Origin of the sequence: Streptomyces inusitatus, assembly GCF_014651115.1 — a bacterium.
Classification (GTDB): Bacteria; Actinomycetota; Actinomycetes; order Streptomycetales; family Streptomycetaceae; genus Streptomyces; species Streptomyces amakusaensis.
Window position 1 is genome coordinate 1 of record NZ_BMWG01000001.1, and the last position, 113,223, is coordinate 113,223.

The 113,223-nt window shown below is 71.3% G+C and carries 106 protein-coding genes (1 of these 106 only partly in view); 43 read left to right on the forward strand and 63 right to left on the reverse strand.

Annotated features, from left to right (window positions below):
- Positions 1-649 precede the first annotated feature (649 nt).
- Positions 650-1,648 (forward strand): tryptophan--tRNA ligase, encoded by a 999-nt coding sequence (gene trpS, locus IE247_RS00005; protein WP_190120725.1) that lies wholly within the window; start codon positions 650-652, stop codon positions 1,646-1,648.
- Between the two features lie 86 nt (positions 1,649-1,734).
- On the opposite strand, the gene proC is transcribed toward trpS, so the two are convergent.
- The 5 genes from proC to IE247_RS00030 all read right to left on the reverse strand — a co-directional run bounded on the left by proC (position 1,735) and on the right by IE247_RS00030 (position 5,796).
- Positions 1,735-2,544: a pyrroline-5-carboxylate reductase gene (gene proC / locus IE247_RS00010; RefSeq protein WP_190120726.1), complete on the reverse strand. Its 810-nt coding sequence runs from the start codon at positions 2,542-2,544 to the stop codon at positions 1,735-1,737.
- A 142-nt stretch (positions 2,545-2,686) separates the two neighbouring features.
- A complete protein-coding gene (locus IE247_RS00015) occupies positions 2,687-3,835 on the reverse strand; it encodes an NAD(P)/FAD-dependent oxidoreductase (protein ID WP_190120727.1) in 1,149 nt (382 codons plus the stop codon).
- Between the two features lie 57 nt (positions 3,836-3,892).
- Positions 3,893-4,771 (reverse strand): RNA polymerase sigma factor SigJ, encoded by an 879-nt coding sequence (gene sigJ, locus IE247_RS00020; RefSeq protein ID WP_190120728.1) that lies wholly within the window; start codon positions 4,769-4,771, stop codon positions 3,893-3,895.
- A gap of 85 nt (positions 4,772-4,856) precedes the next feature.
- Positions 4,857-5,393, reverse strand: a complete 537-nt coding sequence (locus IE247_RS00025; protein WP_190120729.1) for a hypothetical protein — start codon at positions 5,391-5,393, stop codon at positions 4,857-4,859.
- A 55-nt stretch (positions 5,394-5,448) separates the two neighbouring features.
- Complete coding sequence (locus tag IE247_RS00030) at positions 5,449-5,796, reverse strand: SH3 domain-containing protein (protein ID WP_190120730.1); 348 nt, start codon at positions 5,794-5,796, stop codon at positions 5,449-5,451.
- A gap of 137 nt (positions 5,797-5,933) precedes the next feature.
- Here IE247_RS00030 and IE247_RS00035 point away from each other — a divergent pair, with 137 nt between their 5' ends.
- Positions 5,934-8,111, forward strand: a complete 2,178-nt coding sequence (locus IE247_RS00035) for a serine/threonine-protein kinase (RefSeq protein ID WP_190120731.1) — start codon at positions 5,934-5,936, stop codon at positions 8,109-8,111.
- Positions 8,112-8,443: 332 nt separating this feature from the next.
- Here the strand turns inward: IE247_RS00035 and IE247_RS00040 are convergent, their stop codons facing one another.
- Positions 8,444-8,854, reverse strand: a complete 411-nt coding sequence (locus IE247_RS00040; RefSeq protein WP_190120732.1) for a hypothetical protein — start codon at positions 8,852-8,854, stop codon at positions 8,444-8,446.
- Positions 8,855-9,027: 173 nt separating this feature from the next.
- Between IE247_RS00040 and IE247_RS00045 the strand changes: the two genes are divergently transcribed.
- Positions 9,028-9,288: a GntR family transcriptional regulator gene (locus tag IE247_RS00045; RefSeq protein ID WP_190120733.1), complete on the forward strand. Its 261-nt coding sequence runs from the start codon at positions 9,028-9,030 to the stop codon at positions 9,286-9,288.
- Positions 9,289-9,549: 261 nt separating this feature from the next.
- Here the strand turns inward: IE247_RS00045 and IE247_RS00050 are convergent, their stop codons facing one another.
- The 6 genes from IE247_RS00050 to IE247_RS00075 form a co-directional block, all read right to left on the reverse strand.
- Positions 9,550-9,759, reverse strand: a complete 210-nt coding sequence (locus IE247_RS00050) for a DUF397 domain-containing protein (RefSeq protein WP_190120734.1) — start codon at positions 9,757-9,759, stop codon at positions 9,550-9,552.
- A gap of 149 nt (positions 9,760-9,908) precedes the next feature.
- A complete protein-coding gene (locus tag IE247_RS00055) occupies positions 9,909-10,088 on the reverse strand; it encodes a hypothetical protein (protein WP_190120735.1) in 180 nt (59 codons plus the stop codon).
- 131 nt (positions 10,089-10,219) lie between these two features.
- Complete coding sequence (locus IE247_RS00060) at positions 10,220-10,429, reverse strand: hypothetical protein (protein WP_190120736.1); 210 nt, start codon at positions 10,427-10,429, stop codon at positions 10,220-10,222.
- 41 nt (positions 10,430-10,470) lie between these two features.
- On the reverse strand, positions 10,471-10,767 hold the full coding sequence (locus IE247_RS00065) for a hypothetical protein (RefSeq protein ID WP_190120737.1): 297 nt from the start codon (positions 10,765-10,767) through the stop codon (positions 10,471-10,473).
- 13 nt (positions 10,768-10,780) lie between these two features.
- Complete coding sequence (locus tag IE247_RS00070) at positions 10,781-11,305, reverse strand: hypothetical protein (protein ID WP_190120738.1); 525 nt, start codon at positions 11,303-11,305, stop codon at positions 10,781-10,783.
- Positions 11,302-11,484: a hypothetical protein gene (locus tag IE247_RS00075; RefSeq protein ID WP_190120739.1), complete on the reverse strand. Its 183-nt coding sequence runs from the start codon at positions 11,482-11,484 to the stop codon at positions 11,302-11,304. The genes IE247_RS00070 and IE247_RS00075 overlap by 4 nt, the downstream gene beginning before the upstream one ends.
- 258 nt (positions 11,485-11,742) lie before the next feature.
- On the opposite strand from IE247_RS00075, the gene IE247_RS00080 reads away from it, so the two are divergent.
- A complete protein-coding gene (locus tag IE247_RS00080) occupies positions 11,743-13,074 on the forward strand; it encodes an NsdA family TPR-like regulatory protein (RefSeq protein ID WP_190120740.1) in 1,332 nt (443 codons plus the stop codon).
- A gap of 66 nt (positions 13,075-13,140) precedes the next feature.
- On the opposite strand, the gene IE247_RS00085 is transcribed toward IE247_RS00080, so the two are convergent.
- From IE247_RS00085 to IE247_RS00110, 6 genes are all read right to left on the reverse strand, one after another.
- The gene (locus tag IE247_RS00085; protein ID WP_190120741.1) at positions 13,141-14,076 is read right to left on the reverse strand and encodes a major capsid protein; all 936 of its coding nucleotides are present in this window, start codon (positions 14,074-14,076) and stop codon (positions 13,141-13,143) included.
- Between the two features lie 32 nt (positions 14,077-14,108).
- Positions 14,109-14,609 carry a phage terminase small subunit P27 family gene (locus tag IE247_RS00090; RefSeq protein ID WP_190120742.1) on the reverse strand — a complete coding sequence of 167 codons (501 nt, stop codon included), beginning with the start codon at positions 14,607-14,609 and terminating at the stop codon, positions 14,109-14,111.
- A 975-nt stretch (positions 14,610-15,584) separates the two neighbouring features.
- Positions 15,585-17,201, reverse strand: coding sequence for a recombinase family protein (locus IE247_RS00095; protein ID WP_190120743.1), 1,617 nt, complete (start codon positions 17,199-17,201; stop codon positions 15,585-15,587).
- 274 nt (positions 17,202-17,475) lie between these two features.
- A complete protein-coding gene (gene ilvD / locus IE247_RS00100; protein ID WP_190120744.1) occupies positions 17,476-19,326 on the reverse strand; it encodes a dihydroxy-acid dehydratase in 1,851 nt (616 codons plus the stop codon).
- A gap of 55 nt (positions 19,327-19,381) precedes the next feature.
- Positions 19,382-20,275, reverse strand: coding sequence for a sugar phosphate isomerase/epimerase family protein (locus IE247_RS00105; RefSeq protein ID WP_373305476.1), 894 nt, complete (start codon positions 20,273-20,275; stop codon positions 19,382-19,384).
- Positions 20,276-20,379: 104 nt separating this feature from the next.
- Positions 20,380-21,312, reverse strand: a complete 933-nt coding sequence (locus IE247_RS00110; RefSeq protein WP_190120745.1) for a Ppx/GppA family phosphatase — start codon at positions 21,310-21,312, stop codon at positions 20,380-20,382.
- Positions 21,313-21,353: 41 nt separating this feature from the next.
- Here IE247_RS00110 and IE247_RS00115 point away from each other — a divergent pair, with 41 nt between their 5' ends.
- On the forward strand, positions 21,354-22,154 hold the full coding sequence (locus tag IE247_RS00115; protein ID WP_190120746.1) for a DUF3109 family protein: 801 nt from the start codon (positions 21,354-21,356) through the stop codon (positions 22,152-22,154).
- A gap of 79 nt (positions 22,155-22,233) precedes the next feature.
- Here IE247_RS00115 and IE247_RS00120 read toward each other — a convergent pair whose 3' ends face one another.
- Positions 22,234-23,874: a BACON domain-containing protein gene (locus IE247_RS00120; RefSeq protein WP_373305477.1), complete on the reverse strand. Its 1,641-nt coding sequence runs from the start codon at positions 23,872-23,874 to the stop codon at positions 22,234-22,236.
- Positions 23,875-24,091: 217 nt separating this feature from the next.
- Between IE247_RS00120 and radA the strand changes: the two genes are divergently transcribed.
- Positions 24,092-25,570, forward strand: coding sequence for a DNA repair protein RadA (gene radA, locus IE247_RS00125; RefSeq protein WP_190120748.1), 1,479 nt, complete (start codon positions 24,092-24,094; stop codon positions 25,568-25,570).
- 44 nt (positions 25,571-25,614) lie between these two features.
- The gene (gene disA / locus IE247_RS00130; protein ID WP_190120749.1) at positions 25,615-26,739 is read left to right on the forward strand and encodes a DNA integrity scanning diadenylate cyclase DisA; all 1,125 of its coding nucleotides are present in this window, start codon (positions 25,615-25,617) and stop codon (positions 26,737-26,739) included.
- 68 nt (positions 26,740-26,807) lie between these two features.
- Here disA and IE247_RS00135 read toward each other — a convergent pair whose 3' ends face one another.
- The gene (locus IE247_RS00135; RefSeq protein WP_190120750.1) at positions 26,808-27,680 is read right to left on the reverse strand and encodes a hypothetical protein; all 873 of its coding nucleotides are present in this window, start codon (positions 27,678-27,680) and stop codon (positions 26,808-26,810) included.
- A gap of 184 nt (positions 27,681-27,864) precedes the next feature.
- Here IE247_RS00135 and IE247_RS00140 point away from each other — a divergent pair, with 184 nt between their 5' ends.
- The 6 genes from IE247_RS00140 to cseC all read left to right on the forward strand — a co-directional run bounded on the left by IE247_RS00140 (position 27,865) and on the right by cseC (position 33,215).
- Positions 27,865-28,476, forward strand: a complete 612-nt coding sequence (locus tag IE247_RS00140) for a phosphatase PAP2 family protein (protein ID WP_190120751.1) — start codon at positions 27,865-27,867, stop codon at positions 28,474-28,476.
- A gap of 114 nt (positions 28,477-28,590) precedes the next feature.
- Positions 28,591-29,496, forward strand: a complete 906-nt coding sequence (locus tag IE247_RS00145; protein ID WP_190120752.1) for an iron-sulfur binding domain-containing protein — start codon at positions 28,591-28,593, stop codon at positions 29,494-29,496.
- Positions 29,497-29,700: 204 nt separating this feature from the next.
- Positions 29,701-30,309 (forward strand): SigE family RNA polymerase sigma factor, encoded by a 609-nt coding sequence (locus tag IE247_RS00150; RefSeq protein WP_190120753.1) that lies wholly within the window; start codon positions 29,701-29,703, stop codon positions 30,307-30,309.
- On the forward strand, positions 30,297-31,121 hold the full coding sequence (locus tag IE247_RS00155) for a hypothetical protein (protein WP_229868335.1): 825 nt from the start codon (positions 30,297-30,299) through the stop codon (positions 31,119-31,121). Before IE247_RS00150 ends, IE247_RS00155 begins: the two co-directional genes overlap by 13 nt.
- Before the next feature lie 14 nt (positions 31,122-31,135).
- Positions 31,136-31,831 carry a two-component system response regulator CseB gene (cseB, locus tag IE247_RS00160; protein WP_190120754.1) on the forward strand — a complete coding sequence of 232 codons (696 nt, stop codon included), beginning with the start codon at positions 31,136-31,138 and terminating at the stop codon, positions 31,829-31,831.
- A 46-nt stretch (positions 31,832-31,877) separates the two neighbouring features.
- Positions 31,878-33,215, forward strand: coding sequence for a two-component system sensor histidine kinase CseC (cseC, locus tag IE247_RS00165; protein WP_190120755.1), 1,338 nt, complete (start codon positions 31,878-31,880; stop codon positions 33,213-33,215).
- Between the two features lie 101 nt (positions 33,216-33,316).
- Here cseC and IE247_RS00170 read toward each other — a convergent pair whose 3' ends face one another.
- On the reverse strand, positions 33,317-33,982 hold the full coding sequence (locus tag IE247_RS00170) for a M23 family metallopeptidase (RefSeq protein WP_190120756.1): 666 nt from the start codon (positions 33,980-33,982) through the stop codon (positions 33,317-33,319).
- A gap of 486 nt (positions 33,983-34,468) precedes the next feature.
- Between IE247_RS00170 and IE247_RS00175 the strand changes: the two genes are divergently transcribed.
- Genes IE247_RS00175 through IE247_RS00190 form a run of 4 tightly spaced genes read left to right on the forward strand, consistent with a single transcriptional unit; the run spans position 34,469 to position 42,816 of the window.
- Complete coding sequence (locus IE247_RS00175; protein WP_190120757.1) at positions 34,469-37,753, forward strand: NACHT domain-containing protein; 3,285 nt, start codon at positions 34,469-34,471, stop codon at positions 37,751-37,753.
- Between the two features lie 48 nt (positions 37,754-37,801).
- Positions 37,802-39,436: a D-alanyl-D-alanine carboxypeptidase/D-alanyl-D-alanine endopeptidase gene (dacB, locus tag IE247_RS00180; protein ID WP_190120758.1), complete on the forward strand. Its 1,635-nt coding sequence runs from the start codon at positions 37,802-37,804 to the stop codon at positions 39,434-39,436.
- Positions 39,437-39,478: 42 nt separating this feature from the next.
- On the forward strand, positions 39,479-39,859 hold the full coding sequence (locus IE247_RS00185; RefSeq protein ID WP_190120759.1) for a trypco2 family protein: 381 nt from the start codon (positions 39,479-39,481) through the stop codon (positions 39,857-39,859).
- Entirely contained in the window at positions 39,856-42,816 is a 2,961-nt protein-coding gene (locus tag IE247_RS00190; RefSeq protein WP_229868348.1) for an NACHT domain-containing protein, read from the forward strand. Before IE247_RS00185 ends, IE247_RS00190 begins: the two co-directional genes overlap by 4 nt.
- A 91-nt stretch (positions 42,817-42,907) precedes the next feature.
- Here IE247_RS00190 and IE247_RS00195 read toward each other — a convergent pair whose 3' ends face one another.
- Complete coding sequence (locus tag IE247_RS00195) at positions 42,908-45,436, reverse strand: ATP-dependent Clp protease ATP-binding subunit (protein WP_190120760.1); 2,529 nt, start codon at positions 45,434-45,436, stop codon at positions 42,908-42,910.
- Positions 45,437-45,868: 432 nt separating this feature from the next.
- On the opposite strand from IE247_RS00195, the gene IE247_RS00200 reads away from it, so the two are divergent.
- Positions 45,869-46,513 (forward strand): SCO3374 family protein, encoded by a 645-nt coding sequence (locus tag IE247_RS00200; protein WP_229868351.1) that lies wholly within the window; start codon positions 45,869-45,871, stop codon positions 46,511-46,513.
- 20 nt (positions 46,514-46,533) lie between these two features.
- Here IE247_RS00200 and IE247_RS00205 read toward each other — a convergent pair whose 3' ends face one another.
- The 10 genes from IE247_RS00205 to IE247_RS00250 all read right to left on the reverse strand — a co-directional run bounded on the left by IE247_RS00205 (position 46,534) and on the right by IE247_RS00250 (position 55,257).
- Positions 46,534-46,869, reverse strand: coding sequence for a histone-like nucleoid-structuring protein Lsr2 (locus tag IE247_RS00205; protein WP_190120761.1), 336 nt, complete (start codon positions 46,867-46,869; stop codon positions 46,534-46,536).
- Between the two features lie 153 nt (positions 46,870-47,022).
- Positions 47,023-47,544: an amino-acid N-acetyltransferase gene (locus IE247_RS00210; RefSeq protein ID WP_190120762.1), complete on the reverse strand. Its 522-nt coding sequence runs from the start codon at positions 47,542-47,544 to the stop codon at positions 47,023-47,025.
- A 9-nt stretch (positions 47,545-47,553) separates the two neighbouring features.
- Positions 47,554-48,030, reverse strand: a complete 477-nt coding sequence (locus IE247_RS00215) for a BlaI/MecI/CopY family transcriptional regulator (protein ID WP_229868354.1) — start codon at positions 48,028-48,030, stop codon at positions 47,554-47,556.
- Positions 48,031-48,145: 115 nt separating this feature from the next.
- Positions 48,146-48,319, reverse strand: coding sequence for a hypothetical protein (locus IE247_RS00220; protein ID WP_190120763.1), 174 nt, complete (start codon positions 48,317-48,319; stop codon positions 48,146-48,148).
- A gap of 206 nt (positions 48,320-48,525) precedes the next feature.
- Positions 48,526-49,128 carry a hypothetical protein gene (locus tag IE247_RS00225; RefSeq protein ID WP_190120764.1) on the reverse strand — a complete coding sequence of 201 codons (603 nt, stop codon included), beginning with the start codon at positions 49,126-49,128 and terminating at the stop codon, positions 48,526-48,528.
- A gap of 428 nt (positions 49,129-49,556) precedes the next feature.
- A complete protein-coding gene (locus tag IE247_RS00230) occupies positions 49,557-50,357 on the reverse strand; it encodes a type III pantothenate kinase (protein ID WP_190120765.1) in 801 nt (266 codons plus the stop codon).
- Complete coding sequence (nadC, locus tag IE247_RS00235) at positions 50,357-51,394, reverse strand: carboxylating nicotinate-nucleotide diphosphorylase (RefSeq protein ID WP_190120766.1); 1,038 nt, start codon at positions 51,392-51,394, stop codon at positions 50,357-50,359. Before nadC ends, IE247_RS00230 begins: the two co-directional genes overlap by 1 nt.
- Positions 51,391-53,112 (reverse strand): L-aspartate oxidase, encoded by a 1,722-nt coding sequence (locus IE247_RS00240; RefSeq protein ID WP_190120767.1) that lies wholly within the window; start codon positions 53,110-53,112, stop codon positions 51,391-51,393. Before IE247_RS00240 ends, nadC begins: the two co-directional genes overlap by 4 nt.
- Complete coding sequence (gene panC, locus IE247_RS00245) at positions 53,109-54,152, reverse strand: pantoate--beta-alanine ligase (protein WP_373305478.1); 1,044 nt, start codon at positions 54,150-54,152, stop codon at positions 53,109-53,111. Before panC ends, IE247_RS00240 begins: the two co-directional genes overlap by 4 nt.
- Before the next feature lie 184 nt (positions 54,153-54,336).
- On the reverse strand, positions 54,337-55,257 hold the full coding sequence (locus IE247_RS00250) for a Rossmann-like and DUF2520 domain-containing protein (protein WP_190120769.1): 921 nt from the start codon (positions 55,255-55,257) through the stop codon (positions 54,337-54,339).
- 113 nt (positions 55,258-55,370) lie between these two features.
- Here IE247_RS00250 and IE247_RS00255 point away from each other — a divergent pair, with 113 nt between their 5' ends.
- On the forward strand, positions 55,371-56,531 hold the full coding sequence (locus IE247_RS00255; RefSeq protein WP_190120770.1) for a threonine aldolase family protein: 1,161 nt from the start codon (positions 55,371-55,373) through the stop codon (positions 56,529-56,531).
- Positions 56,532-56,977: 446 nt separating this feature from the next.
- Here IE247_RS00255 and IE247_RS00260 read toward each other — a convergent pair whose 3' ends face one another.
- The gene (locus tag IE247_RS00260) at positions 56,978-57,241 is read right to left on the reverse strand and encodes a hypothetical protein (protein ID WP_190120771.1); all 264 of its coding nucleotides are present in this window, start codon (positions 57,239-57,241) and stop codon (positions 56,978-56,980) included.
- Between the two features lie 106 nt (positions 57,242-57,347).
- On the opposite strand from IE247_RS00260, the gene IE247_RS00265 reads away from it, so the two are divergent.
- Positions 57,348-58,463 (forward strand): DUF5937 family protein, encoded by a 1,116-nt coding sequence (locus tag IE247_RS00265; RefSeq protein WP_190121353.1) that lies wholly within the window; start codon positions 57,348-57,350, stop codon positions 58,461-58,463.
- A gap of 27 nt (positions 58,464-58,490) precedes the next feature.
- Here the strand turns inward: IE247_RS00265 and IE247_RS00270 are convergent, their stop codons facing one another.
- Entirely contained in the window at positions 58,491-59,168 is a 678-nt protein-coding gene (locus IE247_RS00270) for a response regulator (RefSeq protein ID WP_190120772.1), read from the reverse strand.
- A gap of 76 nt (positions 59,169-59,244) precedes the next feature.
- Entirely contained in the window at positions 59,245-60,441 is a 1,197-nt protein-coding gene (locus IE247_RS00275; RefSeq protein WP_190120773.1) for a sensor histidine kinase, read from the reverse strand.
- A 96-nt stretch (positions 60,442-60,537) separates the two neighbouring features.
- Between IE247_RS00275 and IE247_RS00280 the strand changes: the two genes are divergently transcribed.
- Positions 60,538-61,554 carry an SAM-dependent methyltransferase gene (locus IE247_RS00280; RefSeq protein ID WP_190120774.1) on the forward strand — a complete coding sequence of 339 codons (1,017 nt, stop codon included), beginning with the start codon at positions 60,538-60,540 and terminating at the stop codon, positions 61,552-61,554.
- A complete protein-coding gene (locus IE247_RS00285) occupies positions 61,551-62,693 on the forward strand; it encodes an NADH-quinone oxidoreductase subunit D (RefSeq protein WP_190120775.1) in 1,143 nt (380 codons plus the stop codon). The genes IE247_RS00280 and IE247_RS00285 overlap by 4 nt, the downstream gene beginning before the upstream one ends.
- Before the next feature lie 51 nt (positions 62,694-62,744).
- Here the strand turns inward: IE247_RS00285 and IE247_RS00290 are convergent, their stop codons facing one another.
- The 4 genes from IE247_RS00290 to IE247_RS00305 form a co-directional block, all read right to left on the reverse strand.
- On the reverse strand, positions 62,745-63,785 hold the full coding sequence (locus IE247_RS00290; protein WP_190120776.1) for a hypothetical protein: 1,041 nt from the start codon (positions 63,783-63,785) through the stop codon (positions 62,745-62,747).
- A gap of 95 nt (positions 63,786-63,880) precedes the next feature.
- Entirely contained in the window at positions 63,881-64,840 is a 960-nt protein-coding gene (locus tag IE247_RS00295) for an ABC transporter substrate-binding protein (RefSeq protein WP_190120777.1), read from the reverse strand.
- 76 nt (positions 64,841-64,916) lie between these two features.
- A complete protein-coding gene (locus tag IE247_RS00300; protein WP_190120778.1) occupies positions 64,917-65,612 on the reverse strand; it encodes an ABC transporter permease in 696 nt (231 codons plus the stop codon).
- Complete coding sequence (locus IE247_RS00305; RefSeq protein ID WP_190120779.1) at positions 65,612-66,310, reverse strand: ABC transporter permease; 699 nt, start codon at positions 66,308-66,310, stop codon at positions 65,612-65,614. The genes IE247_RS00300 and IE247_RS00305 overlap by 1 nt, the downstream gene beginning before the upstream one ends.
- A 128-nt stretch (positions 66,311-66,438) precedes the next feature.
- On the opposite strand from IE247_RS00305, the gene IE247_RS00310 reads away from it, so the two are divergent.
- Positions 66,439-67,614, forward strand: coding sequence for an ABC transporter ATP-binding protein (locus IE247_RS00310; protein ID WP_190120780.1), 1,176 nt, complete (start codon positions 66,439-66,441; stop codon positions 67,612-67,614).
- Positions 67,615-67,617: 3 nt separating this feature from the next.
- Here IE247_RS00310 and IE247_RS00315 read toward each other — a convergent pair whose 3' ends face one another.
- Positions 67,618-68,730, reverse strand: coding sequence for an alpha/beta hydrolase (locus IE247_RS00315; protein WP_190120781.1), 1,113 nt, complete (start codon positions 68,728-68,730; stop codon positions 67,618-67,620).
- A gap of 226 nt (positions 68,731-68,956) precedes the next feature.
- Here IE247_RS00315 and IE247_RS00320 point away from each other — a divergent pair, with 226 nt between their 5' ends.
- From IE247_RS00320 to IE247_RS00345, 6 genes are all read left to right on the forward strand, one after another.
- Positions 68,957-70,744, forward strand: coding sequence for a phosphatidylglycerol lysyltransferase domain-containing protein (locus IE247_RS00320; protein WP_373305479.1), 1,788 nt, complete (start codon positions 68,957-68,959; stop codon positions 70,742-70,744).
- A 319-nt stretch (positions 70,745-71,063) separates the two neighbouring features.
- Positions 71,064-71,912 carry a dihydropteroate synthase gene (folP, locus tag IE247_RS00325; RefSeq protein ID WP_229868358.1) on the forward strand — a complete coding sequence of 283 codons (849 nt, stop codon included), beginning with the start codon at positions 71,064-71,066 and terminating at the stop codon, positions 71,910-71,912.
- Positions 71,909-72,361 (forward strand): nuclear transport factor 2 family protein, encoded by a 453-nt coding sequence (locus IE247_RS00330; protein ID WP_190120783.1) that lies wholly within the window; start codon positions 71,909-71,911, stop codon positions 72,359-72,361. Before folP ends, IE247_RS00330 begins: the two co-directional genes overlap by 4 nt.
- 147 nt (positions 72,362-72,508) lie before the next feature.
- The gene (gene folB, locus IE247_RS00335) at positions 72,509-72,868 is read left to right on the forward strand and encodes a dihydroneopterin aldolase (RefSeq protein ID WP_190120784.1); all 360 of its coding nucleotides are present in this window, start codon (positions 72,509-72,511) and stop codon (positions 72,866-72,868) included.
- Positions 72,865-73,452: a 2-amino-4-hydroxy-6-hydroxymethyldihydropteridine diphosphokinase gene (gene folK, locus IE247_RS00340; protein ID WP_190120785.1), complete on the forward strand. Its 588-nt coding sequence runs from the start codon at positions 72,865-72,867 to the stop codon at positions 73,450-73,452. The genes folB and folK overlap by 4 nt, the downstream gene beginning before the upstream one ends.
- A gap of 46 nt (positions 73,453-73,498) precedes the next feature.
- Positions 73,499-73,987, forward strand: a complete 489-nt coding sequence (locus IE247_RS00345) for a DUF3180 domain-containing protein (RefSeq protein WP_190120786.1) — start codon at positions 73,499-73,501, stop codon at positions 73,985-73,987.
- Positions 73,988-74,068: 81 nt separating this feature from the next.
- Here IE247_RS00345 and folE read toward each other — a convergent pair whose 3' ends face one another.
- The 6 genes from folE to dacB (IE247_RS00375) all read right to left on the reverse strand — a co-directional run bounded on the left by folE (position 74,069) and on the right by dacB (IE247_RS00375) (position 81,701).
- Positions 74,069-74,674, reverse strand: coding sequence for a GTP cyclohydrolase I FolE (gene folE / locus IE247_RS00350; protein WP_190120787.1), 606 nt, complete (start codon positions 74,672-74,674; stop codon positions 74,069-74,071).
- 137 nt (positions 74,675-74,811) lie between these two features.
- Complete coding sequence (gene ftsH / locus IE247_RS00355) at positions 74,812-76,842, reverse strand: ATP-dependent zinc metalloprotease FtsH (RefSeq protein WP_190120788.1); 2,031 nt, start codon at positions 76,840-76,842, stop codon at positions 74,812-74,814.
- A 186-nt stretch (positions 76,843-77,028) separates the two neighbouring features.
- Complete coding sequence (gene hpt, locus IE247_RS00360) at positions 77,029-77,568, reverse strand: hypoxanthine phosphoribosyltransferase (protein WP_190121355.1); 540 nt, start codon at positions 77,566-77,568, stop codon at positions 77,029-77,031.
- A 155-nt stretch (positions 77,569-77,723) separates the two neighbouring features.
- A complete protein-coding gene (gene tilS / locus IE247_RS00365; protein ID WP_190120789.1) occupies positions 77,724-78,851 on the reverse strand; it encodes a tRNA lysidine(34) synthetase TilS in 1,128 nt (375 codons plus the stop codon).
- Positions 78,852-79,103: 252 nt separating this feature from the next.
- Positions 79,104-80,231, reverse strand: a complete 1,128-nt coding sequence (locus IE247_RS00370; protein ID WP_190120790.1) for an Rv3626c family coenzyme F420 biosynthesis-associated protein — start codon at positions 80,229-80,231, stop codon at positions 79,104-79,106.
- A gap of 87 nt (positions 80,232-80,318) precedes the next feature.
- Entirely contained in the window at positions 80,319-81,701 is a 1,383-nt protein-coding gene (dacB, locus tag IE247_RS00375) for a D-alanyl-D-alanine carboxypeptidase/D-alanyl-D-alanine endopeptidase (protein ID WP_190121356.1), read from the reverse strand.
- A 195-nt stretch (positions 81,702-81,896) separates the two neighbouring features.
- Between dacB (IE247_RS00375) and IE247_RS00380 the strand changes: the two genes are divergently transcribed.
- Positions 81,897-82,391, forward strand: a complete 495-nt coding sequence (locus tag IE247_RS00380) for an inorganic diphosphatase (protein ID WP_108151010.1) — start codon at positions 81,897-81,899, stop codon at positions 82,389-82,391.
- 293 nt (positions 82,392-82,684) lie between these two features.
- The gene (locus IE247_RS00385) at positions 82,685-84,352 is read left to right on the forward strand and encodes a threonine/serine exporter family protein (protein WP_190121357.1); all 1,668 of its coding nucleotides are present in this window, start codon (positions 82,685-82,687) and stop codon (positions 84,350-84,352) included.
- Here the strand turns inward: IE247_RS00385 and IE247_RS00390 are convergent.
- The 3 genes from IE247_RS00390 to IE247_RS00400 form a co-directional block, all read right to left on the reverse strand.
- A complete protein-coding gene (locus IE247_RS00390; RefSeq protein WP_190120791.1) occupies positions 84,349-85,008 on the reverse strand; it encodes a DedA family protein in 660 nt (219 codons plus the stop codon). The genes IE247_RS00385 and IE247_RS00390 overlap by 4 nt on opposite strands.
- Before the next feature lie 225 nt (positions 85,009-85,233).
- Positions 85,234-85,797 (reverse strand): flavin reductase family protein, encoded by a 564-nt coding sequence (locus tag IE247_RS00395; RefSeq protein WP_229868359.1) that lies wholly within the window; start codon positions 85,795-85,797, stop codon positions 85,234-85,236.
- Positions 85,791-86,786 (reverse strand): LLM class oxidoreductase, encoded by a 996-nt coding sequence (locus IE247_RS00400; protein ID WP_190120792.1) that lies wholly within the window; start codon positions 86,784-86,786, stop codon positions 85,791-85,793. The genes IE247_RS00395 and IE247_RS00400 overlap by 7 nt, the downstream gene beginning before the upstream one ends.
- 86 nt (positions 86,787-86,872) lie before the next feature.
- Here IE247_RS00400 and IE247_RS00405 point away from each other — a divergent pair, with 86 nt between their 5' ends.
- Together IE247_RS00405 and gad are read left to right on the forward strand one after the other, a co-directional pair.
- On the forward strand, positions 86,873-87,514 hold the full coding sequence (locus IE247_RS00405; protein WP_190120793.1) for a TetR/AcrR family transcriptional regulator: 642 nt from the start codon (positions 86,873-86,875) through the stop codon (positions 87,512-87,514).
- A 125-nt stretch (positions 87,515-87,639) separates the two neighbouring features.
- Positions 87,640-89,064, forward strand: coding sequence for a glutamate decarboxylase (gene gad, locus IE247_RS00410; protein WP_190120794.1), 1,425 nt, complete (start codon positions 87,640-87,642; stop codon positions 89,062-89,064).
- Between the two features lie 19 nt (positions 89,065-89,083).
- On the opposite strand, the gene IE247_RS00415 is transcribed toward gad, so the two are convergent.
- Positions 89,084-89,725 carry a PadR family transcriptional regulator gene (locus IE247_RS00415; protein ID WP_190120795.1) on the reverse strand — a complete coding sequence of 214 codons (642 nt, stop codon included), beginning with the start codon at positions 89,723-89,725 and terminating at the stop codon, positions 89,084-89,086.
- A 56-nt stretch (positions 89,726-89,781) separates the two neighbouring features.
- On the opposite strand from IE247_RS00415, the gene IE247_RS00420 reads away from it, so the two are divergent.
- Positions 89,782-90,489, forward strand: a complete 708-nt coding sequence (locus IE247_RS00420; RefSeq protein WP_190120796.1) for a bleomycin resistance protein — start codon at positions 89,782-89,784, stop codon at positions 90,487-90,489.
- A 64-nt stretch (positions 90,490-90,553) separates the two neighbouring features.
- Here the strand turns inward: IE247_RS00420 and IE247_RS00425 are convergent, their stop codons facing one another.
- The 3 genes from IE247_RS00425 to IE247_RS00435 form a co-directional block, all read right to left on the reverse strand.
- Positions 90,554-91,096 carry a DinB family protein gene (locus IE247_RS00425; protein ID WP_190120797.1) on the reverse strand — a complete coding sequence of 181 codons (543 nt, stop codon included), beginning with the start codon at positions 91,094-91,096 and terminating at the stop codon, positions 90,554-90,556.
- Between the two features lie 132 nt (positions 91,097-91,228).
- Entirely contained in the window at positions 91,229-92,686 is a 1,458-nt protein-coding gene (locus IE247_RS00430; protein ID WP_190120798.1) for an aldehyde dehydrogenase family protein, read from the reverse strand.
- A gap of 93 nt (positions 92,687-92,779) precedes the next feature.
- Positions 92,780-93,661 carry a Sco1979 family transcriptional regulator gene (locus tag IE247_RS00435; RefSeq protein ID WP_190120799.1) on the reverse strand — a complete coding sequence of 294 codons (882 nt, stop codon included), beginning with the start codon at positions 93,659-93,661 and terminating at the stop codon, positions 92,780-92,782.
- A gap of 350 nt (positions 93,662-94,011) precedes the next feature.
- Here IE247_RS00435 and IE247_RS00440 point away from each other — a divergent pair, with 350 nt between their 5' ends.
- Positions 94,012-94,536, forward strand: coding sequence for an ATP-binding protein (locus IE247_RS00440; protein ID WP_190120800.1), 525 nt, complete (start codon positions 94,012-94,014; stop codon positions 94,534-94,536).
- Between the two features lie 87 nt (positions 94,537-94,623).
- Here IE247_RS00440 and IE247_RS00445 read toward each other — a convergent pair whose 3' ends face one another.
- The 4 genes from IE247_RS00445 to rpmG all read right to left on the reverse strand — a co-directional run bounded on the left by IE247_RS00445 (position 94,624) and on the right by rpmG (position 96,841).
- Entirely contained in the window at positions 94,624-94,866 is a 243-nt protein-coding gene (locus tag IE247_RS00445) for a DUF397 domain-containing protein (RefSeq protein ID WP_190121359.1), read from the reverse strand.
- A 393-nt stretch (positions 94,867-95,259) separates the two neighbouring features.
- Complete coding sequence (locus IE247_RS00450; protein WP_190120801.1) at positions 95,260-96,405, reverse strand: CobW family GTP-binding protein; 1,146 nt, start codon at positions 96,403-96,405, stop codon at positions 95,260-95,262.
- The gene (locus tag IE247_RS00455; RefSeq protein WP_190120802.1) at positions 96,402-96,674 is read right to left on the reverse strand and encodes a type B 50S ribosomal protein L31; all 273 of its coding nucleotides are present in this window, start codon (positions 96,672-96,674) and stop codon (positions 96,402-96,404) included. The genes IE247_RS00450 and IE247_RS00455 overlap by 4 nt, the downstream gene beginning before the upstream one ends.
- Positions 96,675-96,676: 2 nt before the next feature.
- On the reverse strand, positions 96,677-96,841 hold the full coding sequence (rpmG, locus tag IE247_RS00460) for a 50S ribosomal protein L33 (protein ID WP_190120803.1): 165 nt from the start codon (positions 96,839-96,841) through the stop codon (positions 96,677-96,679).
- 79 nt (positions 96,842-96,920) lie between these two features.
- On the opposite strand from rpmG, the gene rpmB reads away from it, so the two are divergent.
- From rpmB to IE247_RS00475, 3 genes are read left to right on the forward strand one after another with little or no spacing between them, the layout of a single operon-like run.
- Entirely contained in the window at positions 96,921-97,157 is a 237-nt protein-coding gene (gene rpmB, locus IE247_RS00465) for a 50S ribosomal protein L28 (RefSeq protein ID WP_190120804.1), read from the forward strand.
- Positions 97,157-97,462 carry a 30S ribosomal protein S14 gene (gene rpsN / locus IE247_RS00470; RefSeq protein ID WP_190120805.1) on the forward strand — a complete coding sequence of 102 codons (306 nt, stop codon included), beginning with the start codon at positions 97,157-97,159 and terminating at the stop codon, positions 97,460-97,462. Before rpmB ends, rpsN begins: the two co-directional genes overlap by 1 nt.
- Positions 97,463-97,501: 39 nt before the next feature.
- Positions 97,502-98,044 (forward strand): hypothetical protein, encoded by a 543-nt coding sequence (locus tag IE247_RS00475; RefSeq protein ID WP_190120806.1) that lies wholly within the window; start codon positions 97,502-97,504, stop codon positions 98,042-98,044.
- 24 nt (positions 98,045-98,068) lie between these two features.
- Here IE247_RS00475 and IE247_RS00480 read toward each other — a convergent pair whose 3' ends face one another.
- Both IE247_RS00480 and IE247_RS00485 read right to left on the reverse strand, forming a co-directional pair.
- Positions 98,069-100,111 (reverse strand): FUSC family protein, encoded by a 2,043-nt coding sequence (locus IE247_RS00480; protein ID WP_190120807.1) that lies wholly within the window; start codon positions 100,109-100,111, stop codon positions 98,069-98,071.
- A gap of 77 nt (positions 100,112-100,188) precedes the next feature.
- Positions 100,189-101,148, reverse strand: coding sequence for a helix-turn-helix transcriptional regulator (locus tag IE247_RS00485; protein ID WP_190120808.1), 960 nt, complete (start codon positions 101,146-101,148; stop codon positions 100,189-100,191).
- A gap of 379 nt (positions 101,149-101,527) precedes the next feature.
- Between IE247_RS00485 and IE247_RS00490 the strand changes: the two genes are divergently transcribed.
- Positions 101,528-102,694, forward strand: coding sequence for a S8 family peptidase (locus IE247_RS00490; protein WP_190120809.1), 1,167 nt, complete (start codon positions 101,528-101,530; stop codon positions 102,692-102,694).
- Positions 102,695-102,822: 128 nt separating this feature from the next.
- Here the strand turns inward: IE247_RS00490 and IE247_RS00495 are convergent, their stop codons facing one another.
- Complete coding sequence (locus IE247_RS00495) at positions 102,823-103,956, reverse strand: DUF2786 domain-containing protein (RefSeq protein WP_190120810.1); 1,134 nt, start codon at positions 103,954-103,956, stop codon at positions 102,823-102,825.
- A 98-nt stretch (positions 103,957-104,054) separates the two neighbouring features.
- A complete protein-coding gene (locus IE247_RS00500; protein ID WP_229868362.1) occupies positions 104,055-104,711 on the reverse strand; it encodes a lipoprotein in 657 nt (218 codons plus the stop codon).
- A 435-nt stretch (positions 104,712-105,146) separates the two neighbouring features.
- Here IE247_RS00500 and IE247_RS00505 point away from each other — a divergent pair, with 435 nt between their 5' ends.
- Together IE247_RS00505 and IE247_RS00510 are read left to right on the forward strand one after the other, a co-directional pair.
- On the forward strand, positions 105,147-106,847 hold the full coding sequence (locus tag IE247_RS00505; RefSeq protein ID WP_190120812.1) for a bifunctional 3'-5' exonuclease/DNA polymerase: 1,701 nt from the start codon (positions 105,147-105,149) through the stop codon (positions 106,845-106,847).
- Positions 106,848-107,820: 973 nt separating this feature from the next.
- A complete protein-coding gene (locus IE247_RS00510) occupies positions 107,821-109,650 on the forward strand; it encodes an ABC transporter ATP-binding protein (protein WP_190121360.1) in 1,830 nt (609 codons plus the stop codon).
- A gap of 83 nt (positions 109,651-109,733) precedes the next feature.
- Here IE247_RS00510 and IE247_RS00515 read toward each other — a convergent pair whose 3' ends face one another.
- Positions 109,734-110,315, reverse strand: coding sequence for a DUF1269 domain-containing protein (locus tag IE247_RS00515; RefSeq protein WP_229868365.1), 582 nt, complete (start codon positions 110,313-110,315; stop codon positions 109,734-109,736).
- 311 nt (positions 110,316-110,626) lie between these two features.
- Between IE247_RS00515 and galU the strand changes: the two genes are divergently transcribed.
- Positions 110,627-111,544, forward strand: coding sequence for a UTP--glucose-1-phosphate uridylyltransferase GalU (galU, locus tag IE247_RS00520; protein ID WP_190120813.1), 918 nt, complete (start codon positions 110,627-110,629; stop codon positions 111,542-111,544).
- On the opposite strand, the gene IE247_RS00525 is transcribed toward galU, so the two are convergent.
- Positions 111,545-112,249 carry a TetR/AcrR family transcriptional regulator gene (locus IE247_RS00525; protein ID WP_190120814.1) on the reverse strand — a complete coding sequence of 235 codons (705 nt, stop codon included), beginning with the start codon at positions 112,247-112,249 and terminating at the stop codon, positions 111,545-111,547.
- A 90-nt stretch (positions 112,250-112,339) separates the two neighbouring features.
- Between IE247_RS00525 and IE247_RS00530 the strand changes: the two genes are divergently transcribed.
- Positions 112,340-113,223 carry the 5' portion of a serine/threonine dehydratase gene (locus IE247_RS00530; protein WP_190120815.1) on the forward strand. 100 nt of this gene lie beyond the right edge of the window, so 884 of the gene's 984 nt are visible here — the first part of the coding sequence; it begins with the start codon at positions 112,340-112,342; the stop codon falls past the right edge of the window.

The following is a 113,223-nucleotide window of genomic DNA, read 5'->3' on the forward strand; positions in this document are numbered from 1 at the left end:
TCTCAAGGAACGGACGCTTCCTTCAGGCCCTTTTCACCAGGCCCTCCGGGCTTTCCCTTCGGTCTTGCGTTTCCAACTCTACCAGATCCTTTTCCCATTCCGTTTCCGGTTTGGATTTTCAGATCCAGCGGCCAGTTGGACCGGCCTTTTGCCTTTCGGCTGCTCCGACTCTATCAGATCCTTTCGGGCCTGACTCCCGGTCGAAATCGGGTTGTCTTTCCGGCTGTTGGGCCGTTCCGACGAGTGAGACTTTAGCGGAATTCTTCGCCCCGACGCCAATCGGGGCGGCGTCCCTTCGAACGCGGATTCCTCATTTCGCAAGAACGCACCACAAAGGAAGCGACACGAGGTCGTTCGTTCGTAGAAGATCTTGCGGAATGGCTACCCGGGGACCAACCGAAGTCGGCGCTCACGTCGGGCAACTCGGAGAACACTACGACTCGGGGTATCCACTGTCAACTTGTGACCTGGGTGCGTAGTCTCGCCCCATGACCACGCGTACATGCTCCCTTCAGTGGTGGCCCGCCTGACGGCGGCCACCTGCTGAGCGTGTACTCAACGGCCGCCCTTCCCGGCGGCCGTTTTCGTTTGCTCCCTCCGGGGGTCGGCCGGCCGGTACGGCGGCTTCGACCAGGAGACGGAGAGCGGAATGACGAGGATCTTCAGTGGGCTCAAGCCCACCGGGCATCTGACGCTGGGCAACTACCTCGGGGCGCTGCGCCGGTGGGCCGAGGTGGATCAGCACCGGGCGGAGGCGCTGTTCTGTGTGGTCGATCTGCACGCGCTGACCGTGGAGCACGATCCGGGGCGGGTCCGCAGGCTGAGCCGGCAGACGGCGACGCTGATGCTGGCGGCGGGGCTGGATCCGGAGCGGTGCGTCCTCTTTGTACAGAGCCATGTGGATGAGCACGCCCGGCTCTCCTATCTGCTGGAGTGCACGGCGACCGACGGCGAGCTGCGGCGCATGATCCAGTACAAGGAGAAGGCGGCCCGGGCGCAGACCTCCGGGCAGAGCGTGCGGCTGTCGCTGCTGACGTATCCGGTGCTGATGGCGGCGGACATCCTGGCGTACGGGGCCGACGAGGTGCCGGTGGGCGAGGACCAGACACAGCACGTGGAGCTGACCCGGGATCTGGCCGTGCGGTTCAACCAGAGGTACGGACACACCTTCACCGTGCCGAGGGCCACGCGCCCGGAGGTGGCGGCACGGGTCATGGACCTGCAGGACCCGATGTCGAAGATGGGGAAGTCGCACGAGCCCGGGAACGGCATCGTCTATCTGCTGGACGAGGCGGACCAGGTGCGGAAGAAGATCATGCGGGCCGTCACGGACAGCGGGCACGAGGTCGTGTACGACCGGGAGCGCGCTCCCGGTGTCGCCAATCTGCTGGAGATTCTCGCGGCGTGCTCGGGCGGGAACCCGGGCGAGCTGGCGACCGTTTACCAGTCGTACGGGGCCTTGAAGAAGGACACGGCGGATGCGGTGGTGGAGCTGCTCAGGCCCCTGAGGGAGCGACACGCGGAGCTTGCGGCGGACCCTGGCCATGTGGACGAGGTGCTGAGCGCGGGCGCGGAGCGTGCCAGGGCGATGGCCAGGCCGACAGTCGACGCGGCCTATGCGGCGATCGGTCTGCTGCCCGCGCGCTGAAGAGCGGATCCAGGAAGCGGGAGAAGAAGGCGGAGGGCATTCGTCCTGTCCGCTGCCGTGGCGCCACGGCAGCGGACGGGGTGGTGTCAGCCGTTGCCGGAGGCGAGTTCGCGGCTGCGGTCGCGGGCCGCTTCGAGGGCGGCGATCAGGGCCGCTCGTACACCGTGGTTCTCAAGTTCGCGGATGGCGCTGATCGTGGTGCCCGCGGGGGAGGTGACGGCTTCACGGAGTTTTACGGGGTGCTCGCCGCTGTCGCGGAGCATCACGGCGGCGCCGATCGCGGCCTGGACGATGAGGTCGTGGGCCTGGGAGCGGGGCAGTCCGAGGAGGATGCCCGCGTCGGTCATGGCCTCGACGAGGAAGTAGAAGTACGCCGGGCCCGAGCCGGACAGGGCGGTGGCCGCGTCCTGCTGGGACTCGGGGACCCGGAGGGTCTTGCCGACGCCGCCGAAGATCTCCTCGGTGTGGGCGAGGTCGTCGGAGGTGGCGTGGTTTCCGCCGGAGATCACGGACATGCCCTCGTCGACGAGGACGGGAGTGTTGGGCATGACACGGACCACGGGGGTGCCGGAGACCAGGCGCTCCTCGATGAAGGAGGTGGGGATTCCGGCGGCGGCGCTGATGACCAGGCGGTCGGCCGGGGTGTGAGGGGCCAGCTCGTCGAGGAGTCGGCCCATGTCCTGGGGCTTCACGGCCAGGATGAGGGTGTCGGCGCGCTTGGCGGCCTCGGCGTTGGTGACCGTGTCGACGCCGTAGCGGGTGCGCAGCTCTTCGGCGCGCTCGGGGCGGCGGGTGGTGACCAGGAGGTCCGCCGGTCGCCAGCCGGCTCGGATCATGCCGCTGAGGAGGGCTTCTCCGATCTTGCCGGTGCCGAGGACTGCGACTGTCTTGGTCATGGCTCTGCTCACCTCGCCGGTGGGGGTATGTGCCCACATCCTCGCACCGGGGGCGAGGCGGTGCCGTGGTGTCCGAGGGGCGGTACGGACCCCGCGTGGCGCGGGGTCCGCGGAAGGGAGCGGGACGACCGCCCGGCGGGGTTCAGCCCAGGCCCGGGACGAGTGGGAGGGCGCGGGGGGAGCTGCGGGCCAGGCGCAGGATGCCGACGGTGGCGCGGACCACCTGTTCCTTGACGAGGGCGGCCGTGCGGCCGGTGAGGACGCGGTCGCGCGGGGTGTCGTCGGGGTGGACGAACTGGATCAGGCCGTCGTGGCGGCCCAGGCTCACACACTGGGTGACATAGCCGAAGCGCAGGGGCTCCGGCCGGCGGCCCAGGCTTTCGGCGATGATCGCGCCGGCCGCGTGGAAGCCGGTGGGCAGGGCCGCCGCGCAGCCCATGCGCAGGGGGCCGGAGGCGGCGGAGTGGGCGGCGGCGGCGTCGCCGACCGCGTAGATCTCGGGGTACGAGACCGAGCGCAGGGTCTCGTCCACCTCGATCCGGGCGGTGATCGGGTCGAGGCGGAGTCCGGCCGTGTCGGCGAGGGCGGTGTTGGGGGTCATCGAGGCGGCCCAGAACAGCGCGTCCGCGTCGACCTCCTCGGGGCTTCCCACCTTCCGTCCCTCCTCGATGCGGACGCCGCGCGCGGTGAGGACCGTACGGACATGGGCGCGGCCCTTGGCGGAGTGGCCGGCGGCCACCTCGCCGGTGGAGAGGAGGCTGATCTTCCAGTCGGGGTGGGTCTCGGCCAGTTCGGCGGCCACCTCGGTGCCGGTGAGTCCGGCGCCGACCACGGCGAGGGTGCCGGGGCGGGCGCTCCGCAGCCGGGTGCGGAGGGAGTCGGCGGACTCGGCGGTGTAGACGCGCTCCGCCGCCGTCTGTTCCGGTGCCGTCTGTTCCGGTGCCGCGCCCGGTGTCCGGCCGGTGCGGCTGCCGAGGGCGTACACCAGTCTGTCGTACGGCAGGCTCTGTCCGTCGTCCGTGGTGACCCGGCGGGCGGTGGGGTCGATGGAGGTGGCGCGGCGGGCGAGATGGCGGACGCCGGTGCCGCGCAGCATGGTGGTGAGGGGGTGGGGCGGGCGGGGGGCGCGGGCGAGGAGTTCGTGCTGTCGTACGCGTTCGGTGAAGTGGTCGCTGGGGTCGATCAGGGTCACCCGGGCGTGGGGGGCGAGCCGGAGGGCGGCGATGAGTCCGCCGTATCCGGCTCCCAGGACGATGACCCGCTGGTTTTGGTGGTTCGGTGATGTCGTCATGCAGGGGGGACGAAGTGGGGGTTCCGACTGTGACAGTGGTGTCGGGCCGGGTGCCGGTCAGCTCAGGGCGTCGAGATCGAGGTGGCTGAGCTTGTCCGGGTTGAGGGTGGCGTCGACACCGGTGATGAGGCCCTGGTGGACGGTGAAGGAGTAGACCGCGGCCCAGCCCTCCTCGGGGTGGACGACGACCAGGCCGGGCGCGCCGTTGACCTCGCGTATCGAGAGCCGGGTGCGGCCGGGGACGAAGCCGCGCCGGACCAGGTTCTCGATGAAGAGGGCGACCTTCTGGGCTCCGACCACGGGGAGCCGGGCCGCGGTGACCTTGCCGCCGCCGTCGGAGCGCCAGATCACCTCGGGGTCGAGGATGTTCAGCAGCTCTTCGAAGTCGCCGCCGACGATGGCGGCGAGGAAGGCCTCGACGGCCTTGCGGTGCTCGCCCCGGTCGACCGAGCGGCGCGGCGCGTCCGCGCGTACTCGGCGGCGGGCGCGGGAGGCGAGCTGGCGCACGGAGTCGGGGGTGCGGCCGACGGCCTCGGCTATCTCGGGGAAGGGGACCGCGAAGACGTCGTGCAGGATGAAGGCGGTGCGCTCGGCGGGGGTGAGGCGTTCCAGCACGGTGAGCAGGGCGGTGCCGACGGACTCGTCGAGGGTGACCCGGTCCTCGGGGCCGGCTTCGGTGACCACCGGTTCGGGCAGCCAGGGCCCGGTGTAGGTCTCGCGGCGGGCGCGGGCGGAGGTCAGCTGGTCGTAGCAGATGCGGCTGATCACGGTGGTCAGATAGGCGCGCGGGTTCTCCGCCTCGCCGTCGGGGAGCCGCTGCCAGCGCAGCCATGCCTCCTGTACGGCGTCGTCCGCGTCGGCGACGGAACCGGTGATCCGGTAGGCGATGCCCCACAGTCGGCTGCGCTGACGCTCGAACTCGATGTGCTCGGCCATGCTCCCCGGCCTCTTTCTCTCGTTCTCTCGCGGTTGCTTCACCGGGTGGACGACGGGGGCGGCCGAAGTGTGACAGGGGAGCGGTTCAGCTCTTGCCGCTCCTGCCGCCGCCCTTGGTCTTGCGGCGGGCGCGGGCGGCCGGGTTGCCGGTGCGGGTGCTGCGGCGCTTCTCGTACTGGGCGCGGGCGGTCTCGTACTCCTCGCGGTGCAGCTTCTCGCCCGGGGCTTCGGTCAGGGCGCGGAAGGAGTACGCCAGCAGGACGCCGATGAAGCCGACGACCTTGACGCTGCGCAGCGAGTCCGGGTTGGCGGCCCCGGTGAGGCGGCGGCCGAAGCCCTCCCAGGTCTTGCGGAACGCGATCGCGGCGCAGACCGCGAACATGGCGATGACCATCGCGTTGACGAAGCCGCCGACCTCGGCGATGACCAGGCCCTGGTGGGCGAAGCGGAGGATCAGGAAGCCGGCGACGGCCGCGGCGAGCCCGCCGACGGCGACGCCGGCCCGGCGCGGCCCGTACCCCCCGTCGTGGTTCACCCACGTGGTGCCGAAGAAACGGATGGGTTCGGGCCGGGGGCCTTCGCCGCCGCCGTCGCTCTGGATGGTGGTTCTCTGCTCGCTCACGGGTCGATTATCCCCGGTGGTTCCCGGGGACGTCCCGGAGCGGATCGCGCCGCCGTCAGGAGCAGCGGACGGTCACATAGCCGTTGCTGCCGGTCTGGACGTAGGCGTCGGAGACGTACTCGCCGTTGGCGATGCAGTCCCAGATGGTCGTGGTGCCGTACGGACCGGTGATCTTCTCTCCCGGCTTCTGGCAGTTGATCTGCACCCTGGCGTCGTAGGGCAGGACCCGGACGATCCGGTATCCGGTGCCGGGGCCGCTGCGGACATTGACGCGGTGGCCGGGTGCGACCGGGTAGCGCTTGGAGGCGGATCGGGCCGATACGGGGCTGCCGCCGCTCGCGCTGTCAGTCGTGCTGTCAGTCGCGTTGTCGGCTGTTTCCGGACGTGCTTCTTCAATCGCCATCTAAAACTCCCCCGTTGCTGTATGCGCGGATACGCGCTGTACGACTCCCCGAGGCTAACAAGCTCCCCTCGGATCGCACGCACCATCGACTAAGCTCCGTGAGTCGCGTGTGCGCACTGATTAGACGGGGGTCGCAGATGCCACCGCTGCGCAGCACCGGGCACTCCCCGGAAGCGGAGCGTCCGGAATATGCCGGGCAGTATCGCCTTGAGTCATGTCTGGGAACGGGTGGCATGGGGGTGGTGCATCTGGCCACTTCCGACTCGGGACTACGGCTCGCGGTCAAGGTCATCCATACCGAGCATGCCTCGGATCCCGAGTTCAGAGCCCGTTTCCGGCAGGAAGTCGCGGCCGCGCGGCGGGTCAGCGGGGCGTTCACCGCCTCGGTGGTGGATGCCGATCCGACGGCCGGGCGGCCCTGGATGGCGACCCTGTTCATTGAGGGGCCAACGCTCTCCGAGCGCGTGAAGCGGAGTCCGCTGGGTGAGGCGGAGCTGCGTCGGATGGGGGCGGGGCTGGCCGAGGCTCTGCGGGACATCCACCGGGCCGGGGTGGTCCACCGCGATCTGAAGCCGAGCAATGTCCTGCTCGCCCCGGACGGGCCGAAGGTGATCGACTTCGGGATCTCCCGCCCCACGGACAGTGATCTTCGGACCGAGACCGGGAAGCTGATCGGGACACCGCCGTTCATGGCTCCCGAACAGTTCCAGCGGCCGAGGGAGGTCGGCCCGGCGGCCGATGTGTTCGCCCTGGGCTCGGTGCTGGTGTACGCGGCGACCGGGCGCGGGCCGTTCGACTCGGACAGCCCGTACATAGTGGCGTACCAGGTCGTCCACGACGAGCCGCAGCTGACGGGGGTGCCCGCCGATCTGGTGCCGCTGCTGCTCCGCTGTCTCTCGAAGGACCCGGACGAGCGGCCGACGCCGTACGAGGTGATGGTGGCGCTGCGCGGCTCCACGCCCTCGGCGTCGTACGACACCCAGGCGCATATTCCGGTACCGAGGACTCCGGATCCGCGTGAGTGGGCACCTGCGGTGTCGAAGGCTCCGGATCCGCAGCCGACAGCGGCTCCGGATGCGGATCCGGATCAGGCTCGGGTGTCCCGGTGGGCGGGACGGCGGCGGCGTCGGTGGGCGGCGGCCGGTGCGGCGGCGATGGCGCTGGCCGTGGCGGCCGGGGTGGTGGCGGCGGTCGTGGGGAGCGGGGACGAGGAGCCGGGGCGGACGCCCCCGGCGCGGGGCTTCACCGGCTGGAGCGTGACCCTGCGGTCGGGCAACGAGGAGCACCGGACCCCCGTCTGCACACCTGGTCCCGGGCTGTCCGCGCTGTACTGCGCCGCGCCCGGGCTGAAGGCGGTCCGGCTCGACCCGGACACCGGGCGGACCGGCTGGTCACTGGAGGCGGGCGGCGGCGCGGCGGCCCAGAGCGACGTGGGCGCGGCCCCCGTGTTCGCGGGCGGGCTGCTGCATGTGGTCACCCCCGGCGGGGGACGGCTGGAGGCGCTCGACCCGAAGACCGGGGCCGTCCGCTGGGACGCCCGGATGGACTCGTACTCCGAGGTCCGGCACATCGGCGACACGGTGCTGCTGATCGGCGAGGGCGGGCGGATCAGAGCACTGGACGCGGCGACGGGCGCGAAGCGCTGGGACGGGCGGCACGGCGGCATCGGTACGCAGTGGGTGTCCGCTCCGGGGGCCCGCGGGCCCGCGCTGGCGGCGACGCCCTCGGCGGACGGTATGTCCACGCTGATCACGGCGGTCGACCCGGGCGACGGGAGGCGGCTGTGGCAGCGACCGCTCAAGGGGGAGCTGCGGCCGGTGCAGCTCTCGGGCGGGGACCTGTATCTGCTCTCCGTGAACCGGGACGGGAGCACGGACGCCGTGGTCCGGCTCGGTACGGCCGGTGCCGGGGCGGCTGTGCGGCGGGTGCCGGTGGCGGTGCCCGCGCTGGACCAGGCTCAGGCCGTGGTCGCGAAGGAGATCGTCTATCTGAGCGGGGCGGGGGGCTCGCTGCTGGCGATCGACACCGGGGCCGGCCGGGAGCAGGAGAAGTGGCGGCGGGAGATGGGCGCGACGCATCTGTCGCGGCCGACCGCGGACGGGCGCGCGGTGTATGTGACGGCGGGGGACGGCCGGCTGCTGGCGGTGGACGCGGGGCGGGGGGTGCTGGTGGGGCAGACGGATCCGAGGATGGACGACGGGCGGTTTACGTTCGCGTCGATGCTGGGGGCGCCGGTGGTGGGGAGGGGGAGGGTGTATGGGGCGGCGCCGGATGGGGGGGTGTTCGGGGTTTCCGCGAAGCGGGTGGGGCGGTGAGGTTTGTGCGGGGCGCGGTTTGTGCGGGTCCCGGTCGGGGCTCCGCCCCGGTGGACTCTACACCCTGGAATCTCATAAATCAGTAGGTATGCATAGAAAAAGCCCCGCCCGGAGTGGTCCGGGCGGGGCGGGTTGTGCGGCTGCTCAATGACGGGGTCCGGGGACGTCGTCGTCCCAGTGCGGGCCGGGGTTGTAGAGGTGGACGCAGTCGGGGCAGGCGTACAGGGTGCGCCCGGGGCCGCTGGCTGTCTGTATCCATCGGATGGCCACGGGGGCACTGGTGATGTGTCCGCACACAGTGGCCGTGGTCCGTGCGGTACTCGCTTCGCCGGTCATGCCCCTACCCCCGTCACCTGGTGCACGCCCGTTGTCGCGAGGTAGGTGTATTCGATGCCCATGGCCGCGAGGGTCATTGCGGTCCGCCGTTCCCGGCGCTGCTGTGCTTCCCGCCGTTCCTCTGCCCGCTTGACGCGTGCGAGCGAGATCGACCGCACGGGCGGGATTTCGGGGAGGTCCGGAGCATGTCCGGGGCGACGCTCGAAAGGGTCCCGGAGCCCCTGTAAAGGGACTGCGATGCGCTCGGGTGCGCGGCGGGACGGGGCGGGTGTGGTGGTGGCGCGGTGTCGGCCCTCGGCGGTGGCGCGCTGGTGGATGGTCGGTTTGGCGGTGTCGCGGCGGCGGCCCCGTCCGGGGGTGATCAAGTGCAGCGCCCATGTAAGGGCGCGGGCGATAGAGTCGCGCATGTCGCGTTCAGCTCCTCGAAAGCTGTCTCGGCGAGCCCCGAGGAACCGATTAGGCCCGGTCCCTCGGGGCGTTGTTGTTTCCGAAGGTAGGCGAACCTGTAGGTACCTGTCTATGAACAGGGGTATACAGGTATGTCTATGTGTGGGTGTGTGGTGATGGATACGTTTTGCTGGTGATGGAGTTCGACCCCACCCGGCCCAAGTGGCAGCAGATCGCCGACGTAATCAGGCAGCGCATCGCCAGTGGCGAGTACCCGGCGCGGCATCTCGTCTCAGAGGTACGGCTTGAGAGTGAGTTCGGCGTCGCCCGGACGACAGTCCGTAAGGCGACCGCCGAACTGCGTGACGAGGGGCTGATCGTCACCACGCGCGGCATGGGCTCATTCGTGAGTGATCGAAATCCGCCCGAGGGTGAGCGCCAGGGCGCGGAATAGTCCCGGCCCCTCACCCTGGGTCCGCAGCCCCGCCCGGCAGTCGGCCGGACGGGGCGTCGTGCTGTGTGGTCAGCGGTTCAGTCCCCGCGACTCCCGCAGCACTCGGAGCGCCGGGGCGAAGCGGGGCAGTGAACCGTTACAGAGGGAGTCGTGCGGGAGGGTCCAGACGAGCCAGCACGTGAGGCACCAGAGGGTGTTCGCGTGCTCGGGGTCGGGCGCTGCCGTGTCTCCGCAGCGCGGACACTCCTGCATGGGTGACTCCTAGGCCGAGAGGTCGAACTCTCCCAGCTTCGCACCCGTGAGGAAGTCGGCCCACTCCACGGAGGTGAACTCCACCGTCCGTCCGGTGACGGAGCTGCGCACGGCCACCCGTCCGGGAACGTTGGTCGCCACCTCGACGCAGCGGGGATCGGCGTTGTTGTAGACACACACGCTGGACGTGTGGAACTCGAATTCCGTCCGTTCGCTCATGGTCGCTGTCCCTTCGGCCGAACAGCGGGGAGTCGGTCCCCGCGCCGTTCTCGCTGCCCGTCCGGCCGCTCACGGGAACCGCCGGACGGGGGCTTGTGGGGTCTTTGCGTGATGCGGCGGGCCCAGCACCCCCGGTTCCCGCCCAACGGTCACTTCGGGGTCGGAAGTCGCTGGGGCCGGTTGGCTTCCGCCGGGTCGCGCAGCGGCACGTTCCACTTGATGAGTCGGTGGCGGAGCCATGGCGCGTGCACGTCGTACATACGGGCGAGTGCGTTGAGGGACGCGCCCTCGCGGTAGCGCCTGGTCACGTCGGCCTGTTCGTCGTGCACGCGTTTTCGGGCTGCTGCCAACTCTGCTGCCGAACGGCGTGGCACTGGTCTCTCCTTGATGGTGAGCGGGATTGTGGGGCCCGTTCGGCTGCCGACCGTCCCCGCCATAGGGATCACAGCCGAACGGGGGCTCATGGGTGGTGCTGCGTGGTGCGGTTGGTCAGTTGCCGTTGCCGGGCGTGCCAGGCGGTCATCGCCTCCGCGCGGGTGCGGAGCGGGACACCCCAGGCAGTGAGGCAGTCGCCGAGCCAGTCCCACGCGACCCGGTAGTCCTGCGCGATCGCGTTGACGGACTCGCCCGCGCGGTACCGCTTGACCACGGTGTCCCGTGCCCGGATCACTCGTGTCTTCGCGGTGTCCAGCTCTTCTCTCGTGCGGCGGGTCAGCGTGTGTCCCCGTGGGTAGGTGGGGCCTTGCGGCGGAAGGTGGACACGGTGTCGGGATTCTCGGTCTCGCGCTTCTGCCACCGCGCCTGCGCCTTCATTGCTTCCGCGTGGGTGCGGATGTGGACGCCCCACGCTTGGAGCTGCTCGCGGAGCCACACGTCACCCACGTCGTACTTACGGGCGACGACCGTCAGCGGCGTCTCATCGGCGTGGTACAGCGCGATGACAGCATCCTTCTCTTTGAGGACGCGTTTGCGGCCGGCTGCTCTCTCCGGGGTCAGAATGCGCGGCATTGCTGCTGTCTCCTTATTGGTGTGGGCCCGCCCCGGTCGCCGTGTGGGCAGTCAGGCGACCGGGGCGGGAGTCAGTGGGACACACAAGGTCCGGAGGGAAGGGTGGTCCGGCGGGTATCTCGCCGAGGTCCGGGCGCGGGCTCCGAACGGCCACGGGCCGGGCCCTGAGACGGAAGACACCATTGGCACCGTCGGCCACGGTGAGGGACACCTGAGCGCCCTCCCTGAGCTGGGTGCGCAGTTCCTTCTGTGTCCAGTAGTCGCGGGCCCAGTCGCGGAGTCTGGTGGGCCCGTCCGGGCGCTGCCCGTCGGCAGGTTCTTCGGGTACCCGGTCACCCCAGGGGACGCGCGCCGGGTCGGGGTCCAGCCGGTCCGCGATGCGGCGGGCCTGGTTACACATCCACAGCAGCGCCTGGCGGGGCGAGATCTCCACCGTGGCCGCGAGGACGAACACCGCGCGTTCAGCGGTCCCGTACACGGCCCCTTCGGCGATCACGTCGCAGCGGTACTCACGTCTCGGCTCGACAGGCCCGTTCACGACGGGTCACCCCCGTCCGCCAGGTCCCGGACCAGCGCTTCCAGGGCCCGTTCGAACCGGAGCTGACGAACACCCTCGTCCAGCTCCGCACGCCACTCGGCGGCGTACTCCGGGTCGGTCTCCACCCGCCGCAACTCCGCCCCGAGTGCGCGCCGCTCCCGGCCCTGGGCAGTCAGCACCCACACCAGCCGGGGAAAACAGACCCGTAACCAGACTTCGACGGCCCCGACCGCAAGGGCGAGCCGCTGATACACCCGCCCGACACGGCGAGCGCGGTGGTCATTGGTCAACATCGGTGGCCCTACCCCTTCCCCTTGCCCGCCGTGGCGCTTTCATCGCTCTAGGCAACCCCTCAGTCACCCACGGCGGTACCGTTGAGGCAGCACCAGGGTGTAAAAGCAGTAAAAGGCCGCTTCAACGCAGGGAGTTGACCATCTGTGGCGACCCGCGAACCGAACTCACGTCTAGCGCTTCTGCACCGCGAGGCAGGGTGGACCAATCGCCAGTTCGTACAAGCGGTCAACCGCATCGGTACTGAACGAGGCACTCCAACCAAGTACCAACAACCGTCCGTGAGCCAGTGGCTCAGCGGGCACATGCCCAAGGAATCGACGCGCCCTCTGATACTGGAAGCTTTGGCGCGAAAATTGGATCGCCCCATCACTCATTCAGAAGCAGGGTTCCCGCCGCCTGCCGAATATTCTGAAGATGCGGGAACTGCGGAAGCGCTCATTGATCTCGGGACCGCTGACATGCTGCCCGGACGACGCAGCATACTCGGCGCGGTGAGCCTATTTTCTGTTGCGCTGACAATCCCTGGCTGGCCAGATGTGATAGGCAGAATGGAATCCGTGAATTCTAGTGCGTCGATGCGCATTGGGATGCCGGAAGTAAACCTAGTCACCGATATGACAGATCAGTTGAACGGAATTTACAACAAACGTGGTGGTCGAACCTCTCGGCCAATGGCAGCAGCGTTTTTAGCCAATACTGTTGCCCCGTACCTGCGCGCCGACGCTTCCGAAGAAGTTCGCAAGTCGATGATGACAGCCGCCGCATTTTTGTGTTATATCACTGGATGGATGGCAGTAGACGAAGGGCTTCATGGATTGGCGCAAAAGTATTACACCAAGGCATTGGAGTTGGCTGGCGCGAGCAGCGATTACCTCACCTATTGCCATGTACTGAGAGGGATGTCGGTGCAAGCTGCGGACCTAGGTCACGGGGCTCCCGCCACTCGGCTAGCCAATGCGGCGGCTACCGCAGCTCCAATGACTGGGCCACTCATGCGAGCTTTCATGGCGGGCCAGCAAGCGCACAGCTTTGCCCTCTCGGGCGATCGTGCGGCAGCATTGCGCAGTATTAGGGAAACAGAAAAAGCAATGGATGCGGCTGGAAGCGGGAAGACTCAATTGGGCGGTTACACTTTGGCCACTTTGGCGTATCACACTGCGCAAGTTCGTTACTCGCTGGGCGATGTGGCTGGCAGTGTTGATTCCTTGGAGTCACACTTTCAGTTGCGAGCGCCGACGGACTCTCGGGTAACCGAATTGCGCTTCCGCTCGATGCTGGCAGAAAGGCAGCTAGAGCTAGGTCATCTGGAGCTAGCTTGTGGCACATGGAGTCAGGTACTCGAAAAGCATCCCGGGATCCAATCAGGGGCGGTGGATGGATTCGTTGCAAATATCAGTCGACGTCTCCAACCCTATCGATCCAGTCCAGTCGCTCGGAAAGTCTATGAAGAATCCTTGCCCAGCGTCGGCTGCTGAAAGCAAAAAGCCCCCGTACCCGCCACCCCTGTTGGGCAGCGAGCACGGGGGCTCTGTACTCCTGTATCAGCCGTTCAGAACATTTGTGAGGCGCGCGGCAGCCTTTCCGCCGAACATGGCTATACCACAATAGAACTCGATACGAGTCCTATAGACAGGCTTGTCGTGTGCCTCCCCGAGGTCGGTGGCCTGGATCCCGCCGTTCGTCAGCCCGGAAACAGCCGAATCAGCCTCTGTCTTACCGAAGCGCACCGCGTAGATGTCTCCAGTCTCCTTACCGCCCGTTCCTGCGGTGAGCGGCAGAATATCGGTACCGTCCAGCTTCTGGCCGACATCGAGCAGCGGAATCCCATTCCAGAGGGTTGTACGCTTCCCCTGAATGTCGCTCATAAGGAGTTCGCTGCCGCCCAGCCGGCGGAACCCGGAACGGATCCTCGCAATAAGCTCGCCATTCATGTAGAGCGCGCCATTCGAGCCGTCAATCCCTCTTACGGAAGCGGTCAGCCTGTCCAGTGCGTCAAAGAACTCGTGCCCATTGGCGATAGGGCCGACTCCCTTCGCGTCGAGTACCTGCCGCCCGATGAGCCGCTTCCGGAGGCCGTCGAACCCCTTGGGGTTTACCTGTATGTCTCCGTTGAAGAACTGGTCGGAAAAATGAATGGAAGCGGCCTTGATCTTCAGCATCTCCTGAATGGCGCGCTGATCATTCAAGTTTCCACGCGTCTTGGCAATGAAGCGGTCAACGTCTGAGTCTCCACCCAGAATGGCAAGCGTCTCAATGCGCTGATTCAGCGTGCCCGTACTCTCCGGGTAAGCTTCATTCACCGCGCGGAACGAGACTCCGGGAAGCGTGGATTCTTCATTGTAGGCGAAGGCTGACCCTTCAAAGCTGATCAGAGGGAGGCGGTCAAGGATGGGTGACTCCTGAACGAATACCTCAATCACTCCACGCTGCAAATCATCCAACGTGAGCTTGGCAGATTCAATAAGAGTGAGTGCCATGTCTATCTCCTCAAAGGGTTCTGGCGGTGTTTTCAGTCCCAGATATCCGAGTCGTCTTCATCGTCGGTATCCGGTGCCGTAATAGCGGCGCGGGAACTCGGCGACAAGCCCAGTTCCCGGATGTAGCGGGCGAGCTGTGTGCGGTACTGGCTTGCGATCGTGGCGGCCCCGTTCTTCACAGTGCCTCGCTCGGCGGTGACCATCAGTCCACGTTCGGAAAGGTCCCGCTCCGCCTGGTCGATCCGGGCAACGCAGACACACATGTCTTTCACGGTGGTGTGGTCCACCTCGCCGATACCGGCCGCCACCTCAAGAACGGGGACCACACGCCGCCATTCCTGCGATGCCACATCACGGCACCGGACGTTCGCCGACTCGACAGCGGTATCGGGTGAGAATCGGAAGACCTCAGCCCAGTTCGGTTCGGCCAGGATGGCCCGGGGAACAACCACCCCTTCCTTGATCGCTGACTTTGACGGGTTCCCTTCGCGTGCCCGCTGGACGGCTGGTGTAGGTCTGTATCTGTCGGCCATGCAGCCTCGCTTTCTGGTCTTTCAGGCATGCCAAAAACGCCTTCAGCTCCGGCGCGAGTGTTTTTCCTCCCCCTCGTGCGGCTGTGAGAGGGGCAGGGGGACCCCGCCCGGGGTCACCGCGTCAGAACGGCGGAACCTCGCCTGATTCGCGCTGAGAGCGCCGCTCAGCAGCCCAACCACCAGGCTGACGCTGCGCGGTCGACTGGTTGTGGCACGACGTGCACAAGGGCCGGAGCCGATGCCACGTATCCGGATCGGCGACACCACGAGCAAGGAGTTCACGGCGCGAGTCAGGGTGATGGTCGGCCACCGTCGCAGCGGTCGCACACATCACGCACCACGGATGGGCATACAGGTAGCGCCGCCGGGTGCTCGGCCACTGCGGGCCGTACGAGCTGGTGCCCGGAGTCGCCCGGAGCCTGTTCGCCTCACGCTCATGAGCGGGGCAGCGACCACCACGGGGGGTCAGCTCAGGGCACCCGGGGACAGTGCAGGGACGGCGGGGTCGTCTGGGCAGCAGGTACCTCTTTCTGCGAGCTTTCGGCGGTGAGCGTTCTGATGGACAACAGCACCAGGCCCATAGGGATCGGCATGTGCCCCGTGAGGTCACTGGTGCACGGATAGCCCGGGACAAGGCACTCAGGCTCTCTTGGCCCCCTGCGGGTGGCCGAGCGTCTTCCTTCCCCACCACTAGTAGGGGGCGGACCTTGCCGAGGCCGGACAACCGGTGTCGAGGTTGCAGTTGAGGGGCGAAGTTTGCTTTCTCTTAGGTTTTTTCTTGTTCATCTAAAAAAATAGGGAAAACCAACACCTCAACACCCTCTCTGCCCCGCTGACCGGCCGAGGGCGAGCAGGGTCAGCCCCTCGGACCCGGCGAAGAGGGCTCAAGGCCCGCTCCCGCCCGTGTGCGGGCATGGGAAAGCCCCCGACGATCACGGGGGACCACCGGGGGCTGTTAGGGGCTGTGTGCGGCTGTTACGCGGCTCGTTCGTAGTCGTCCGAGTCGGCTTCCTCGTTCTCCGGGGTGGCCCACGTGATGCTGACCCGTGCGTCTCCGTCGAAGCGGCCCCCCTGCTTGGGTGCCTTGCTGACCGTCACGGTGTCGATGGCGAGTCCGAGCAGATCCCGTTTCTTCTCAAGGTCGGCAGCGTGCCACGCCTGCTCTCCCCATCCTTCGAGCAGGAACGTGATGTCCAGGCGTTCGCCCTTGCCCACCAGCTCTGTCAGGCGTTCTTCGGCGGTGTCGACGCGGGTCTCCGCCGCGTTCTTGTGGGGGATGCGGTACTTCGCCGAGCGGCCCGCGTAGAAGCCTGCGGCGTCGTCGGCCATGAACTTGTCGAGCTGCGCCACCGCCGTTTTCAGCTCGGCCCGCGCGTCCCTGATCTCCTGGGTCTCCTCGGGGCGGGTGAGGGTGTACCAGCGTTCGGCCACTGCGATCAGTACGGGGTCGTGGTCGTCGGACGCGTGGAGCCGTGCGGACCAGACCTGAACCACGTACTTCTCTATCGCGTTGCGGGTCACGGATGTGGGCGCGGGGCACGCCGCGCGTCCGTCGCCCCTGCGCAGACAGCTGTAGGAAAGGCTGTCCAGGGTCATGGCGCTGCCGCAGCTCGCGCAGCGCAGTTTCCCGCTCAGTGGGTGGACAGGGCGGCCCTTGCTGGGGGCAAGGCTGATGGTCTGGTTCCCGGACAGTACGCGCCGTGCGCGTGCGGCGAGTTCGGCGGGGATCATCCGGGGCAGTACGTCGGGGGTGACGACCCGTACCTTCTCGCCCCGCTCGTTCAGGTACGGGATGCGGTCCTTGTGCGCCTTGCCCCCGGGCGAGTGCGTCAGCCACCCTTCGTACACGGGGTGGATGATGATGGCCCGGATCGCGTCCGCCCGCCACGGCACACCGGTACCGGTCCGCAACCCCTCACCGTTGAACTTCCTTGTCAGCGCACGGGAGGACACCCCCTCGCTGATCTCCTTGAACACCCGGACGATGATCTCCCACGGGGTGACCTTGCGCCGGTCGGCAACCAGACACAGATACGGGGTGGTGTCGGGTACGAGCTTGCGGGTGTCAGGATCGGCGACCAGACCGAACGGGGCCTTGGACAGCCAGCGCCCCTCGTTCCGCTGCTTCGTTTTGGTGCTGCGCACGTTATAGGAGAGCCGCTGTGAGTACTCGCGTGCGTTCTCGGCCCGGTCGATGATCCAGCGCCGGTCACGCTCGTCCATCGAGTCGAGACGCTCGTAGTCGAAGATGACCCGGGCCTTGCCGAGGATGGGCACGACGGCTTCCGCGCCCTTGCGGGAGAACCTGTCGAGCGCGTACACCCACAGACACGGGACCTCGCCCGCGAGGACAGCGGCCATGGCAGCGTCGTACCGGGGCCGCCGGACGTCGGACCAGGCCGACAGGTTCTCTTTCCAGACCCGGCGGACGCAGTAGCCGTGTTCGTCGGCCCACGCCCGTCCCCGGTCCTCCTGGGCACGGATCGAGAGAGAGCGTTCACCCTCCCGGACGATCTTCGACTTCCTGAGCAGCAGATCCACCTGCGGACGCCCATGACACGGGCACACACCCGACTGAATTTTTGTCGTCATGCCCACTGTGGGGGGCAGACCTTGCCGCTGAGGCTGGGCAAGCGTGGACACAGACATACCGGGACCGCCTTTGACCAGCGGAAACGGTCCGCTGCCGAGCAGGTCCCAGGGTGTTGGACCCACTCCGAGCCCCGCGCCTCAATCGCCGGCGGGGCTGAATTTTGCTGACCCGGACTTCATCTGGAAAGAGACCCCACCGGGGCTGAAATTTCGCTGGACCCGGTGGTGCCTGCCTCACCCCCGGGGAGTCCGGGGGCGAGGGGGCTTGAGGGGGCTACGGGAGGAGGGAGATGTCGCGGATGGCGCCGCGGTCGGCGCTGGTGGCCATGGCGGCGTAGGCGCGGAGGGCGGCGGAGACTTTGCGCTCGCGGTTCTTGGGGGCGTAGACGCCGTTGAGGGCTTCGCGGCGGGCGGTGAGGTCGGCTTCGGGGACCAGGAGGTCGATGGAGCGGTTGGGGATGTCGATGCGGATGCGGTCGCCGTTCTCCACCAGGGCGATGGTGCCGCCGGAGGCCGCCTCGGGTGAGGCGTGGCCGATGGAGAGGCCGGAGGTGCCGCCGGAGAAGCGGCCGTCCGTGACGAGGGCGCAGGCCTTGCCCAGACCGCGGCCCTTCAGGAAGGACGTCGGGTAGAGCATCTCCTGCATGCCGGGGCCGCCCCGGGGGCCCTCGTAGCGGATGACGACGACGTCGCCCTCCTTGATCTCCTTGCGGAGGATCTTGTCGACGGCCTCTTCCTGGGACTCGCAGACCACGGCGGGGCCCTCGAAGGTCCAGATCGACTCGTCGACGCCGGCCGTCTTCACGACGCAGCCGTCGACCGCCAGATTGCCCTTGAGGACGGCGAGCCCGCCGTCCTTGCTGTACGCGTGGGCCGCGTCCCGGATGCAGCCGCCTGCCGCGTCCGTGTCGAGGGTGTCCCAGCGCTCCGACTGGGAGAAGGCCTCGGCCGAGCGCACACAGCCGGGGGCCGCGTGCCACAGCTCGACGGCCTCGTCGGACGGGGAGCCGCCGCGGACGTCCCAGGTCTCCAGCCAGTCCTTGATCGACGGGGAGTGGACGGTGTGGACGTCCTCGTTGAGGAGTCCGGCGCGGTACAGCTCGCCGAGGATCGCGGGGATGCCGCCCGCGCGGTGCACGTCCTCCATGTAGTAGGTGCCGCCGGGCGCGACGTTCGGCGCGACCTTGGCCAGGCAGGGCACCCGGCGCGAGACGGCGTTGATGTCGTCGAGGCCGTAGTCCAGCTCGGCCTCCTGGGCGGCGGCGAGCAGGTGGAGGATCGTGTTGGTGGAGCCGCCCATGGCGATGTCCAGCGCCATGGCGTTCTCGAAGGCGGCGCGGGTGGCGATGTTGCGCGGCAGGACGCTGTCGTCGTCGCCCTCGTAGTACCGCTTGGTGATCTCCACGACCGTGCGGCCCGCGTTCTCGTACAGCGCGCGGCGGGCGGTGTGGGTCGCCAGGACCGAGCCGTTGCCCGGGAGGGAGAGGCCCATGGCCTCGGTCAGACAGTTCATCGAGTTGGCGGTGAACATGCCGGAGCAGGAGCCGCAGGTCGGGCAGGCGTTCTCCTCGATACGGAGGATGTCGGCGTCCGAGATGCTCTCGTCGACGGCGTCGACGATGGCGTTGACCAGGTCGAGCTTGCGGACCGTGCCGTCGACCAGGGTGGCCTTGCCGGCCTCCATCGGGCCGCCGGAGACGAAGACCGTCGGGATGTTGAGGCGCAGTGCCGCGTTGAGCATCCCGGGGGTGATCTTGTCGCAGTTGGAGATGCAGATCAGGGCGTCGGCGCAGTGCGCCTCGACCATGTACTCCACGCTGTCGGCGATCAGATCGCGGGAAGGCAGGGAGTAGAGCATTCCGCCGTGGCCCATGGCGATGCCGTCGTCGACCGCGATCGTGTTGAACTCGCGGGGGACGGCTCCGGCCGCGAGGATCGCCTCGCTGACGATCCGGCCGACCGGCTGGAGGTGGGTGTGGCCGGGCACGAACTCCGTGAAGGAGTTGGCGACCGCGATGATCGGCTTCCCGATGTCCGCGCTGGCTACGCCCGAGGCCCTCATCAGGGCGCGGGCGCCCGCCATGTTCCGGCCGTGGGTGACTGTGCGGGACCGCAGCTCGGGCATCGTCGCTCGCTCCTCGGTAGAGAGTTTTCGCCGGGTACGAGCGTACGCCGATGGCTCAAGATCCGGACAGAGTGTCCGGCATACGGGACAGCTTGCTCACTCCTCGGTCGGCCGGCACCGGCCGCGCGGCCGCCGCCAGATGCCGGCGGGTGAAGGCGAGCGCCTCGGCGAGATCGGCCTCGCGCTCGGCCGCCGACATCGCGCGGCGGGTGTTCACCTCGATCACCACATGTCCGTCGAAACCGGTATGGACCAGGCGCTCCAGGAGTTCGGCGCAGGGCTGGTCGCCCCGGCCGGGGACCAGATGCTCGTCCTTCGCGGAGCCCTTGCCGTCGGCGAGGTGCACATGGCCGAGGCGGTCGCCCATCCGGTCGACCATCGCCATGGTGTCCGAGCGGGAGGTGGCGGTGTGGGAGAGGTCGATCGTGAAGTGGCGGTAGTCGTCCTTGGTGACGTCCCACTCGGGGGCGTACGCGAGCATCTCGCGGTCCCGGTAGCGCCACGGGTACATGTTCTCGACGGCGAACCGCACATCCGTCTCGTCCGCCATCCGCCAGATTCCGCCGACGAAGTCCCGGGCGTACTGCCGCTGCCAGCGGAAGGGCGGGTGGACGACGACGGTCGACGCGCCGAGCCGCTCGGCGGCGTCCCGCGCCCGCTGGAGCTTCACCCAGGGGTCCGTGGACCAGACCCGCTGGGTGATCAGCAGACACGGCGCATGGACGGCCCGCACCGGGACCTGGTGGTAGTCGGAGAGCCTGCGCAGGGCTTCGACGTCCTGGCTGACCGGGTCGGTCCAGACCATCACCTCGACGCCGTCGTACCCCAGGCGCGCGGCGATCTCGAAGGCCGTCGCCGTCGACTCCGGATAGACCGAAGCGGTCGACAGGACGACCTTCACATCCTTCGCGTCTTTCGCACGGGGGGTGCGCGCCACTGGTTCTGCCACGGGAATCAGGGTACGGGGCCGCGCCCGGCCGCGGAGCGGGTCGGGGCGCGGCCCCGGGGCCTGTGGCGAGGGTGTGACAACGGGCGGCGGGGCGGGGTGCGGGCTTACCGGGCCGGGAGGTGGTCCAAGCGGCGCAGGATCACGCCCTCGCGCAGCGCCCAGGGGCAGATCTCCAGCTCCTGGGCCCCGAAGAGGTCCATCGCGCCCTCGGCGACCAGGGCCCCGGCCAGCAGCTGGCGGGCCCTGCCGATGGAGACGCCGGGGAGCGTGGCACGCTCCTCGACCGTCATCGCGGCGAGCTTGGGGACCCAGTCCTGGAGTGATTTACGGCTCAGCTCGCGCTGGACGTAGAGCCCGTCGGCGTCCCGGGCCGCGCCCGCGATCCTGGCCAGCTGCTTGAAGGTCTTCGAGGTCGCGACGATGTGGTCGGGGCGGCCGAAGCGGCTGAATTCGCCGACCGTACGGGCGATCTCGGCGCGGATGTGGCGGCGCAGCGCGCGGACGTCCTCGGCGGCGGGCGGGTCGCCGGGGAGCGAGGCGGCCGTCAGACGGCCCGCGCCCAGCGGCAGGGAGACGGCGGCGTCGGGCTCTTCGTCGATCCCGTACGCGATCTCCAGCGAACCGCCGCCGATGTCGATGACCAGCAGCTTTCCGGCGGACCAGCCGAACCAGCGGCGGGCCGCGAGGAAGGTGAGGCGGGCTTCCTCCTCGCCGGTGAGGACCTGGAGGTCGACGCCGGTCTCGGCCTTGACCCTGGCCAGCACCACATCGGCGTTGCTCGCTTCCCGGACGGCGGAGGTGGCGAAGCTGAGGACCTGCTCGCAGCCCTGGTCCTCGGCGGCCTGCACCGCCCGGTGGAGGGTCTCGACCAGCCGGTCGACGCCCTTGGGGCCGATGGCGCCGTCCGGGTCGAGCAGCTCGGCAAGGCGCAGCTCCGCCTTGTGCGAGTGGGCGGGAAGGGGGCGCGCACCGGGGTGCGCGTCCACCACCAGCAGGTGCACCGTGTTCGAACCGACGTCGAGGACTCCCAGTCTCATGCGCAGAACGCTACTAGCGGTGGCGGACATACCCTTGCCATGTGCCAAAGACGAAAAAGGCGAAGCAGGGCAAAGCCACGCCCCCGAAGAAGATCCAGGGCGATGAGCGGGGGCTGAACTTCCCGCGAGCGTGGGTCGAGTTCCCCGATCCGGCCGACGACGAACAGGTGTTCCGCTGCGATCTGACCTGGCTGACCTCCCGGTGGAGCTGCATTTTCGGCAGCGGCTGCCAGGGGATTCAGGCGGGCCGGGCCGACGACGGGTGCTGCACGCTGGGCGCGCACTTCTCGGACGAGGAGGACGAGGAGAGGGTGGCCGGTCATGTCGAGCGGCTCACTCCGGACCTCTGGCAGTTCCACGAGGTGGGGACGGACTCGGGCTGGGTGGAGGTGGACGAGGACGGCGAGCGGCAGACGCGCCGCTGGAAGGGGTCGTGCATCTTCCAGAACCGGCCGGGGTTCGCCGGGGGCGCGGGCTGTTCGCTGCACATCCTCGCGCTCAAGGAGGGGAAGGAGCCGCTGGAGACCAAGCCGGATGTGTGCTGGCAGCTTCCGGTGCGCCGGACGTACGACTGGATCGAGCGGCCCGACGACACCAAGGTGCTCCAGGTCTCGATCGGGGAGTACGACCGGCGGGGGTGGGGGCCGGGTGGGCACGATCTGCACTGGTGGTGCACTTCGGCGACGTCGGCGCACGGGGCGGGGGATCCGGTGTATGTGACGTACCGGCCGGAGCTGGTGGAGATGATGGGGCGGGAGGCGTACGAGGTGCTGGTGGGGCTGTGTGAGGCGCGGCTGGCGTCGCAGCTGCCGCTGGTGGCTCCGCATCCTGCGGACGGGTGAGGGTGGGGGTGGGTGGGGTGAGGGACCCGGGGCTCGGGTCTCTGGCTTGATCCTGGGTCCCGGGGCGCGGGGTCCGTCCTCAAGCGCCGGACGGGCTGGAGATTGACGCACCGGTCGGAGTCACCGGTGGAGTGGTTGAGGGAGAGGCGGAGGGCGGGGGCGGGGTGGGGGTCGGGGTTGGGGGTGGGGTGGAGAAGGGCGGGGCTGCGGGGCGGGGAGGGGGCGGGGGTGTGGGGCGGGTGCCTCGGCCTTCGACGGTGATGACGGCGTTGGAGGGGTCGACGCCGATGCGGGCGCGCCAGGGGCCGGAGGGTTCGCGGGCGGCGTCCACCTCGATCCGGAGGGTGAGGGTCTGCCCGGGATTCAGGGTTCCCGAGGTCCGGCTCGGCCGGATCCAGGAGGCGTCCGACCAGACCGACCAGCGCACCGGTGCGCCGCCGGAGGCCCGGAGGGTGATCCGGGTGGTGCCGGCGAAGGGTTCGGCGTCGACGGTGAGGCGGCCGGGCCCGGGGTGTCCGGCGGGGGCGGTGGGCGGGCGGGGGCCGGTGGCCGGGACCTCGACCGAGACCTCGGGGGAGCGGGATCCGGCGGTGAAGCGGGGGGCGGGCTTCCCGTCCGCGTTGCCCGCGTGCTCGTAGCGGTCGTAGGCGTCTCCTGTGAGCCGCTCCCCCGTCTCCGTCTCCGTGGCGCTGACCGGGGCTCCGTGCCGGCCCTCCCCCGTCAGCGGGGCGCCCCGGTAGGCGGCCCAGAGCGCGAGGACCGGCGCGGCCACCACCGTCGCCACGACCGTGGTCGTCATCGCGCGGGCGCGCAGCCGGTCGCGGCGGGCGGCGTGGTCCTTGGGGTCGAGCGGGAAGCCGGTCGGCCCGAAACGGGGGGTGCTCGCCCGGCCGCGCCGGGGGGTGTGGCGGGGCGCGGGGCGGACGGCGGCGCGGGGCGCGGGGATCAGCGGGAGGGTGTCGGGGGTGACGGCCGAGCCGGGCCAGGGCCCGTTCGCCCCGGCGTGCTCGGCGGCGCGGCGGCAGCGCGGGCAGTCGTCGACGTGCCGGACGAGTTCGGTGCGGAGCACGGCGGAGTGCAGGACCCGCCGGTCCCCGGCGAGCCGGGCGACGGTGGGGCAGCCGCAGGTCTCGACGACGGCGAGCGCCGCGCGGGTGCGCTCGACCTCGCAGGCGGCGGCGGCGAGGAGCTCCCGGGCGGGGAGCGGGTCCAGGCCGAGGACGGCGGCGACCTCGCGGGGGGCGAGTCCGTGGCGTACGGCGAGCTCCAGGGCGTCGCGCTGCTCGGGCGAGGTGCCGGCGGCCTCGGGCCAGGCCAGCAGGGCCAGCTCGGCGCGGCGGCGCTCGGCGGTGGCGGCCGGGACGCGGGGGCGCTCCTCGGGGGCGGCGGGGCGGCCGGTGTGCGCGCCCTGGCGGGCCCGCCGCTGCTCGGCCAGCCGGCGCAGACAGGCCCAGCGGGCGAGCGCGTACAGCCACGCCTTGCGTTCGGGTTCGTGCGCGGGGCCGCGACCGCGCTGGCGGTCCGCGACGGCGAGGACGTCCACGAGGAGCGCGGCGGCGGTGTCGTGGTCGCGCACCAGGGAGAGGCAGTAGGTGAAGAGCCCGTCGAGGTAGGGCTCGTAGCGGCCCGGCCGCTGCTGCGGGGAGGGCTGCGGCGCGCGCCGGCGCGGTCGGTGCGCGCCGGTGGCGTGGGCGGATGGTTCCAGCCTGCTGCTCGTCACGCCGAGACGGTAGGCGCAGGGCGGCATCCTGTTCGTACCTCTTGAGTGGTTTTACTTCTTACGGGTGAACAGTTCGCTCGATAGGGGACAGGAGTCGCTCATTTCTCCTCTATTGACTCGTGCCAGTTCTCATCCGGGAGGGGGACCCGCCCCGGGACGGGCGGTCGCGGGGCGGGCGGGGGCTGCGTTGTCAGTGGGTCCGGGTACGGTTCGCGTCATGGCTGCCCGTACGAAATCCGCGAAGGACCGGCCGTCCTACCGCTGCACCGAGTGCGGGTGGACGACCGCGAAGTGGCTCGGCCGCTGCCCCGAGTGCCAGGCCTGGGGCACGGTCGAGGAGTACGGCGCGCCCGCCGTGCGGACGACGGCGGCGGGGCGGGTCTCCACCGCGGCGCTGCCGATCGGCCAGGTCGACGGGCGGCAGGCGACCGCCCGCTCCACGGGGGTGGACGAGCTGGACCGGGTGCTGGGCGGCGGTCTGGTGCCCGGGGCCGTGGTGCTGCTCGCGGGCGAGCCCGGGGTCGGCAAGTCGACCCTGCTGCTCGACGTCGCCGCCAAGGCCGCCGACGAGGCCCATCCCACGCTGTATGTGACGGGCGAGGAGTCCGCGAGCCAGGTGCGGCTGCGCGCCGACCGCATCGGCGCGCTCCACGACCATCTCTATCTCGCCGCCGAGACCGATCTCTCCGCCGTCCTCGGCCATCTGGACGCGGTCAAGCCGTCCCTGCTGATCCTGGACTCGGTGCAGACGGTGGCCTCGCCGGAGATCGACGGCGCGCCGGGCGGCATGGCCCAGGTCCGGGAGGTGGCCGGGGCGCTGATCCGCGCCTCCAAGGAGCGCGGGATGTCCACGCTGCTGGTCGGCCATGTCACCAAGGACGGCACGATCGCCGGGCCCCGGCTGCTGGAGCATCTCGTCGATGTCGTGCTGCACTTCGAGGGAGACCGGCACGCCCGGCTCCGGCTGGTCCGGGGCATCAAGAACCGCTACGGGGCGACCGACGAGGTCGGCTGCTTCGAGCTGACGGACGAGGGGATCAATGGGCTCGCCGATCCCTCGGGGCTCTTCCTCACCCGCCGGGCCGCGCCGGTGCCCGGCACCTGTCTGACAGTCACTCTGGAGGGCAAGCGCCCGCTGGTGGCCGAGGTGCAGGCGCTCACCGTGGACTCGCAGATCCCCTCGCCCCGGCGGACCACCTCGGGTCTGGAGACCTCCCGGGTGTCGATGATGCTCGCCGTGCTGGAGCAGCGCGGCCGGATCACGGCCCTGGGCAAGCGCGACATCTACAGCGCCACGGTCGGCGGGGTGAAGCTCTCGGAGCCCGCCGCCGATCTGGCGATCGCGCTGGCGCTGGCGTCGGCGGCGAGCGACTCCCCGCTGCCGAAGAATCTCGTCGCGATCGGCGAGGTCGGCCTCGCGGGCGAGGTCAGACGGGTCACCGGAGTTCAGCGCCGGCTGGCCGAGGCGCACCGGCTCGGCTTCACCCACGCGCTCGTTCCCAGCGATCCCGGCCGGATCCCCGCCGGGATGAAGGTGACGGAGGTGGCCGATGTGGGAGAAGCCCTCAGAGTGCTGCCGCGCGGCCGGAAGCAGGCCTCGGAGGAGCCCTCGGCGAGGGCCTCGCGCGGGGGCTCCTCCGGGGCCTCGCGGGAAGAGCGCGCGGACGCCCCCCGGGGCGGCGACACTCGCCGGTAGACTTTGCCCTGGTCTCGCCCATCCGTACGAGCCGGAGGAGTGCAGTGGCAGCCAACGACCGGGCATCATCGCCCGGAAAGTCCGGCGCGGGCTCCGGCAACGAAGCACTGATCCGCGCCGCCCTGAGCGCTGTCGCCCCCGGCACGGCGCTCCGTGACGGCCTGGAGCGCATCCTCCGGGGCAACACCGGCGGTCTGATCGTCCTCGGCATGGACAAGATGGTCGAGTCGATGTGCACGGGCGGCTTTGTGCTGGATGTGGAGTTCGCCGCCACCCGGCTGCGTGAGCTGTGCAAGCTGGACGGCGCGCTCATCCTCGACAAGGACGCCACGAAGATCCACCGCGCGGGTGTGCAGCTGGTGCCGGACGCCTCGATCCCCACGGACGAGACCGGCACCCGGCACCGCACGGCGGACCGGGTCTCGCGGCAGTGCGGTTTCCCGGTGATCTCCGTGTCCCAGTCGATGCGGCTGATCGCGCTGTACGTGGACGGGGAGCGCAGGGTCCTGGAGGAGTCGGCGGCGATCCTCTCCCGCGCCAATCAGGCGCTGGCCACCCTGGAGCGGTACAAGCTCCGGCTGGACGAGGTCGCGGGCACGCTCTCGGCGCTGGAGATCGAGGATCTGGTCACGGTCCGGGACGTCACCGCGGTCGCCCAGCGGCTGGAGATGGTGCGCCGGATCGCCACCGAGATCGCCGAGTACGTGGTGGAGTTGGGCACCGACGGACGGCTGCTCTCCCTCCAGCTCGACGAGCTGATCGCGGGCGTGGAGCCGGAGCGGGAGCTCGTCGTGCGCGACTATGTGCCGGAGCCGACCGCCAAGCGGTCCCGCACGGTCGACGAGGCGCTCCACGAGCTGGACGCGCTCACCCACACCGAGCTGCTGGAACTTCCCATAGTGGCCCGCGCCCTGGGCTACAGCGGCTCCCCCGAGACGCTGGATTCCGCGGTCTCGCCGCGCGGTTACCGGCTGCTGGCGAAGGTGCCCCGGCTGCCGGGCGCGATCATCGAGCGGCTGGTGGAGCACTTCGGCGGTCTGCAGAAGCTGCTCGCGGCCAGTGTGGACGATCTCCAGACCGTCGACGGCGTGGGCGAGGCCCGGGCCAGGAGCGTACGGGAGGGGCTGTCCCGCCTCGCCGAGTCGTCCATCCTCGAACGGTACGTATAAACGCCACGCATGAGAGAGACCGGCCGTTCCCCTCGGGGAGCGGCCGGTCTCGTCGTTCTGACGCTTCCTCAGTCCTTCTTCAGCACGAAGGAACGCTGGGTCATCGACTCGCCGGGGAAGCGCAGTTCCACCAGATAGGTGCCAGCCTCGACCGGTCCGGCGGGCGGGGTCGCGCAGCGGGGCTCGCTCTCCCGGCGGTCCCACTCGACGGTGTGGGTGATCGTGGCGCCGGCCGGGACCCTCAGCAGCAGGCTGCCCGCGGGCTTGGGGCAGTCCTTGGACGACCACACCTCGTCGGCGCTGTTGTCCCTGATGGTGAGCACGGCCGCGGCGGGTCCGAAGTCCGCCTTGCAGTCGGTGGCCGAGGTGTTGGCGGCGCTCAGCCGGAACAAGGGCTTCTCGCCGGGCGCGTAGTCGTTGCGGGTGGTGAGCGCCAATCGCAGCGAGCCGGAGGGGCAGTCGGGCAGCGGGGAGCCCGCCCGGACCCGCTCGCCGGCCGGACCGCCGGAGCCGGGACCACCGCCGGAGTCCCCGGAGCCGGAGCCGGAATCTGACCCGGAGCCAGAACTGGAACCGGAGCTGCCTGTACCGCCGCCCGAGGACGACCCCGTACCGCCGTCGGCCCCGCCGGAACCCGAGCCAGAGCCGGACCCCGAACCGGACCCCGAACCCGAACCGGCGTTCGTACCGCCCGAGTCCTCGCGTCCGCCGGGCTGCGCGCTGATCGCCGGACCGGACCGCGAGGGCCCCGGTGTGATGGTCGAAGGTGCTTTGGTGGACCCGCCGTTGGCATGGTCGTCACCGCCTCCGCCCCCGTCGCCCGAGGTCACCGCCCACACGGCCAGCGCCAGGAGCAGCGCGGCCAGTGTCAGCGCGACGGCTCTCCGCCGCCAGTAGATGGAGGAGGGGAGCGGCCCGATCGGATTGCGCATAGATCCCACGGATCAAACTCTACGAGAGAACCCGGCCAACTCCCGTCCTCCCCGCCGCAGAGTTCCCAAGTTCTGCCGATCATCATCATGGGACTGGGCCGAATGGAACCGATCGCCGCCGGATTCCATCAGGGCGGGCCCCCGCCCAACGCGCTGGTCAGCCGCCTCCGGGCAGCGGGTACGGTCGCACGTCATGGACAGCACCATCACCCGCGGGCTCTACCGCGACATCACCGAATACGCCGCCACCACCCCCTACTGGGTCCATAAACTGGCCGAGTTCTGGACCGAGGCCGGACTCCTCCTCTTCGGAGTCCTCTTCGTGGTCATGTGGTGGCGGGCGCGCGGCGGCACCACCACCGAGATAGCCGTGGCGGTGCTCGCCCCGATCGCGACCGCGATCGGCTATGTCGTCAGCGAGTCCCTCAAGACCGTGTTCGACGAGGAACGCCCCTGCCGCACGGTCACCGAGGCGGTGGGATCCCTGGCGACCTGCCCGCCCGTCGGCGACTGGTCCTTCCCCAGCAACCATTCCGCGATCGCGGGCGCGGCGGCGGTGGCCCTGCTGCTCGTCCGGCCGAAGCTGGCGTGGCTGACCGTGCCGATGGCGCTGCTGATGGCGTTCTCCCGGGTCTTCGTCGGAGTGCACTACCCGCACGATGTGATCGTCGGCCTGGTGCTCGGCGGCGTGGTCGCCGCGATCGCCATGGCGGCGCTGCGCCGCCCGGCGACGTCCCTGCTCGGCTCGATGCGCACCAGCCGGAACGGCCTGGTGACCTGGTTCGCCGGGCCCGGGCGCGGCTGACCGCCGTACGCCCGCCCGGCGGGGCCCGCCCTGCCCCGGAAGGAGGGCCGACGGCCCCGCGCCCGGAGCGGGTGCGCGCTCTGGTGCCCGTGGCATGTCAGGATCGTCAGTGCCATGACTGAGACCAGCACAGACTTCGCACCCGCCGACGCCGCGTCCCTGCACTCCCCCGTCATCGCCTGGTTCGACGAACACGCCCGCGATCTGCCCTGGCGACGCCCGGAGGCGGGCGCGTGGGGGGTGATGGTCAGCGAGTTCATGTTGCAGCAGACCCCGGTCTCCCGGGTGCTCCCGGTGTACGAACAGTGGCTGGCCCGCTGGCCCCGGCCCGCCGATCTGGCGGCCGAGGCCTCCGGCGAGGCCGTCCGCGCCTGGGGCCGGCTCGGCTATCCGCGCCGCGCGCTGCGCCTGCACGGGGCCGCGCAGGCGATAACGGAGCGGCACGGCGGCGATGTGCCCAGCGACCACGCCCAGCTGCTGGCGCTGCCCGGGATCGGCGAGTACACGGCGGCGGCCGTCGCCTCCTTCGCGTACGGACAGCGGCACGCCGTCCTGGACACCAATGTGCGCCGGGTGCTCGCCCGCGCCGCGAGCGGCATCCAGTACCCGCCGACCGCGACCACGGCCGCCGAGCGCAAGCTCGCCCGGGCGCTGCTCCCCGACGACGAGGAGACCGCGGCCCGCTGGGCGGCGGCCTCGATGGAGCTGGGCGCGCTGGTGTGCACCGCCCGGAACGAGGCGTGCGCGCGCTGCCCGATCGCCGCCCAGTGCGCCTGGCGGCTGTCCGGGAAGCCCGCCCACACCGGCCCCGCCCGGCGCGGCCAGACCTACGCGGGCACCGACCGCCAGGTGCGCGGCAAGCTGCTGGCCGTGCTGCGGGAGGCCCACGCCCCGGTGGGGCAGTCGGCGCTGGACGCGGTCTGGCACGAGCCGGTGCAGCGCGCCAGGGCGCTGGACGGGCTGGTCGCGGACGGTCTGGTGGAGCCGCTCGCCGAGGGCATGTACCGGCTTCCCGGCTGAGCGGGATCCGCCCGTTCCCCGGGAGTTCCGAGGAAGTTTCCCGGCGCTTTCCCCGGCGCGCGCCCCCCGAAACATTGGCTGTTACACAACCGATGGATGGCCGTGCGCCCTCCGACGGCTTCTCCGCGCAGCGCCGTGACAACCGCTCCGTAGCTTCTGAGGTAACGGAACGCGGTGCAGTTCACGGGGACGGAGGCGGTTGGAATGGCGCACGGCGAGGTGCTCGGTTTTGAAGAGTACGTACGCACCCGGCAGGAGGCTCTGCTGCGCAGCGCCCGGCGGCTCGTGCCCGACCCGATCGACGCCCAGGACCTGCTCCAGACCGCGCTGGCCCGCACCTACGGCCGCTGGGACGGCATCGCCGACAAGTCCCTCGCCGACGCCTATCTCCGCCGGGTGATGATCAATACCCGTACGGAGTGGTGGCGGGCCCGCAAGCTTGAGGAGGTGCCCACCGAGCAGCTGCCCGACGCCTGTGTCGAGGACGGCACCGAGCAGCGCGCCGACCGCGCCCTGCTGATGGATGTGCTGAAGGTGCTCGCGCCCAAGCAGCGCAGTGTGGTGGTGCTGCGGCACTGGGAGCAGATGAGCACCGAGGAGACCGCTGCCGCGCTGGGCATGTCTGCGGGTACGGTGAAGAGCACGCTGCACCGGGCACTGGCCAGGCTGCGTCAGGAGCTGGAGAGCCGGGACCTGGACGCGCGGGCGCTGGAGCGCGACGAGATCGACGGACCGGACGGGATCGGCCGGATCCGCGGGGTGCGGGACGACCGTTGTGACGACGAGCGGGGGCAGGAGCGGTGCGCGGCCTGAAAGGCCCGGGAACCAGCCGTACGGGCGGCTTGAGGAAGATTCCGGGCACTGGGACTGGGACTGGGCCCGGGCCCAGTCCCGGTCCCGGACGCGCCGCCGACGGGCGGCGCGCGGCAGGACATCCGGGACACCCGGGAGGACACCCGGCAGGACATCCGCGAGGACTGACGGCGGGCGCCGCGGCGCTCGCCGCGCTCGCCGTCCTCGGGCTGTTCACCGTCGGCTGCTCGGCGAGCGGCAGCGGCGTACAGGACGAGGGCTCGGCGCACGCCCAGGCCGCCCCGAAGAGCACCCCGGCGGCGAGTTCCCCGGGCGCGGCGGCGGACACCCCGGCGGGGAAGACCGCGCCCGTCGACCCGGTCGAGCTGATCAAGAACGACCCGGAGGTCGACAAGCAGGTCAAGGCCGACCTCAAGCCCTGCGGCCGCAGCGCCTACCCGGTGGACGTCGCGTACGGGAACATCACCGGCGGGCAGTCGCCGGACGTGGTCGTGAATGTGATGACCTGTGCCGACGGGGTCGGACTCGGCACCTATGTCTACCGGGCGGCCGGCTCGGCGTACAAGAATGTCTTCAAGTCCGAGAAGACCGCCGTCTACGCCTCCATCGACCGGGGCGATCTGGTGGTGACCCAGCAGGTCTACAGCGAGCGGGACCCGGTGGCCTCGCCGTCGGCCGAGGTGGTGACGACGTACCACTGGGCGAGCGGCCGGTTCAGCGAGCTGCACTGGGTGCGGAACGAATTCAGCAGGACGGTCGGGGAGGACGAACTGGTCGTCCCCGAGCCGACCTCCGTACCGAACGAGAACTGAGAGAGCGAAAACCGATGGCCGACACCCATGTGCTGTTCGTGGAGGACGACGACGTCATCCGCGAGGCGACCCAGCTCGCGCTGGAACGGCACGGCTTCGTGGTGACCGCCATGCCCGACGGGCTGCTGGGCCTGGAGTCCTTCCGGGCGAACCGGCCCGACATCGCGCTGCTCGACGTGATGGTGCCGGGGCTCGACGGGGTGAGCCTGTGCCGTCGTATCCGGGACGAGTCGACCGTACCGGTGATCATGCTGTCGGCGCGGGCCGACTCCATCGACGTGGTGCTCGGTCTGGAGGCGGGCGCGGACGACTATGTGACCAAGCCCTTCGACGGCGCGGTGCTGGTCGCCCGGATCCGCGCGGTGCTGCGGCGGTTCGGCCACGCGGGCGGCGGCGACCGGGCCGCCGCGGACCAGGGCCCGGGCGCGCTGCTGACCTTCGGCGATCTGGAGGTCGACACAGAGGGCATGGAGGTGCGCAGGGCCGGCGATCCGGTGGGGCTCACCCCCACGGAGATGCGGCTGCTGCTGGAGTTCTCCTCCTCGCCCGGCACCGTGCTCTCCCGCGACAAGCTGCTCGAACGGGTCTGGGACTACGGCTGGGGCGGTGACACGCGGGTGGTGGACGTCCATGTCCAGCGGCTGCGCACCAAGATCGGCCAGGACCGGATCGAGACGGTCCGGGGCTTTGGCTACAAGCTCAAGGCATGAGGCCCGGAAGGCGTATGAGGCCCACTGGACCGCGCGGGAGCGCGGTATGAAGCGTCTGGTGCTGCGCACCGGAGTCCGCTGGAAGATCAGCATCGCCATCGCGGCGGTCGGCGCGCTCATCGCGCTGACCCTGAGCCTGGTGGTGCACAACGCCGCCCAGGGCGCGCTGCTCGACAACGCGCGCGATGTGCAGCTCGAACGGGTGCGGACCGCCGAGCGCGGCTTCGAGGGCCCCAAGAGCAAGAATCAGGGCTTCAACGTCAAGGTCAACGACCCCGACCTGCCCAAAGAGCTGCGGCGGCTGATGGACGAGAAGCGGCGCGGCAGCTATGTGGAGACCCGGGACGACGGGCCGCCGGAGATCTGGGCCGCCGTGCCGCGCGCCAATGGCGATGTGCTCTCGCTGCACGGCGAGTTTCCCGAGCGGAGCGCCGTCATCCTGCGGAATCTGGACCGGGCGCTGATCATCGGCTCGGTCTCGGTGGTCGCCGGAGGCTGCGCGCTGGGGGTGCTGATCGGCGGCCAGCTCTCACGCAGGCTGCGCAAGGCGGCCGCGGCGGCGGCCAATGTGGCCGAGGGCCATACGTCGGGGCGGGTACGGGACGCGATCGGCGGTGTCGTCCGCGACGAGACCGACGATCTGGCCCGCGCCATCGACGCGCTCACCGACGCGCTGAACGCGCGCATCGAGGCCGAGCGCCGGGTCACCGCCGATATCGCGCACGAGCTGCGCACCCCGGTGACCGGGCTGCTCACGGCCGCCGAGCTGCTGCCGCCGGGCCGGCCGTCGGAGCTGGTGCGGGACCGGGCGCAGGCGATGCGGACGCTGGTGGAGGACGTACTGGAGGTGGCCCGGCTGGACAGCGCGTCGGAGCGGGCCGAGCTTCAGGAGATAGCCCTCGGCGAGTTCGTCACCCGGCGGATCGCGGCGCTCAACCCCGATGTGCCGGTGCAGGTGGTGCACGAGTCCTGGGTGAACACCGACCCCCGGCGGCTGGAGCGGATCCTGCTGAATCTGCTGACCAACGCCGCGAAGTACGGCAAGCCGCCGGTCGAGGTCACGGTCGAGGGCCGGGTGGTGCGGATCCGCGACCACGGCCCCGGCTTCCCGGACGCGCTGCTGCGGGAGGGTCCGAGCCGTTTCCGTACGGGGGCGAGCGACCGCGCGGGCACCGGGCACGGCCTGGGTCTGACGATCGCGGCGGGCCAGGCCCGGGTGCTGGGGGCGAGGCTCACCTTCCGCAACGCGGCTCCGAAGGGCGTTCCGGCCTCGGAGGCCACCGGGGGCGCGATCGCGGTGCTCTGGCTCCCCGAGCACGCCCCGACGGCGGGCGGCAGTTTTCCGCTGCCGCCGCCGTCGGCACGCGGGCGCGCCAAGGGCTGAGCCCGTGCGCGTATGTACGACAGCGGCCCCCGGTGCGGGAAGCACCGGGGGCCGCTGTCATCGCGCTGTGTCAGTACCGCGTCGGTACCGCGCGTGCGAGGTCAGATGGTGATGCCCTCGGAACGCAGGTGGGTGACGGGGTTGATCGCGCTGCCGTAGTTCGGGGTCGTACGGATCTCGAAGTGCAGGTGCGGGCCGCTGGAGTTTCCGGTGTTGCCGGAGAGGGCGATCTGCTGGCCGCCCTTGACCTGCTGGCCGATCTTCACGTCCACCCGCGAGAGGTGGGCGTACTGCGAGTAGGTGTCGTTGTCGTGCTTGACGACGACGGCGTTGCCGTACGCGGGACCGTCACCGGCGCCGTTCGGGCCGGCCTTCACGACGGTGCCGGGGCCGACGGACTTGACCGGGGTGCCGGTCGGGACGGCGAAGTCCTGGCCGGAGTGGTTGCTGGCCCACATGGCGCCGCCCTTGCCGTAGGTCGCGCTCACGACGTACTGGCTGACCGGCTTGGACCAGCCGGAGGCCGAGAGGGCCTTCGGGGCCGCGACGGGCTTGGCGGTGACTGCGGCGGCCTTGGCGGCCTGCGCCTTCGCCTGGGCGGCGACGGCGCTGGAGGTGCTCGCGGCGGCCGGCGCGGCCTGCACACCGGTCTCTGCGGCGAACGCGGCTCCTGCGCCGAGCACCGTCGACGCTCCCAGACCAGCAGCCAGGACGGCGGTACGGGTACGGAGGGCGGACAGGCGGGGACGACGAGAAGTGACACGCATACGGGAAAGCCTCCGGGCGATAAGGGACCCGGCACGGGAAGTGCGCCGGGCTGCGTTGCTGCCATCCCTTGGTAACCGAAACCCCCACTTCACCTCAAACACCCCATCTACGACATTAGGTCGTAGCGGAAGCACCGGGAATCAGACTCTTGACACCCACTGGTCAAGATCGCCCGCAGGGGCTCCCGAGCGCTGGAGTCGATCTTCGAAAGGGGGTTTATCCGCATGCGGGACCCCGGGGCGCACCGCATGCGGACCTCGTACGCGCCGCCCGCCCGGCCACGGGACCAAAGTCCCGAGCGGGGCCACGCGCCCGGACCGGCCCCGGGTCCCGTCAGCGCTCCTACACCGGCTAGTAGGCCCGAATGGGCCTGTGTGCCTTGTCACCGGGCGGCCCGATACGGCTGTGGGCCGGGTCACTGATTCACCGGCCGGAAAGTGGCCTGGGCCACTAATCTCGGGGCGGGGAGAAGGGGGTTGGGACAGGTGGGGCTCAAGGTGTCGTCGTGGGTGGTCGCGGTCTTCGGAGAGCAGCAGGGCACCGGGGTGCTGATCGACCCCAAACACGTCCTGACCTGCGCACATACAGTCTCGGCGGGCCAGGCGCCCGAGGTGGCGCACCCGGGGACGGGACGCCGGATCCGCTGCCGAGTGCTCTGGAGCGGCGCATCGGAGGGGCTGGACGCCGCACTGCTGCGCGCGGAGGACGACATCGTCCCGGCGGGCGGTCCGGGCGGTCCGGGCGGTCCGGGCAGTGCGGGCAGTGCGGGCAGTGCGGGCAGTGCGGGCAGGCTCCGCTGGGCCCGTCTGACCAGGGACGATGCCCTGCCCGGCTGCGAGACGATCGGCTTCCCGGACCATCAGCGGTACGCCAGGGCCACCGGCCCCGGAAAGCTCGACTTCGGCCAGTACCGGGGCAGCGTGCTGCCCGTCGCGGGCCGCGTCCACGGCGCGCTCACCTTCTGGCTCGACCGCTCCCCCGGCGCGGTGTCGCCGAACGGCGCGAGCCCGCTCGCCGGGCTCTCCGGCTCCCCCGTCTTCGCCGGGGACGTCCTGCTGGGCATCGTCGCCCGCGTGATGGGCACGGAGGGGCAACAGCACCTCGAAGCCGTACCCGTGGCAGCGATCCGGGCAGCACTGGCCGCCGGGACCGACGACCTGACCCTGCCGCCGCTGGAGAACCTCACTTCCTTCGACCCGCGCGACGGCGCGTTCGAGCAGCGGTACGCGGCCGCCCTCAAGGCCCAGTACGCCAAGACGGAGATCTTCGGCATCGACGAGCTGAGCCTGAGCGAGTCCAGCTGGGACCTCGACACCGCCTATCTCAGCCTGGAGGCCACCGACTTGGCGGGTGACGAGGACACCCTCTGGTTCGGGCCCCACGAGTCGAGACCGGCCCCACCGCCGCACAGCCCCCGCCCCCGGCGGGTGGAGGAGCTCCTCGGCCTCAGCCGCCGCACCCTGCTGCGCGGCGAGGCGGGCGCGGGCAAAACCACCCTGGTGTGGTGGCTCGCCGCCCACGCCGCCGCCGGCACCCTCCCCGGCCAACTCGCCGAACTCAACGGCCTGGTCCCCTTCGTCGTCCCCCTGCGCAGCGTGCAGGCCCAGGCCGACGGCCGTTTCCCAGGACCCGACGAACTCCCCCGCGTCGCCGGTCTCCCCATCGGCCAAGCCCCCGACGGCTGGGCCGAACGCGTCCTCCACTCCGGGCGCGCCCTCCTCCTCGTCGACGGCCTCGACGAACTCCCTCCCTCAGCCCGCCCCAAGGCCCGCCGCTGGCTCAGCCGACTCCTGCGCACCCACGCCGACACCCGCTGCCTCGCCACCGTCCGCCCCGGCGCGGTGGAGTCCGACTGGCTCACTGGCGAAGGCTTCGCCGATCTGCTCCTCCTCCCCATGAGCGACGACGACATCAACGCCTTCGTCACCGCCTGGCACCGCGCCGCCCGCCTGGAGTACACCGCCCTCGGCCTCGCCCGCGCCGAAGCCGAGTCCGCACTCCTGAACCAACTGGAACGCGACCTCCACCACGAATTCGCCAACCACCGCGTCCTCCGCGACCTCGCCCGCACCCCCCTGCTCTGCGCTGTCATCTGCGCCCTCCACCGCAAGCGCCGGGGCCGCCTCCCGCGCAGCCGCTGGGAGCTGTACCGCGCCACCCTCGACATGCTCCTCGGCAAACGCGACAGCGACCGGGGCATCGACGCCCCCGAAGGTCTCACCCTCAGCGTCGACGAACACAAAATGCTGCTCCAGCAGCTCGCCGTCTGGCTGGTACGCGGCGGACAGAACCAGCTCACCCCCGAGGAAGCCATCACCCAGATCGACCTGGCCACCCGCTCCATGCCCCAGGTCCGCGAACAGGGCAGCGGCCGGCAGATCCTCACCCATCTGCTGAACCGCAGCGGACTGCTCCAGCAGCGCACAGGGGACGCCGTGCAGTTCATCCACCGCACCTTCCAGGACTACCTGGCCGCCAAGGAGTTCGCCGAGACGGACGGCGTACGGGAGCTGGTGCAGAACGCGGGGGACGAGCGGTGGCGGGACGTGGTGCGGATGTCGGTGGGGCACTTCGACAAGCGGGTGGGGAGGCTGATCGGGGCGCTCATCGAGGCGGGGGATGACCAGGGAGCTGACGCGTGGACAGAGCATCTGCTGGCGGGGCACTGCGCGGCGACGGCGGTGTTCTTGGACGAGGGGGTGCGGGCGGAGGTGGAGCGGAGGATCAGGGGGCTGATGCCGCCCCGGGACTGGGAAGAGGTGGTGGAGCTGGTCGAGCTGGGTTCATACGTGCTGCCACTGCTGCCCGGGCCATCCGGGAACTCCTCTGAAGACATGCGCGTCATCGAGACCATCGCGCTGGTGGGCGACCCAGCAGGCATTGACAGGCTGCGGGAGTTCACCGGGCAGCAGGACACGTACGTACAGAACGCCCTGATGGATGGGTGGCACCACTTCCCGGCGGAGAGATACGCCAGTGAGGTGCTCTCCCACGTCGATCTGACCGATACCCGTGTCGAGGTCTTCACCGCTGAAGATCTGCGGCTGCTGCACCATCTCGGCCCATTCTCCGACATCATGCTCTCTGGTCATCACTCATCAGACGACTTGGACGCCCATCTGCCACGCACCGGGCTGATCAGCGTCTCCGTGCACAACAACCCGAGCCTGACCAGCCTTGCCTTTCTGCGGTCCCGCTCTACCATCCGCGAATTCGCCCTCACGAGCTGCGATGAGGTGAAGACACTGGAAGAACTCGCCGACCGCGCCTTCGACCAGCTGACGCTGGACTCGGGAACGCTGTGGCTGCCTGGTCGACTTCCCAGCGCCCGCCACCTCCATGTGCTGACCATGAAGGGTGACCGATATGACGCCCTGTCTCGCTGGACCGGTGTCGAGGAGCTGCACTTGAACTCTCCTGGACATCTCTCCACGTTGATGCGGTCTGTCAAGGAGCTCCCTGCCCTCTGGGCCCTGGCGATGACATCGGTCGATGAATGGGACTTCGAAGCCTCCGAGGAGGCTCCCGGCATCACCCGTCTGATGGCGAGAATCCCCGCCCAGCTCTTTGACACCGCCGCGCTCTCACGGGTCTTCCCCTCCCTGGAGCAGCTTGACCTCACCATCGAGAAGAGCGCGGAGTGCACGATCGACCTCACCCCGCTCCACCGTCTCCCGGGGCTGACGATCCACCTCATTTACGCACTCGGCACCCAGCTCCGCATCACCGGCGGCGAGCACTTCGGCGACCGCCTGACCATCAACCCGTGACGCCCACCACCCTTCTCCCATCCCTCCCCATCAGGGATGCTCCTTGGCATGACCAGAGCAGAAAACCCACCCCGGCCCCGCCGCCCGCGCAGCCGTCCCCTCCTCACCACCGCCGCCTGCGTTCTCACCGCCGCCCTCACCCTCACCTGGAGCGCCCCCGCCGGAGCGGGCCCCTCCGACAATGGGCTGAAGGGGGCGCTCGACACGATCCTCGCCGACCCCAGGCTTGAGGGCGGGGCGGCCGGAGTCGTGGTCGCCGACGCGGTGACCGGGGAGAGGCTGTATCAGCGGGCGGGGGGCGACCGGTTGATGCCGGCGTCGAACACCAAGCTGCTCACGTCGGCGGCGGCGATGGCGCTGCTCGGCCCGGACTACCGGTACACCACCGATGTGCTCGTCTCGGGCACCCGTAACGGATCCCGGCTCGACGGCGATCTGCATCTGCGGGGCAGCGGCGACCCGACCACCCTCCCCGAGGACTACGACGCGCTCGCCGCCGAGGTCGCGGCGAGCGGAATCCGGCGCGTCTCGGGGCGGATCGTCGCCGACGACACTCGTTTTGACGCCCAGCGGCTGGGCCGGGGCTGGGCGGGGGACGACGAGTCCTCGTACTACTCCGCGCAGACCTCGGCGCTGACGGTCGCGCCGGACACGGACTACGACTCCGGGACGGTGGTCGTAGAGGTGGCCCCGGGCGCGAAGCCCGGTGACCGGCCGAAGGTGACCGTGACGCCGAGGACCGACTACGTACAGGTCGATCTGACGGGCTCCGCCACCGTCGCGGCCGGGCAGCCCGGCACCCTCGGCATCGAGCGGCGGCACGGCTCCAACTCCATCGAGATCAGCGGGAATGTCCCCGTCGGCACGAGCGCGACCAAGAAGTGGGTGACCGTCTGGGAGCCGACCGGCTACGCGGCGGCCGTCTTCGCGGACGCGCTCGACCGGCACGGCGTACGGGTCAAGAAGGACGACGCGCTCCTCGGCCGCGCGACGCCCGCCGACGCGCGCCCGGTCGCCTCGCACAGCTCCATGCCGCTGCGCGAGCTGATGGTTCCCTTCATGAAGCTGTCGAACAACATGCACGCCGAGGCGCTGACCAAGACGATCGGGTACGAGAAGGCCGGGCGCGGCAGCTGGAGCGCCGGGCTCGCCGCCATCGGCGACCATCTGCGCCAACAGGAGCTCGCCACCGGCACTCTGCGGCAGGTCGACGGCTCGGGTCTCGGCCGGATGAACGTCGTGCCCGCCGAGCAGTTCACCCGGCTGCTGCTCGCGGTGCGCGCCGCGCCCTGGTACGCCGACTGGTACGCCGCCCTGCCGGTGGCCTGCGGGCCGGACCGGGCCACCGGCGGGACCCTGCGGACCCGGATGTGCGGGACTCCCGCCGCGCTCAACACCCGCGCCAAGACGGGCTCGCTGACGGGGGCCTCGGCGCTCTCCGGGTACGTCAAGGACGCGGGCGGGCGGGAACTCGTCTACTCGATCGTTCTGAACAACTACCTCACGTCCTCCGTGAAGAGCGTCGAGGACGCGATCGTGGTGACGCTCGCCCGGTCGGACACGGCTGCGGGCTCCATCGCCACTGTCGCGCCCCGGAAGGCGCTCACGTCGGACGACGGCACGTCAGATGTCACACAGGCCAACGACGGTGAATGTTCCTGGCAGAAGCCACAAATCTGCTGAACGGGCCACGGCCCGGACCGTACCTTGGGTACCGTCCGGGCCATGACCGACGACACCTCCGGCGCGAACGCCGAACTCCCCGACATCGAACTCGCCGACGCCATCGAGTCGATACGCGACCAGCTCATCGAGGCGGCCGGCCGGTCCGCCGGCCGCCCGGTCCTCTTCGAGGTGGGCGACATCGAGATGGAGTTCACCGTCGAGCTGCGCAAGGAGACCAGAGGCGGCGCGCGCGTGAAGGCCTGGGTGGTGGACGCGGGCGCGGAAGCCGCCCGGACCAGCGGCCGGACCCACCGCGTCGCCTTCACCCTCAAGCCGAGGAACGCGCGGACCGGCGGGTCCTGGCTCGTCGGCAATGACGACGCCGGCGACACGAGCGACTTCGGCGGCCCCGGCCCGTACCCGGCCGCCGGAGCACAGTGAGCGCAGGCACCGTCCTGCCGGTCGGCCGCAGGGCCGTGGTGGTCCACGGCGGGCGGCAGGGCAGCGGCGTACTCCTCACGCCACGCACCGTGCTGACCTGCGCCCATGTGATCGGTCCTGGACACACCGCCCGGGTGTCGGTGCCCGGTGTCCGGGGGTCGGTGCTCTTCCAGGTCATCTGGTCGGACGCCCGGCTGGACGCGGCGCTGCTGGTGAGCGCCCAAAGTCCGCATCCGGGCGTCACAACGCCGAATCAGCTGATCCGGATGAGCGAGGTCACCACCGATTGGCCGCTCACTGGGTGCGAGATCGTCGGCTTCCCCGAGATCCAGCGGTACGACGGCCAGAGGCTGGAGGCCGACCAGTACCGGGGAACCGTGCTGCCGCTCGCCGGGCTCATCCGCCGGACGATGGTGTTCGAGTTCGACCGGGAGCCCGCCGCCGAACGCGAGGACGGCACCACCGCGCTCGCCGGGCTCTCCGGCGCGCCCGTCTACGCGGGCGAGGCCCTGCTCGGGATCGTCCGCGAGATCCCGCACGACCGCCGGCTGCTGCGGGCGGAGTGCGTGCCCGTCTCCCAGATCGTCTCCGACCCCGCGTTCCGCGAGTGGTTCGACGGCAACAAGGCCGCCTCCGACCTGCTGCCGCGACTGGAGCCCATCACCCACACCCACCCCCACGATCCCCGTTACGAGGAGGAGTACGCGGAGGCCCTCGCCACCGAGTACCGCAAGACCAAGGTCTTCGGGCTGGACGAACTCTCCCGGCGGGACGCGGAATGGGACCTGGACACGGCGTATCTCAGCCTGGAGGCCAGCCCCAGAACACCACGGCCGGACCCCCGGGCGCCCTTCCGGGAACCGGTCGGAGGCACCCCGCAGCGCATCGAAGCGCTGCTCGCCGACCGGCCCCGGGTGCTGCTGCGCGGCGACGCGGGCGCGGGCAAGACCACCCTGATCTGGTGGCTGGCCGCCCACGCCGCCTCCGGCACCCTCGACACCCGGCTCGCCGAGCTGAACGGCCTGGTCCCCTTCGTCGTACCGCTGCGCACCCTGCGCGCCCAGGGCCAGGACCTGCCCTCCCCGGGCGCGCTCTCCGGCGTCTCCCGGCTGGTGATCGACCAGCCGCCGGACGGCTGGGCGGGCCGGGTACTGTCCGCCGGGCGGGGGCTGCTGCTGGTCGACGGCTTGGACGAGGTGCCGCACGACGACCGGGAGGATGCCCACCGCTGGCTCTCGGCGCTGCTGCGGCGCTATCCCCGGACCCGGTGCGTGGCGACCGTACGGCCGCTGGCGGTCGCGCCCGACTGGCTGGAGTCGGAGGGGTTCGAAGAACTGAGCCTGCTGCCGATGCGCGACGCGGACATCACGGCCTTCACCGCCGCCTGGCACGCGGCGGCCCGGCTGGACGACGACGGCCATGACGCGCTGCACGAGCTGGAACGGGATCTGACCCAGCAGTTCGCGAACACCCCGGCGCTGCGGGAGCTCGCCCGCACCCCGCTGCTCTGCGCGGTCATCTGCGCCCTGCACCGGCTGCGCGAGGGCTTTCTCCCAGAGACCCGCTGGGAGCTGTACCGCTCGGCGCTCCAGATGCTGCTGGGCCAGCGCGACAAGCGCCGCAAGGTCGACAGGCCCGAGGGCGTCACCCTGACCGTGGAGGAGCATCAGCAGCTCCTCCAGCGGATCGCGGTCTGGCTGGTGCGCGGCGGGCAGACCGAGTTCACCGAGGAGAGCGCCCTTCGCCAGCTCGACCGGGCACTGACGGGGATGCCACAGGTCAGCGACCAGGGGGACGCGAGCCGGATACTGGCCCATCTGCTCAACCGCAGCGGTCTGCTCCAGGAGCAGACCGACGGGGTCTACCAGTTCACCCACCGCACCTTCCAGGACTTCCTGGCGGCCAAGGAGTTCGTCGAGGGCGACCATCTCCACGAGCTGCTGCGGCACGCGCCCGAACAGCAGTGGCACGACGTACTGCTGCTGGCCGCAGGCCACTGCTCACGGCGTGAGCTGCCGGTGCTGGTCGACGGCCTGCTGCGGGCGGGCACCACGGCACGGCGACAGGGCGGCAAACGCACCGCCCTCTATGTGCTGGCCGCGCTCTGCGCCCAGCACGCGGCCTGGCTCGACGCCTCGGTGCATCAGAAAGTCCAGACGGCCGTCCGGGGTGTGCTGCCGCCCCGCACCGTCGAGGAGCGGGCGTCGCTGGCCCGGCTCGACACGGCCGTGCTGCCGCTGCTGCCGGAGCCGAAGGAGCTGGCTCCGCCCGAGCGGGAGCAGTTGGCGGAGCTGCTCGCTGTGATCGGTGGATCGGCGGCTCTGCCGTACGCACGGAAGCTGGCGGAGGCTGATGGCGGATCCGGAGGTCTGCGCTCCGTGCTGGCCAGGAGCTGGGAGAAGTATCCGGCCAAGGAGTACGCCGAGCGTGTCCTCGCACCGCTGGACCTGAGTAGCAGTGTGCTGATGGTCAGTGCTTCGGAGCAGCTGCACCAGCTCTTTCTGGTGCCGCGCACTCGCAGTGTCGGTCTCCTAGGCGACTTCACCCCTGCGGAGCTTCGCTCCGGGCTGTCCGGAGCAACGCTCCACCACATAGCTCTCTTCGGCAATGAAAAGCTCACTGATCTCAGTGCGCTGGGCCCATGCGGCAGCAATCTGGAGATCTTGAACATCGTCCACTGCACCGCCTTGAAGAGCCTCGTCGGCCTCGCGGAGTTCGGGGCGCTGAAAGCGCTAACGCTGAGCAACAGCCCGGTCTTCGAGGAGGGTCTGAAAGTGATCGCCGAGCTGCCCCAGTTGGGAACGCTCATCCTGACCCAGCCTCAGCTCCCGGACGGCAAGCTCAATCTCACCCCCCTACACTCCCTGCCCAACCTCCAGATCAACATCACCGGGGTCCCCAAGACAAAGGTGCTCGGCCGCCAGAAACTGGGCAACCGTCTCACCTTCAAAACCTGACCAGCTACGCCAGAAGGGGCTGCCCCGGACTCCGTACGTCTCCGTACGCGTCCGGGGCAGCCCCTTCTTGGCTGGCTACCGCCCGGGAGGCTTACGCCTCCTTCGAGAGGTTCGGTCCGGCTCCGCCGGCCGCCTGCTCGATCGGCGGGACGTCGGGCAGTGCCGACTTCTCCTCGCCGCGGAAGGTGAACTTCTTCTCTTCACCCTCGCCCTCGGTGTCCACGACCACGATGTGACCGGGGCGCAGCTCACCGAAGAGGATCTTCTCGGAGAGGATGTCCTCGATCTCGCGCTGAATCGTCCGGCGCAGCGGCCGGGCGCCCAGAACGGGGTCGTAGCCCTTCTTGGCGAGCAGCGACTTGGCCGTGGAGCTGAGCTCCAGACCCATGTCGCGGTCCTTCAGACGCTCATCCACCTTGGCGACCATCAGGTCGACGATCTGGATGATGTCTTCCTCGGTGAGCTGGTGGAAGACGACGGTGTCGTCGACACGGTTGAGGAACTCGGGCCGGAAGTGCTGCTTGAGCTCTTCGTTGACCTTGACCTTCATACGGTCGTAGTTCGACTTGACGTCGCCCTGGGCGGCGAAGCCCAGGTTGAAGCCCTTGGAGATGTCCCGGGTCCCGAGGTTGGTCGTCATGATGATGACCGTGTTCTTGAAGTCCACGACGCGGCCCTGGGAGTCGGTCAGGCGACCGTCCTCCAGGATCTGCAGAAGGGAATTGAAGATATCGGGGTGGGCCTTCTCGACCTCGTCGAAGAGGACGACGGAGAACGGCTTGCGGCGCACCTTCTCGGTGAGCTGGCCGCCCTCCTCGTAGCCCACGTATCCGGGCGGGGAGCCGAAGAGACGCGAGACCGTGTGCTTCTCGCTGAACTCCGACATGTCGAGGGAGATCAGCGCGTCCTCGTCGCCGAAGAGGAATTCGGCGAGCGTCTTGGACAGCTCGGTCTTACCGACGCCGGACGGGCCGGCGAAGATGAACGAGCCGCCGGGGCGCTTGGGGTCCTTCAGGCCGGCACGGGTACGGCGAATGGCCTGGGAGAGCGCCTTGATGGCGTCCTTCTGGCCGATGACGCGCTTGTGCAGCTCGTCTTCCATGCGCAGCAGCCGGGAGGACTCCTCCTCGGTGAGCTTGAAGACCGGAATGCCGGTGGCCGTGGCCAGGACTTCGGCGATGAGCTCGCCGTCGACCTCGGCGACGACATCCATGTCGCCGGCCTTCCATTCCTTCTCGCGCTTGGCCTTCGCGGCGAGCAGCTGCTTCTCCTTGTCGCGGAGAGAAGCCGCCTTCTCGAAGTCCTGGGAGTCGATGGCCGACTCCTTGTCACGGCGCACGCCCGCGATCTTCTCGTCGAACTCGCGGAGGTCCGGCGGCGCGGTCATCCGGCGGATACGCATCCGGGATCCGGCCTCGTCGATCAGGTCGATCGCCTTGTCCGGGAGGAAGCGGTCCGAGATGTACCGGTCCGCCAGGGTGGCGGCCTGAACGAGGGCCTCGTCCGTGATGGAGACACGGTGGTGGGCCTCGTAGCGGTCGCGCAGACCCTTGAGGATCTCGATGGTGTGCGGCAGCGAGGGCTCCGCGACCTGGATGGGCTGGAAGCGGCGCTCAAGGGCCGCGTCCTTCTCCAGGTGCTTGCGGTACTCGTCGAGCGTGGTGGCGCCGATGGTCTGGAGCTCACCACGGGCGAGCATCGGCTTCAGGATGCTGGCCGCGTCGATCGCGCCCTCGGCGGCACCCGCGCCGACGAGCGTGTGCAGCTCGTCGATGAACAGGATGATGTCGCCGCGGGTGCGGATCTCCTTGAGGACCTTCTTCAGGCGCTCCTCGAAGTCACCCCGGTACCGGGAGCCGGCGACGAGCGCGCCGAGGTCCAGGGTGTAGAGGTGCTTGTCCTTGAGGGTCTCGGGCACCTCGCCCTTGACGATGGCCTGCGCCAGGCCCTCGACGACCGCCGTCTTGCCGACGCCGGGCTCGCCGATGAGCACGGGGTTGTTCTTGGTACGGCGGGACAGCACCTGCATGACCCGCTCGATCTCCTTCTCGCGCCCGATGACCGGGTCGAGCTTGGACTCACGGGCGGCCTGGGTGAGATTGCGGCCGAACTGGTCCAGGACGAGCGAGGTCGAGGGCGTGCCCTCGGCGGGACCGCCTGCGGTGGCGGCCTCCTTGCCTCCCGAGTAACCGGAGAGCAGCTGGATGACCTGCTGCCGCACTCGGTTCAGGTCGGCGCCCAGCTTCACGAGGACCTGGGCGGCGACGCCCTCGCCCTCGCGGATCAGGCCGAGCAGGATGTGCTCCGTGCCGATGTAGTTGTGGCCCAGCTGAAGGGCCTCGCGGAGCGAGAGCTCCAGGACCTTCTTGGCACGGGGGGTGAAGGGGATGTGCCCGGACGGGGCCTGCTGGCCCTGACCGATGATCTCCTCCACCTGCTGGCGGACCGCCTCGAGCGAAATCCCGAGGCTCTCCAGGGCCTTAGCGGCGACACCCTCACCCTCGTGGATAAGGCCCAGGAGGATGTGCTCGGTGCCGATGTAGTTGTGGTTGAGCATCCGGGCTTCTTCCTGAGCCAGGACGACAACCCGCCGCGCGCGGTCGGTGAACCTCTCGAACATCGTTAATCGCTCCTCAGAGCGGTCAGGCAGTAAGGGGTCGGTCCCCTCCCTGTCCTTCCGCAGCTTAGTCCCGCAAGCGGGGACCGCTCATTCCAACTGCCGACACCCGTCTGTGGCCTCCTGACCCCTGAACGCCGACAACTGCTCCAACCCGATGGTGCGAGACGATGTTCCCGCAGGCCAGGCAGTTACCCTCGCCGCGAATACGCCGATGGCGAACGTAAGGCCGCCCTGCGAGCGTGTCGCCCCTCCCCACTAGGGATGTCTTACCCGCAAGCACTGACAGTCCATGCGGCGCACCCCCCTCCCCTCCGCTACGGGCGAACAACATTGCGCCCCCGGTCGCGCCCGAACGCCCCCGGATCCGCGACCGTGCGGGACCGTTCCCGCACCCTCCGTAACTCCCGGCGTCGCGCGGGAGTTCCCGGGGGTATGGCATCGACTCCCCGGGGCGGCCCCCCGGCCGTCCCGCTCCCGCGTCCGCCCGTCCTCGGAGCCGGCGCGCCCTGGGCCCGGTGGTACGAGAACGTCCTCGGCTGGGCGGTGGGCGGCGGCCCGCCGGCCGGGCTGCTCACCGGGCTCCGTTTCGATGTGCTGGAGCTGCCCGCGGACGCCGGTGCCGCCGTGCTGCGCCGTACGGCCGTCACGGGGCCCGTGGCGCTCGCCGGGCGGCGGATGCGGCTTCTGGTGGCCGCGGGCGGCGCGGAGGAGCTGCCGGGGCTGCTGGAGTGGCTTGAGTGGGGCGGGATCGCACTCGGTCTGACCGCTCTCGGCGCGGGCGGCGTGATGCCCGCCCCGCCACCGCCGGGCCGGGCCGGCTCCCGGGAGGCCGCCGTCTGGCTGCGGCCCCCCGTGCCGGGGCGCGAGGTGGAGCCCACCCTTCCGGCCCTCACCCCGTTCGGGCGCGGTACGGGAGCGGGCCGGGGCGGCTGCCCCGATCTCGTACGACTCCTGGACACGGTGGCGACCGAGTGCCACCGGGCCCGGTTGCTGCGGGCGAATGCGCGGACACACGCACAATCGCATGCGCGTACGAACACGCACGAATACGCAGCGTATGAATACTCGGCCGATTAAGAGTGGGCTGAAGCGGCTGCTCAGCCGTTCGCCTTCTCGTACGCCTCGCGAACCGTGGCGGGGACGCGGCCGCGGTCGTTGACCTCGTAGCCGTTCGCCTTGGCCCACGCGCGGATTTCCGCGGTGTCCTTGTTGCCGCTCGCCGCCGCACGGCCCTTGCCGCGTCCGGAAGCCGCACGGCCGCCCGTGCGCCGGCCGCTCTTCGCGTACGGCTCAAGGAGACCACGGAGCTTGTCCGCATTGGAGGTCGTGAGGTCGATCTCGTAGGTCTTGCCGTCCAACGCGAACGTCACTGTCTCGTCCGCCTCGCCACCGTCGAGGTCATCGACAAGAAGGACCTGAACCTTCTGTGCCACCGGATTTCCTTTCATCGAAAATGCAGTACGCGGAAAGGAAACCGCTTTTCACGGAAAAACACAAACCCTTGGGAGAGGTTCAGAAGCGCGAGAACACGGGAAACGTGCGCGATTCGGACATAGGGATCGGCCGGGTCGGCTCTCAAGTGGTGATCACAGGTGCAGAAGCATCCGGCTGTTGCCCAAGGTGTTCGGCTTCACGCGTTCGAGGCCGAGGAACTCGGCGACACCCTCGTCATAGGAACGCAGCAGCTCGGCGTAGACATCTGTGTCGACCGGGGTCTCGCCGATCTCCACGAAGCCGTGCTTGCCGAAGAAGTCCACTTCGAAGGTGAGACAGAAAACCCGGCTGATCCCCAGCCGGCGCGCTGTGGTCAACAGCTTGTCGAGCACCTGATGGCCGACGCCATGGCCCTTGAAGGCGGGGTCGACGGCGAGAGTGCGGACTTCCGCGAGGTCTTCCCACATCACATGAAGAGCACCGCAACCGACGACCGTACCGTCATCGCCGCGTTCCGCGACCCAGAACTCCTGGATGGCCTCGTAAAGAGTGACCGGTGCTTTGTCGAGGAGGATGCCTTCACTCACGTACGGATCGACGAGCCGGCGGACCGCGGCCACATCGCTGGTCCTGGCCCGACGGACGGTGATGGCATTTGGCGCGGCATAAGGCATGCGGTGACGCTATCGCCCCGGGGATGTCCCGTCGTCGGCGGGCCGCTCGGCCGGGAGTTCCTCACCGGCCCGCTGTTCGCGATCGCCCGGAAGCGGGCGGCCGTCTTGTGCCGTGTCGCTCACGACATCGTCCTGAACGATACGGACGGCCGCTTGCAGTGACTCGCGCTGCTCGGACGACATCATCCCGAAGAAGGCGACGAGGGCGGCGGCGGGGTTGTCACTCCGGGACCAGGCCTCGTTCATCAGTGCGGCCGAGTAGGCGGCGCGGGTGGAGACCGCCGTATATCGATAGGCGCGGCCCTCGACTTCCCTGCGGACCCAGCCCTTCTGATGGAGATTGTCCATTACCGTCATGACGGTCGTGTAGGCGATGGACCGTTCCTGCTGAAGGTCTTCCAGGACTTCCCGGACGGTGACCGGCCGGTTCCATTGCCAGACCCGTGTCATGACGGCGTCTTCCAGCTCTCCCAATTGGCGGGGCACATTGACACCATAGTGGGAGAATCGCGAATTCTCGGTAATGACGTAACAAAAAGGACGTACGGTCGACCGCGAGGGTCTGCCGTACGTCCATTCGCGCGCCGGGAACGCGCCCGGGTCACTCGCCGCTGTCGGGGCGGTGCGGCGCGTTGGCGCGGGCGAGCGTGGCGTCCACGATCGCGTCCTCCTTGGACTTGTTCGGGCCCCCCTGGCTCTTGACGATCGTCACGATCAGGGCGGTGAAGAGCGTGGCCATCACGACGGGCGGGAGGAGCGCGGATACATAGTCCATGGCTCCCAGGGTAACTAGGGCCTGCCTGACGGATCAGGCTGGGTCAGTGAGCGGGGTCTGGTGCCGTGGATTGCAAGGCGGAGGATGGGGGTACCACCCGGGCGAAGCCCAGGGGGAGAGCCAATGTGGTGTATTGGCGACCGACGACAACGCGGCAAGGCGCGGTGCCAGGGCTCGCGAGCCCAGCAAGATCCGTCAGACAGGCCCTAGCCCGCGGCCCGCTGCTCGGGTGGGGGCACTGGGCGGCGGCGTGGCGGGAAGACCTCCGACGGCTTGGGCACCGGCCGCTCGCCGGGCGCGGGGGCCTTGGGCTGGGGCTTCGCCGGCTCGGGGGCCGGCTGGGGTCTGGTCCCCGGCTTCGGGCCGGATTCGTCGGCGGCCCGGCCGCCGGGGAGCGCGAGGAGCCGGGCGCGCGGGGCGGGCGCGGCGGGGAAGGAGCGCCGGGCGAGCCGGGCGCGCACCGACCGCTCGGCGAGTTCCTGACAACGGTCCAGGAGGACGGCGGCGACCGGGTTGCCGCGCAGTGCGCGCAGTGCGGCGAGGTCGTCGACGACGGGGTCGTAGCCGGCCGCCAGGGCGTCCTGGAGCAGCTCCAGATAGCCGGCGGCGGAGCCGGGCAGCGCCTGGCGGTAGCGGGTGAGGTCGGCGAGGAGGAAGGCGCGCAGCCTGCGGGCCTCGTGGGCGGCCTCGTCGAGGGAGTCGGCCAGGCGGAGACAGTCCTGGATGTCCTCGTCGGGCAGGGTGGTGGGGTGGAGGGCGACGGAGAGGGCGCGTCGGAGCACACGCAGCTCGTCTGCGCTGAGGGCCATGCCGCCGCGGGATCCGTATGGCGTGGGCATGGGGCGACGATACGTGCGGGTGGGACAAAATCGACTTAATGCCGGTGGGTGGGCGCGCCGTGCGCGCCGGATGCCGGGGTTCACCGCCCCCGGGCGGCCCGGGTGAGCCCCGGGGCCGGGGCGTGCCCCGGTACCCCGCGTGCGGGGAATCCCCGGGCTCGGCGGTCTCCGGTTCGAGCGTGCCCCGGGTTGCCGGGATTCGCCGCTCCCGGGCGGCCCGGTCGGCGCCCGGGGCCCTGGCTGAGCGCACGGGGCCGGGGCGGCGGGCCCCGATACCTCGCGTACCCGGCCGCCCCGGGCCCGGCGGCCTCCGGGTTCGCGGCGTGCCCCGGGTGCACCACGTACCCACGTACGGGAGATCCCCAGGCCCCGGGCCCCGTGTTCCGAGGCGCTCCGGGCTACATGCGGGCGATGTTGCGTTCGTAGACGAGGCGGAGGCCGATGAGGGTGAGCCAGGGCTCGTGCTCGTCGATCTCGGAGGATTCGCCGAGGACCATGGGGGCGAGGCCGCCGGTGGCGATGACGGTGACGTCCTCGGCGTTCTCCGGGGCCAACTCCTTCTTCATCCGGCGGACCACTCCGTCGACCTGCCCGGCGAAGCCGTAGACGATGCCGGACTGCATGGCCTCGACGGTGTTCTTGCCGATCACGCTGCGCGGGCGGGCCAGCTCGATCTTGCGGAGCTGGGCCCCCTTCACGCCGAGCGCCTCGACGGAGATCTCGATGCCCGGGGCGATCACCCCGCCGGTGTACGCGCCCGCGGTGCTCACCGCGTCGAACGTGGTCGCCGTACCGAAGTCCACGACGATCGCGGGCCCCCCGTACAGCTCGACCGCGGCCACCGCGTTGATGATGCGGTCCGCGCCGACCTCCTTGGGGTTGTCCATGAGGATCGGCACCCCGGTCTTGATGCCGGGCTCGACCAGGACGGCCGGGACGTCGCCGTAGTAGCGGCGGGTGACCTCGCGGAATTCGTGCAGCACCGAGGGGACGGTGGAGCAGATCGCGATGCCCTCGATGCCGTCGCCCAGCTCCATCCCGAGCAGCGGGTGCATGCCCATCAGGCCCTGGAGAAGGACGGCCAGCTCATCCGCCGTGCGACGGGCGTCGGTGGAGATGCGCCAGTGCTCGACGATCTCTTCGGAGTCGAAGAGTCCGAGGACCGTGTGGGTGTTGCCGACGTCGATGGTGAGGAGCATCAGGCATCCGCCTCTCCGGGCTCGGAGCGGGACGGCTCGCGCAGGTCGAGGCCGATGTCCAGGATCGGGGAGGAGTGTGTCAGCGCCCCCACCGCGAGGTAGTCGACGCCCGTGTCGGCGTAGGCGCGGGCATTGGCGAGGGTGAGCCGGCCGGAGGATTCCAGGACGGCCCGCCCGGCGACGAGGGCGACGGCCTCCTCGGTCTCGGCCGGGCTGAAGTTGTCCAGCAGGATGAGGTCGGCGCCCGCGTCCAGCACCTCGCGGACCTGGTGCAGGGTGTCGACCTCGACCTCGATGGGCAGCTCGGGGAAGGCCGCGCGGACCGCCTTGAAGGCGGGTGCGACCCCGCCCGCCGCGATCACGTGATTGTCCTTCACCAGGGCCGCGTCCGAGAGCGACATCCGGTGGTTGACGCCGCCGCCGCAGCGCACCGCGTACTTCTCCAGGGCGCGCAGCCCGGGCGTCGTCTTACGGGTGTCGCGGACCCTGGCCTTCGTGCCCTCCAGGGCGTCCGCCCAGGCGCGGGTCGCCGTCGCGATGCCCGAGAGGCGGCACATGATGTTGAGCGCGCTGCGCTCGCCGGTCAGCAGTTCGCGGGTGCCGGTGGTGACGGAGAGCAGCTTCTGGCCCGCCTCGACCCGGTCGCCGTCCCTGACATGGCGCTCGACCTCGAACTCGCTGGTGGCGACGGTGGAGAGGATCGCCTCGGCGATCTGGATCCCGGCGACGACGCCCGCCTCGCGGGCGGTGAAGTCGCCGGTGGCGATCGTGTCCTCGGGCACGGTGGCCTCGCTGGTGACGTCGGTGCCGCCGTCGAGGTCCTCGCTGAGCGCGAGATGGGCGACGTCCTCGATCAGTACGGGGTCGAGGCCGGCCTCGGCGAGCAGCGCGGCGAGCGCGGGGTCGAGGCCGCACTCGTAGAGGTCGTCGCCGTCGCCGCCGGCGTCCTGGCCGCAGCCGCAGGAGTCCCCGCAGCCGCTCTGGATCAGCGGTACGTCCACGGGCAGCGGACCTTTCTCGGCTTCGGGCGTGCTCACGGCTGGTGCTCCCTCAGGGCGGTGGGTGGGAATGCGGTGCCGTCGGTGCGGGTGACGACGAGCGTACGGTCGGGGACGGCGCGTACCACCAGATGGCGGTGGAAGGCGGTGTCGTCCCGGTCGGGGTGGTCCTCGCGCCAGTGGCAGCCGCGGGTCTCCTCGCGCTCCAGTGCGGCGGCGGTCAGCACCTGGGCGACGGCGAGCAGATTGGTGGTCTCCCAGGAGTCCACGCCGGGCAGACCGGCCTTGGCGCGGCCGTCGTCTTCGGCGGCGGCGCGGTGGACGGCCTCCAGTGCGTGCGCGGCCTGCCGGAGGCTGTCGGCGGAGCGCAGCACGCCCGCGCCGTGGGACATGATCCGCTGGATGTCGGCGCGGGCCTCGGGGGCGATCAGCGGCAGCGGAGGCCGGTCGCCGGTGACGGGCGCGGCGGCCGGGGCGAGGCCGTGGGCGGCGATGCGCTCGGCGATGTCGTCGGCGATGCGCTCGGCGAAGACCAGGCCTTCGAGGAGAGAGTTGGAGGCGAGCCGGTTGGCTCCGTGGACTCCGGTGCAGGCGACTTCGCCGCAGGCCCACAGGCCGGGGACGGTGGTGCGGCCGTGCAGATCGGTGCGGACGCCGCCGGAGGCGTAGTGGGCGGCCGGGGAGACGGGCACCGGCTCGGTGACGGGGTCGATGCCGTGGGCGCGGCAGGCGGCCAGGATGGTGGGGAAGCGGTGCTCCCACATCTCGGCGCCGAAGTGGCGGGCGTCCAGATACATGTGGTCGGCGCCCTGCTCGCGCATGCGCCGCATGATGGCCTTGGCGACGATGTCGCGGGGGGCGAGTTCGGCGAGTTCGTGCTGTCCGAGCATGAAGCGCTCGCCCGAGGCGTCCACCAGATGGGCGCCCTCGCCGCGTACCGCCTCCGAGACCAGCGGCTGCTGGCCCTCGGACTCCGCGCCGAGGAAGAGCACGGTGGGGTGGAACTGGACGAATTCGAGGTCCGAGACCTCCGCTCCGGCGCGCAGGGCGAGTGCGACGCCGTCGCCGGTGGAGACGGCGGGGTTGGTGGTGGCGGAGAAGATCTGGCCCATGCCGCCGGTGGCGAGGACGACGGCGGGGGCGTGGACCGCTCCGACGCCGTCGTGGCGGCCTTCGCCCATGACATGGAGGCTGACTCCGGCGGTGCGGCCGTCGGCGTCGGTGAGCAGGTCCAGGACCAGCGCGTTCTCGACGGTGCGGAGTCCGGCGTCGCGTACGGCGTCGACGAGGGCGCGGGAGATCTCCGCGCCGGTCGCGTCGCCGCCCGCGTGCGCTATGCGGCGGCGGTGGTGGCCGCCCTCCCTGGTGAGCGCTATGTCGCCGCCGGCCGATGTGTCGAAGCGCGCGCCGGTGGCGATGAGCCGGCGGACCGCGCCGGGGCCCTCGGTGACCAGGGCGCGCACGGCTTCCTCGTCACAGAGGCCCGCGCCCGCGACGAGGGTGTCGTCGAGGTGCTGTTCGGGGGTGTCGCCCTCGCCGAGCGCGGCGGCGATGCCGCCCTGGGCCCAGCGGGTGGAGCCGTCGTCGAGGCGGGCCTTGGTGACGACGACGGTGGTGAGCCCGGCGGCGGCGCAGCGCAGTGCGGTGGTGAGCCCGGCGACCCCGGAGCCGACCACGACGACGTCGGCGGTGATGGCCCAGCCGGGGGCGGGGGCGTCCAGCCGTATGCCCGTGCCCTTCGCGGGGTGGGTGGTCACGAGCCTGCTCCGAACCTGAGGGGGATGTTGTCGATCAGCCGGGTCGCGCCGACCCTCGCGGCGACGGCGAGGAGGGCGTCGCCGCGGTGGTCGTCGGGGATCTCGGTGAAGGTGGCCGGGTCGATCAGGGCCAGATAGTCGAGGGTGAGCGGCGGGGTGGCGCGGGCGGCCTCGTCCAGCACGGCGCGGGCGGCGGCGCGGACCGCGTCGGCCCCGCCGGGGGCGGCCTGGGCGACGGCGGCGGCGTCGGCCGCGGCGCGCGCCTCGCCCAGGCCGAGGAGGGCGGCGGCGCGGGAGGGGGCGCCGGGGACGGCTTCGGCGCGGGCGAGCAGCGCCTGCTGGGCGGCGAGCCGGTCCCGCGCGGCGAACAGGGCGCGGGAGAGCGCGAGCGCGGTCTTCCGCTCGGCGGGGGAGAGATAGCGGTTGCGGCTGGAGAGGGCGAGGCCGTCGTCCTCGCGGACGGTCTCGACGCCGACGATCTCCACGGGGAAGTCGAGGTCGTGGACCATGCGGCGGATCAGGGCGAGCTGCTGGGCGTCCTTCTGGCCGAAGAGGGCCAGGTCGGGGCGGGTGAGATGGAGCAGCTTGGCGACGACGGTGAGCATGCCGTCGAAGTGGCCGGGGCGGCTGGCCCCCTCCAGCAGTCCGCCCATGGGGCCCGCGGTGATCCGGACCTGGGGCTCTCCGCCGGGGTAGACCGTGGCGGCGGTGGGCGCGAAGACGATGTCCGCGCCCGCCTCTCGCGCGGTGTCGAGATCGGCGTCGAGGGTGCGGGGGTAGCGGTCGAGGTCTTCTCCCGCGCCGAACTGGAGCGGGTTGACGAAGACGGTGACGGTGACGAGGCCGTCGTCGCCGACGCGCTCGCGGGCGGCGCGGATCAGGGCGGCGTGGCCCTGGTGGAGTGCGCCCATGGTCATCACCACGGCGGTGCGGCCGGGGGCCGTGCGGCGGCCGAGCAGCTCCGCGAGCTGGTCCGGCGCGGCGACGAGGGTGAGGTCGCGGCTGGTCACGGTCATGATCGGTCGTCCTCCGCGGTACATGCGCAGCGGCTGGCAGTGGTGGTGAAGGGGGCGGGCCGGGGTGCCCCGCCGGGCGGGCTCACGGCGGACGCCGTCGGGCGCGGCGCGCGGGAAGAGCCGATGGCGGTCGTGGACGCCCGCACCCCGGCCCGGCGGCTCGCGGCGGACGCGGGCGGCCGTATCCCGCCGTGGCGGCTGACGGCGGTCATGATCGGTCGTCCTCCGCCAGTACGCCGAGGAGGTCCTCGGCCAGCTCCGGCTTGAGCAGTCCGTGGGCGAGCGCCCGGTCTGCGGTGGTGCGGGCCATCGCGAGATACCCGGCGACGGTGCCGGGGGCGTGCTTGCGCAATTCGGCGACGTGCGCGGCGACGGTGCCCGCGTCGCCCCGGGCGACGGGCCCGGTGAGGGCGGCGTCGCCGGAGCGCAGGGCATTGTCCAGGGCCGCGCCGAGGAGGGGGCCGAGCATCCGGTCGGGGGCGGCGACCCCGGCGGTGCGCAGCAGCTCCATCGACTGGGCCACCAGTGTGACCAGGTGGTTCGCGCCGAGGGCGAGGGCCGCGTGGTAGAGCGGGCGGGACTTCTCCTCGATCCACTCCGGCTCGCCGCCCATCTCGATGACGAGGGCCTCGGCGGCCAGCCGCAGCTCTTCGGGGGCGGTCACGCCGAAGGAGCAGCCGGCGAGCCGCTGGACGTCGACGGCGGTGCCGGTGAAGGTCATCGCGGGGTGGAGGGCGAGGGGCAGCGCGCCCGCGCGCATCGCGGGGGCCAGCACCTGGACCCCGTACCGTCCGGAGGTGTGCACCAGGAGCTGGCCGGGGCGGATCGCGCCGGTGTCGACGAGCCCTTCGACGAGGGCGGGCAGCGCGTCGTCGGGGACGGTGAGGAGCACCAGATCGGCGTGGGAGAGCACCTCGGCGGGCGGGACGAGGGGGACGCCGGGGAGCAGCTCGGCCGCTCTGCGGCGGGAGGCGTCGGAGACTCCGGAGACCGCGACGGGCCGGTGTCCGGCGAGCTGGAGCGCGGCGGCGAGTGCGGGGCCGACGCGGCCCGCGCCGACGACGCCGACCGTCAGCCGGGCGGGGCGGTCCCGCGGGTCGAGCGGTTCTTGTGGTGATGTGAAGCTCACGCGGTGCCTTCCGTTCCAGTCCGCGGCGGGTACCGGACGATGTGTCCGTCATGCTACGCCAGCGCCGCACAGGCCCCCCGGGTTGTCCACAGGCTGTGGGCGATGATCGGACGATGAACGAGACGGCGACGGAAGAGACGGAAGAAGAGCGGCGGCGGCACCGGCTGGCGGTGTGGCGCGGCTCGCGGCGGCTGCTGTGGCGGGGTCCGGTCGACCGCCCGCTCGGGGAGCGGCTGACCGCCCTGGCGGCGGACGCGGGCCAGGTCTGCGACCCGGACGGCACCCCCGATCTGTACGGGGACGGAGTGGTCGGGGAGCTGGAGCGGCGGGTGGCGGAGCTGCTGGGTCTCCCGGCGGCGGTCTACTTCCCGACCGGGACGATGGCGCAGCAGGTGGCGCTGCGCTGCTGGGCGGAGCGGACCGGGAACGCGACGGTCGCGCTGCATCCGATGGCGCACCCGGAGCGCCATGAGCGGGGTGCGTTCGGGGCGGTGAGCGGGTTGCGCACGGTCCATCCGACGCGGGAGCCCCGGCTGCCGACGGCCGAGGAGATCGCGGACTTCGAGGAGCCGTTCGGCGCACTGATGCTGGAGCTGCCGCTGCGGGACGCCGGTTTCGTCCTGCCGGAGTGGGACGAGCTGACCAAGACGGTGTCGGCGGCGCGCGAGCGGGACGCCGTAGTGCACTTCGACGGCGCGCGGCTGTGGGAGTGCGTCACGCACTTCGGCCGTCCGCTGGCGGAGATCGCCTCGCTCGCGGACAGCGTGTACGTCTCCTTCTACAAGTCCCTCGGCGGGCTCTCGGGCGCCGCCCTCGCGGGCCCGGCCGAGGTGATGGCCCAGGCGCGCGCCTGGCGGCACCGCTATGGCGGGCTGCTCTTCCAGCAGTATCCGGCGGCGGTGTCGGCGCTGCTGGGGCTGGAGCGGGAGCTGCCGAGGCTGCCCTCGTACGTCGCGCACGCGAAGCGGGTCGCCGCGGCGCTGACGGACGCCTTCCACGAGGGCGGCGTCCCCTGGTTCCGGCTCAATCCGCCCGTCCCCCACACCCATCAGTTCCAGGTGTGGCTGCCGTACGAGGCCGAGGTGCTGGAGCGGGCCGCGCTCGGGCAGTCGGAGGAGACGGGGGTGACGCTCTTCCGCCGCTGGTTCACGGAGGGCGGCGCTCCGGGTATGTCGGTGACCGAGGTGACGGTGGACTCGGCGGGGCTGGAGTGGACGCCGGGGGAGGTACGGGAGGCCGCGGCGGAGTTCCTGCGCCGGGTGGGCATCGGATAGCCGGGGGCGGGCCGTCCGGCCGGGTCCGAGGGCGGGGCGGCGCACCTGCCCGACCGGGTCCGCGAGCCCCGGGCCCGGGGCCGGGCCAGGGCTGTTCGCGAGCGGCACCAAGTGCTGTGACCGGGAAGGTTCGCCCCGGGCCCGGGGCGTCCGGTGCTCCCCCTGGGCCTTCGGCCCGGGAGGCACCCTCACATCGCAAGGCGGAGGTCCACCGCTCGTACTGAACGTACTTGGGTGGTCCGACAACGCGGCGTGGGGGCACCCCCCTGGGCTTCGCCGGGGGCAACCCCCACTCGGGCCGGGGCGCCAGGCCCAGGGGGAGCACCGGGCGTCGCGGGCCGGCGAACCTTCCCGGTCACAGCACCAGCCGCCCGTTCGCCCCCGGCGGCGGCCGAGGACCGCGCCTCGCCGGGGAGCATCCGCGCGCCCCGGCGAGGGTCCGGGGCTCAGGCGCAGGAGCGGGTACGGGTACGGGCCCGGCCCCTGCGGAGCAGGGAGGCCACGAGGGCCCGTACGGCGGAGGACCGGCCGCCCCCGGGCCGGGCCCGGGCCCCGGGGTCCCGGCCCGCCTCGGCGGAGAGGACGGCGGGCGTCCGGCCGTCCAGCTCACGGATCATCTGCCAGTCGTGGCGGCCCGGCTGCGGCGGCATCCGCTCCCCGAGGCGCGCGGCCCGGTGGCAGTCGAGCAAGTACTGCTGCGTCGCGTTCATGGCTCCCACGCTCCGCCCGCCCCTCGATCCCGGTCACGTCGATTGACGAGCCCCGTCAACCGACGCCCCGGCCGCCGGGCCGACCCCGCACCATGGAGGCGTGAGCCTGACCATCGACATCAGCGGCCTCCCCCCGGAGCGCGTCCTCTTCGAGATATCCCCCCTCGCCGAGCTGGGCCTCGCCCTGCACGCCCTCGCCGAGCCCGGCCACCACCCCGGGCTGCACGGCTGGGCCGCGGCCACCTCCGCCGGGCTGGCACCCGATCTCGCGGACCGGCTCTGCGAGGCGGACTTCCTGTGGCGGACCACCTTCTCCGACGTGTTCATGGCCTTCGCCGGGCTCACCGGAGCCTCGCCCGCCCCCACCCTCGCCGGGGAGCTGGACCTCCTCGACCGGCTGGACGACGAACGCTTCGTCCTCGCCGCCCTGGAGTTCACCTGCGGCAGCAGCTACGCCTGCGGCGGGCTCTCCGCCCTCAGCGACCCGGTCCGCCGTGAGCGCTCGCTCGAACTCGCCGCCAACCGGGGCCCCCGGCAGCTCGATTTCACCAAGCGGCTGCTGAGCGACCCCGTCTCGGTGCGCGCCTGGCTGCGGAGACTCCTGGAGGACTGCGACGAGGCCTTCTTCGCCGACGCCTGGCAGCGGGCCCTGCCCCAGCTCGCCGCCGACGCCCGGCACAAGACCGAGCTGCTGCGCCACAAGGGCCTCGCCGAGGCGCTGCGCGCGGTCTCCCCCGCGCTCAGCGTGGACGCGGACCACACCCGTATCACCGCGGACAAGCTCGCCGACGGACGGACCACGGCCGTCGCCCCGGGCCGCGACCAGCTCGACCAAGGCCTCACCCTCATCCCGTCCAGCTACGGCTGGCCGCATCTGATGGTGCTGCACGCGAAGGGCTGGCGGCCGGTGATCCACTACCCCGTCGCGGCCCCCGCGCCCCGGGACCCGGGCTCCGTCGAGCTGCTGACCCTGCGGATGGAGGCCCTCGCCCACCCGCTGCGCATGCGGCTCTGCCGCAGCCTCGCCCGCGCCCCGTACACGACCAGCGAGCTGGCCGACGCGTACGACATCACCGCGCCCGAGGTCTCCCGGCACCTCTCCGTCCTGAAGAAGGCCGGGCTGCTCTCCACCCGCCGGCGCGGCCGCTATGTGATGCACCAGCTCGATGTCTCCGCCGTCGCCCGGCTGGGCAGCGACTTCCTGGAGACGGTGCTGCGCTGAACGCGCCCGGAAGGGGCGCGCGGCCCCTCAGAGCGCCGGGCCGCCGCCCGCACGCACCAGCCCGCTCTCGTACGCCAGCACCACCACCTGCACCCGGTCGCGCAGATTCAGCTTGGTGAGGATGCGTCCCACATGGGTCTTCACAGTGGCCTCGGAGAGCACCAGCCGGGCCGCGATCTCGCCGTTCGACAGCCCCTGGGCGACCAGCAGCATGACTTCGCGCTCGCGCTCGGTCAGCCGGTCGACGTCCTTGTTCCTCGGCTCGTTCGAGGAGCTGGGCAGCATCGGGGAGAAACGGTCCAGCAGCCGGCGCGTGGTCGAGGGCGCGACCACGGCGTCGCCGCTGTGGACCGAGCGGATCGCGGCCAGCAGCTCACCGGGCGGCACGTCCTTGAGCATGAAGCCGCTCGCGCCCGCCTTCAGCCCGGAGAAGGCGTACTCGTCGAGGTCGAACGTCGTCAGGATCAGCACCTTGGGCGGATTGTTCTGGGCGCAGATCCGCCGGGTCGCCTCCACCCCGTCCAGCCTCGGCATGCGGACGTCCATCAGGACGACGTCCACGGCGGTCGAGCGCAGGATCTCGATCGCCTCCGCGCCGTCCCCCGCCTCCGCGACCACGTCCATGTCCGGCTGTGCGGCGAGCACCATCCGGAATCCGGTGCGCAGCAGCACCTGGTCGTCCACGAGCATCACACGGATGGACATGACAGCTGGTCCTCAATCTCTCGGTCGGTCTCGACGGTCTCAACGGACATCTGTGGTGGGGAGGGGCTGGCCGGAGCTAGCCGGACTTGAGAGGGAGCAGCGCGCTGATCCGGAATCCGCCGCCGGGCCTGGGCCCGGCGTCCAGCGTGCCGCCGACCATACCGATGCGCTCCCGCATCCCGATGAGCCCGTGTCCCTGGCCGTCGACTCCCCCGTCCTCGTACAGCTCATGGGCCGACCCCCGGCCGTCGTCCTCGACCAGCAGCCCGAGACCGTCGTCGAAATAGACCAGCCGCACACTCGCGCCGGCATCGGGACCGCCGTGCTTGCGGGTGTTGGTGAGCGCCTCCTGCACGATGCGGTACGCGGTCAGCTCGACCCCGCTCGGCAGCGGTCTGGCGGTGCCCTCGATCTTGAAGTCGACGGTCAGCCCGGCCTTGCGCACATGCTCCACCAGGTCCTCGATCTGCCGCACATCGGGCTGCGGTACGTACTCCCCGCTCTCGGGGTCGTCGCCGGTGCGCAGCACCCCGAGCAGCCTGCGCATCTCCGCGAGCGCCTGACGGCCGGTGGTGGAGATCGTCTCCAGGGCCTGGCGGGCCTGATCGGGCGCGGCGTCGAGTACATAGGCGGCCCCGTCGGCCTGGACGACCATCACGGAGACGTTGTGCGCGACCACGTCGTGCAGCTCACGGGCGATCCGGGCGCGCTCGGCGGCCACCGCCACCTTGGACTGCGCCTCGCGCTCCCGCTCCAGTCTCATGGCCCGCTCCTCCAGCTGGGCGAAGTACGCCCGTCGGGTGCGTATCGAGTCGCCGAGCACCCAGGCCAGGGCGAACGGCACGGCCAGCACGATGGTCAGGAAGATCCGCGCCGTGGTGGAGACTTCTCCGTCCGGCGGCCAGAGCAGCTGGGAGAGCGGGGCCGCCAGGAGTCCTCCGACCAGGGCGAGCGAGCGCGCCCAGCGCGGGCTGTCGCGCGCGGCCACGGTGTAGACGATCACCAGCATCGCGAAGTCGCCGGGGATGATCTGGATGCCGGCGATCATCTGGGCGATGCCCATCAGCGTCGCCAGGACGAGCATCCGCTCCGGCATCTTGCGGCGCAGCGCGACGACCAGGGCCAGCCCGAGCGAGATCGGCACCCCGGCCCAGCCGGGCTTGTACAGAGTCTCCTGGGCGAGGTCCATCAGGGAGAGCGCCAGGAGGACCAGGGCCCAGAAGGCGTCGACACCCGTGGGGTGTCTGCGGAGGAAGTCATAGACGCGCTGCACGTAACCCAGAGTAGGGAAAACCACCAGGTGTAGGGGTCAACCGTCAGAGCGATCCGGAGGACGGAGGCGTACTCCGGAAGGTGGAGACTTGCGTTCGTGACGGACGAGACGTGTGAATGGCGCAGCTGGCGGGAAGCGACGGAGACCGCGCTGTACGGGCCGGGCGGCTTCTATCTGCGGCCCGAGGGCCCGGCGGGGCACTTCCGTACGTCGGTGCACGCGTCGCCGCTGTTCGCGGGGGCCGTCGCCCGGCTGCTGCTGGCCACCATCGAGGAGCTGGGGGCCGAGGCGGGGGCCGGGGATCCGGTGATCGTCGACATGGGCGCGGGGCGCGGGGAGCTGCTGACGGGGGTGCTGGCGGCGCTGCCGCCGGATTTCCCGGTCCGGGCGTACGCCGTCGAGCGGGCGGCCCGCCCCGGTGGTCTCGATCCCCGTATCGAGTGGACCCCGGAGCCGCCGCGAGGGGTGAGCGGGCTGCTCTTCGCCAATGAGTGGCTCGACAATGTGCCCGTGGACATCGCCGAGGCGGACCCCGACGGGGTGGTACGCCTGGTGCAGGTGCGGCGGGACGGGACCGAGCGGCTGGGGCCGTCGGTCACGGGCGCGGACGCGGAGTGGCTGGCGCGGTGGTGGCCGCTGACCGAGCCCGGCGCCCGGGCCGAGATCGGCCGGGCGCGGGACGAGGCGTGGGCGGCGGCGGTCGGCACCCTGCGCTCGGGCCTGGCGGTGGCGGTGGACTACGCGCATCTGGCCGGGGCCCGGCCGCTCTTCGGCACCCTGACCGGCTTCCGCGCGGGCCGCGAGGTCCGTCCGGTGCCGGACGGGAGCTGCGATCTCACCTCGCACGTCGCCCTGGACTCCTGCGCCCTCCCCGGCGCGACGCTGACCACGCAGCGGGACGCCCTCGCGGAGCTGGGACTGACCGCCGGCCGCCCGCCGCTCTCGCTGGCCTCCACCGATCCGGCGGGCTATCTCCGCGCCCTCTCGCGCACCGGCGAGGCGGCGGAGCTGATGTCCCCGGGCGGCCTCGGCGACTTCCTCTGGCTCCGGCAGCGCCGGCAGGCGGGCACCGGGGACGGGCATCCCCCAGGTCAGGGGATACTGGCCGCATGACGGAGACCACGTTCGGCATCGGCGGCGCGGCGGAAAGCACCGACATGGTGCTCAACATCGGCCCCCAGCACCCCTCCACCCACGGCGTGCTCCGCCTGCGGCTCGTCCTCGACGGCGAAGTCATCCAGCACGCCGAACCCGTCATCGGCTATATGCACCGGGGCGCGGAGAAACTCTTCGAGGCGCGCGACTACCGCCAGATCATCATGCTGGCCAACCGCCACGACTGGCTCTCCGCCTTCTCCAACGAGCTGGGCGTCGTCATGGCCGTGGAGCGCATGCTGGGCATGGAGGTCCCCGAGCGGGCGGTCTGGACGCGCACCCTGCTCGCCGAGTTGAACAGGGTGCTCAATCACCTCATGTTCCTCGGCTCCTACCCCCTGGAGCTGGGCGGCATCACCGCCGTCTTCCACGCCTTCCGGGAGCGCGAGGAGCTCCAGAATGTGATGGAGGAGATCTCCGGCGGCCGGATGCACTACATGTTCAACCGGGTCGGCGGCCTCAAGGAGGACCTCCCGGCCGGCTGGCTGGGCCGGGTGCGGCACGCCGTCGCCGAGGTCCGCTCGCGGATGGACGTGTACGACCGGCTGGTCCTCGGCAACGAGATCTTCCGGGGCCGGACCCGCGCGGTGGGCGTCCTGTCTCCGGAGGCGGTGCACGCGTACGGGGTGAGCGGCCCCATCGCCCGCGCCTCGGGCGTCGACTTCGACCTCCGCCGGGACGAGCCGTATCTGGCGTACGGGGAGCTGGCGGACACCCTGAAGGTCGTCACCCGGCCCGACGGCGACTGTCTGGCCCGCTTCGAGGTGCTCCTCGACCAGACGCACAACTCCCTGGACCTGGCGGACGCCTGCCTCGACCGGATCGCCGACCTGCCGCCCGGGCCGATCAACCAGCGGCTGCCGAAGGTGCTCAAGGCCCCGGAGGGCCACACCTACGCCTGGACCGAGAACCCGCTCGGGGTCAACGGCTACTACCTGGTCTCCAAGGGCGAGAAGACGCCGTACCGGCTGAAGCTGCGTTCGGCCTCGTACAACAACATCCAGGCGCTGACCGAGCTGCTGCCCGGCACCCCGGTGCCGGACATGGTGTCGATCCTGGGCTCGCTGTTCTTCGTCGTCGGCGACATCGACAAGTGACCGGGCGGCCCCGGCCCCCGGGGCAGGGGTCCGGGGCCGGGGGCCGCTCCGTCAGGAGTTGACCGCGTTCCGCAGCTCTCCGAGGTCGAGCTTCTCCGTCTCGTCGTGCGCGGTCAGATCGATGACGGCGGCGGCCGGGCGGGCGGTGTCCGCGCGGCGCTCGGCGAGGGCCTCCTCGCCCACCACATCGGCGAGATCCTCCTGCTGCGCGGCCTCGATCGCCCTGGCCCGCCGCTCGGGCTCCGGCGCGGCCCGGAGCTCGGAGCCGGGCTCGCCCGGGGCGACGGCCTGGGTGCCGAAGAAGTCGAAGGTGCCCTCGGGGCGCGCCGCGCCGGGGCCCCGGCGCGGTCCGTACGGGGCGATCGCGGCGGCGGGACGCCTGGCGGGGAGGGCGGTCGCCGGACGGGCATGCTGCTCAGGGCCCGTGTCCACGCCCGCCCGGGGCTTCCCCGGCGACTCCTCCGCCTCTCCGGCCGACGCCTTCTCCACGGCGGACCCTTGAGCCCCGGCCGTGGTGCGCGCGGAGCGCTGGGCCCCGGCGGTACGGGTGAGCTCCTCCAGCGCCCTGGCCGCACGGAGATAGACGGCGGGACCCAGGGCGGCGGCGGCCCGGGCGGGGCCCGGCACCTTGGTCGCGCCCGTGTCGCCGGTGAGCTGACGGCGGTCCTCCAGCACGCTGGCCCGCTCGGTCTCGGCGGTCGCGTACCGCCGGAGCAGGGCGGCGTGCTCGCCGCGCAGCCCCGCCAGCTCGACCCGCTTGGCGCGCAGCTTGGCGTCGAGCTTGGCGCGCAGCTCGCGCGATTCCTCCAGCTCGGACTCCAGCTCCGCTATCCGCTCCTCGGTCTGCCAGGCGTCACTGGCCCGCCCCCGGGTCAGGTCGGCGACCTGACGGCCCGCCGCGCGGTCCCAACTGCGCGTCAGGAAAGCGCCGGTCACAGCGGCCGCGGCGGCTGCCGCGACCAGCACCCGGAGCGCGACGGGTTCGCTCAGCAGCCATGCGGCGGCGGCGCACAACACCGACGCTCCGGCGACCGCGGTGGGCGGCAGCAGCCTGTGCAGGGGCGGGGAATGGCGGTGGCGTCCACGTGGCATGGCCTGAAATTTACCGTGCCGAGTAGCCGATGGGGATATCGGTCCGGAAAATCTCCTGTCCGGGGAACGGCGCCGGGAACGACGCGCCTCCGGTACTACTTCTTGAGCAGGTTCTTGGAGCGGAGATACTCCTTCGCGGCATCCTCGGGCTTGACCCGCTCGGCGTCGACCTTGCGGTTCAACTCGGCGAGATCCTCAGTGGTCAGCACCTTGGTGATCTTGGCGAGAGCGTCGGCTATCTCCGCCGCGCCCGCGTCCTTGGCATTGACCACCGGCAGTACGTTGTCCGCGTTCTGGAGCTTCTTGTCGTCCTTGAGGAAGACCAGGCCGTCCAGGACCGCGTCCGTGGTGGTGGTGAGCACCAATTGGTCCTCGCCGTCCCTGACCGCCTGCTTGGACTGCGGGGTTCCGACGCCCTTGGGGTCGATGCCCACGACATCGATGCCGTAGGTCTTCTTCAGACCCGGCGCGCAGAACGGCCGCACCTCGCACTCGTCACCCGCCGCGATCTTCACCTTGAGCTTCGACTTTCCAAGATCGGAAAGCGTCTTCAGCTTGTTCTTCCCGGCGAATTCCTCACTCACCGCGAACGCGTTCTGATCGACGGCCCCGCCGGCCGGGAGCACCTTCAGCCCGCGCGGCTCGGCGAGCGCGGTGAGCGCCGCCACGGTGGCCTTCGCATCGCTGGAGGCGACGGGCTTCTCCTCGGGGGCCTTCGGGCCGTTCACCTTCGCGTTGAGGAATTCGGCGAGCGTGGCGGCGTATTCCGGCACGATGTCGATCTCCCCCTTCTCCAGCGAGGGTTCGTACAGCTCACGGTTCTTCACCGAGGTGATCGAGGTCTTGTACCCGGCGTCGGCGAGGACCCCCGCATACAGCTCGGCCAGGACCTTGGACTCGGTGAACGAGGCCGAGCCGATGACCAGCGAGCCCTTTCCGCCCGATCCTCCGCCGTCCTTCGACTCCTCCAGGGCATCGCCGCCGCACGCGGCGAGGGAGCCCGTCAGGGCCGCCACGGCCAGTACCGCTCCCGCGATACGAGAGGTCTTGCGCATCAGGTTCTCCGTCCAGAGGTCCACGAGGGTTCGGTTCTCCCGGCCCGCGCGGGCCGCGTCGAGAGGTTCACAGAAGTCATGCGGATACCCGGGCCGGGCCGGGGGAAACCGCCTTGCGCAGCGGATCGACCAGCCGGTCGACGAGGACCAGCACCCCCTCCACCACCAGCGCCAGCAGCGCCGCGAGTAGCGCGCCCGCCACCACCTGTGCGGTGTCCAGGGTGTTGAAGCCCGCGGTGATGATCCGGCCCAGCCCGCCCTGACCGACCAGCGAGGCGATGGTGGCCGTGGCCACGACCTGCACGGCCGCCGACCGCAGCCCGGTCATCAGCAGCGGATAGGCCAATGGCAGCTCGACCCGGAGGAAGACCTGACGGCCCGACATCCCCATCCCGCGCGCGGCCTCCACCACCGAGCGGTCCACCTCCCGCATCCCGACATGAGCGTTGGTCAGCAGCGGAGGGACCGCGAACAGCACCAGGGCGATGATCGTCGGCGCGTATCCGGCGCTGCGCAGCGGGGTGAGCATGAAGAGGGCGAGGACCGCGAAGACCGGCACGGCCCGGCCCGCGTTGGAGATCGAGACGGCGAGCGCGCCTCCCCGGCCGATGTGGCCGAGCCAGAGCGCCAGCGGCAGGGCGATCGCGCAGGCGATCAGGAGCGCCGTCCCGCTGACGTACACATGCTCGCCGAGCCGGTGCCACGCACCGCTCTCGCCCGACCAGTTGGACCCGGTGGCGAGCCAGGTCCAGGCATCGGCCAGCACCCCCATCAGGCAGCCCTCCCGGCCTTCGGTATTCGGGTCCAGGGCGTCAGCAGCCGCTGCGCCCCGAGCAGCAGCAGATCGGCCGCTGCCGCCAGCAGCACACAGAGCACAGACGCGGTCAGCACCTGGGCCTTGAAGGTGGTCTGCACCCCGTCGTCGATGAGATTGCCGAGCCCGCCCCGGCCGATCAGCGCGCCCACCGTCGTCAGCGCGACGGTGGAGACGGTGGCGATCCGGACCCCGGCCATCAGCGCGGGCAGCGCCAGCGGCAGCTCGACCTCCCAGAGCAGCCGGCCCGGTCCGTACCCCATGCCCCGGGCGGCCTCGCGCGCCTCGGCGGGCACGGCGTCGAGCCCGGCGAGGATGTTCCGTACCAGGATGGTGAGCGAGTAGAGCACCAGACCGGTGACGACCAGCGCGGCCGAGAGCCCGAACACGGGCAGCAGCAGCGAGAACATGGCCAGCGAGGGAATCGTGTAGAGCAGGGTGGTCAGCCCCAGCACGGGGGCGGCGAAGGCGGGTCTGGCACGGACGAGGAGCGCGAGCGGGAATGCCACCGCGAGGCCGATCAGGACCGATGCGGCGGTGATCCAGACATGCTCGACCGTCGCCTCCGTCAACTCCTGGCTCCGGGTCCGCAGATACTCCCCGCAGATCCAGTCATTGGCCGTCAGACAGCTCCGCGCGGCCAGTCCCGTACTCATGATTCCCCACCTCCCCACCCATGCCGAACGTATGACTGAAGACCTTAACCTTGGCCACTGACAATCGCCGACGGGCGGCGCACGCCGGCAACACGGCCTTCACACAACACGCGTCACATTGGGGAACCATGATCCGTTTCGAGAATGTCACCAAGCGATATCCGGACGGGACGACGGCCGTCGACGATCTCTCCTTCGAGGTGGCCGAAGGCGAACTGGTCACCCTGGTGGGGCCGTCCGGCTGCGGCAAGACGACCACGATGAAGATGGTCAACCGGCTCATCGAGCCGAGCGAGGGGCGGATATTCCTCGACGGCGAGGACATATCCACCGTCGACCCGGTGCGGCTGCGCCGCCGGATCGGCTATGTCATCCAGCAGGTCGGCCTCTTTCCGCACAAGACGGTCCTGGAGAACACCGCGACCGTCCCCCAGCTGCTGGGCTGGCGGCGCGCCAAGGCCCGGGCCCGCGCGGCCGAGCTGCTGGACCTGGTCGGCCTCGACCCCTCCGTCTACGGCGACCGCTACCCCGAACAGCTCTCCGGCGGCCAGCGGCAGCGGGTCGGGGTGGCCCGCGCGCTCGCGGCGGACCCGCCCGTACTGCTGATGGACGAGCCGTTCGGCGCGGTCGACCCGGTGGTGCGCGAGCATCTCCAGAACGAGTTCCTCCGGCTCCAGTCCCAGGTCCGCAAGACGGTCCTCCTCGTCACCCACGACATCGAGGAGGCGGTCCGGCTCGGGGACCGCATCGCCGTCTACGGCACGGGCCGGATCGAGCAGTTCGGCGCGCCTGCCGCCGTGCTCGGGGCCCCGGCGACGCCCTATGTGGCCGACTTCGTCGGCGCGGACCGCGGTCTCAAGCGGCTCTCGGTGACCCCGATCGAGGAGAGCGACCTGGAGGAGCCGCCCGTCGTCCGGCTGGACGACCGGCTGCCCCGGGAGCTGGGCGCGCGCTGGGCCGTCGTCCTGGACGCGCGGGGCGATCTGCACGGCTGGATCTCCGCCGAGCAGGCCCGCGCCGAGGGCACGGTCGCTGAGCACGCCCGCCGGATGGACGCCTGGCTGCCGCTGGGGGCCTCGCTCAAGCAGGCCTTCTCCACCATGCTCCAGCACGACGCGGGCTGGATCGCGGTGATCGACGCGGAGGGGACGGGCCGGTTCCTGGGGGTGCTGACCCCGGCGCGCCTCCACGAGGCGCTGCGGCGCTCGATCGACGCGGACGCGCAGGACATCCCCCGGGCGGCGGTGGACCTGGAGTCGATCGCCACGATCACGGCGGCCACCGGCCCGAACGAGAGGCCGTAGCGGTCAGGCGGCCCTGAGCCGGTCGCTCATCCACTCCAGCGCGGGCGGGACCTGGCGCGCCCAGGTGTTGAAGTTGTGCCCGCCGCTGTCGAGGATGATCGAGGAGACCCGGGCGGGCGGCCGCACCTTGCCGATGAACTCACGGGTCGCCGCGAGGTTGTCCTCGCCCTTCAGGGAGCTGGTCACCAGGAACGAGGCGTCCGGCTGCGGCAGCCGGTCCAGGCTCCACAGCAGATCCGCCCGGTCCCTCAGCGACTGGTCGCCCTGGAAGAGATCGCCGGTGGTGGGGTCCTCGGCCGCCCGGTAGTACGGGGAGAGCCCGGCCCCCACCGAGTACTGCTCCGAGTGGTGCATGGCGATCTTCAGCGCGCAGTAGCCGCCCGTGGAGACGCCGATGACGCCCCAGCCGCGCGGCTCGGTCCCCACCCGGTAGCTCCGCGAGACCGCCGCCGGCAGATCCCGGCCGAGGAAGGTCTCCGCCTGCGGCCCGCCCGGGATGTCCACGCACTCGGTGTCCCTCGGCGGGGCGACGGTCGAGCGCAGCATGATGAGAACCATCGGCTGCATCTTGCCCTCCCTGGCCTTGCGGAACGCGATCTGCGGATACTTCTGCCCCTTGATCAGGTTCTCCGCCATCCCGGGGTAGCCGGTCAGCGCGACCACGGCCGGAAAGGATCTCCCCCGGTGCTCGGACTGAAAGTATTCCGGCGGCAGATAGACATAGGCGGAACTGGTGATCCCCGACTTCTCCCCGGAGATCACGACCTTCTGGATCTGCCCGCCCCGGTCCGGCCGTGAGCCGCCCTCCACCGGGGCCATTCGCCTCTCGACCACCTTGATCCGCTGCTGTCCGGCCGAGTGGTCCACCACCACACCGAGCTTCTGTTCACGGCCGAGAAGGTCGGACCAGGAGCCGTAGAACAGAAAAGCGTTGTTCGCCGCCAGTCCCACCGACACGAAGAGCGCGAGCTGGGTCGCCAGCAGCAGTCCGATCCGGCCGCCGACCGCCCGCCAGCCGCGCCCGGCCAGCCGGGGCCAGCACCAAATGGTCGTGGCGAACAGCCCCACCGCCGCCGCGACGGCACCGGCGAGAACATAGCCACTGGTCAGACCCATGAGTTTGCTGAACTCCCTATTACCGCGAGATTTCCGGTGTCCGAGTAAACCCGCTTCCTTAAAGTCCCGTCCTAGGGAACGCATATCGTCCGGACGCTGCCTGACTGCGGCCCATGGGCGCAGGGCTGATCCGGAGTCATGGGAAGCGATGTCTGTAACGGTAGATGTAGATGGGGACAAAACGGAATTGGTTCCGGGCGCGCGGGGCACCCGGCTGATCCGCGGGATGCCACGCGGCCCCCGCCCCGAGTCGGTTCCCACGCTGATCGGCACGGCCTGTGCCCTCGTCGGACTGATCGACCTCGCCGCCGGGGTGTTCCCCGCCTTCCGCCGCAGTTGGGCGCACACGGCCGCCGGGGTGCTCCCGGGCGTCACCGACCCCGTCACGGCCGGTCCCCTCGCCGCCGCGCTCCCGCTCGCCGCGGGCGTGCTGACGCTTCTCCTCGCCCACGGGCTCAAGCGCCGCAAGCGCCGGGCCTGGCAGGCCGCGGTGGTGCTGCTGCCCATCGAGGCGGCCGGGCAGTTCGCGTACCGGCACTCGGCCGTCACCGTCCTCGCCTCCCTGGCCGTCCTCGCGCTGCTGCTCGCGCACCGGCGCGAGTTCTCCGCGCTGCCCGATCCGCGCGGCCGGCGGGCCGCGCTCACCGGCTTCGCCCTCATGGGCTCCGCGTCGATCGGCATCGGCACGGCCGTCGTGGGCGGGCGCCCGCGCGAGACGCTCGGCGACCCCTCACTCGCCGACCTGCTGCTGCACACCCTCTGCGGGCTCCTCGGCTTCGAGGGACCCGTCGACCACACCGGGGACGCCTCATCGGCCGTGGGCTGCTCGCTCGCCGCGCTCGGCCTGCTCACCGCCGTCACCGCACTCCATCTCGCGCTGCGGCCCGAGCGCCCGGCCGCCCGGCTCCCGAAGGACGACGAGCACCGGCTGCGCGATCTGCTCGCCCGGCACGGCGACCGGGACTCGCTCGGCCACTTCGCGCTCCGCCGCGACAGGGAAGTGGTCTTCTCCCCCAGCGGCAAGGCCGCCGTCAGCTACCGCGTCGTCTCCGGGGTGATGCTCGCCGGCGGCGACCCGATAGGCGATGTGGAGGCCTGGCCCGGCGCGATCGAACGCTTCATGGCCGAGGCCGACGCGCACTCCTGGACCCCCGCCGTCATGGGCTGCTCCCGGACCGGGGGCGAGGTGTGGACCCGCGAGAGCGGCCTCGACGCGCTCGAACTGGGCGACGAGGCGGTGGTCGACGTCGCGGACTTCTCGCTCTCCGGACGCCCCATGCGCAATGTGCGCCAGATGGTGAACCGGATAGAGCGCGGCGGCTGCACCACCCGGGTGCGCCGGGCCCACGACATCCCCGACGAGGAGCTGACGGCGATCCGCCGGGCCGCCGGGGAGTGGCGGGGCACCGCGACCGAGCGCGGCTTCTCCATGGCGCTGGGGCGGATCGGCGACCCGGCGGACGGGGACGCGGTGATCGCCACCGCGCACAAGGCCGACCCCTCCTCCCCCTACGGGGACCTGAAGGCGATCATCCACTTCGTGCCCTGGGGCACGGACGGCATGTCCCTGGAGCTGATGCGGCGCGACCGCTCCGCCGACCCCGGCATGAACGAGCTGCTGATCGTCGCCGCGCTCCAGGCCGCACCCGGGCTGAAGGTCGAGCGGGTCTCCCTCAACTTCGCGATGTTCCGCGCCGCGCTCGCCCGGGGCGAGCGGATCGGCGCGGGCCCGGTGCTGCGGCTCTGGCGAGGACTGCTGATCTTCCTCTCCCGCTGGTTCCAGATCGAGTCCCTCTACAAGTTCAACGCCAAGTTCCGGCCACGGTGGGAGCCGCGATTCGTGGTCTTCCGCAACGTCCGCGACCTGCCCAGGGTCGGTCTCGCCGCGATGCGCGCCGAAGGCTTCATCACCCTCCCCCACCCCCGCCCACTCCCCGCCCGCCCCCACCGCCCCTGCGCCCACATCCGCCCGTACCCGCAGGAGAGCGCCCCGGGAGCGGTGCGTCCGGTCTGAGGACACGACCGGGGAGTGTCTTCGAAGTAGCGTCGTCCGCCCGTAATGGGGGTCCCCCCGGGCCGAAGGCCCAGGGGGAGGGTCTGGCGGGTTCTGGTGCTCCCCCTGGGCTTCGCCCGGGGGGGGACCCCCAGATCGCAAGGCGGAGGAAGGAGCCCACGCGGTGGGGGTACCACCCGGGCCGCCAGGCCCAGGGGGCCGTAGGCGACTGACGACAACGCAGCGTGGGGGTACCTCCCGGGCCGCCAGGCCCAGGGGGAGTGCGTGCCAGGGCACGACAGGCAGACGGGACTTCGAGGACACGACCTAGGCTGGGGGTATGAGTACGTTGAGCGGGTTGCCGGAATGGGATCGCTGCGCGGTCATGGGCGTCGTCAATGTGACGCCGGATTCCTTCTCGGACGGCGGTCGCTGGTTCGACACCACCGCGGCCGTCAAGCGCGGTCTCGACCTGGTCGCCGACGGCGCGGATCTCATCGATGTCGGAGGCGAGTCCACCAGGCCCGGAGCGAGCCGGGTGGACGAGGAGGAGGAGCTGCGCCGGGTCGTCCCGGTGGTGCGGGGTCTCGCCGCCGAGGGGGTCACGGTCTCCGTCGACACCATGCGCGCCTCGGTCGCCGACCGGGCCGTCGCCGCGGGCGCGGCCCTGGTCAACGATGTCAGCGGTGGTCTCGCCGACCCCGCCATGGTCCCGGCCGTGGCCTCCGCCGGGGTGCCCTTCGTGGTGATGCACTGGCGCGGCTTCAGCCAGGACATGAACAGCAGGGCGGTGTACGAGGACGTCGTCGCCGAGGTCATCGCCGAGCTGGGGGAGCGGATGGACGCGGTCGTCGCCGGCGGGATCGATCCGGAGCGCATCGTGATCGACCCGGGGCTCGGTTTCGCCAAGGACGCCCGGCACGATCTGGCCCTGGTCGCCCACATCCGCGACTTCCGGGCGCTGGGCCGCCCGCTGCTCGTCGCCGCCTCGCGCAAACGATTCCTCGGCCATGTGCTGGCCCTGGACGCCCGTGACGGCGCTCCGCCGCGCGCCCGGGAGCGGGACGCGGCCACCGCCGCCGTCTCCGCGATCGCGGCGCACGAGGGCGCGTGGGCGGTCCGCGTCCATGAGGTGCGGGCCACCGCCGACGCCGTCCGGATCGCGCACGCCGTCGAGGCCGCCCGGTGAGCCGTACCGACATCGAGCAGGTGGAGGACGCCAACACCACGTTCTACGAGACGATGGAGCGCGGCGACTTCGACGCCCTCCAGGCGCTCTGGCTGGACGACGACGTCTCCTGCGTCCATCCGGGGTGGCCGGTGCTCTCCGGGCGCGGCGAGGTGCTGCGCTCGTACGCGCTGATCATGGCGAACACGGAGTACATCCAGTTCTTCCTGACCGATGTGCGGGTGAGCCTGGTCGGCGACACCGCGCTGGTGACCTGCACGGAGAACATCCTGAGCGGCGGGCCCGCCGAGGAGGGCGGGGAGCTGGGGCCGCTGGTGGGCCAGCTGGTGGTGGCGACCAATGTGTTCCGCCGCACTTCGCAGGGGTGGAAGATCTGGTCGCACCACGGGTCGCCGGTGCTGACGGAGACCGAGGGCGACAAGACCGCGGACGAGGACTCCCCCTCGTAAGACCGGGCCCCGCGAGCGGGCGGTGTCGGTGCTCGCAGGTAGATTCGAATGGGTACACGGGCCGTGGATCTCTGGATGCGTGGCTGTATGCCCGTCATGCCCGTCAAACGCATGCCCGTCAAACGTACGAGAGCAGGAGTGATTCGCGTGGATCGTGTCGCGCTGCGCGGCCTCAAGGCCCGCGGGCACCATGGCGTCTTCCCCCGGGAGCGCGAAGAGGGCCAGACTTTCATCGTGGACCTGGTGCTCAGCCTCGACACCCGCCCCGCCGCGGCCGACGACGACCTGGCGAAGACCGTGCACTACGGCGTGGTGGCGGAGGAGGTCGTCGCGGTCGTGGAGGGCGAGCCCGTCGACCTGATCGAGACCCTGGCGGAGCGGATCGCCCGGACCTGTCTCAAGCACGACGGCGTTCAGGAGGTCGAGGTGGTGGTGCACAAGCCGGACGCGCCGATCACCGTGCCCTTCGACGACGTGACCATCACGATCACCCGGAGCCGAGTATGAGCGACCCCACGGTTCAGCCCGTGCCCGCGTCCGTGGTCGAGCAGGTGGACGCGGCGGACATCACCCTCTCCAACCCGCACCGCGCCGTGATCTCCCTCGGCTCGAACCTGGGCAACCGCCTGGAGACCCTCCAGGGGGCCGTCGACGCCCTGGAGGACACCCCGGGGGTCCGGGTCAAGGCCGTCTCCCCGGTGTACGAGACGGAGCCCTGGGGCGTGGAGCCCGGCTCCCAGCCCTCGTACTTCAACGCGGTCGTGCTGCTGAAGACGACCCTGCCGCCCGATTCGCTGCTGGAGCGGGGCCAGGCCATCGAAGAGGCCTACGACCGGGTGCGGGACGAGCGCTGGGCCCCGCGCACAATCGATGTGGACATCGTGGCGTACGCGGAGATCGTCTCGGACGACCCGGTGCTCACCCTCCCCCACCCCCGGGCGCACGAGCGGGCCTTCGTGCTCGCCCCGTGGCACGACGTGGACCCGGAGGCCGAGCTGACGGGCCGCGGCCCGGTGGCGGAGCTGCTGGAGGCCGTGGGCCGGGCGGGCGTGCTTCCCCGGCCCGATCTGGAACTCCGTCTGCCGGAGTAGTCGTTAGGCTCTTGGGTGGCACTGTGACGGAAGGACGGCTCTCTCGGTGAAGCAACTACGGGTCGGTGTGCTGGCCGGTCTCTTCGCCGGGGCGGGCCTGCTGTCGTGGGCGGCCGCGCGGCTGTGGGACTCGTTCGGCTCGCTGCCGAGCGTGCCGCTCGCCGCCCCCATCGTGCTGGCGGCGATCGCGGCGGTTCTGGCGGCGACGGCCCTGTCCCTGCGGACCCGGCTGAAGGCCCAGCGGGAGCGCCGTGCCGGGGCCAAGGGCGTGGAGCCGCTGATGGCGGCGCGAGCGGTGGTCTTCGGCCAGGCGAGCGCCCTGGTGGCCGCGCTGGTGAGCGGGGCGTACGGCGGGGTGGGCGTGTTCCTGCTGGGGTCGCTGGACGTCCCGGCCCGCCGGGAGCAGGCGATCCTCGCGGGCTTCTCGGTGCTGGCGGGAGCGGCGGTGATCGCCGCCGCGTTCTTCCTGGAGCGGGTCTGCCGCCTCCCGGAGGACACCGACACGCCCCACGGCACCGGCACCGCCCGCGCCTGAGCGGGGGCGGGCGGCCGGGCCGAAGAGCCGGGCCGGGGAGCCGTCCCGGGCCGGGCCGGGCCGTCAGCGGCCCGTAGCCGGTCAGCGGGCCATGATCAGGCTCATGGCCTCATTGCGGGTGGCGGCGTGGCGGAGCTGGCCGCGCACGGCCGAGGTGATGGTCTTCGCGCCGGGCTTGCGCACCCCTCGCATGGTCATGCACATGTGCTCGCACTCGACCACGACGATCACCCCGCGCGGCTCCAGGATCTCCATCAGCGAGTCGGCTATCTGTGTGGTCAGCCGCTCCTGCACCTGGGGCCGGCGGGCATAGACGTCCACCAGCCGGGCCAGCTTCGACAGGCCGGTGATCTTTCCGTCCGAGGACGGGATGTAGCCGACGTGGGCGACCCCGACGAAGGGGACGAGGTGGTGCTCGCAGGAGCTCATGACCTCGATGTCCTTCACCAGGACCATCTCGTCGTGCCCGAGGTCGAACGTCGTCGTCAGCACATCCTCCGGCCGCTGCCACAGCCCGGCGAATATCTCCTTGTACGCCCGCGCCACGCGCGCGGGGGTCTCCTTCAGCCCTTCGCGGTCCGGGTCCTCCCCGACCGCGATGAGGAGCTCCCGGACGGCGTTCTCGGCCCGCTTCTCGTCGAACTCACCGATCGTGCCTTCGCCGTCCAACGTCACCGGGTCGGTCATCTGTGCCTCGCTCCTCTTGCTCTGTGCTGCGGCCGGACGAAGGTCATACGAATGCCGCGTCCCCCCAGGCTAAAACCTGGGGGGACGCGGCGTTCATTCCGGGCCCGTGCGACCGACCGGGTCACGGGCCGAATGCTCTAGCTCTCCGGACGCTCCTCCGGCACCGACTCCACGCCGGGGACCGATTCCACCGGCTGCGAGCCGTTGGCACCGGTGGCCCCGTTGGCGCCGTTGGTCAGCGCCAGCTCCTTCGGCGAGAGCACCGGAGGACGGGTGGAGGGCGTACGCCGGGAGGAACCGGTCCACGCCGGACGGGCCGGGCGCTTCACGATCGGGGCGAAGACCTCGGCGATCTGCTCCTTGCCGAGGGTCTCCTTCTCCAGCAGTTCGAGAACGAGGTTGTCGAGCACATCGCGGTTCTCGACCAGGATTTCCCAGGCCTCGTTGTGCGCGGTCTCGATGAGCTTCTTGACCTCTTCGTCCACCAGCGCGGCGACCTCTTCCGAGTAGTCGCGCTGGTGCCCCATCTCGCGGCCGAGGAAGGGCTCGGAGTTGTCTCCGCCGAACTTGATCGCACCGAGACGCTCGGTCATGCCGTACTGGGTGACCATCGCGCGGGCCGTGGTGGTGGCCTTCTCGATGTCGTTGGAAGCGCCGGTGGTCGGGTCGTGGAAGACCAGTTCCTCGGCGGCGCGTCCGCCCAGCATGTAGGCGAGCTGGTCGAGCATCTCGTTGCGGGTGGTCGAGTACTTGTCCTCGTCCGGGAGCACCATCGTGTAACCGAGGGCCCGGCCGCGGGACAGGATGGTGATCTTGTGGACCGGGTCGGAGTTCGGCAGAGCCGCCGCGACCAGGGCGTGGCCGCCCTCGTGGTACGCGGTGATCTTCTTTTCCTTGTCCGACATGATCCGGGTCCGCTTCTGCGGTCCCGCGACCACCCGGTCGATCGCCTCGTCCAGCGAGTGGTTGTCGATGAGCTTCTTGTCCCCGCGCGCGGTGAGCAGCGCGGCTTCGTTCAGCACATTGGACAGGTCCGCGCCGGTGAAGCCGGGCGTGCGCCGGGCGACCGCGCCCAGGTCGACGTCCGGGGCGACCGGCTTGCCCTTCTGGTGAACCTTGAGGATCTCCAGACGGCCCTGCATGTCCGGGCGGTCGACCGCGATCTGGCGGTCGAAGCGGCCCGGGCGCAGCAGCGCCGGGTCGAGGATGTCGGGCCGGTTGGTGGCGGCGATCAGGATGACGCCGCCCTTCACGTCAAAGCCGTCCATCTCGACCAGCAGCTGGTTGAGGGTCTGCTCGCGCTCGTCGTGACCGCCGCCGAGGCCCGCGCCGCGGTGCCGGCCGACGGCGTCGATCTCGTCGACGAAGACGATCGCCGGAGCGTTCGCCTTGGCCTGCTCGAAGAGGTCGCGCACCCGGGAGGCGCCGACGCCGACGAACATCTCCACGAAGTCGGAGCCGGAGATCGAGTAGAAGGGGACGCCGGCCTCGCCGGCGACGGCGCGCGCCAGCAGCGTCTTGCCGGTGCCGGGCGGGCCGTACAGCAGCACACCCTTGGGGATCTTGGCGCCGACGGCCTGGAACTTCGCCGGCTCCTGGAGGAACTCCTTGATCTCGTGGAGCTCCTCGACAGCCTCGTCGGACCCGGCCACATCGGCGAAGGTCGTCTTGGGGGTGTCCTTGGTGATCAGCTTGGCCTTGGACTTCCCGAAGTTCATCACCCGGGAGCCGCCGCCCTGCATCTGATTCATCAGAAACAGGAAGACCAGCACGATCAGTACGAAGGGCAGCAGGGAGAGCAGCACCGAGATGAAGGGGCTCTGCTTCGAGGGCGAGACGGTGTATCCCTTGGAGATGTCACCGGCCTCGTACTTCGCCTGAAGCTTCTCGGCGAGGGCGGAGCCCTGGGTGCCGATGTAGCTCGCCTGGATCTTGCCGCTGCCCTTGATCTTGTGGTCGCCCTTGAGGTCGACCTTGATGATCTGTTCGTCGCCGGTGGTCAGCTTGACCGAGTCGACCTGGTTCTTGTCGATCGCCTGGACGACCTGGCCGGTGTCCACTGTCTTGTAGCCGCCCGACGAGCCGACGACCTGCATCAACACGACCACGGCGAGGACGGCCAGCACGATCCACATGACCGGCCCACGGAAGTATCGCTTCACGTCCATCCATACGGGGCGGTGTCGCCCCGTCCCTCCTGCCCGTAGGTAAATGCTGCTGTGAGAAAAGACTGTTCTTCGGACGGTACCCCAGCATCGCTGCCGTGACCGCACGCCGGGGACGGCAAACCCGTCCTCCCACGGTCCAACGGCGAATCGGGGGTCTTGGTTCCCGGTGCGCGCCCGGGAGCCGGATCAGCCGCCGTAGACGTGCGGGGCGAGGGTGCCGACGAAGGGCAGGTTGCGGTACTTCTCCGCGTAGTCCAGCCCATAGCCGACGACGAACTCGTTGGGGATGTCGAAGCCGACCCACTTCACGTCGAGCGCGACCTTCGCGGCGTCCGGCTTGCGCAGGAGGGTGCACACCTCGATCGAGGCGGGCTCGCGCGAGCCGAGGTTGGACAGCAGCCACGAGAGCGTGAGCCCCGAGTCGATGATGTCCTCGACGATCAGGACGTGCTTGCCCTTGATGTCGGTGTCGAGGTCCTTGAGGATCCGCACCACTCCGGAGGACTGGGTGCCCGCGCCGTAGGAGGACACCGCCATCCAGTCCATGGTGACGGGGCTGGAGAGGGCACGGGCGAGGTCAGCCATGACCATCACCGCGCCCTTGAGGACACCGACGAGGAGGAGTTCCTTGCCCGCGTACTCCGCGTCGATCTTCGCGGCCAGCTCGGCCAGCTTCGCGTCGATCTCTTCCTTGGTGATGAGCACCGACTGAAGGTCGGTGCCCATGTCCTTCTCGTTCACGCGGTCGCTTTCTCTCTTCGCCGGGGTCCGGTACGCGTCCCCGGTCCGGCAGGAGTTGCCGGTGCCCGGGGGCCGGGGGTCCGGGCGCCCGTCAGGGGCTCCCGGGTGACCTCAGCCGCCGTGCTCGTGCCGCGGCTGCGTCAGCCTTGCCGGATGACAAGTCTGCCACTCTGCCGGCGCGCCTCGACGCGGCCGGGCAGGTTGATCGTCCCCTGCCCCCGCCAGCCGGTGATCAGACGGTCGACTTCCTCGACATGCCGGGCGAAGAGGGAGCCCGCCGGCGCGCCCGCGTCGATGACCGCCCGGCGCAGCACCCGGCGGCGCACGGCGGGCGGCAGCGCGTACAGCTTGGCGCACTCCAGCTGTCCGCTGTCGTCGCGTACGGAGGCGTCCGCGTCGGCGGCCCAGGTGTCCAGGGCGTCGGCGTCGTCGCGGGAGAGCTGGGCGGTGCGGGCGAGGGCTTCGACGACCCCCTTGCCGAGGGCCTTCTCCAGGGCGGGCAGCCCCTCGTGGCGCAGCCGGGAGCGGGTGTAGGCCGGGTCGGCGTTGTGGGGGTCGTCCCAGACGGGCAGGGACTGGACCATGCACGCCTTGCGGGCGGTCTGCCGGTCGAGCTGGAGGAAGGGGCGGCGGTAGCGGTCGTGCCGCCCCGAGACGGCGGCCATCCCGGAGAGGGAGCGGATGCCGGAGCCCCTGGCGAGTCCCAGCAGGACGGTTTCCGCCTGGTCGTCGCGGGTGTGGCCGAGCAGCACGGCGGCCGCCCCGTGCCGCTCGGCGGCGGCGTCCAGGGCGGCGTAGCGCGCGTCGCGGGCGGCGGCCCCGGGGCCCGCGTCGCGGCCCGCGCGGGCGGTGGTGGGCTCCACGGGGTCGAGGCCCATGGCGGTGAGACGGCCGGCGACTTCGGCGGCCCGGAGGTCGGAGCCGTGCTGGAGGCCGTGGTCGACGGTGATGCCGCCGGCGCGGACGGAGAGCTTGCGGGCCTCGAAGGCGAGGGCGGAGGCGAGCGCCATGGAGTCGGCGCCTCCGGAGCAGGCCACCAGGACCAGGGGGGTGGGGGTGGCGGGCCCGGCGGCGGAGGCCGCGGCGGCGCAGGCGGGGGTGGCCGACTGCCGCAGTCGTGCGATCCGGTCGGCGGGCGGGGCCGTGGCGGCCCGGTCGGGCTGAGGGGTGGTGCGGTCGGGCTGGGGGATGGCGCGTTCGGTCAGGACGTCGTGGAGTACGCGGCGGACCGCCAGGCGTATCGCCGCGACCGCAGGATGGGGACCCATGTCCGGTGCCCTTCATGGAGAGGTTGGGGGGTGAGCCTCGGTTCGGAGTCGGAGCGGAGGTTCGGTCGACGTTCTCTGCGTGACCGAACCGCTGATTCGGTCACTGAGAGTGCGTCGATGGTGACAGAACCGAGCCGTTCCCCGAGCATCGCACGCCTGCCTACGGCCCCAGGGTCCCTCGGACGGGTGATGCTGTGCCCCCGAGGGGGTGTCCCCCGGCCCTCCCGAGGGCGCGCGTCCGTACGGTGTTCACTAATCCGCTCTGCGGTGCACCCGCGCGACCCAGTCCGCCGGTTTGGCGATCTCCGCCTTGGTCGGGAGGGTGTTGGGCGAGGTCCAGACCCGGTTGAAGCCGTCCATTCCCACTTCTTCCACCACGGCACGGACGAATCGCTCGCCGTCGCGGTACTGCCGGAGCTTGGCGTCGAGTCCGAGCAGCTTGCGGAGCGCCAGGTCGAGCCGGCTCGCGCCGCGCGCCCTGCGCTGCTGGAACTTCTCGCGGATCTCGGCGACCGAGGGCACCACATCGGGGCCGACGCCGTCCATCACGAAGTCGGCGTGGCCCTCCAGGAGGGACATCACCGCGGTGAGCCGGCCGAGGATCTCGCGCTGGGCGGGGGTCTGGACCAGCTCCACGATGGAGCGTCCGCCCTCGTCCTCCTCGCCCTCCGGGCGGGCCCCGGCCAGCGACTGGGCCGCCTCGCGCAGCCGTTCCAGGACGGTCATCGGGTCGACGTCGGTCTCCCCGAGGAATGACTGGATCTCGCCCTGGAGGTGGTCGCGGAGCCAGGGCACCCCGGTGAACTGGGTGCGGTGGGTCTCCTCGTGCAGACAGACCCAGAGGCGGAAGTCGTGCGGGTCGACCTCCAGCTCGCGCTCCACATGGACGATGTTGGGCGCGACCAGCAGCAGCCGTCCGCCGCCGTCGGCCCCGGCCGGAAGCTCACGGGTGGCGGGGGCGAAGGTCTCGTACTGTCCGAGCACCCGGGAGGCGAGGAAGGAGAGCAGCATGCCCAGCTCGACGCCGGTGACCTTGCCGCCGACGGCTCCGAGCATCGCGCCCGTGGTGCCGCCGGCCCTGCGGTCCTGCATCTTCTCCAGCAGCGGCTTGAGCAGCTCCCGGAAGCCCGCCACATTCGCCTTGACCCAGCCGGCCCGGTCCACGACCAGGACGGGGGTGTCCTCGGGGGCGTGGCTCTCCGGGATCATGCGGGTGAAGCCGCGCACATGCTCCTCGGACGCCTTGGCGTGCCGCCGCAGCTCGGCGACGATCGCGCGCGCCTCGTCCTTGCTCACCTCGGGTCCTGGCCGCACGAGGCGGGTCGCGGTCGCCACCGCGAGATTCCAGTCGACCATCTCGGCACCACCGATGCTCGTCATGCGTCAACCGTACGTGGTGCTCCCGCGCGGCGGTGAGGTGTTGGGCCCCGGGGGCCGGGGCGGGGAAGAAGGCCGAAGACGCCGGTGTCAGGAGACCAGCGCGGCCGCCAGTGCGTCCAGCGCGTCCTGGGCCTCGTCCCGCGAGGCGGTCCGGCCCGCGAGGAAGGCGAAGGCGAGGAGGCGGCCGTCGGGGGCGGCCACCGTGCCGGAGAGCGCGTTCACCCCGGTCAGGGTGCCGGTCTTGGCGCGGATCAGCCCCGAGCCGGGGTCGCCCTCGTCGTAGCGGGTGCGCAGGGTGCCGGTGAACCCGGCGACCGGGAGGCCGGTCAGCACCGGGCGCAGCTCCGGGCGGGCCGGTTCGGCCGCGCGGGCCAGCAGGGCGGTGAGCAGCCGGGCGGAGACCCGGCTCTTGCGGTCGAGTCCGCTGCCGTCGGCGAACCGCGCCCCGGCCAGCGGGAGCCGCAGCCGGGAGAGCTGCGCGCGCACCGCCCGGCCGCCGCCCGCGAAGTCGGCCTTCTCGCCGAGTGCCAGGGCGGTCTGCCGGGCGAGGGACTCGGCGAGGTCGTTGTCGCTGTCCGTCAGCATCCGTTCGGCGAGCGCGGCGAGCGGCTCGGACAGGACCTTCGTGAGGGGCCGCGATCCGGCGGCGGGATGGCCGGGGGCGGGCGGGGCGGCGATCCGCACCCCGCGCCGGTCGAGCATCCGGGCGAAGGCCCGGGCGGCCTCGCCCGCGGGGTCGTGGCTGCGTTCCGCGTATCCGGCGGACTCGGCGTCGATCCGGCCCTGGTCGACCATGAGCGCGGTGACCGGGGCGATGTTCCCGTTCATCCCGATGGGGTGCAGGGGGTTGCCCGTGTACAGGGAGATGTCGTAGCTCAGCCGTACGGAGGTGAGTCCGCGCGTCTTGAGGGCGCGCGCGGTGCGGTCGGCGAGGAGCCGCAGTCCGGCGCCGTCCAGGCTCGCGTCGCCGCCGCCGACCAGGGTGAGCCGGTCCTCGGCCGCGACGACGGCGGTGGGGATGCGGTGGTCGGGGCCGAGCGCGGTGAGCGCCGCCGCCGCGGTGGCGATCTTGATGGTGGAGGCCGGGGGCATCGCCTTGTCCGCGCCCTCGCCGTAGAGCCGGCGGCCGGTGGAGACATCGATCACGGAGGCGGTGCGGAGGGGGCCGAGGCCGGGGTCGTCGAAGAGCGGCCGGAGCTTCTCGCCCAGCTCCCCGGGCTTGGCGTCGGCGGCTTTGGAGGCGGGGCGTCCGCCGAGCGGATCGAGCACCCCGGGGGCGCTGGGCGCGGGGGCGGGACGCTTTGGACCTGGGGCTTTGTGGTCGGTGTCGGTCTTCGCGGCGGCCCATTCCCGCTCGGCCTCGCGCTGTCCGGATTCCCAGGGTCCGGCGGCTGCCACGGCCCCGGCGGCGATGACCAGCCCCAGCGCCGTCGCGCCCGCCGCGAGCTGCCACGTCCTGATCACCGGCACCTCGCACCAGCCCCTTTCGCGATCACACACCTGCGTGAGGGACACTTAATCACCAGAACTGCGTCTTGCCGTGTGCACGGCACCCCGGTCAGCACCCGGTCGGCACCAGCGACCACACGGCTGGGGGTCCGGGGAGTCTTCACCGGAAGGGCACAGCACGACCGGATTTTTGTGTTGATCATGGAGGAGCCACACGTGGAGTTCGACGTCACCATCGAGATCCCGAAGGGTTCGCGTAACAAGTACGAAGTGGACCACGAGACGGGTCGCATCCGTCTGGACCGTCGACTCTTCACCTCGACCAGCTACCCGGCCGACTACGGCTTCGTCGAGAACACCCTCGGCGAGGACGGCGACCCGCTGGACGCGCTGGTCATCCTGGACGAGCCGACTTTCCCGGGCTGCCTCATCAAGTGCCGTGCCATCGGCATGTTCCGGATGACGGACGAGGCGGGCGGCGACGACAAGCTGCTCTGCGTGCCGGCCTCGGACCCGCGCGTCGAGCACCTGCGGGACATCCACCACGTCTCGGAGTTCGACCGCCTGGAGATCCAGCACTTCTTCGAGGTCTACAAGGACCTGGAGCCCGGCAAGTCCGTCGAGGGCGCGAACTGGGTCGGCCGCACCGAGGCCGAGGCCGAGATCGAGGCCTCCTACAAGCGTCTGGAGGCTCAGGGCGGCGCTCACTGACGCCCTGACAGCGACGTCGTCGCGGGCGGGACACCTCCGGGTGTCCCGCCCGCGGTGCGTTCCCCCGGACCGTCCGGTACCTCGCGCCGGACCGGGCAGAAGATCCCGGAGTCGTACGTCGGCATGTCCACGCACATACTGAGCGCGGACACCGGCGGAACAAGAGGGAGCGAGGGCGGCACGTGGTGGCGGAACCGGAGGTTCCGGAGGACCGGGACCCGAAGGACCGGAAGCGCTCGAAGGACTCGGACGGCGCACCGGGCCCCGATGTCCCCAAAAGCCCCAGAGCCGCCATGGGCCCGGTGGTCGTGCCAGCCCCCGAAGAGCGCAAACCGCACTCCGACGAGGCGCACAGCGCCTTCGCCCCACCGCCGGGAGTCGCTCCGCCGGAGCCCCCGGAGGAGGACCAGCCCACCTCGGAATTCAGCCTTCCGCCGGGGACGGCCCCGGCGGAGGCCCCGGTCGAGCAGCAGGAAGGTTCCGCCTTCGCGACGCCGAGCACCTACAGCTTCCGCCACTCGCCGCCCGTCTTCACCCCCTCGCACGGGATCCCGGCGGTCCGGCTGACCACGGACGCTCCCTGGCAGGACCGGATGCGGGCCATGCTGCGGATGCCGGTGGGCGAGCGCCCGGTGCCGGAGATCGTGCAGAAGCAGGACGAGGGCGGCCCGGCCGTGCCCCGCGTACTCGACCTCACCCTGCGCATCGGCGAGCTGCTGCTCGCGGGCGGCGAGGGGGCCGAGGACGTCGAGGCGGCGATGTTCGCGATCTCGCGCAGTTATGGGCTCGACCGCTGCGAGCCGACCGTCACCTTCACCCTGCTCTCCATCACGTACCAGCCCTCGCTGGTGGACGACCCGGTGACGGCGAACCGGACGGTGCGCCGCCGGGGCACCGACTACAACCGGCTGGCGGCGGTCTACCGGCTGGTCCACGACATCAGCGACCAGGACACCGAGGTCTCCCTGGAGGAGGCCTACCGCAGGCTGGCGGAGATCCGGCGGAACCGGCACCCCTACCCCGGCTGGGCGCTCACGGTGGCGGGCGGGCTGCTGGCCGGCTCGGCCTCGGTGCTGGTCGGCGGCGATCTGCTGGTCTTCCTCGCGGCGGCGGTCAGCGCCATGCTCGGCGACCGGCTGGCCTGGCTCTTCGCGGGCCGCGGACTGCCGGAGTTCTACCAGTTCGTCGCCGCCGCGATGCCGCCCGCCGCGATGGGCGTGGCGCTCACCCTCTCCCCGCTCGACGTCCGCGCCTCCGCGGTGATCACCGGTGGGCTGTTCGCGCTGATCCCGGGGCGGGCCCTGGTCGCGGGCGTCCAGGACGGGCTGACCGGCTTCTACATCACCGCGGCGGCCCGGCTCCTCGAAGTCGGCTATCTGATCGTCGGCATCGTCGTCGGCGTGCTGGTGGTGCTCTATCTGGGGATCGCGCTGGGCGCGGTCCTCACCCCGGAGACCGCCCTCCACGCGGTGGAGCGCCCCGAGGTCCAGCTGCTGGCGGCGATGGGGCTCTCCCTCTGCTTCGCGGTCCTGCTCCAGCAGGAGCGGGACACCGTGTGGCTGGTGACGCTGAACGGCGGAGTCGGCTGGGTGGTGTACGGGGTGCTCGCGAACACCTCGGACGTGCCGCCGGTCGCGGCGACGGCGGCGGCGGCCGGGCTGGTGGGCCTCTTCGGGCAGATGCTCTCGCGGTACCGCTTCGCCTCGGCCCTGCCGTACATCACCGCGGCCATCGGGCCGCTGCTGCCGGGCAGCGCGACCTACTTCGGACTGCTGGCGATCGCCCGGGGCGATCTCAACGCGGGGCTCGCCTCGCTCTCCAAGGCGGCCGCCCTGGCGCTGGCCATCGCCATCGGGGTGAACCTCGGCAGCGAGATGTCCCGCCTCTTCCTCCGGGTGCCCGGCGGCACGGTCCGCTCCTCCGAGCCCCGCCGCGCGGCGAAGCGGACCCGCGGCTTCTAAGAAGCGGGCGGGGTCCGGGCGGGCTCCTCCTTCCGGCCCCCGGCGCGGGCCCGCAGCACCTCGACGACGATCGGGAGCACCGAGAGCAGCACGATGAGGATGAGGACCTTCTCGATGTGCCGGTGCACCAGATCGATCCCGCCGAGGCCCGCGCCGAGGAGGGTGACCCCGGCCCCCCAGAGCACTCCGCCGATGATGTTGAAGATGACGAAGGAGCGGTAGTTCATCCGGCTGACGCCCGCCACGACCGGGGTGAAGGTGCGTACGACGGGCACGAAGCGCGCCAGGACGAGCGACTTGGGGCCGTACTTCTCGAAGAAGTCGTGGGCCTTCTCCACGTTCTCCCGCTTGAAGAGACGGGAGTCGGGCCGTTTGAAGAGCGCCGGGCCGACCTTGCGGCCGAAGAGATAGCCGACCTGGTCGCCGACGACGGCCGCCGCCACGATGAGGGAGCACACCGCCCACAGCGGCAGCCCGTCCAGCTTTCCGGTGGTCACCAGCAGACCGGTGGTGAAGAGCAGCGAGTCGCCCGGCAGGAAGAACCCGATCAGCAGGCCGGACTCGGCGAAGACGATCACCAGGACCCCGATGAGGCCGAAGGTGCCGATGAGCCGGTCCGGGTCGAGCCAGTCCGGTCCGAGCGCGAGGGTGGTCACGAGGTCCGTGCTCCAAGGTCAGGGGTCGGTTCGAGCGGCGGTCGGGGCGGCGCGGGCATCGCCCCGGGACCTCAGAATGCACCGCGCGCGGCGCGCCGGGGCGGAGCCGCCCGGCCGGGGCCCCCGAAAGAAGCGGCCGGAGAAGGGCGTCGGGGCCTTCGACGCCCTTCCGGTCCGGGTGTACGGGAGTTGACGCCGGGCCCCGACGCCATCGGCGGCCGGGGCTCACCGCTCCGGCGGGGCCTCTTCGCCGGGCAGGCTCCGATAGCGGCGGTCCGCGTAGAGCAGCGGCCCGCCGGGGCCGGTGCCGGGGCCGGGGCCGTCCGGCAGCCGTACGCGGGTGACCTCGGCGATGACCAGCGTGTGGTCGGCGACCTCGACATGTTCCGCCGTACGGCAGGTCAGCACGGCGAGACTGCCCTCCAGTTCCGGCCCTGCGCCGTCGGCCGACGGGCGCGGGCGCAGTCCGGCGAACTCCTCCTCGCCGGGCTCGCGCCGCCCGGTGAAGCGGTCGGCGAGCGGGCGCTGGGCGTCCGCGAGGACATTGACCGTGAAGCCGCCGGTGCGCTCCACGGCGGCGAGGGTGCGGCTGCCCCGCTTCAGGGAGATCAGCAGGGTGGGCGGGTCGAGGGAGACCGAGAGCAGGGAGTTGACCGTCATTCCGTGCGGCCCCCGGGGGCCCTCGGTGGTGACGACCGCGACCCCGGTCGTCCAGCGGCGCATGGCGTCGCGGAACTCCTGGGCCCCCGGGAGGCGGCCGGTGCCGAGGCCGCCGGAACCGGCTACCACGAGGGGGCCTTCGGCGCGGGCCCGGCGAGCGCCGGGAAGTGCGGGACGACCTCTTCGCCCAGTTGGGCGACGACCTCGGCGGCCGGGCGGCGGCCGTGCTGGACGCCGAGCGCGCCGTGGTTGACCCCGGCCTCCTTCCAGCGGCCCAGGAGTTCGAGCAGCCCCTCGGTGCCGGTGCGCAGCACGAATCCGCCGCGCAGCGGGGTCGGCCGGTGCCGGGGGTCCTCGACGAGGTCGATCCACTCATTGGTGGCGACCGGGCGGAACCCCTCCCCGGGGACCAGCCTCCGCCAGTCGGCGATCTTGCGGCCGAGCGCCTTGGGGCCTTCGGGAGCGGCGGTCGCCATCGGGTAGATCAGCCGCCCGTCGGCGTGCTGGGCGATCCACTCCGGCGACTGCTGGGAGGAGCCGGTGACCAGCAGGGGTATCGCCCCGTGCACCGGCTTGGGCAGCAGATCGGTGCCCTGGAGCCGCGCCTTGGGCCCCACGGTCCCGAGCAGTTCCCGGAAGGCCTCGACCGTCTCGCGATACCGGGCTCCGCGCGTCGCGTGCTCGACGCCGTACGAGGGGAACTCGGCCGGGCGGTCGCCGGAGGCCACGCCGAGCACCAGCCGGCCGCCGCTGAGGTGGTCCAGCGACGCCGCCTGCTTGGCCAGGTCGATGGGGTGGCGCAGGGGGAGGATGACGCTGCCGGTGGCGAGGGCGATCCGGGAGGTGTGCGCGGCGAGCCAGGTCAGCGCCGACCAGGGGTCGTAGACCTGCCCGACGTCGCCGAAGGCGGGATCGGCGAGGGGGACGTCACGGACCCAGACCGCGGCGAATCCCGAGCGGTCGGCCCCCTGGACGACCTCGGTGTGGCCGCGCATCCCGTCCATCGTGCCCGCGTACGGCCGCAGCGGCAGGAACAGGCCCACGGTCAGCTCGCCCGGGGCGAACATCCGGGCGTATCCGGGGTGACCGGCCCAGGGGTCCGGCGCTGGTGTTGTCATGGCTACCGCTCACTTCTCTGGTTGGAACGTTCAGTCCAGACTATAACCAGGACTGGACCGAACGTTCCAACCAGTAGGATGGGCCCATGAGAGCCAGCGAAGTCAGGGAAGCCGGGAGAACCGCTCCGCGCCGGTCCGGCGCCGGCCGCTCCGACGCGGCGGACACCCGCTGCCGGATCATCGAGGCCACGGCCGCACTGCTCCAGCGGCAGGGGTACGAGAGCACCTCGGTCAAGGCCATCGCCGGGGCGGCGAACGCCTCGCCCAGCTCCGTCTACCACTTCTTCCCCGGGGGCAAGCAGGAGCTGGCGATCGAGGCGATGCGCCACGGCGCGGCCGAGTTCGGCGAGCTGATCGCCGAGGGCCTCGCCAGCTCCCCCGACCCGGCCGAGGCCACCGCCGCCTGCGCCCTGCTGCTGGCCGACACCCTCCGGGAGTCGGACTGGACCGACGGCTGCCCGGTCGCGGTCACCGCGCTGGAGACCGTCGGCCGGGTCCCCGGCCTCCAGGAGGCCGCGACCGAGGCGCTGACCCGCTGGCGGAGCCTGGTCGCCGCCAAGCTCCAGGAGAGCGGCATCGAACCGGCCGCGGCCCGCTCCCTGGCCGGCACGGTCATCAGCATGCTGGAGGGGGCCGAGCTGCTGAGCCGGGTGAGCGGCGACGACACCCCGCTGCGGGACGCGGCCGTGCATCTCGCCCAGCTCGTACGGGCCTCCCCCCGGAGCTGAGGGCCGGGGAGCCCGGGAGCCGGGGCGGGAGCGCGGCGGGGCTCGCGTTGCGGCCGGTGCGCGCCCGTACGAGCCTGGGACCCGGGGTGCTTTCCTGCCGTACACCCGAAAGGCGGCGAGTGCGCATGCCACTCCACCAGGGCGCGAACCAGCCGTCCGAGCACGCCCGCGAGCGGCGCAGACTCTCCCTCAACCCGTTCTACGGAGAGGCGGACCCCGTCAGCGGGATGACGGCCGCACCGCCCACGCACCGGCTGCCGGACCGGCCGCTGCCGCCGATGACCGCGTACCGGCTGGTCCATGACGAGCTGATGCTCGACGGCAACTCACGGCTGAATCTCGCCACCTTCGTGACCACCTGGATGGAGCCGCAGGCCGGGGTGCTCCTGTCCGAGTGCCGCGACAAGAACATGATCGACAAGGATGAGTACCCGCGCACCGCCGAGCTGGAGCGGCGGTGTGTGGCGATGCTCGCCGATCTGTGGAACGCGCCCGACCCCTCGGCCGCCGTGGGCTGTTCCACCACCGGTTCGAGCGAGGCGTGCATGCTGGCGGGACTGGCGCTCAAGCGGCGCTGGGCGGCGCGGAACGCCGACCGCTATCCGGCGAACGCGCGGCCCAATCTGGTCATGGGCGTCAATGTGCAGGTGTGCTGGGACAAGTTCTGCAACTTCTGGGAGGTCGAGGCCCGCCAGGTGCCGATGGAGGGCGACCGCTTCCATCTGGACCCCCGGGCCGCCGCCGAACTCTGCGACGAGAACACCATCGGCGTCGTCACCGTGCTGGGCTCGACCTTCGACGGGTCCTACGAACCGGTCGCCGAGGTCTGCGCGGCCCTCGACGACCTCCAGGAGCGCACCGGGCTCGATGTCCCGGTTCATGTCGACGGGGCGTCGGGCGCGATGGTCGCGCCCTTCGTGGACGAGGATCTCGTCTGGGACTTCCGGCTGCCCCGGGTCGCCTCGATCAACACCTCGGGGCACAAGTACGGGCTGGTGTATCCGGGGGTGGGATGGGCGCTGTGGCGCTCCTCGGCCGAGCTGCCGGAGGAGCTGGTCTTCCGGGTGAACTACCTGGGCGGCGACATGCCCACCTTCGCCCTGAACTTCTCCCGCCCGGGGGCGCAGGTGGTGGCGCAGTACTACACCTTTCTGCGGCTGGGCCGTGAGGGTTACCGGGCCGTCCAGCAGACCGCCCGGGACATCGCCATGGCGCTCGCCGGGAAATTCGCCGCGCTGGAGGAGTTCCGGCTGCTCACCCGGGGCGACGAACTGCCGGTCTTCGCCCTGACCACCGCCGAGGGCGTGACGGCCTTCGACGTCTTCGACGTCTCGCGCAGGCTGCGGGAGCGCGGCTGGCTGGTCCCCGCCTACACCTTCCCGGCGAACCGCACGGATCTCTCGGTGCTGCGGGTGGTCTGCCGGAACGGCTTCTCGGCGGATCTGGGCGATCTGCTGATGGAGGATCTGGGACAACTGCTGCCGGAGCTGCGCCGTCAGCAGTGCCCCCTGGGCACCGACACGGCGACGGCCACCGCCTTCCACCACTGAGGGGAGCGGTCCGGCCGGATCACTCCTCGTCCCCGGTGTGCGGCACCCCGGTGGCGTAGGGGTTCCGCTCGCCCTCGGCGAGCACCTGGACCGACCGCTCCCCCTCACCGGCGAAGACATAGGCCCCGGCCTCGATCCGCTCGATCAGACCGAGCGTCCACCGCGCGCCGAAGTCGGCCGAGGAGACCCACAGATTCATGATCTCGCCGATGTGGCCGAGCGATTCCGGCCCCGACTCGGGGGTGTAGTAGTCGGTCACCGACGAGCGCCACTCCGTCATGCCGCGCACCCGCTCCCGCAGCAGTGCGACCGCCTCGGACCGTTCGAGGTCGACGATGAAGCCGACCCCGGCCGACAGGACGTCCATCTTCTGGTCGTACGCGGTCAGGGCCTCCCTCAGCAGCCGCAGATACTCCTCGCCGCCCTGCTCGGTCAGCTCGTACTCGGTGCGCGGCGGACCGCCGGCGGTGGAGGGCCCGACCTCGTGGGCGCGCAGCAGCCCTTGCTTGGCCATCTGTTTCAGCGCGTGGTAGATCGAGCCCGGCTTGGCGTTGGACCACTCGTGCGCGCCCCAGAACTCCAGGTCGTTGCGGACCTGGTAGCCATGCGCCCGCCCGTGCTGGCGGACGGCCCCGAGGACCAGCAGCCGGATCGCTGACATTGGCCGGATTCCTCCTCTGCTGAACCAGTCTATTCAATCTTGACTACTCTATGCCCATGACCGAGAAGACCATTCCACTCCTGCCCTGCCGAACGGAGCTGCTCCAGCCGGTGCTCGATTTCTACACGGCCCTGGGCTTCGAGACGACCTTCCAGCAGAAGAGCCCCTACGCCTACGCGGTGGTCGAGCGCGGCGAGGTGGAACTCCAGTTCCTCGGCATGAAGGAGTACGACCCGGCCGAGTCCTACTCCGGCTGCTACATCACCACCGAGCGGGTGGACGAGCTGCACGAGACCTTCCGGGCCGGGCTGAAGGCCGCGTACGGAAAGGTCCCCTCCCGGGGGCTGCCGCGCATCGGGCCGCTCAAGGACATGTCCTACGGGATGCGGCAGTTCCTGATGACGGACCCGACGGGCACCTCCGTCCGGGTCGGGCAGGCGATCAGCGAGGACCAGAGCCACCGGCCCGCGCCCAAGGGCACCTTCGCCCGGGCCCTGCACCTGGCGGACCTCTACGCGGACTCCAAGGAGGACCTGCCGGGAGCCGCGAAGATCATCGACCGGGTGCTGGAGCTGACGGACGAGCGCCCGACCCCCGTACAGCTGCTGCGACTGCTGGTGCTGCGCGGCGACATCGCCCAGCGGCTCGGCGACACGGAGACGGCGGCGCGGCTGCTGGAGCGCGCCGCCGGGGGCGAGCTGACCGAGGAGGAGCGCGATTCGGTACGGGACACCCTGGCCAGGCTCGCGGAGCTGAGGGCCTGAGCCGGGCGGGGCCCCGGAGGCCGGGGTCCCAGGGGGTGGGGATCCCGGGGGGTGAGCCCCTCCGTCAGCCGCCGTCCTGCTCCAGGGCGATCAGCTCGAAGGCCGTCCGGCCGTCCAGCGACTCCCGGATGATGTCCGCGTGCCCCGCGTGCCGGGCCAGCTCCTCGATCAGATGCATCAGCAGCCAGCGCACCGAGACCTCGCCGTTCTCGGGGAACCAGGGGGCCTTCGGCAGCGGGAAGGCGTCCGCCATGCTCGGCGCCGCGCGGACGAACTCCTCGGTCTCCTTGGCCACGGCGTCCCAGAACGCCAGCACCCCGGGCACCGACTCCTCCTCCGTCAGCCGGAAGGCGTCCCCCCAGGTCTCCTGGGTACGGGCGCGCTCATTGGGCCGCTGCTGCGCCAGCCGCAGCCAGTTCAGCTCGACCTCCGCGACATGCTTCAACAGCCCGGAGAGGGACAGCTCGCTCGCGCTGGGGCGGCTCGCGGCCCGCTCCTCGCTCAGCCCGGCGACCGAGCGGCGCAGCGCGGCCCGCTGTGCCTCGACGAAGGCGAGCAGCATGCCCCGCTCGTCGTCGTGGGCGTCCCAGTCAACATGCGTGACCATGATGTCCGCCTTTCAGCGCGTCATTGGTTCAAGGAGAGGCTGACGCCCTCCTGTCGACACCGCAAACGCTACGGCCCCTCGCGGACAGGCACTGTCCGCAAGGGGCCGTAAGGGCTGGAAGAGCCGGAAGGGTCAGAAGGGGAACCGCGAGCGCCCGTACTGCACCGAGATCCACTTCTGAGTGGTGAACGCCTCGATCATCGACTCGCCGTTCAGCCGGCCGCTGCCGGAGTGCTTCTCGCCGCCGAAAGGCACGATCGGCTCGTCGTGGACGGTGCTGTCATTGATGTGGATCATGCCGGTGTCGATCCGCTTGGCCAGCCCCACACCCCGCTCGATATCGGCGGTGTGCACGGCGCCGCTCAGCCCGTACGGGGTGTCATTGGCGATCCTGACCGCCTCGTCGTCCCCGTCGAAGGGCACGATCAGCGCCACCGGGCCGAAGATCTCCTGGCCCAGCACCGGGGAGTCGGTGGCGATGCCGGTGAGGACCGAGGGCTCCACCAGATTCCCGACCGAGCCGCCGTGCAGCAGCGCGGTCGCGCCCGCCGCCACGGTCTGCTCGACAAGAGCGGTGACCGCGTCGGCCTGCCGGGAGTTGATGAGCGGACCGATATGGGTCGCCGGGTCGGCCGGGTCGCCGACTTTCAGCGTCCGCACCTTGGCGACGAACTTCTCGGTGAACTCCTTCTCCACCTTCCGGTCCACCAGCACCCGGTTGGCCGCCATGCAGACCTGCCCCTGATGCACATATCGACTGAAGACCGCCGCGTCGACCGCGTAGTCGATGTCCGCGTCCTCCAGCACGATGAGCGCGCTGTTTCCGCCCAGCTCCAGGATCGCGCGCTTGAAATTGGCGGCGCAGACGGTGGCGACATGCCGGCCGACCTTGTCGGAGCCCGTGAAAGAGATTGCCTTGGGCACCGGATGTTCGATCAGCGCGTCGCCGATCTCCGCTATATCGGTGATGACGACATTCAGCAGACCGGGCGGCAGACCGGCGTCCTCGAAGATTTTCCCGACGAGCGCCCCACCGCAGATGGGAGTGTTCTGATGCGGCTTGAGAACCACTCCGTTCCCCAGCGCCAGCGAGGGCGCGACCGACTTCAGGGAGAGCAGGAAGGGGAAGTTGAACGGGCTGATCACTCCGACGACACCGACCGGCAGCCGGTAGACCCGGTTCTCCTTGCCGTCCACCGGCGAGGGCAGGATCCGCCCCTCGGGCCGCAGCGACAGCTGAATCGCCTCGCGCAGGAATTCCTTGGCGAGATGCAGCTCGAATGCGGCCTTGATGTGGGTGCCGCCCAGCTCGGCGATGATCGCCTCGGTGATCTCCGCCTCGCGCTCGCCGATGATGCGCAGCGCGTTCTCGAAGACCGCCCGGCGGGCATAGGGATTGGTCTCGCCCCAGGCCGGCTGGGCCCGTTCCGCCGCACGGTACGCCTGGTCGACCTCGGCCGCCGTGGCGATCGTGATGGAGGCCAGTTTCTCTCCGTCGTACGGATTGAAATCGATGATGTCCCAGGAGCCGCTCCCGGGCCTCCACTCACCATCGATGTACTGGTAGGCCAGCTCGGTGAACAAGGACATAGAACCGATCCCTTACCCGTCAGAACGTAGGAACGCCAGAACCTCTGAACCTCACAAAGACCCGCCTTGACGCGACGTCACTATACTTTTGTTTCAGGTGAGTTGGAGTAGACCACGCAGAAGATCTCGGCTCTCCGCCGGGTCCGGACTGTCCTCGCCGAGACGGGTCATGACCCTCTCGTACTGAGCGACTTCCTCGCGCTTGTCGAGATAGAGCGCTCCGGTGAGCTGCTCCATATAGACGATGTCGGACAGGTCCGACTCGGGAAAGCGGAGCATCGCGAACGCACCGCTCTCGCCCGCATGACCACCGAAGCTGAAGGGCATCACTTGAAGGGTGACGTTCGGCTGTTCGGAGACTTCGATGAGATGCCTCAACTGCCCCTGCATCACGGCGCGGTCGCCGTAGGGTCTGCGCAGCGCGGCCTCGTCCAGGATCGCGTGGAGCCTGGGCCCGCGCTCGGAGACCAGCACCTTCTGCCGTTCGAGCCGCAGCGCGACCCTGCGGTCCACCTCGGCCTGGGACTGCTCTCCCATGCCCCGGGTGACGACGGCGTGGGCGTAGGCCTCGGTCTGGAGCAGACCGTGGACGAACTGCACCTCGTAGAGCCTGATGTGCGAGGCCGCCGCCTCCAGTCCCACATATGTCTGGAACCAGCCGGGCAGCACATCGCCGTAACTGTGCCACCACCCAGCGACGTTGGCCTCTTTCGCGAGGCCCAGCAGAGCGCCGCGCTCCGTCTCGTCGGCGACGCCGTAGAGCGTCAAAAGGTCCTCAACATCCCTCGCCTTGAAGCTCACCCGACCCAACTCCATACGGCTGATCTTGGACTCTGATGCGCGGATCGAGTAGCCGGCCGCCTCACGGGTGATGCCGCGCGATTCGCGCAGTCTCCTCAGCTGCGAGCCCAACAGGATGCGCCGCACCACGGAACCCCCACCTGGCCCTTCGGCCCACGACTCGCCTGCGGTCACGACTCCAACCCTCCCCAACCTCGTCATGCCTGCCCGCCCGTTCATGGCGCGGACTTCCCTGGCCTCTCCTACAGAGTGAGGCACCCCCCGGACCCCAAGTGCGCGATTCTGCCACCAAAACACTTCAGCGCGTACTCATTCAGTTACAGAAATGGGAAGCCCTTGGGAAGACCATGAAAGAGATCGCAGAAAGATATGCCAAAGAACCGCCACGGACAGGGACATGACGGTCAGCTGCACGTGCATCTGCCCTTGCATCTGCCGAACGCATTCGGAACCATGGTCCTCGCCGCACCTGCGTGCTCGTTCGTGTTGTAGCGTCACAGCCGCGATTCCCGGGAGTGCCTCGCATGGGGACGAATGGATCGACCATGCTAGAGCCGTTACGGCAGGGGCTTCCCCCCATCGATGCCGCGAGGGTCGCCAGTTCCGCCTCGTGTTCGCTGCCCGCCCGCTTCGAGGCGGTGCGCGGCGCGCGCCAGTTCACCAAGGCGACGCTGGGGGGATGGAGTCTGGGCGAGCGGTTCGACGATGTCTCGCTCGTCGTCTCCGAACTCGTCACCAACGCGCTGCGGCACGCGCTGCCCGCCGACGCCCAGCACGAGAGCCAGGACCCTCCGGTCCGGCTGCATCTGATGCGCTGGCCCGGCCGGCTGGTGTGCGCGGTGCGCGACCCCAGCCCGGAGAGCCCCGGAACCTTCGGCGGCGGCGACGCCCCGGCGGCGTTCCCGGACCCCAAGGGCACGGCGGAGTCCGGCAGGGGGCTGTTCCTGGTCGATTCCTTCAGCGACAGCTGGGGGTGGCACCCGCTCGCCGGGGCGCTGCACGGCAAGGTCGTGTGGGCGCTGTTCCGGCTGAGTCAGCCCGGCCTGTAGGCCGGGCCGTTCGAGCCGGGGAGCGGGCCCGGCTTCGGGGGGCGGGCCCGCTCCCCTTCTTCTTGCTCTTCTTGGCGCCGAGGGCCGTCAGCCTCCCGCCACCAGATGGTCGAACTCCCCGTCCTTGACGCCCAGGAGCATCGCCTCTATCTCGGCGGGCGTATAGACGAGGGCGGGCCCCTCGGGGTGCCGGGAGTTGCGCATCGCGACGCTCCCGCCGGGCAGCTTGGCGAACTCCACGCACGAACCCTGGGAGTTGCTGTGCCTGCTCTTCTGCCAGACGACCCCGTGGAGCTCGGGGGCCGGCATTCCGTTGTACGTGTGGTGCACGAGACGCTCCCGGGCTACAAGGTGCATGTGTCAACTGTCCCGGATCATAGCTCTGTTTCACGTGCCAATGCATAAGCGTTAGCACGGGCATATGCACGTGCACGCGCGGTATTCCCACGGTTACAGTTCCACTCCGTCACGGAAGCGATTCCAGCACCTCGGGAAGCAACCGGCCGACGGCTGAAGGGCGGATGAGAACCCCAGGTCAGCCGGGGTGCGTCGACCCCGTTTCCCTGGAGGACGCGTTTCGCGCCCGGTTGGCTGCCCTGTTCACGTGATTGCTCAATTCCCGCCATGTCGAGCGCACTTGTCGCGCAGTCGGCGGACCCTGGCATGCACCTGTTGACGTACCCGATGACCGCGCCATGGCCCTGCCCCGGTCCGCCCCTGGCGCTATGAGGCCAGGAAAGCGTCGAACACGGGCGGCATCCGCTTCCACTCGGCCCGGCCCGCCGCGTACTCCGCGTCGGTCAGCAGACAGGATTCGAGGAGCCGCTCCAGGCCGTCGCGGTCCAGCGCGGGCGAGGTGAAGACCAAGTGCTGGCAGCAGTCGCCGTGTTCGGGGTGCCAGTCCAGGGCGGCGGCGGCCCGGCGGACCGGTGGCACCAGCTCCCAGGCGGCGTCCGGCAGCGAGGCGAGCCAGGGCCCGGCGCTCTCGACGCAGAGCGCGCCGCCCGCCGCGTCCCAGGCGAGCAGGGTGTCCGGCCGGTCCGCGAGCCAGAACCGGCCACGGCTGCGGGCGGCCGCGCAGGTCAGCCCCTCCAGCGCCGCGTACAGCCGCCCGGGGTGGAAGGGCCGGCGGCGGCGCCAGACATAGGTGCCCACCCCGCGCTCCTCCGCCTCCTGCGGCAGCAGCGCGCAGGCCGGGTGCTGGGCGGCGGCGGCCGCCCCCACGTCGAATCCGGCGAACGCGGCCCGCGCCAGCTCGGCCGATTCCAGCGGGACCCGGCGGGCGGTGGGGTGCAGTTGGCCGAGGAGGGCGCGGTCCTCGTCGTCGGCCTCCTCGCTGTCGGCGACGGCCAGCACCGGGGCGTACTCAAGCTGGCGCGCGAAGGTGTCGGCGACCGTGCGCCGGTCGCTCGCGGCGGCGGCGAGTCCGGTCTCCCGCAGATCGTCGCCGTTGCCCAGACAGGGCAGCAGCAGCGCGGGGTCCACGGCGGTGATCACGGCGGAGACGGTCAGGGAGTCCCCGCCGTGCTCGGCGATCACCTCGGCCATCGCCTTGGGCTCCACGGAGTCCCACAGTTCGAGGACCGCGAGCCGGGTCTCCCCGGTCTCCGCGAGCCGCCGCAGCGCGGGCAGGAGATCGGACCGGAGCGCGCAGCAGGCGCAGTCGTCGACGAGCGGGGTCTCGCCCCGCTCGCGTACGCCGTGCGCGTCCCGCACGGTCCGCACCACCGTGCCCCGTTCGGCCGCGCCGGTGAGGTCGTGGTGGAGCGCGACGCTGCCGGGCACCCCGGCGAGCAGCCGTTCCACCGCCCGGCCCCGGGCATCGGAGTGCAGCCCGGCGACGACGGCGACGGGCAGCGCCGGGCTCACCCGCGCTCCCCGCCCCGGCCGTAGCGGCGCTCGAAGCGCTCCACCCGGCCTGCGGTGTCGAGCACCCGGGCCGTGCCCGTGTAGAAGGGGTGGCTCGCCGAGGAGATCTCGACGTCGATGACGGGGTAGGTGACACCGTCCTCCCACTCGACCGTCCTGCCGTCGGAGGTCTTCTCCCCGACGGCCGTGGACCGGGTGAGGAAAGCGAAGCCGGCCGCCTTGTCGCGGAAGACAACGGGCCGGTACGGGGGATGGATTCCGGGCTTCATGGTCAGCGTTCCTCTCGGAAGTCGGTGTGGCGGCCGATGACCGGGTCGTACTTGCGCAGGGTCATGCGGTCCGGGTTGTTACGGCGGTTCTTGCGAGTGACATAGGTGTAGCCGGTGCCCGCGATGGAGCGGAGCTTGATGATCGGGCGGAGTTCGGAGCGTGCCATGGGGCTAGTATATGGAAATGATTCCCATTACCAAATGGGTTCCGGCCCCGGCGGCCGGCGAGCGACGAGAGGGGCACCCATGTCCGCCCACTGCCAGCTGACGGGCGCGAAGCCCGGCTTCGGCAACAACATCTCCCACTCCCATCGGCGCACCTCCCGCCGCTTCGACCCCAACATCCAGCGCAAGCGCTACTGGCTGCCGAGCGAGGGCCGCCATGTCCGGCTCACCCTCAGCGCCCGCGCGGTCAAGACCATCGACACGATCGGCATCGAGGCGGCCGTGGCCCGGATCCGCGCGCGGGGAGGGAAGGTCTGATGGCGAAGCGGAGCAAGGTCGTACGGAACGACCGCCGACGGGCCGTCGTCGAGCGGTACGCGGCGCGGCGCGCCGAGCTGAAGGAGCTGATCCGCCACCCCGCCACCCCCGGCCCCGACCGGCTCGCCGCCCAGGCCGAACTGCGCCGCCAGCCGCGCGACGCCAGCGCCACCCGGGTGCGCAACCGGGACGCCGTGGACGGCCGGCCCCGCGGCCATCTGCGGAAGTTCGGGCTCTCCCGGGTCCGGACGCGCGAGCTGGCGCACGCGGGATTCCTTCCGGGGGTCACCAAGTCGTCCTGGTAGCTTGGCGCGATCTTCCCAACCGACCAAGGGGCCCGACCCGTGCGTGTACGTACTTCCCTGACCGCGGCCGGACTTGTCGCCGCGCTGGCTCTCGCGCTGACCGGATGCGGCGGCGGCGAGAACAAGAGCGACAGCGGCAGCGACAGCGGTGGCGACAAGAGCAAGAGCGGCGACCACGGCGCGCACACCGAGACACCGCCGGCCGACGGTGAGAAGGAGAACCAGGAGGAGAAGGGGGAGTCCTCCACCGAGAAGCCGAAGAAGGTGAGCCCCGCCGACATCGAGGGCGAGTGGATGGGCCGCACCGACGGGAAGACCGTCACCATAGGCGTCAAGGGCACCGCCGTCGTCCTGCTCGCCGAGGGCGACTCCTGCACGGGGAAGGTCGCCGACCACGGCGATCAGATGCTCGATCTGAAGTGCGTGGGCGGCGGCGGCCAGCGGACCATGGGCACGGTCGTGTCCGCCGACGACAAGACGCTCGTCGTCTCCTGGGACAAGGGCAAGAAGGACACCCTGACCAAGGCGGACCTGGGCCTGCCCACCAAGCTGCCCAGCCTGGAGGCCGTCCCCGCCTCCTGAAACCACCGGGCGCGGCGCGCCGGATCAGCGCCGTACGCCGTCGTCCAGGGCGTCGGTCAGCTCCTCCAGCGCCTCCGCCAGCAGGGCGGTCCCCCCGCTGAGCACCGTGTCGTCGTCCTCCCACTCCGCGAGGGCCGCCCGTACCCCGTCCCACTTCAGGGAACGGCGTTCGCGTACGGCCTTCGCGGCGCGTTCGGTGTCCTGGCGCAGCGCGTCGGCGAGGGCGGCGGCGGCGGGGACGGGCACCGCGCCGTGCTCCGGCAGATGAGCCTCCATCAGCATCGCGCTGCGGCCCATCTGCGCGAGCGCGTGCTCGGCCGCCTCGGCGGCGGCGCGGGTCAGCCCCCGGCTGCGCACCGGCTCGTGGATGGCCCGCGCCAGCGCGTCCTGCCAGGCGATACGGGCGTCCCGCGCGGCGAGCAGCGCCTGTCTGACCTCCTGGTTGTCGACATCGGCCGGCTGGGCGTAGTGGGCGACCACGGCCGCCGCGTACCGGCCGTCGGCCTTCAGCCAGTCGGCGAGGCGATTGCGCAGCCGGGGGGTCTCCCAGGCGGGGTAGAGGGCGTACGAGATCATCGCGATCAGCCCGCCGAGGAGGGTGAGCACCACGCGTTCGCGCACGGTCTGGCCGGCGTCCTCGCCGCCCATGTTGAGCAGGAAGACCACATAGGCGGAGATGCCGACATTGGCCGCGACATAGCCGGTGCGCAGCACCAGATAGACGCAGAAGGCGCAGAGCACCGCGAGCGCGCCGGAGAGCCGGACGCCGGGGTGGGCGCCCTGGACGACGGCGGTGGCGACCCCGACGCCGACGAGGGTGCCGCCGAAGCGGGCGACGGAGCGGGCGTAGGTCTGGGAGAAGTCCGGGCGCATCACCATCACCGAGGTCATCGGGGCCCAGTAGCCGTGACCGAGCGGCAGGGCGGTGCCGAGGAGATAGCCCGCGCAGACCACGGCGGAGACCCGGACGGCGTGCCGCAGCACCGGTGAGGCCCAGCGGAGTTCGGCGCGCACCGACTTCACCGCGCGGAGGAAGAGCCGGTGCGGGGGCGGCCGGTCGCGGTGGGTCTCCTCGCCCGCGCCCTCGCCCCGCGCGGTTTCCACCACGTCGTCCATCAGCGCGGCCAGCCGGATCACCGCCCGGCGGGGCGGGCCGCTGAGCAGGGCGAGGGTGTCGGCCTTCTTGAGCGTGTCCATGGCGTCCCGGGGCGTCCGCACGGACTTCCCCTCCCGGATCGCGTGCGCCGCGGCGTCGAGCACGGTCCCGGCGGCGGCCAGCAGCTCCCGGACCCGCTCCCGCTCCGGGCCCTCGACCGGGACACCCACCGCCGGGTCGGCGAGCGAGGCCAGCACGGGTCTGATCCGCTCGGCGATCCCCCGGGCGCCGTGCAGCTCCGCCGGTCTGCGCCGGGCCTGGCGGGGGCTGACGACGGCGGCGCTGCGGGCCAGCATCAGCGGCTCCGGGTCGAAGGAGGCCGTCGGGTTCTCGCGCAGCCGCCGCGCGTAGTCGGCCTCCGCCGCCAGCGCGTCCGCGAGCGCGTCCCGCTGGGCCCCCCAGCGGCGCACCGGGAACAGCACGATGAGCAGCGCCTGCACTCCCCCGCCGATCGCGATCACCGCCGCGTGCCCGGCGGCCTCCGCGACCGAGGTCGGCAGGGTGATCGTCACCAGCATGATGGCCACGTTCGACGCGGCGATCACTCCGACCGTGGTGCCGATCGCCCACGCCAGCCCGGCGGCGAAGGTCCACACCGTCAGGAGTACGAGGAGCAGCGGGAGATGGGACGCGGTGAGATAGCCGAGGAAGGTGGAGACCGCGAGGCTGGTGCCGGAGGCCAGTGCCAGCACCGGCCGGGGCCGCCAGCTCCGCTGGTAGATCGCGATCGCCGCCTGGTACGCCCCGAATGCCGAACTCACCGCCACCACCGGCCCGAACATCGCCAGCGTCACCCCGACGACCAGCGCCAGCCCGGCGGCTCCGCGCAGCGCCACCAGCGGTTCGAGCCGCCGCCGTTCGATGGTGAGCCCGGCGCGGGCGGTCTCCTTCAGCGCCCGGAGCCAGATCATGCGCCGAGCCTAGCTCCAAATGCCCCGATTTCACCCGTAACCGGGCTCCGTCCGCCCGGTCGGAGGTCTCCGCCCGGTCAGGGGCCGTCGAGCAGGCCGAGCCTGGCCGCGCGTACCCCCGCCGCGAAGCGGCTCTCGGCCCCGAGCCGGGCCACCAGGGCGGCGAGGAGGCGGCGGAGGGTGCGTTCGGAGCAGCCGAGGCGGCGGGCGATCGCCTCGTCCTTGGCCCCGGCGGCGAGAAGGGCGAGGATCTCGCGGTCGCGGAGGGTCCACTCCTCGGCGGGATCCGTGCCGTAGGGGAGGCCGGTGCACCAGTGGTGGTCGAAGACCCGGGCGAAGCAGGAGGCGAGCCGGGGGCTGTGGAGGACGGCGTCCTCGGCGGGCTCGGAGCCGCCGCCGACGGGGTCGAGCGCGAGGACGGTGACGGCGCGGTCGACCACATTGAGATGGAGGGGGACCGTGGGGGCGAGCCGGATGCGCGCACCGTGCTCACGCATCCGGGAGAGATAGCGGGCGGCCCCGGGGCGGCGCGCGGCCCCGGTCGCGACGAGGAGCTGGATCCCCACCCCCCGGGCGAGCATGGCCAGATCCTCGTCCAGGCTCTCCGCCAGCGCCTCGGGGCCGGGGAAGGTGCCGCGCATACCGAGGATCTCGTCCCGGCACAGGGCGTCCAGATCGCCCATCCGCTTCCTGAGCCGGTCCCGGTCGGCGAAGAACTCGGCCCGTACGGTCTCGCGTCCGGCGGGCCGCAGTTCCGGCATCAGCCGCATTACGTCGTGGAGCGCGTCGAGGCCCTGACCCAGATCGCCGAGCCGGCGGCGCTGGTCGGCGAGGAGTTCGTGCAGCGCGCGCTCGGGCGAGTTGGCGTGCCCCGCCTCCCCGTCGAGCAGCCGCCGCGCGGCGAGCCACTCGCGTACGTCCTCGGGCAGGGCGTCCGGCGGCCGGCCGGCGCAGCCCAGCTCGCGGTAGGCCGCCCCCGCCGCGGTCTCGACCTGTCCGGGGCCGGCGTCGTCCCCGTACGGATCCTCGGCAGGCATGACCCGACCCTAGATCCGCCGCACCGACTTGACCATGGTCACGCCAAGCCGTACATCTCCTTGTCCGCAATCGGTCACGCCCGTTTCGGCCGTGGTCAATCTTCCGCCGCCCCCGGTAGGTTGACGCCACGCCCGGCAGACACCGGGGTCACGGCGAGCGGCGATCCCGCTTCGCGGACCACTGTGCCGGGGCGTTACGGCCGTCCTGTCGCGAGGGACGGGCGAACCGGCTCCCACGGCCGGTCGGCGGTCATCGCGACCGTCCGCGCACTGTGCACCTGGCGCCGCTCCCCCGTGCCCCACGCAAGGCAGGAACGTGCATCCCCCCTCACCGGCCGCGGCACCGTGCGGCCGGATCACGAAAGGTGACAGCCCCCTCATGCGCAAGACTCACCTCAGCACTCTCGCCATCGGCGCCATCGGCCTCGCCGTACCGCTCGCCCTGATCCCCTCCACCGGCTCCGCCGCCACCGCCCCGGAGCCGCTGGTGAAGGTGGCACAGGCCCCGGAGGCCGCCGAGATCAAGGGTCAGTACATCGTCACCCTCAAGAAGGGCGCGGACCCGGCCGGGCTCGCCGAGTCGAAGTCGGTGAGAACCGACTACGTGTACGACGCCGTCCTCAACGGCTTCGCCGCCGAACTGACCCCGACCCAGCTGAAGGCGCTGCGCGCCGACTCGCGGGTGGCCTCCATCGAGGAGGACCAGAAGGTGGTCTCCGCCGCGACGCAGACCAACGCGCCGTGGGGACTCGACCGAATAGACCAGCGCACCGGGCGCAACGGCACCTACACCTACACCCGCAACGGCTCCGGCGTCACCGCGTACATCATCGACTCGGGCATCTTCACCGGCCACCCCGACTTCGGCGGCCGGGCCCGCAATGTCTTCGACGCCTTCGGCGGCAGCGGCGCGGACTGCAACGGCCACGGCACACATGTCGCGGGCACCGTCGGCGGGACGACGTACGGTGTGGCCAAGGGTGTTCAGCTGCGCGGGGTGCGCGTTCTCGACTGCCAGGGCTCGGGGTCCTTCTCGGCCATCATCGCCGGATTCGACTGGGTCCGGCAGAACGCGGTGAAGCCCGCGGTCGCCAACGCCTCGCTCGGCGGCGGCTACTCCGCCGCCCTCAACAACGCGGCCACCAACCTCGCCAACTCCGGTGTCCACACCACGGTCGCCGCGGGCAACAGCAACCAGGACGCCTGCAACTTCTCCCCGGCGAGCGCGCCCGGCGCCCTCTCGATCGCCGCGTCCGACTCCGCCGACAACAAGGCGAGCTTCAGCAACTACGGCCAGTGCGCCGACCTCTACGCCCCGGGAGTCAACGTCCTCTCGACCCGCTCCGGCGGCGGCACCACCACGATGAGCGGCACCTCGATGGCCGCGCCGCACGTCGCGGGTGTGGCGGCGCTCTACAAGGGGACGTACGGCGACGCCTCCAGCACCACCGTCAACAACTGGATCATCAACAACAGCACCGCCAATGCGATCCGGGGCAATGTCGGCGCCACCCCGAACCGGCTGCTGTTCAAGTCGACTCTCTGATTCCGTCCGACTGAGTCATTCACGGCACGGAGGGGCCGCGCACACAGCGCCCCTCCGTGTCGTACGGCCATGCGTTCGCCTCGCAGCCGGGCAGCCCCTTGATCTGCCGCATCATCGCCGGGCCCCGCCTACTCCGGGGAGCGCCCGCGCAGCGGACGGCGCGCCGGGGCGGGCTCCGACACCCGTGCCGCGTCGGCCGCCGCCCGGCCGCCGAGCCAGCCGGCCTCGTCGCTCACGCCCCGTACCCGGGAACTGCTCGTCCTCGGGAACATCTCCTCCGTACGGGAGGCCACCGCCACCTCGCGGGTCGCCAGCACCGGCAGCACCTCGGCCGGGGCGGGCACGCTCTCGGCGGCGGCGGTGAGGCGCTCCCCGAGCCGGGCGGCGTACGACAGCAGGAAGGCCTGGCGGAATGTCTTCGTACGCTTGCGTCCGCCCGCCCGCTGGGCCGCCTCCGCGCGGGTCATCGCGGTGGTGCCCTGGATGAGCAGGGAGGTGTACAGCAGCTCGACCGATTCGAGGTCGGACTCGAAGCCGACCACCGTGGAGAAGCCGAAGGCGCTGTTCCAGACCGCGCGGCAGCGGTTCGCCGAGGCGACGGCGTCGAGCAGGATCGCCTTGGCGGTCTCGTAGGGCGCGTCGACGCCGATCCGGCAGGCGGAGGGGGCGGCGTCCGGGGCGTGGCGGGGCAGAGCCGCCTCGTCCAGGCTGTGGCGGGCCATCAGCTCCTGGGCCTTGGCCGTGAGCGCCTCCGCCTCCTCGGGGAAGTTCGTCGCCTCGGCCTTGGCCAGCAGCGCCCGTATCCGGGCCAGCATCCGGGGCTCGTACCCCGAGACCGGGACGAAGGGCGCGCCGGGGACGGGGCCGACGGACTCGACCGAGGGGAGGCGGACCAGCAGGCGGTACAGCTCCAGCACGGCGGTGGCGCGGGAGAAACGGTCCGTCCGCCGGTCGGCGGTGTCCAGGTCGGCGAGCTGGGACCGCCAGCGCGGCGGGAGGTCCCCGTACCGCCGGGACTCCGCCGCGATCAGGCCGGAGACCAGGCCGACATGGTGGTCCTCCAGATCACGGCGGACCAGGCGGACGACATCGGCCGGCTGCCAGCCGCGCTCCCAGGCCCGGCGGAGGTACTCCTCGCCGCGCCGGGCGAGGTCCGCGTCGGCGGCCGGGGCGGCCGCCAGGAGGGAGGCGGCCGTGTCGAGGGAGGCGTCGCCGTCGTCGTGGAGCGCGGCCGCCAGCGCTTCGTCCGCCGCTGTCGTCATCGGATCACCTCTTTCCTCCCACCGATCATCCCAGGTGAGGGGAGTGCGGGTGCCCGGGGTGCGAGGCGTCGGGGCGCGGCCGGGTCAGCTCGCCCCGGTCAGCTCGCCCGGACGCTCTCCTTCGCCAGGCCGTACGCGGGGAGCATCGCGTCGTGCTCGGCCGAGTCCATCCCGTCCAACTGCATGATCACTACGCCCTGGGGCATCGCGAAGGCGAACGCGCGCTCCTTCTTGGGCTCGTCCAGCAGATCGTGGGTGTTCAGATAGCTCACCTCGACGGCCTCGTACTCCCCCGCCCGGGTCTCGCTGTACTCCTCCGCCTCGCGGCTCTTCGCGCTGTCGGTGATGAAGAGCTGGAGCGCCCGGCGCGGGTCCTCGGTCTCCTGATCGCCGGTCCAGACGCGGAGGAAGCCGATGCTGCCGGCCGGCTTGGCGTCGATCTCGCAGACGAGGGAGACGTTGGCGGCGGTGTTGAGACCGATCTCGGGGGGCATGGAGACCGCCTCGGCCTTCCAGTCCTTCGCGATGTCGAAGGTGACGGGCAGCGCGCAGGGGGACGCCTTGCCGCCGACCGTGCCGCCCTTGGCGACGGTCTCCTCTATCTCCGCGGGCTTCGCGCCCCCGGCCACCTTGTCGCTCCCCGCCTCCTTGGCCGGCTCAGGCTCCGTCTCCAGCAGGGAACAGCCGGTGCCCAGTCCGATCAGCAGCGCGGCCGGGGCCACGCGGATGCCCAGAACCCTTGCCGCTCTTCGCACGACTCGCGCCATGATTCCCCGCCCTTTGGTTTCGGTCAGCCTGACAGCAGATCCGGCTGATCTTAGGGATAGCCATGCGATTCACGGGCTTCAGGAGGTATTGGGTGGCCGAGAACAAGGACCGGACCCTTCCAGCGCATTGGTATATACCAAACGATCCGAGGCTCGCGGCGGACACCCAGCGGCGCTCCGCGTTGTACGCGGCGTACAACGGGAACGGCGGCGCGGCCATCACGGATCGGACAGGCATTCTGGCCGAATCACTGGGGTCGGCGGGCGATGGGGTCCGGATCTGGCCACCGTTTTCGGTCTCCGCTTCCGTCTCCACGCCGTCGGCGGGTTGGCGCCGGGGGCGGTCCGGATGTTGCGGGTGTTGTGGGTGTTGTGGGTGTTGCCCGAGGGGCGTTGTCAGACCCGGCTGGGACACTCGATTCCATGGACGAACGAGGGAGTCGATGGGCTCTGGCGGCGGCGGAGGGGGACGGGGCCCGGCTCGTCCCGCTCGGCCCCGGCGGAGTGCCCGCGGGCCCCGTCGTGACGGAGCCCGATCTGGTCGAGGCGGTGCGTTCGCGGCCGGAGGCGGGCCGGTGGGTGTGGCGCTCCACCGCCGAGATCTATCCGAGGCTGCTGGCGGCCGGGGTCCGGGTCGCGCGCTGCTATGACATCGAGAGCACCGAGCAGCTGCTCCTCGGACACGAGGGGCGGTTGGGCGAGCCCCGGTCGGCGGCGGCGGCGCTGGCCCGGCTGCACGGCCGGCCGGTGCCGGCCGACCCTCCGCAGCGGGCGGCGGAGCCGGGCGCGCAGTCCTCTCTCTTCGACCCGCAGCCGGTGCCGCTCCCGCTGGAGTCCCTGCTGGAGGTGTACGGCGAGCAGCTGCGCCGCCATGAGGCCGCCGAGCACCCGGGGCGGCTGCGGCTGCTGACCGCCGCCGAGTCGGCGGGGATGCTGGTCGCCGCCGAAATGAATCTGGCGGGGCTGCCCTGGCGGGCGGACGTCCACCGGGAGGTGCTGGCCGAGCTGCTGGGCGAGCGGTACGCGGGCGGCGGTGAGCCACGCAGGCTGGCGGAGCTGGCGGACGAGGTGTCGGCGGCGTTCGGGCGGCGGGTGCGGCCCGATCTGCCGGCGGATGTGCTGAAGGCGTTCGCGCGGGCCGGGATCCGGGTGAAGTCCACCCGCCGCTGGGAGCTGGAGGAGATCGACCACCCCGCCGTCGAGCCCCTGCTCCGGTACAAGACGCTCTACCGCATCTGGGTCGCGCACGGCTGGAGCTGGCTCCAGGACTGGGTGCGGGAGGGCCGGTTCCGGCCCGGGTATCTGCCGGGCGGCACCGTCTCCGGGCGCTGGACCACCAGGGGCGGCGGCGCGCTCCAGATACCGAAGGTGATCCGGCGCGCGGTGGTCGCCGACGAGGGGTGGCGGCTGGTGGTCGCCGACGCCGACCAGATGGAGCCCCGGGTGCTGGCCGCGATCTCCCGCGATCCGGGCCTGATGGAGGTGGCGGGCCATGAGGGCGATCTCTACACGGCCCTCTCCGACCGGGCCTTCTCCGGCGACCGCGAGCACGCGAAGCTGGCGCTGCTGGGCGCGGTCTACGGCCAGACCTCTGGCGACGGCCTGAAGAACCTCGCGGCGCTGCGGCGCAGATTCCCGGCGGCGGTGGGCTATGTCGACGGCGCGGCGAAGGCCGGCGAGGAGGGCCGGCTAGTGCGGACCTGGCTGGGCCGCACCAGCCCGCGCGCGGCCGGTGCGGGCGAGGACGACGAGGCGGGTCTGCCCCAGGAGACCTCGCCGGGCGAAGCCCCGGCGGCGGAGACCGGTTTCACCCCCGGCTACGCCTCGACCGATGCCCGCGCCCGGGGCCGTTTCACCCGGAATTTCGTGGTCCAGGGCAGCGCGGCGGACTGGGCGCTGCTGATGCTCGCCGCACTGCGGCAGGCCACCTGGGGGATGCGGGCGGAGCTGGTCTTCTTCCAGCACGACGAGGTGATGGTGCACTGCCCCGCCGAGGAGGCGGAGGCGGTGGTCAAGGCGATCCGGGAGGCGGGAGAGACGGCGGGCGAGCTGGCGTTCGGCCGGACCCCGGTCAGATTCCCTTTTACGACGGCGGTGGTGGAGTGCTACGCGGACGCGAAATAAGACGGTCGAACGGCTCCTCGTGGGACCCGGGGGTGAGGGAAGCGGAATTCACGGCGGGCGTCTGACCGGCGGCCGCGGCACGGCCGGTGGCTGCGGGGGGAGTGCGACGGGCGCGGACGGTCCGGCGCTCCGGGGGGGGGAGGGAGTGTCTTCGAAGTGGCGTCGTCCGCCCGTAGTGGGGGTCCCCCCGGGCCGAAGGTCCAGGGGGAGGGTCTGGCGGGGTCTGGTGCTCCCCCCGGGCTTCGCCCGGGGGGAGCACCAGATCGCAAGGCGGAGGATGGGGGCACCTCCCGGGCGAAGCCCAGGGGGAGAGCCCACGCGGTGGGGTACTCCCCCTGGCTCCGCCGGGGGCACCCCACCCGGGCGAAGCCCAGGGGGCCGTAGGCGACCGACGACAACGCGGCGTGGGGGTACTCCCCCAGGCTCCGCCGGTGGGGGTACCTCCCGGGCGAAGCCCAGGGGGAGCACCCCCACCCGGGCCGCCAGGCCCAGGGGGAGTGCGTGCCTGGGGGTCCCCCCAGCGGTAGCTGGGGGAGGCACGACGGACAGACGAGACTTCGAAGACACGACCTAGTGCCACCGGTGGTCGGGCTTCCCCTCCTACGAGGCATTGACCGTGACGCGACAGCGATCGGGGAGGTTGGCCCTGAGCCAGCCAGGGGTTCATCGAGACGGTGGAGGTCGCATGACACAGCGCACCAGAAGCACGGCGAACTCGACAGCGACCGGCCCGGCGGAATCCGGGAGACGGACGGACGGCGCGACCGGGCCGGGGCTCTCGGGAGCCGGCCCGGCGGACACCGGCCCCGAGCCGGAGCGCGAACCCGGGGGCACGGGGAGCGAGGACGGGGGCGAGGGCGAAGCGCCCGAGGAGGTGTCGGAGTCCGAGCGGCTGCTCTTCGGCGGGCCCCTGCGCCATGAGGCGGGCTGGAATCAGCACAGCGGCTCCTTCCTGGAGCTGAATCTGCGCACGATGATCGCCCGGATGCCGCATCTGATCGCCTCCACGGTCCGGCTCGCCCACCGCGCCGACCCGCGCGCCCTGCGCCAGGTGGCGGGCGCGGAGTTCGGCGGCGGGGTGGCGCAGGCGGTCGGGCTGATCGCGGTCAACGCGGTGCTGGTCCGGATCCTCGGCCCCGGCGAGACCGGCGACCGGATCAGCGCCGCCGTACCCGCGCTGATCGCGGTCGCGGTCACCGCCCTGATCGGGGCGCTGCTGCGCTCCGCCTCCACGGCGGGCACCGGCCGGCTGGAGCCCAAGGTGTTCCGGGTGGCCACCGAGGAGTATCTGGAGCGGGTGGCCCGCGTCGAACTGGAGGCGGTCGAGGACGAGGAGTTCCACAAGCTGCTGGACTCGGCCCAGTGGGGTGCGGAGTCCGCCCGCCGGATGATCAAGTTCTGTACGTCGGTGGTCGCGGCGGCGATCTCGCTGATCGCGGCCGCCGGAGTGCTGACCGTGCTGCACCCCGCCCTGCTGCCGCTGCTCGCGCTGATGACCCTGCCGAGCGCCTGGAGCTCGCTCACGATCGCCCGCCGCCGCTATGTCTCTTTCCACACCTGGGTCCAGCACGCCCGGGCCGGCCAGCTCCTCGGCCGGCTGCTCATCGACGCGCAGGCCGCGCCCGAGGTGCGGGTCCACAACATCGGCCCGTTCCTGCTGAAGCACTTCCGCACCATGGCGGAGACCGGTGAGAAGGAGCAGACCCGGCTGGCGGGGCTCGCCGCCCGCACCGGGCTGATCGCCTCCGGCTGGACGGGGCTGACGACGGCCGCCACCTACGCGACCCTCGGTCTGCTGCTGTGGACAGGGGCCATGGACCTCGCCGTCGCCGGCACGGCGGTGATCGCGATCCGCACGGGCTCCGCCAATCTCGACGCCCTCGTCATCCAGCTCAACTACCTCTACGAGGAGAGTCTGTTCGTCGCCGACATGGAGCGGCTCTGCGAGGAGGCCGACCGCCGGCTGATCCCCGGGACGGGCCTTCCGCTCCCCGCCGAGGTCGAGACCATCCGCTTCGAGAATGTCTCCTTCACCTACCCGGGGGTCTCCGAGCGCCCCGCTCTCGACGGGGTGGACGTCACGATTCCGGCCGGGCGGATCATCGCGCTGGTCGGCAACAACGGCAGCGGGAAGTCCACCCTCGCCAAACTCCTCTGCGGTCTGTACGCCCCCGACACGGGCCGGATCATGTGGGACGGCGTGGACGCGGCCGAGGCGGACCGCGCCGAGCTGTTCGACCGGGTCGCGGTGGTCGCCCAGGACTTCTACCGCTGGCCCTTCACCGCACGGGTCAATGTCGCCATCGGCCGCCCGGACGCGCCCTCCGACGAACACCTCCTCGACGCGGCGGCCGAGTACGCGGGGGCCGGCGGGACGATCGGCTCGCTCCCCCGGGGCTGGGACACCCTGCTCGCCCGGGGGTACAAGGGCGGTCACCAGATCTCCGGGGGCCAGTGGCAGCGGCTGGGCATCGCCCGCGCCCGGCACCGGGACGCCCGGGTGCTGGTCGTGGACGAGCCCACCAGCGCGCTGGACGCGGAGGCCGAACAGCGGGTCTTCGACCAGATCAGGGCGCTCGCCGCCGAGGGGCAGACGATCATCCTGATCACCCACCGGCTGCACAGCGTCCGGCACGCGGACGAGATCTATGTGCTGGAGCAGGGCCGGGTGACCGAGCACGGCTCCTTCGACGAGCTGATGCGCCCCCGGGGCGGGGCCTTCCGCCGGATGTATCTCATCCAGTCCAGTCAGTACGCCTACGACGATCAGCACGCCTACGAGGAGGGGGAGGCGCGCTCCTGAGCGGGCCTCCCCCGGTGTGCACGTGCGACGCGTAAACAGAGCGGCGCGGCGGGCGCGGCGGTCCCGGTGGCAGCGGGGGCGGCTCAGTCCTCGAAGATCTCGCGGAGCTTGGCCTCGTCGGCCTTGGAGAGATTGCTGCGGATCAGCTCGGCGCTGCCCGCCGGGAAGGTCTCGTGGATCCGGTCCACCACGGCGTCGGAGGTGAGGAGGAAGAGCGCCGAGGTGCCCGGTTCCACCTCGCTGCGGACGCTCGCGATGAAGTCGTCGTCGATGCCGACATCGGCCAGCGAGCCGCCGAGCGCCCCGGCCGCCGCGCCCACCGCCGCGCCGAGCAGCGGCACGAAGAAGATCAGACCGAAGAGCATCCCCCAGAAGGTGCCGGAGAGCGCCCCGGTGGCGGCGAGATTGTGCAGCTGCTTGGTCTTGGGCTGTTTGCGGTCGGCCGGCCAGGTCACGACGGCGGCGTCGTGGATCTGGATGAGGCTCTGCTTCTGGAGGGAGAGCAGGGCTTCCTCGACCTGGGCCGCCCCCTCGGGAGTGGGGAACTTCCAGGCGGTGAGCGTGGCCACGGAGATCTCCTTCTGACGCTGGATCACGGCGGTGTCCGCGCGCCCCGGAAAGCCGCGGGCGCGCTGCCGGGCGGCGGGGCGGAGCGGTGCGGGCACCGCCCCGCCGCGGCAGGATCCATCTCAGCACCAGGTGGCGTTTCGCGCACTTTGTACCATCAGGGCCGGGCCCGGGAGGCCGCCGTCTCTTTGCTGAGCACGCGTTTGCTCCCGGTCACGCCTCCGGCCCGTGGGAGCGCCCCGGCCGGGCCGCCGAGGGGCACCCCACCGGAACGAACGCTCCAACCAGTTTTGGGCGGTCGCCACCCGCCCGATCACACCACCTCAGAACCACCCGTACCATCACACCGTCGCACCACCCTCAGCACCGATCAGGGACATCGCTCTCCTGAGCCCGTCCGGAGAAAACCATGCCTGCACACAGCACCCGGGCCCGCAAGGCCGTCATACCCGCGGCCGGCCTCGGCACCCGCTTTCTGCCCGCCACCAAGGCCACGCCGAAGGAAATGCTCCCCGTCGTGGACAAGCCGGCCATCCAGTACGTGGTGGAGGAGGCCGCCCACAGCGGACTCGACGACGTCCTCATGGTCACCGGCCGGAACAAGCGGGCCCTGGAGGACCACTTCGACCGCGCCTATGAACTGGAACAGCTGCTGGAGCTGAAGGACGACAAGGAGAAGCTCCTCAAGGTCCGCGAGTCCAGCGAGCTGGCCACGGTGCACTACGTCCGCCAGGGCAACCCGCTCGGCCTCGGCCACGCGGTCCTGTGCGCCGAGCCCCACGTCGGCGACCAGCCGTTCGCCGTGCTCCTCGGCGACGACCTGATCGACCCGCGCGACCAGCTGCTCGCCCAGATGCTCGATGTGCAGGAGCGGCACGGCGGCAGCGTCATCGCCCTCATGGAGGTCGACCCCGACCGCGCCCACCTCTACGGCTGCGCCGCCGTGCGCCCCCTGGAGGACGGCGCGGAGGACAATGTGCTCCGGGTGACCGACCTGGTGGAGAAGCCCGAGCCGGGCACCGCTCCCAGCAATCTCGCCGTCATCGGCCGCTATGTCCTGGCCCCGGAGATCTTCGAGGTGCTGCACCGCACGGCCCCGGGCCGCGGCGGCGAGATCCAGCTGACCGACGCGCTGCGCGAGCTGGCGGCCGACCCGTCGCTCGGCGGGCCCGTCCACGCCGTGATCTTCCGCGGCCGGCGCTACGACACGGGCGACCGGGGCGAGTATCTGCGCGCGGTCGTGCGGCTCGCCTGCGAGCGCGAGGACCTCGGCCCGGACTTCCGCGACTGGCTCGCGGAGTTCGTCCGCACCGACGGCAAGGCCTGATCAGGGCCCGTACGGAGTTTGATCGACGCTGCCGCCCGGCCACCCGGCGGGCGTCCGGCCGGGGCCGGGCGGCAGCGCGGCGGCGATGAGCCCGCGCAGCCCCTGCCGGTGGACCTCGTGGTCCACGACCACCGGAAGGATCTCGTCCAGGTGGCCGGTCAGCACCGGGAACCGCGCGGGGTCCAGGGCGGCCAGCGCCGTACGGGTCTCGGCGATCGCGCCGCCGGGGTCCCGGTGGTCGACGAAGCTCGCCGCCCCCAGGGTGAAGAGATACAGCTGCCGGTAGACGGCGATGGCCCGGCCCGGCGTCATCCCGGCCGCCAGATTCGCGGCGAGCTGCGGCTCGACCAGCCGGGCGAGCAGCTCACGGCTGAGCCAGGGGCGCGCGCCGCGCAGGGCGATCAGCCCCGGATGCCGGGTGAGCACCTCGTACAGCCGGGTGAAGCGGGTCTCGGTGGCCTCGGCCCAGGGGACGCCGGGGGCGATGTCCGGCAGCCGGGTGGCGAGATGGTCCATACACAGATCCACCAGCCCGGCCACCTCCGAGCCGCAGCGCCGGTGGACGGTGGTGTGCGAGACGCCCAGCCGCTCCGCGAGGGCACGCAGATTCAGGGCCTGCGGGCCCTTCTCGTCGATCAGCTCAAGCGCCGCGACGGCGATGGCGCCCGGGGTGGCCCGGTCCAGGTTCTCTGACTGCCTCGGCATGAGAAACAGCGTACGTTACGGTGTAACAGCGGCGTGGCCGCAGCCTCCGGCGACCGGCGGACACCGACTTCACCCCCCACGGAGCAGCTCATGCCCGATCTCACTCACGGAGATGTCGAAGCGGCGGCCGGGCGGGTGCTGGGCCGGGTCAGGCCCGTCGCGGTGTCGCCGCTGGACCCCTCCGCCTCAGGCGAGCCCTCGGGGATCTGGCTGGCACTGGAGTACATGCAGCACACCGGCAGCTTCAAGGCGCGCGGCGCGGTGAACTTCCTGCGCGCGCACCAGGAGGGCGGCACCCTCCCCGAGGCCGGGGTCACCATCGCCTCCGGCGGCAACGCCGGGCTGGCCATGGCCTGGGCGGCGCGGGCCATGGGCGTACGGGCCACGGTCTTCCTCCCGGCGACCGCGCCCGGGGTCAAGGTGGCCCGGCTGAAGGGGTACGAGGCGTCCGTGCGGCTGATCGAGGGGGAGTACGCCGACGCCGCCGAGGCGTGCGCCCAGTACGCCGCGCTGACCGGGGCGCTGCCCGGTCACGCCTACGACGACCCCTTCGTGGCCGCCGGGGCCGGGACGCTGCTGGAGGAGCTGCGGACGCGGATCCCGGGGCTTGACACGGTGATCGTCGCCGTCGGCGGCGGCGGGCTGTTCGCCGGGGTGGCCACCGCCGCGCACCATCACGGCATCCGCACGGTCGCCGTAGAGCCGGAGAACAGCCGGGCGCTGAACGCCGCCCTGCTGGCAGGCGCGCCGGTCGATGTCACCGTCGACAGCATCGCCAACGACGCGCTCGGCGCGCGCCGCGCCTCCGGCACGGCGGTGGAGGTCGCCCTGCGGACCGGATCGCGCTCCTTGCTGGTGCCCGACTCGGCGATCGCCGCCGCGCGGCAGACGCTCTGGGACCAGCGCCGGATCGTCACCGAGCTGAGCGGCGCGACCGCGCTGGCCGCGCTGCCCCTGGCGGAGGGCGGCGGGGG

Excerpts from the sequence above, each read along its gene's own strand:
- IE247_RS00315 (WP_190120781.1), bottom strand. The coding sequence starts at position 68,730 with ATGGGTCTGACCAGTGGCTATGTTCTCGCCGGTGCCGTCGCGGCGGCG.
- ilvD (WP_190120744.1), bottom strand. The coding sequence starts at position 19,326 with ATGCCCGAGCTGCGGTCCCGCACAGTCACCCACGGCCGGAACATGGCG.
- IE247_RS00310 (WP_190120780.1), top strand. The coding sequence starts at position 66,439 with ATGATCCGTTTCGAGAATGTCACCAAGCGATATCCGGACGGGACGACG.
- IE247_RS00300 (WP_190120778.1), bottom strand. The coding sequence starts at position 65,612 with ATGGGGGTGCTGGCCGATGCCTGGACCTGGCTCGCCACCGGGTCCAAC.
- IE247_RS00095 (WP_190120743.1), bottom strand. The coding sequence starts at position 17,201 with ATGACGACAAAAATTCAGTCGGGTGTGTGCCCGTGTCATGGGCGTCCG.
- IE247_RS00415 (WP_190120795.1), bottom strand. The coding sequence starts at position 89,725 with ATGTCAGCGATCCGGCTGCTGGTCCTCGGGGCCGTCCGCCAGCACGGG.
- IE247_RS00220 (WP_190120763.1), bottom strand. The coding sequence starts at position 48,319 with ATGGACTATGTATCCGCGCTCCTCCCGCCCGTCGTGATGGCCACGCTC.
- IE247_RS00510 (WP_190121360.1), top strand. The coding sequence starts at position 107,821 with ATGATCGCCCGGATGCCGCATCTGATCGCCTCCACGGTCCGGCTCGCC.
- IE247_RS00260 (WP_190120771.1), bottom strand. The coding sequence starts at position 57,241 with ATGAACGCGACGCAGCAGTACTTGCTCGACTGCCACCGGGCCGCGCGC.
- dacB (WP_190120758.1), top strand. The coding sequence starts at position 37,802 with ATGACCAGAGCAGAAAACCCACCCCGGCCCCGCCGCCCGCGCAGCCGT.
- trpS (WP_190120725.1), top strand. The coding sequence starts at position 650 with ATGACGAGGATCTTCAGTGGGCTCAAGCCCACCGGGCATCTGACGCTG.
- IE247_RS00040 (WP_190120732.1), bottom strand. The coding sequence starts at position 8,854 with ATGCGCGACTCTATCGCCCGCGCCCTTACATGGGCGCTGCACTTGATC.
- rpmB (WP_190120804.1), top strand. The coding sequence starts at position 96,921 with ATGTCCGCCCACTGCCAGCTGACGGGCGCGAAGCCCGGCTTCGGCAAC.
- IE247_RS00030 (WP_190120730.1), bottom strand. The coding sequence starts at position 5,796 with ATGGCGATTGAAGAAGCACGTCCGGAAACAGCCGACAACGCGACTGAC.
- IE247_RS00320 (WP_373305479.1), top strand. The coding sequence starts at position 68,957 with ATGCCACGCGGCCCCCGCCCCGAGTCGGTTCCCACGCTGATCGGCACG.
- IE247_RS00270 (WP_190120772.1), bottom strand. The coding sequence starts at position 59,168 with ATGTCCATCCGTGTGATGCTCGTGGACGACCAGGTGCTGCTGCGCACC.
- IE247_RS00490 (WP_190120809.1), top strand. The coding sequence starts at position 101,528 with ATGCGCAAGACTCACCTCAGCACTCTCGCCATCGGCGCCATCGGCCTC.
- panC (WP_373305478.1), bottom strand. The coding sequence starts at position 54,152 with ATGTACCGCGGAGGACGACCGATCATGACCGTGACCAGCCGCGACCTC.
- IE247_RS00185 (WP_190120759.1), top strand. The coding sequence starts at position 39,479 with ATGACCGACGACACCTCCGGCGCGAACGCCGAACTCCCCGACATCGAA.
- IE247_RS00210 (WP_190120762.1), bottom strand. The coding sequence starts at position 47,544 with ATGCCTTATGCCGCGCCAAATGCCATCACCGTCCGTCGGGCCAGGACC.
- IE247_RS00290 (WP_190120776.1), bottom strand. The coding sequence starts at position 63,785 with ATGCCACGTGGACGCCACCGCCATTCCCCGCCCCTGCACAGGCTGCTG.
- IE247_RS00150 (WP_190120753.1), top strand. The coding sequence starts at position 29,701 with ATGGCGCACGGCGAGGTGCTCGGTTTTGAAGAGTACGTACGCACCCGG.
- IE247_RS00505 (WP_190120812.1), top strand. The coding sequence starts at position 105,147 with ATGGACGAACGAGGGAGTCGATGGGCTCTGGCGGCGGCGGAGGGGGAC.
- IE247_RS00015 (WP_190120727.1), bottom strand. The coding sequence starts at position 3,835 with ATGACGACATCACCGAACCACCAAAACCAGCGGGTCATCGTCCTGGGA.
- ftsH (WP_190120788.1), bottom strand. The coding sequence starts at position 76,842 with ATGGACGTGAAGCGATACTTCCGTGGGCCGGTCATGTGGATCGTGCTG.
- IE247_RS00430 (WP_190120798.1), bottom strand. The coding sequence starts at position 92,686 with ATGTCCTTGTTCACCGAGCTGGCCTACCAGTACATCGATGGTGAGTGG.
- tilS (WP_190120789.1), bottom strand. The coding sequence starts at position 78,851 with ATGGGTCCCCATCCTGCGGTCGCGGCGATACGCCTGGCGGTCCGCCGC.
- IE247_RS00455 (WP_190120802.1), bottom strand. The coding sequence starts at position 96,674 with ATGAAGCCCGGAATCCATCCCCCGTACCGGCCCGTTGTCTTCCGCGAC.
- IE247_RS00525 (WP_190120814.1), bottom strand. The coding sequence starts at position 112,249 with ATGCCGAGGCAGTCAGAGAACCTGGACCGGGCCACCCCGGGCGCCATC.
- IE247_RS00400 (WP_190120792.1), bottom strand. The coding sequence starts at position 86,786 with ATGACAACACCAGCGCCGGACCCCTGGGCCGGTCACCCCGGATACGCC.
- IE247_RS00295 (WP_190120777.1), bottom strand. The coding sequence starts at position 64,840 with ATGCGCAAGACCTCTCGTATCGCGGGAGCGGTACTGGCCGTGGCGGCC.
- IE247_RS00200 (WP_229868351.1), top strand. The coding sequence starts at position 45,869 with ATGGCATCGACTCCCCGGGGCGGCCCCCCGGCCGTCCCGCTCCCGCGT.
- galU (WP_190120813.1), top strand. The coding sequence starts at position 110,627 with ATGCCTGCACACAGCACCCGGGCCCGCAAGGCCGTCATACCCGCGGCC.
- IE247_RS00285 (WP_190120775.1), top strand. The coding sequence starts at position 61,551 with ATGACGGAGACCACGTTCGGCATCGGCGGCGCGGCGGAAAGCACCGAC.
- IE247_RS00065 (WP_190120737.1), bottom strand. The coding sequence starts at position 10,767 with ATGCCGCGCATTCTGACCCCGGAGAGAGCAGCCGGCCGCAAACGCGTC.
- folK (WP_190120785.1), top strand. The coding sequence starts at position 72,865 with ATGAGCGACCCCACGGTTCAGCCCGTGCCCGCGTCCGTGGTCGAGCAG.
- IE247_RS00440 (WP_190120800.1), top strand. The coding sequence starts at position 94,012 with ATGGGGACGAATGGATCGACCATGCTAGAGCCGTTACGGCAGGGGCTT.
- IE247_RS00145 (WP_190120752.1), top strand. The coding sequence starts at position 28,591 with ATGACTGAGACCAGCACAGACTTCGCACCCGCCGACGCCGCGTCCCTG.
- IE247_RS00090 (WP_190120742.1), bottom strand. The coding sequence starts at position 14,609 with ATGGCCGACAGATACAGACCTACACCAGCCGTCCAGCGGGCACGCGAA.
- IE247_RS00050 (WP_190120734.1), bottom strand. The coding sequence starts at position 9,759 with ATGAGCGAACGGACGGAATTCGAGTTCCACACGTCCAGCGTGTGTGTC.
- IE247_RS00420 (WP_190120796.1), top strand. The coding sequence starts at position 89,782 with ATGACCGAGAAGACCATTCCACTCCTGCCCTGCCGAACGGAGCTGCTC.
- proC (WP_190120726.1), bottom strand. The coding sequence starts at position 2,544 with ATGACCAAGACAGTCGCAGTCCTCGGCACCGGCAAGATCGGAGAAGCC.
- folP (WP_229868358.1), top strand. The coding sequence starts at position 71,064 with ATGAGTACGTTGAGCGGGTTGCCGGAATGGGATCGCTGCGCGGTCATG.
- IE247_RS00480 (WP_190120807.1), bottom strand. The coding sequence starts at position 100,111 with ATGATCTGGCTCCGGGCGCTGAAGGAGACCGCCCGCGCCGGGCTCACC.
- IE247_RS00405 (WP_190120793.1), top strand. The coding sequence starts at position 86,873 with ATGAGAGCCAGCGAAGTCAGGGAAGCCGGGAGAACCGCTCCGCGCCGG.
- cseB (WP_190120754.1), top strand. The coding sequence starts at position 31,136 with ATGGCCGACACCCATGTGCTGTTCGTGGAGGACGACGACGTCATCCGC.
- IE247_RS00485 (WP_190120808.1), bottom strand. The coding sequence starts at position 101,148 with ATGCCTGCCGAGGATCCGTACGGGGACGACGCCGGCCCCGGACAGGTC.
- IE247_RS00230 (WP_190120765.1), bottom strand. The coding sequence starts at position 50,357 with ATGCTCCTCACCATCGACGTCGGCAACACCCACACGGTCCTCGGACTC.
- gad (WP_190120794.1), top strand. The coding sequence starts at position 87,640 with ATGCCACTCCACCAGGGCGCGAACCAGCCGTCCGAGCACGCCCGCGAG.
- sigJ (WP_190120728.1), bottom strand. The coding sequence starts at position 4,771 with ATGGCCGAGCACATCGAGTTCGAGCGTCAGCGCAGCCGACTGTGGGGC.
- IE247_RS00305 (WP_190120779.1), bottom strand. The coding sequence starts at position 66,310 with ATGAGTACGGGACTGGCCGCGCGGAGCTGTCTGACGGCCAATGACTGG.
- rpsN (WP_190120805.1), top strand. The coding sequence starts at position 97,157 with ATGGCGAAGCGGAGCAAGGTCGTACGGAACGACCGCCGACGGGCCGTC.
- IE247_RS00225 (WP_190120764.1), bottom strand. The coding sequence starts at position 49,128 with ATGGCCCTCAGCGCAGACGAGCTGCGTGTGCTCCGACGCGCCCTCTCC.
- IE247_RS00110 (WP_190120745.1), bottom strand. The coding sequence starts at position 21,312 with ATGAGACTGGGAGTCCTCGACGTCGGTTCGAACACGGTGCACCTGCTG.
- IE247_RS00170 (WP_190120756.1), bottom strand. The coding sequence starts at position 33,982 with ATGCGTGTCACTTCTCGTCGTCCCCGCCTGTCCGCCCTCCGTACCCGT.
- hpt (WP_190121355.1), bottom strand. The coding sequence starts at position 77,568 with ATGGGCACCGACCTTCAGTCGGTGCTCATCACCAAGGAAGAGATCGAC.
- IE247_RS00035 (WP_190120731.1), top strand. The coding sequence starts at position 5,934 with ATGCCACCGCTGCGCAGCACCGGGCACTCCCCGGAAGCGGAGCGTCCG.
- IE247_RS00195 (WP_190120760.1), bottom strand. The coding sequence starts at position 45,436 with ATGTTCGAGAGGTTCACCGACCGCGCGCGGCGGGTTGTCGTCCTGGCT.
- folE (WP_190120787.1), bottom strand. The coding sequence starts at position 74,674 with ATGACCGACCCGGTGACGTTGGACGGCGAAGGCACGATCGGTGAGTTC.
- IE247_RS00495 (WP_190120810.1), bottom strand. The coding sequence starts at position 103,956 with ATGACGACAGCGGCGGACGAAGCGCTGGCGGCCGCGCTCCACGACGAC.
- IE247_RS00140 (WP_190120751.1), top strand. The coding sequence starts at position 27,865 with ATGGACAGCACCATCACCCGCGGGCTCTACCGCGACATCACCGAATAC.
- IE247_RS00385 (WP_190121357.1), top strand. The coding sequence starts at position 82,685 with ATGGGCCCGGTGGTCGTGCCAGCCCCCGAAGAGCGCAAACCGCACTCC.
- IE247_RS00085 (WP_190120741.1), bottom strand. The coding sequence starts at position 14,076 with ATGGCACTCACTCTTATTGAATCTGCCAAGCTCACGTTGGATGATTTG.
- rpmG (WP_190120803.1), bottom strand. The coding sequence starts at position 96,841 with ATGGCACGCTCCGAACTCCGCCCGATCATCAAGCTCCGCTCCATCGCG.
- cseC (WP_190120755.1), top strand. The coding sequence starts at position 31,878 with ATGAAGCGTCTGGTGCTGCGCACCGGAGTCCGCTGGAAGATCAGCATC.
- IE247_RS00255 (WP_190120770.1), top strand. The coding sequence starts at position 55,371 with ATGAACGAGACGGCGACGGAAGAGACGGAAGAAGAGCGGCGGCGGCAC.
- radA (WP_190120748.1), top strand. The coding sequence starts at position 24,092 with ATGGCTGCCCGTACGAAATCCGCGAAGGACCGGCCGTCCTACCGCTGC.
- IE247_RS00370 (WP_190120790.1), bottom strand. The coding sequence starts at position 80,231 with ATGACGAGCATCGGTGGTGCCGAGATGGTCGACTGGAATCTCGCGGTG.
- IE247_RS00425 (WP_190120797.1), bottom strand. The coding sequence starts at position 91,096 with ATGGTCACGCATGTTGACTGGGACGCCCACGACGACGAGCGGGGCATG.